This window comes from Pseudomonas sp. W2-17 (assembly GCF_041060445.1).
Lineage (GTDB): Bacteria > Pseudomonadota > Gammaproteobacteria > Pseudomonadales > Pseudomonadaceae > Aquipseudomonas.
The window spans coordinates 1-83,756 of the sequence record NZ_JAUFNS010000021.1; the positions used below are offsets into that span (position 1 = coordinate 1).

General features: G+C 62.4%; 60 protein-coding genes and 1 pseudogene. 28 read left to right on the forward strand and 33 right to left on the reverse strand.

The window, feature by feature from the left end; translation table 11 throughout:
- Positions 1 to 370 precede the first annotated feature (370 nt).
- Positions 371 to 1,513 carry a MalY/PatB family protein gene (locus QWI20_RS21980; protein WP_369307206.1) on the forward strand — a complete coding sequence of 381 codons (1,143 nt, stop codon included), beginning with the start codon at positions 371 to 373 and terminating at the stop codon, positions 1,511 to 1,513.
- Positions 1,514 to 1,636: 123 nt separating this feature from the next.
- On the opposite strand, the gene QWI20_RS21985 is transcribed toward QWI20_RS21980, so the two are convergent.
- The 3 genes from QWI20_RS21985 to QWI20_RS21995 all read right to left on the reverse strand — a co-directional run bounded on the left by QWI20_RS21985 (position 1,637) and on the right by QWI20_RS21995 (position 5,587).
- Positions 1,637 to 2,821, reverse strand: coding sequence for a DUF1624 domain-containing protein (locus QWI20_RS21985; protein ID WP_369307207.1), 1,185 nt, complete (start codon positions 2,819 to 2,821; stop codon positions 1,637 to 1,639).
- 192 nt (positions 2,822 to 3,013) lie between these two features.
- Entirely contained in the window at positions 3,014 to 4,741 is a 1,728-nt protein-coding gene (gene ggt, locus QWI20_RS21990) for a gamma-glutamyltransferase (protein WP_369307208.1), read from the reverse strand.
- 162 nt (positions 4,742 to 4,903) lie between these two features.
- Positions 4,904 to 5,587, reverse strand: a complete 684-nt coding sequence (locus tag QWI20_RS21995) for a TIGR04211 family SH3 domain-containing protein (RefSeq protein ID WP_369307209.1) — start codon at positions 5,585 to 5,587, stop codon at positions 4,904 to 4,906.
- On the opposite strand from QWI20_RS21995, the gene QWI20_RS22000 reads away from it, so the two are divergent.
- Positions 5,586 to 5,807 (forward strand): hypothetical protein, encoded by a 222-nt coding sequence (locus QWI20_RS22000; RefSeq protein ID WP_369307210.1) that lies wholly within the window; start codon positions 5,586 to 5,588, stop codon positions 5,805 to 5,807. The genes QWI20_RS21995 and QWI20_RS22000 overlap by 2 nt on opposite strands.
- A gap of 162 nt (positions 5,808 to 5,969) precedes the next feature.
- On the opposite strand, the gene glgB is transcribed toward QWI20_RS22000, so the two are convergent.
- The 3 genes from glgB to QWI20_RS22015 are packed head-to-tail and all read right to left on the reverse strand — an operon-like array spanning position 5,970 to position 13,595.
- Positions 5,970 to 8,219 carry a 1,4-alpha-glucan branching protein GlgB gene (gene glgB / locus QWI20_RS22005; protein WP_369307211.1) on the reverse strand — a complete coding sequence of 750 codons (2,250 nt, stop codon included), beginning with the start codon at positions 8,217 to 8,219 and terminating at the stop codon, positions 5,970 to 5,972.
- Between the two features lie 2 nt (positions 8,220 to 8,221).
- Positions 8,222 to 11,542, reverse strand: a complete 3,321-nt coding sequence (gene treS / locus QWI20_RS22010; protein WP_369307212.1) for a maltose alpha-D-glucosyltransferase — start codon at positions 11,540 to 11,542, stop codon at positions 8,222 to 8,224.
- Positions 11,543 to 11,558: 16 nt separating this feature from the next.
- Positions 11,559 to 13,595 carry an alpha-1,4-glucan--maltose-1-phosphate maltosyltransferase gene (locus QWI20_RS22015; protein ID WP_369307213.1) on the reverse strand — a complete coding sequence of 679 codons (2,037 nt, stop codon included), beginning with the start codon at positions 13,593 to 13,595 and terminating at the stop codon, positions 11,559 to 11,561.
- A gap of 338 nt (positions 13,596 to 13,933) precedes the next feature.
- On the opposite strand from QWI20_RS22015, the gene QWI20_RS22020 reads away from it, so the two are divergent.
- A complete protein-coding gene (locus QWI20_RS22020; protein WP_369307214.1) occupies positions 13,934 to 14,110 on the forward strand; it encodes a hypothetical protein in 177 nt (58 codons plus the stop codon).
- Positions 14,111 to 14,443: 333 nt separating this feature from the next.
- On the opposite strand, the gene QWI20_RS22025 is transcribed toward QWI20_RS22020, so the two are convergent.
- The gene (locus QWI20_RS22025; protein ID WP_369307215.1) at positions 14,444 to 14,989 is read right to left on the reverse strand and encodes an MgtC/SapB family protein; all 546 of its coding nucleotides are present in this window, start codon (positions 14,987 to 14,989) and stop codon (positions 14,444 to 14,446) included.
- Between the two features lie 232 nt (positions 14,990 to 15,221).
- Between QWI20_RS22025 and mapR the strand changes: the two genes are divergently transcribed.
- Positions 15,222 to 16,658, forward strand: coding sequence for a GntR family transcriptional regulator MpaR (gene mapR / locus QWI20_RS22030; protein ID WP_369307216.1), 1,437 nt, complete (start codon positions 15,222 to 15,224; stop codon positions 16,656 to 16,658).
- Positions 16,659 to 16,706: 48 nt separating this feature from the next.
- Here mapR and QWI20_RS22035 read toward each other — a convergent pair whose 3' ends face one another.
- The 8 genes from QWI20_RS22035 to QWI20_RS22070 form a co-directional block, all read right to left on the reverse strand.
- Positions 16,707 to 17,453 (reverse strand): SDR family oxidoreductase, encoded by a 747-nt coding sequence (locus tag QWI20_RS22035; protein ID WP_369307217.1) that lies wholly within the window; start codon positions 17,451 to 17,453, stop codon positions 16,707 to 16,709.
- A 48-nt stretch (positions 17,454 to 17,501) separates the two neighbouring features.
- Positions 17,502 to 19,592 (reverse strand): putative bifunctional diguanylate cyclase/phosphodiesterase, encoded by a 2,091-nt coding sequence (locus QWI20_RS22040; protein ID WP_369307218.1) that lies wholly within the window; start codon positions 19,590 to 19,592, stop codon positions 17,502 to 17,504.
- 127 nt (positions 19,593 to 19,719) lie between these two features.
- Positions 19,720 to 21,198: an efflux transporter outer membrane subunit gene (locus QWI20_RS22045; protein WP_369307257.1), complete on the reverse strand. Its 1,479-nt coding sequence runs from the start codon at positions 21,196 to 21,198 to the stop codon at positions 19,720 to 19,722.
- An 8-nt stretch (positions 21,199 to 21,206) separates the two neighbouring features.
- On the reverse strand, positions 21,207 to 24,314 hold the full coding sequence (locus QWI20_RS22050; RefSeq protein ID WP_369307219.1) for an efflux RND transporter permease subunit: 3,108 nt from the start codon (positions 24,312 to 24,314) through the stop codon (positions 21,207 to 21,209).
- Complete coding sequence (locus QWI20_RS22055) at positions 24,311 to 27,412, reverse strand: MdtB/MuxB family multidrug efflux RND transporter permease subunit (RefSeq protein ID WP_369307220.1); 3,102 nt, start codon at positions 27,410 to 27,412, stop codon at positions 24,311 to 24,313. The genes QWI20_RS22050 and QWI20_RS22055 overlap by 4 nt, the downstream gene beginning before the upstream one ends.
- The gene (locus tag QWI20_RS22060; RefSeq protein WP_369307258.1) at positions 27,409 to 28,740 is read right to left on the reverse strand and encodes an MdtA/MuxA family multidrug efflux RND transporter periplasmic adaptor subunit; all 1,332 of its coding nucleotides are present in this window, start codon (positions 28,738 to 28,740) and stop codon (positions 27,409 to 27,411) included. Before QWI20_RS22060 ends, QWI20_RS22055 begins: the two co-directional genes overlap by 4 nt.
- A gap of 198 nt (positions 28,741 to 28,938) precedes the next feature.
- Positions 28,939 to 29,439 (reverse strand): thiol peroxidase, encoded by a 501-nt coding sequence (gene tpx, locus QWI20_RS22065; RefSeq protein WP_369307221.1) that lies wholly within the window; start codon positions 29,437 to 29,439, stop codon positions 28,939 to 28,941.
- Positions 29,440 to 29,526: 87 nt separating this feature from the next.
- Positions 29,527 to 30,456 carry a LysR family transcriptional regulator gene (locus QWI20_RS22070; RefSeq protein WP_369307222.1) on the reverse strand — a complete coding sequence of 310 codons (930 nt, stop codon included), beginning with the start codon at positions 30,454 to 30,456 and terminating at the stop codon, positions 29,527 to 29,529.
- A 126-nt stretch (positions 30,457 to 30,582) separates the two neighbouring features.
- Here QWI20_RS22070 and QWI20_RS22075 point away from each other — a divergent pair, with 126 nt between their 5' ends.
- Positions 30,583 to 31,578 carry an aldo/keto reductase gene (locus QWI20_RS22075; RefSeq protein WP_369307223.1) on the forward strand — a complete coding sequence of 332 codons (996 nt, stop codon included), beginning with the start codon at positions 30,583 to 30,585 and terminating at the stop codon, positions 31,576 to 31,578.
- 122 nt (positions 31,579 to 31,700) lie between these two features.
- On the opposite strand, the gene QWI20_RS22080 is transcribed toward QWI20_RS22075, so the two are convergent.
- From QWI20_RS22080 to QWI20_RS22090, 3 genes are all read right to left on the reverse strand, one after another.
- On the reverse strand, positions 31,701 to 35,318 hold the full coding sequence (locus tag QWI20_RS22080) for a translocation/assembly module TamB domain-containing protein (RefSeq protein WP_369307259.1): 3,618 nt from the start codon (positions 35,316 to 35,318) through the stop codon (positions 31,701 to 31,703).
- A gap of 71 nt (positions 35,319 to 35,389) precedes the next feature.
- Positions 35,390 to 37,120 carry an autotransporter assembly complex family protein gene (locus QWI20_RS22085; RefSeq protein WP_369307224.1) on the reverse strand — a complete coding sequence of 577 codons (1,731 nt, stop codon included), beginning with the start codon at positions 37,118 to 37,120 and terminating at the stop codon, positions 35,390 to 35,392.
- Between the two features lie 66 nt (positions 37,121 to 37,186).
- Positions 37,187 to 37,837, reverse strand: coding sequence for a GNAT family N-acetyltransferase (locus QWI20_RS22090; protein ID WP_369307225.1), 651 nt, complete (start codon positions 37,835 to 37,837; stop codon positions 37,187 to 37,189).
- A gap of 221 nt (positions 37,838 to 38,058) precedes the next feature.
- On the opposite strand from QWI20_RS22090, the gene xthA reads away from it, so the two are divergent.
- Together xthA and QWI20_RS22100 are read left to right on the forward strand one after the other, a co-directional pair.
- Complete coding sequence (gene xthA, locus QWI20_RS22095) at positions 38,059 to 38,871, forward strand: exodeoxyribonuclease III (protein WP_369307226.1); 813 nt, start codon at positions 38,059 to 38,061, stop codon at positions 38,869 to 38,871.
- 140 nt (positions 38,872 to 39,011) lie between these two features.
- Positions 39,012 to 40,364, forward strand: coding sequence for a substrate-binding domain-containing protein (locus QWI20_RS22100; protein WP_369307227.1), 1,353 nt, complete (start codon positions 39,012 to 39,014; stop codon positions 40,362 to 40,364).
- A gap of 254 nt (positions 40,365 to 40,618) precedes the next feature.
- Here QWI20_RS22100 and QWI20_RS22105 read toward each other — a convergent pair whose 3' ends face one another.
- Entirely contained in the window at positions 40,619 to 41,851 is a 1,233-nt protein-coding gene (locus tag QWI20_RS22105; protein WP_369307228.1) for an acyl-CoA dehydrogenase, read from the reverse strand.
- A gap of 157 nt (positions 41,852 to 42,008) precedes the next feature.
- On the opposite strand from QWI20_RS22105, the gene QWI20_RS22110 reads away from it, so the two are divergent.
- The 7 genes from QWI20_RS22110 (at position 42,009) to QWI20_RS22140 (ending at position 51,027) form a co-directional block, all read left to right on the forward strand.
- Entirely contained in the window at positions 42,009 to 42,956 is a 948-nt protein-coding gene (locus QWI20_RS22110; protein ID WP_369307229.1) for a LysR family transcriptional regulator, read from the forward strand.
- Positions 42,957 to 43,401: 445 nt separating this feature from the next.
- Entirely contained in the window at positions 43,402 to 43,782 is a 381-nt protein-coding gene (locus tag QWI20_RS22115) for a MerR family DNA-binding transcriptional regulator (protein ID WP_369307230.1), read from the forward strand.
- A 53-nt stretch (positions 43,783 to 43,835) separates the two neighbouring features.
- Complete coding sequence (locus QWI20_RS22120) at positions 43,836 to 44,735, forward strand: hydroxymethylglutaryl-CoA lyase (RefSeq protein WP_369307231.1); 900 nt, start codon at positions 43,836 to 43,838, stop codon at positions 44,733 to 44,735.
- A gap of 689 nt (positions 44,736 to 45,424) precedes the next feature.
- Positions 45,425 to 46,588, forward strand: a complete 1,164-nt coding sequence (locus QWI20_RS22125) for an isovaleryl-CoA dehydrogenase (protein WP_369307232.1) — start codon at positions 45,425 to 45,427, stop codon at positions 46,586 to 46,588.
- 16 nt (positions 46,589 to 46,604) lie between these two features.
- Complete coding sequence (locus tag QWI20_RS22130; protein WP_369307233.1) at positions 46,605 to 48,212, forward strand: carboxyl transferase domain-containing protein; 1,608 nt, start codon at positions 46,605 to 46,607, stop codon at positions 48,210 to 48,212.
- Positions 48,213 to 48,229: 17 nt separating this feature from the next.
- Complete coding sequence (locus tag QWI20_RS22135) at positions 48,230 to 49,051, forward strand: gamma-carboxygeranoyl-CoA hydratase (protein WP_369307234.1); 822 nt, start codon at positions 48,230 to 48,232, stop codon at positions 49,049 to 49,051.
- The gene (locus QWI20_RS22140) at positions 49,051 to 51,027 is read left to right on the forward strand and encodes an acetyl-CoA carboxylase biotin carboxylase subunit (RefSeq protein WP_369307235.1); all 1,977 of its coding nucleotides are present in this window, start codon (positions 49,051 to 49,053) and stop codon (positions 51,025 to 51,027) included. The genes QWI20_RS22135 and QWI20_RS22140 overlap by 1 nt, the downstream gene beginning before the upstream one ends.
- Before the next feature lie 266 nt (positions 51,028 to 51,293).
- Here the strand turns inward: QWI20_RS22140 and QWI20_RS22145 are convergent, their stop codons facing one another.
- Positions 51,294 to 54,779, reverse strand: a complete 3,486-nt coding sequence (locus tag QWI20_RS22145) for an indolepyruvate ferredoxin oxidoreductase family protein (RefSeq protein ID WP_369307236.1) — start codon at positions 54,777 to 54,779, stop codon at positions 51,294 to 51,296.
- Positions 54,780 to 54,990: 211 nt separating this feature from the next.
- Between QWI20_RS22145 and QWI20_RS22150 the strand changes: the two genes are divergently transcribed.
- From QWI20_RS22150 to QWI20_RS22160, 3 genes are all read left to right on the forward strand, one after another.
- Positions 54,991 to 55,458, forward strand: a complete 468-nt coding sequence (locus tag QWI20_RS22150; protein WP_065990584.1) for an Lrp/AsnC family transcriptional regulator — start codon at positions 54,991 to 54,993, stop codon at positions 55,456 to 55,458.
- 435 nt (positions 55,459 to 55,893) lie between these two features.
- Positions 55,894 to 56,430 carry a DUF4880 domain-containing protein gene (locus tag QWI20_RS22155; protein WP_369307260.1) on the forward strand — a complete coding sequence of 179 codons (537 nt, stop codon included), beginning with the start codon at positions 55,894 to 55,896 and terminating at the stop codon, positions 56,428 to 56,430.
- 155 nt (positions 56,431 to 56,585) lie between these two features.
- Complete coding sequence (locus QWI20_RS22160; protein ID WP_369307237.1) at positions 56,586 to 57,728, forward strand: M14-type cytosolic carboxypeptidase; 1,143 nt, start codon at positions 56,586 to 56,588, stop codon at positions 57,726 to 57,728.
- A gap of 109 nt (positions 57,729 to 57,837) precedes the next feature.
- Here QWI20_RS22160 and QWI20_RS22165 read toward each other — a convergent pair whose 3' ends face one another.
- From QWI20_RS22165 to QWI20_RS22175, 3 genes are all read right to left on the reverse strand, one after another.
- A complete protein-coding gene (locus tag QWI20_RS22165) occupies positions 57,838 to 58,383 on the reverse strand; it encodes a cytochrome b (RefSeq protein ID WP_369307238.1) in 546 nt (181 codons plus the stop codon).
- Positions 58,380 to 59,465 (reverse strand): catalase family peroxidase, encoded by a 1,086-nt coding sequence (locus QWI20_RS22170; RefSeq protein ID WP_369307239.1) that lies wholly within the window; start codon positions 59,463 to 59,465, stop codon positions 58,380 to 58,382. The genes QWI20_RS22165 and QWI20_RS22170 overlap by 4 nt, the downstream gene beginning before the upstream one ends.
- A gap of 282 nt (positions 59,466 to 59,747) precedes the next feature.
- A complete protein-coding gene (locus QWI20_RS22175; RefSeq protein ID WP_369307240.1) occupies positions 59,748 to 61,343 on the reverse strand; it encodes a lactate dehydrogenase in 1,596 nt (531 codons plus the stop codon).
- Between the two features lie 579 nt (positions 61,344 to 61,922).
- Here QWI20_RS22175 and QWI20_RS22180 point away from each other — a divergent pair.
- From QWI20_RS22180 to QWI20_RS22195, 4 genes are all read left to right on the forward strand, one after another.
- Positions 61,923 to 62,357 (forward strand): hypothetical protein, encoded by a 435-nt coding sequence (locus tag QWI20_RS22180; RefSeq protein WP_369307241.1) that lies wholly within the window; start codon positions 61,923 to 61,925, stop codon positions 62,355 to 62,357.
- Positions 62,354 to 63,838, forward strand: coding sequence for an ATPase domain-containing protein (locus QWI20_RS22185; protein ID WP_369307242.1), 1,485 nt, complete (start codon positions 62,354 to 62,356; stop codon positions 63,836 to 63,838). The genes QWI20_RS22180 and QWI20_RS22185 overlap by 4 nt, the downstream gene beginning before the upstream one ends.
- Positions 63,839 to 63,848: 10 nt before the next feature.
- On the forward strand, positions 63,849 to 64,871 hold the full coding sequence (locus QWI20_RS22190) for a sensor histidine kinase (RefSeq protein ID WP_369307243.1): 1,023 nt from the start codon (positions 63,849 to 63,851) through the stop codon (positions 64,869 to 64,871).
- Positions 64,872 to 64,956: 85 nt separating this feature from the next.
- Complete coding sequence (locus QWI20_RS22195; RefSeq protein ID WP_369307244.1) at positions 64,957 to 65,205, forward strand: hypothetical protein; 249 nt, start codon at positions 64,957 to 64,959, stop codon at positions 65,203 to 65,205.
- Positions 65,206 to 65,237: 32 nt separating this feature from the next.
- On the opposite strand, the gene QWI20_RS22200 is transcribed toward QWI20_RS22195, so the two are convergent.
- The gene (locus QWI20_RS22200; RefSeq protein ID WP_369307245.1) at positions 65,238 to 65,687 is read right to left on the reverse strand and encodes a winged helix-turn-helix transcriptional regulator; all 450 of its coding nucleotides are present in this window, start codon (positions 65,685 to 65,687) and stop codon (positions 65,238 to 65,240) included.
- A gap of 47 nt (positions 65,688 to 65,734) precedes the next feature.
- Here QWI20_RS22200 and QWI20_RS22205 point away from each other — a divergent pair, with 47 nt between their 5' ends.
- Both QWI20_RS22205 and QWI20_RS22210 read left to right on the forward strand, forming a co-directional pair.
- Positions 65,735 to 66,670, forward strand: coding sequence for an aromatic alcohol reductase (locus tag QWI20_RS22205; RefSeq protein WP_369307246.1), 936 nt, complete (start codon positions 65,735 to 65,737; stop codon positions 66,668 to 66,670).
- A 98-nt stretch (positions 66,671 to 66,768) separates the two neighbouring features.
- Positions 66,769 to 67,209: a TspO/MBR family protein gene (locus QWI20_RS22210; protein ID WP_346625976.1), complete on the forward strand. Its 441-nt coding sequence runs from the start codon at positions 66,769 to 66,771 to the stop codon at positions 67,207 to 67,209.
- A 6-nt stretch (positions 67,210 to 67,215) separates the two neighbouring features.
- On the opposite strand, the gene QWI20_RS22215 is transcribed toward QWI20_RS22210, so the two are convergent.
- Entirely contained in the window at positions 67,216 to 68,421 is a 1,206-nt protein-coding gene (locus tag QWI20_RS22215; RefSeq protein ID WP_369307247.1) for an MFS transporter, read from the reverse strand.
- A gap of 105 nt (positions 68,422 to 68,526) precedes the next feature.
- Between QWI20_RS22215 and QWI20_RS22220 the strand changes: the two genes are divergently transcribed.
- Together QWI20_RS22220 and QWI20_RS22225 are read left to right on the forward strand one after the other, a co-directional pair.
- Positions 68,527 to 69,075 carry a TetR/AcrR family transcriptional regulator gene (locus tag QWI20_RS22220; protein ID WP_282373669.1) on the forward strand — a complete coding sequence of 183 codons (549 nt, stop codon included), beginning with the start codon at positions 68,527 to 68,529 and terminating at the stop codon, positions 69,073 to 69,075.
- Positions 69,076 to 69,165: 90 nt separating this feature from the next.
- A complete protein-coding gene (locus QWI20_RS22225; protein WP_369307248.1) occupies positions 69,166 to 70,455 on the forward strand; it encodes a leucine-rich repeat-containing protein kinase family protein in 1,290 nt (429 codons plus the stop codon).
- 465 nt (positions 70,456 to 70,920) lie between these two features.
- Here QWI20_RS22225 and QWI20_RS22230 read toward each other — a convergent pair whose 3' ends face one another.
- The 7 genes from QWI20_RS22230 to QWI20_RS22260 form a co-directional block, all read right to left on the reverse strand.
- A complete protein-coding gene (locus QWI20_RS22230) occupies positions 70,921 to 71,625 on the reverse strand; it encodes a YebC/PmpR family DNA-binding transcriptional regulator (protein ID WP_369307249.1) in 705 nt (234 codons plus the stop codon).
- 192 nt (positions 71,626 to 71,817) lie between these two features.
- Positions 71,818 to 72,591 carry an enoyl-CoA hydratase gene (locus QWI20_RS22235; RefSeq protein ID WP_369307250.1) on the reverse strand — a complete coding sequence of 258 codons (774 nt, stop codon included), beginning with the start codon at positions 72,589 to 72,591 and terminating at the stop codon, positions 71,818 to 71,820.
- Between the two features lie 85 nt (positions 72,592 to 72,676).
- The gene (locus QWI20_RS22240; RefSeq protein ID WP_369307261.1) at positions 72,677 to 73,867 is read right to left on the reverse strand and encodes an acetyl-CoA C-acyltransferase; all 1,191 of its coding nucleotides are present in this window, start codon (positions 73,865 to 73,867) and stop codon (positions 72,677 to 72,679) included.
- Between the two features lie 37 nt (positions 73,868 to 73,904).
- Positions 73,905 to 74,672: a 3-hydroxyacyl-CoA dehydrogenase gene (locus tag QWI20_RS22245; protein ID WP_369307251.1), complete on the reverse strand. Its 768-nt coding sequence runs from the start codon at positions 74,670 to 74,672 to the stop codon at positions 73,905 to 73,907.
- 131 nt (positions 74,673 to 74,803) lie between these two features.
- Entirely contained in the window at positions 74,804 to 76,198 is a 1,395-nt protein-coding gene (locus QWI20_RS22250; protein WP_369307252.1) for a DHA2 family efflux MFS transporter permease subunit, read from the reverse strand.
- A 40-nt stretch (positions 76,199 to 76,238) separates the two neighbouring features.
- The gene (locus QWI20_RS22255; protein WP_369307253.1) at positions 76,239 to 76,910 is read right to left on the reverse strand and encodes a TetR/AcrR family transcriptional regulator; all 672 of its coding nucleotides are present in this window, start codon (positions 76,908 to 76,910) and stop codon (positions 76,239 to 76,241) included.
- An 88-nt stretch (positions 76,911 to 76,998) separates the two neighbouring features.
- On the reverse strand, positions 76,999 to 78,912 hold the full coding sequence (locus QWI20_RS22260; protein WP_369307254.1) for a bifunctional sugar phosphate isomerase/epimerase/4-hydroxyphenylpyruvate dioxygenase family protein: 1,914 nt from the start codon (positions 78,910 to 78,912) through the stop codon (positions 76,999 to 77,001).
- Between the two features lie 265 nt (positions 78,913 to 79,177).
- Between QWI20_RS22260 and QWI20_RS22265 the strand changes: the two genes are divergently transcribed.
- Positions 79,178 to 80,455 (forward strand): MFS transporter, encoded by a 1,278-nt coding sequence (locus QWI20_RS22265; protein ID WP_369307255.1) that lies wholly within the window; start codon positions 79,178 to 79,180, stop codon positions 80,453 to 80,455.
- A gap of 11 nt (positions 80,456 to 80,466) precedes the next feature.
- Here the strand turns inward: QWI20_RS22265 and QWI20_RS22270 are convergent, their stop codons facing one another.
- Positions 80,467 to 81,354, reverse strand: coding sequence for a DMT family transporter (locus QWI20_RS22270; protein WP_192173934.1), 888 nt, complete (start codon positions 81,352 to 81,354; stop codon positions 80,467 to 80,469).
- Between the two features lie 223 nt (positions 81,355 to 81,577).
- Here QWI20_RS22270 and QWI20_RS22275 point away from each other — a divergent pair.
- Positions 81,578 to 82,489 (forward strand): annotated as a pseudogene (locus tag QWI20_RS22275) (LysR family transcriptional regulator).
- A gap of 293 nt (positions 82,490 to 82,782) precedes the next feature.
- On the forward strand, positions 82,783 to 83,547 hold the full coding sequence (locus QWI20_RS22280) for a 2-keto-4-pentenoate hydratase (RefSeq protein WP_369307256.1): 765 nt from the start codon (positions 82,783 to 82,785) through the stop codon (positions 83,545 to 83,547).
- The last annotated feature ends 209 nt before the right edge of the window (positions 83,548 to 83,756 follow it).

Genomic DNA, 83,756 nt, shown 5'->3' on the forward strand with positions numbered 1-83,756 from the left:
GAAACGGCTGACTCAACTGTTCTTCACCTTCAAAGGCTAAAACGTCGAGCGCGACAGGCAGGCGATGAATGACAAGCTTATGGCGACTGTGATCGAAGAAAGGCGGCAATAAGGTGAGCATGAATGAGCGTCCGTGTCGGAAGAAACGCCCCTGACCGGTCGGCAGAAAACCGGGTCAACTCGTCCATGAGAGAGGGCTGAAGCGGGCGAAGATGCGACATTTCAAAGTGTGACTCCAGAGGGGGAGACACGAAGGAGACGGTTCCAGCGGCATTTACGGACTAATCCTACAAACCGCAAATCGACAGCAAACCCAGGCCGCCATTCTCTGGCACAATCCCCTCTTTTTTCGAGCAGGACAGGCCAGAACATGGATCTGAATAACGTTTTTCAGCGCTTGAACACCGGCAGCAAAAAGTGGAGCCAGTACCCCGAAGACGTGCTGCCGATGTGGGTGGCGGACATGGATTTCCCGGTAGCCGCGCCCATTGTGCAGGCGCTGAGGAACCGTCTGGAGCATCCGCTGCTGGGCTACTCCGTGCCCCAACAGGCGCTGCGTGAAACACTGGTCAAGCATCTCGCCGCCCGTTACGGCTGGCAGATCGAGGCGCAGGATCTGGTGTTTCTGCCCGGGGTCGAGCCTGGCGTGAACATGGCACTCCACGCGCTGGTTTCGCCGTCCAGCGCGGTGCTGGTGCAGACGCCCAACTACTCACCGCTGCTGCACGCGCCGGCCAACTGGAAACTGCCGCGCATCGATCTGCCCTTCCATGCTGACGCCCAGGGTGAATACCCCACCGACCTGGCGGCGCTGGAACGCGCGCTGCCCGACCACGGCGCGCTGCTGCTGAGCAATCCCCACAACCCGCTGGGCAAGGTTTTCGAACGCGACGAATTGCTGGCCATCGGCGAAGCCTGCGTGCGACGGGATGCACTGATCATTTCCGATGAGATCCACGCCGACCTGTTGTTCGACGGCCGTCAGCACACGCCGATCGCTTCCCTGAGCCCGGAGATCGCGGCGCGCAGCGTGACGCTGATGTCGGCGAGCAAGGCCTGGAACATTGCCGGTCTGAAAACAGCGTTCGCCGTGGTGCAGAACCCCGAGCTGCGCCAGCGTTTCAATGCCGGGCGGCTGGGGTTGGTGGACAGCGTCAACGCCCTGGGCCTGGAGGCGACCGAAGTGGCCTATCGCGAAGGCGGCCCGTGGCTGGAACAGGTCATGGCGTACCTGCAGGACAACCGCGATTATCTGGCCGCGGCCATCAAAACCCGCTTCCCCGGTATGACGATGAACCTGCCCCAGAGCACCTATCTGGCGTGGCTGGATTGCTCGGGCCTGGGGCTGGAAAGCCCGCAGCAGTTCTTCCTCGAACACGCCAAAGTCGCGCTCAGCGACGGGTTGGAATTCGGCGACGACTGTGGCCAGTTCGTGCGTCTGAACTTCGGCTGCCCACGGCCAATGCTGGAAGAAGGCCTGGCGCGCATGGAACGCAGCCTGCGCGACATCTGACACCTTCCCGGCTAAAGCCGGTCCCACTAAATGCACGCGGTTCCAGTAGGACTGGCTTCAGCCGGGAAGAGGCCCGCGTCTGCACCGTGATTTATGCAGCAAGCCACCCAGAAATGGCCGTGCTCAGAAGTACTTGAGCCAGGCGATGTCCCGGCGTCGCGCCTTGAGCGCCGCGAACCCGCTCACCGCCGGCAACAGCACGACAGTGAGCACCGCGGCGCAACCCCACAGGCCCAGCACCGACGTAAACCCGAAGTATTGGCCTTGGGAGGTGCCCCAGATCGCCACCGCCCCGACATACAGCAGCTTCAGCACATACAAGTGCAGCAGATAGAAAAACATCGGCGCCGCGCCAAACGCCAGCAGCGGTCGCAGCCATGCCCGCCCCTGTTGTCGCTCAAGCCAGGCCAGCACCAGCACGCCGACGCCCAGGGTCAGGCTGATGAACAGCAACGACGGCGGGTATTTGGTGACGTTGAGGACGCTCATCAGCGTGTGGGCCGTGGTGTCACCCTCCACCCACGGCTTTTCGCCATAACCATTGATGCCGCGCAGGGCGAGAAATAGCGCCAATGCGCCAAACCCCCAGGCGATCAGGTTGATCTCGCGCTTCTGTGCATTCGCGTCGCGGCCAAACCACGGCCCCGCGGCGTAACCCACGGCGATCACGCCGATCCACGGCAGCAGTGGGTACGAGGTGCGCAAGCGCAAACTGTCGCCGACGTCGATCCAGCCGCGGTCATGCAGAATCGCCCACGGAATATGCATCGCCGAACCCACGGCAAAATGCACGTCGTCCAGCAGGTTATGCCCGGCGATGATCGCCAGCCCCAGCGCCGCCAGCACACCGCGCGGCAATACCACCATCGCCGACAGCGCAATCATGCTCAGCCCAATGGCCCAGATGACCTGCAGGTAAATCACCGTCGGTGGAAACTGGAACGTCCAGGCGAAATTCACCAACGTCAGTTCCAGCGCGATCAACACCAGCCCGCGCTTGAACAGAAAGCCCGCCACCGCGCCCTTGCCCGCATGCCGTTCACCGTACAGCCAGGCGGAAAGCCCGGTCAGGAACACGAACAGCGGTGCGCAGAAATGAGCGAGGGTGCGGCTGATGAACAGATCGACGCTGGTGTGAGCGACATCCATCGGGTCGCTGACCTGGTGGTGCAGAAAGAACGTCTCGCGCACGTGGTCGAGCAACATGAAGATGATGATCAGCCCACGCAGCGCGTCGATCGATTGCAGGCGGCCGGGGTGGCCGATGGACGTGGCGGGGGATTGCAGAGGGACAGACAGGGTTTGCATACGCAGTGGACTCTCGAAGCGCGATAACCGACAGGCCCATGCAAGGCCTGAAAAAGCGAGTTATAACATAACACTTCAAGGCATCCTGCGCGCAATCAAAATCACGCGCAGGGTGTGGCCCGAAACCACCACAGCGCCTCGTCACCGGCCATGAGCACCCTGCCCCGTCCGGTGACTCGGCTGTCGCGCAGATCAATAACCGAGCGACAACCCCGTGCTGCGACGCGGATCGTTGGCGCCGTAGAAACGGTTGTTACCCACTGGCTTCCCACCGAGCGAAGGCGCGCCCACGAGAATGGCGGCCAAGTGGTTGGCGTCCTGAGGACCTGCAAACTTATGGCCCCAGCTTTCCAGGATCTTCTGGGTGTCAGGGCTCACGGCGAAGGCTTCCAGGTTGGTGGTTTCCGGCATCCACTGCTGGTGGAAACGTGGCGCATCGACCGCCTCCTGGATGTTCATGCCGTAGTCAATGACGTTGAGCATGGTCAGCAAGGTGGCGGTGATGATACGGCTGCCGCCCGGCGTGCCAACCACCATCACGGTCTTGCCGTCCTTGGTGACGATGGTCGGGCTCATGGACGACAACGGCGATTTGCCCGGTGCGATGGCGTTGGCTTCGCCCTGAATCAGGCCGTACATGTTCGGCACGCCGACCTTGGAGGTGAAGTCGTCCATCTCGTCGTTGAGGATCACGCCGGTGCTGCTCGCCATCACCCCAGCGCCGAACCAGTCGTTGAGGGTGTAGGTGACGGACACCGCGTTGCCCCATTTGTCGACGATGGAATAGTGCGTGGTGTTGTTGCCTTCGTGGGGCGCGACGCCGGGTTTAATGTTCTGGGAGATGCCGGCTTTCTGCGGTTCGATGGCGGCGCGCAGCTTGGCGGCGTAGTCGCGGTCGAGCAGATGGCTGATCGGGTTTTTGACGAAATCCGGATCGCCCAGGTAGCTGTTGCGGTCGACGTAGGCGTGACGCATGGCTTCGATCTGGTAATGCAGGCCCTGGGCGGAGTGATAACCCAATTCCTGCATCGGGTAGCCTTCGAGGATGTTCATGATCTCGCAGATGACCACGCCGCCGGAGCTCGGTGGTGGCGCCGAGACCACGTGGTAGCCGCGGTAATCACACTCGATCGGCGCCAGTTCCCGGGTCGCGTATTTGTCCAGATCCGCCTGGGTGATGATGCCCTTCCCCGCCTGGCTGGAATCGACGATGGCCTTGGCCACCCAGCCCTTGTAGAAACCGTCGCTGCCTTTGGCGGAGATTTCCTTGAGGGTCTTGGCGAGGTCTTTCTGCACCAGGGTGTCGCCGACTTGCAGCGGCTGTCCCTTGTTCAGAAAGATCGTGCCGAGGTCTTTGGCGTCGGCCTTGAACTCGTCGGTGGCAGTGCCGAGCAGGTCAACGTCTCCCTGCTCCAGGGCGAAGCCGTTTTCAGCGAGCTTGATCGCCGGCGCAATGACTTCGGCGCGTTTTTTGGTGCCATATTTGCTGAGCGCCATTTCCATCCCGGACACCGTGCCGGGCACGCCGACGGCCAGGTGCCCCTTGGAACTCAGGTCCGGCACGACGTTGCCGTCCTTGTCCAGGTACATGTTGGCGGTGGCCGCCAGCGGCGCTTTTTCGCGGAAGTCGAGGAAGGTCTTGCGCCCGTCCGCCAGCTGGATGGTCATGAAACCGCCCCCGCCCAGGTTGCCGGCGGCGGGATAGACCACCGCCAGCGCGTAGCCCACGGCGACGGCCGCATCGACTGCGTTGCCGCCCGACTTGAGCACGTCAACGCCCACGTGGGTGGCCAGGTGCTGCGCGGTGACGACCATGCCGTTTTCAGCAGCTGCCGGGGCCACGGAAGCGGCGTTGGCGCAGGACAGACCAAGGATGAGCGCCGTCGCAATGAGGGATTGGGCGAAGGGTTCGAACTTCATGGGCGGGATTCTCTTTTTCTTGTGATGGGAAATAGCCGGGAGCAGAGGACGCCCCGCACTAAAATAGCGCATGCGGGGAAAGTTGCCAGTAAGTGTTAAAAATCCGGCATGGAGAATGCCGGGTTCAGTGCGCATGTGTGCGGACGGCAGTGCCGAGCAGGCTCAAAACCACCGATCGTTGCGCTTGCGGCCCTTGGTCAGGGACGGGAGGATCAGGCCCAGCAACAGCCCGGCGCCGGCGATGCTGCCGCCGTAAACCATGTAACGCATCAGCACCTGATTGTTCTCGTCACCGAGTTTCGCCTGGGTCGTGCGCAAATCCGACTGGGCGCTGGCCAGCTGCGCGTTCAGGTCCTTGGTGCGGGCCTCGAGCTCGTCGACCAGTTTCTTGCGCGACTCTAGAGTTTCCTGCATGCCCTGAACCTTGGTCTTCCAGTCGTCGTCGATGGTCTTCAGTTGCGCGCTGAGGTCAGCGGCTTTCTGCGTCAGTTGCGGCAAGCGCTCGGCCTGCCCCGGCACTTCCTGCAGGTCAGCGGTGGGAATCCAGACGTTATCGCCGGCGCTGCCGCGCACCTGGCTGTAATCGCCCTGGGTGTTGATCAGCTCGACCTTCTGACCGGATTTCAGCGTGCCGACGATGCGATAGCCGTCGGTGGGGCCACTGCGCACGTAAGTGCTGAGGGTGTCGCTGACCCAGCGGTCTTTGCTCTGCGTTTCGGCGTGGACCAACGGGCTGGCAACGGCAATGGACAACAGCGAGGTCAGCAGGCCGGCGTTGAGCAAACGGCGTCGAACGCCCGGCACAGGGGTAAAGCGAAGGGAGACATCGGAGCGAGAAATAGGCATGGATAATCTTCGACAAATTGAAAAGAAGGCCGGTGGGCGGGCCGCATGCAAGGGAATCACGCCTGGTCGGGCAGCGACGAACAACGCGCTGCAACGGCTGGAAAAGGCATCTGGCGCGGGCGAAATTCAGCCAGACGTCGAAGGCCGTGGCCCCAGCGTACTGCGCGCGCAGTGGTCAACAGACCATTCAAAAGATGTCAGGTTCAGTGGCGAGGGATGACATTCGTCCGGGAAAGGTCCCACAACGTTTGTTGGAAGGGCTGAAACGACTGTGGGAGCGAGCCCGCTGGCGAATGCTTCATCAGACGATCAGGTCGACTGATGGAAAGCTATTCGCGAGCAAGCTCGCCCCCACAGGTTCACAACAGTGTGGCGGAGGAAATCAACCCTCCTGCTGCAGCTGCTCCACGGTCGGCTTGAGGATCACCACACCCAGCGGCGGCAGATTCAAGGGCAGCGAGAACGCCTGGCCATGGCTCTTGATGTCGTCGGTGCGCACGCCGCCGCCGTTGCCGAAGTTGGAACCGGCATAGACCCCCGCGTCGCTGTTGAACAGCTCGGTCCACTTGCCGCTGAACGGCACGCCGACACGATAGCCCTCGCGCGGCACCGGTGTCAGGTTGGCTACCACCAGCAGCGGCTCGCCCTCCTTGCTCCAGCGCAGATAGGCATAAACGCTGTTGCCGGCGTCGTCACCGATCACCCACTGGAAACCCTGTGGCTGACAGTCCTGCTCGTACAGCGCCTTCTCCGTGCGATACAGCCGATTGAGGTCACTGACCAGCGTGTGGACACCTTTGTGCTCGGCGTACTGCAGGAAATGCCAGTCCAACTCGGTGTCGTGGTTCCACTCGCGCCACTGGGCAAACTCGCAGCCCATGAACAGCAGCTTCTTACCCGGGTGGGTCCACATGAACGACAGGTACGCGCGCAGGTTGGCAAATTTCTGCCAGCGGTCGCCGGGCATTTTGTCGATCAAGGAATGCTTGCCGTGCACCACTTCATCGTGGGAAATCGGCAGCACAAACCGCTCGGACCAGGCATAGACCAGGCCAAAACTCAGTTGAGAATGGTGATGCTGGCGATGGATCGGGTCCTGCTCGATGTACTTCAGCGTGTCGTGCATCCAGCCCATGTTCCACTTGTACGAGAAACCCAGACCGCCCTGTTGGGTGGGCTGCGAAACGCCCGGCCAGGACGTCGATTCCTCGGCAATGACCAACGCGCCCGGCGCCTCGATGGCGACCACGTCGTTCAAGTGGCGCAGGAAGTCGATGGCTTCCAGGTTTTCGCGGCCGCCGTAACGGTTCGGGACCCATTCGCCGGCATTGCGGGAATAGTCGCGATACAGCATTGACGCCACCGCATCCACGCGCAACGCATCGACGTGGAAGTTCTTCAGCCAATGGATACCGGAGGCAATCATGAAACCGTGGACTTCGGTGCGACCCAGGTTGTAGATCAGGGTATTCCAGTCCTGATGGAAACCTTCATGGGGGTTGGCGTATTCGTACAGCGCTGTCCCGTCGAATTGGGCCAGACCGTGTGCATCGGTCGGAAAGTGCGCCGGCACCCAATCAAGAATTACGCCGATGTCGTTAAGGTGGCAGGCATCAACGAAGGCAGCGAAGTCTTCCGGTTTGCCGTAGCGCGCACTCGGTGCAAACTGCGACAACACCTGATAACCCCATGAGCCGCCGAACGGGTGTTCCATGATCGGCATCAATTCGATGTGGGTGAAACCCAGGTCCTTGATGTAAGGAATCAGGTTTTCAGCCAGCTCGCGCCAGTCGTACGGGCGATCCGGCTCGTCATCACCGCCGTGGTGCCACTGCCACGAACCGGCGTGCAGCTCGTAGATCGACAGCGGCTGATGAATGTCGTGCTTTTCACCCCGGGACTGCATCCAGTCGTGGTCCTGCCACTCGAACGTCAGCGGCGCAGCGACTTTTGACGCTGTTGCCGGCGGCAGCTGGGTGGCCAGGGCCATCGGGTCAGCTTTCAGCGGCAGAACACCGTGCTGGCCGAGGATCTCGTACTTGTACGCTTCACCCGGGCCGATGCGCGGAATGAAAATTTCCCACACGCCGGTCGGATGACGTAGGCGCATCGGATGACGACGACCGTCCCAGCTATTGAAGTCGCCGACCACCGAGACACGGCGGGCATTCGGTGCCCATACCGAGAAACGTACGCCGTCGACGCCATCGACATTCTTGACCTGTGCGCCCAGAGCGCTGCTCAAGTCGCGGTGGTTGCCCTCGGCGAACAGGTACAAGTCCATCTCGCCCAACTGCTCGCCGAAGCTATAAGGGTCTTCGGTGATTTGCTCGCCGGTGGCCCACGAGATTTTCAGCAGATAGGGTTCGCGAACCGCAAAGTGGCCGGCAAAGAAGCCCGGCTTGTCGGTCATGCTCAGCTCGCCGAGGTCACGTTCGCCGTCGCGCGAGAGCACGCGAACGGCCAGGGCATTGGGCAGATAGGCACGGATCACCTGGCCTTCAGCACCATCGCTGTGGGGGCCAAGCATCGAGAACGGGTCGCGATGCTCCGCACGGATCAACGCGTCCAGGTCGACGGCGCTGGGCAATATTGCGTGGTTGCCGTTACCGAATTGGTCAGACGCACTCATTTTCATTCTCCATCAGACAGGTCGAGAAGCCCGCGTAAACCTTGAAGCGGAACCGACAACCATGTCGGCCGATTCTCGGCCTCGTAGGCCACTTCATAAGCGGCTTTTTCCAGCGTGAACAGCGCCAGCGCGGCCGCTTCACCCTTGGCATCTTTCCAGTCGTGACCCACTTCGACGGTGGCCTTGCGATAGGCGTCGAGGAACGCCTCGCGCGCCTGCCTCAAATACGTCTCGGCCACTTGCTGGCGGGCGGTTTCGGCCTGCACCGACGTGTCGGCACTTTGCGCGTTGCGCACCGCCATCGCCGCAGCGTAGTCGAACGAGCGGAGTACGCCGCTGACATCTTTGAACGGGCTGTATTTGGCCCGACGTTCCTGCAGCGGACGCGCCGGCTCGCCTTCGAAGTCGATCAGGTAGGCATCGCCCTTCACCACCAGCATTTGGCCGAGGTGCAGGTCGCCATGCACGCGCATTCTCAGGCCGCCAACGGACTGCTTGGCCAGGGTCTTCACTTGGGCCAGCAGCGCTTTGCGTTTGCCCAGCAGCTCAGTGATGAGCTGCTGATCCTGGGCCTCCAGGGAGTCGCGGTGCTGTTCAAGCAGCTGCAAGGCGCGCTCGATCTGCGCCGACACGCTCTTCGCCGAGGCCTCGCTGTCCTTGACGCTGGTGACTTCGGTCTTGAAGTCCGGGTTATCCGTTGGCGCGCCGAGAATCACGTGCATCTCGCCCAGACGCTGCCCCAGCAGGCCGGCGAAGTCTTTCAGCTCGATCAGCGCGTTGGCTTGCTGCTCCAGCGCCGACTGACCGTGGGCCATGTGATCGCGCACGGCGCGTTCGAGGTTGTTCTGCGTCCATTCCCATGCATCGCCCTGATTGCTCAGGTAACCCTGGGCGATCATCAGCAGGTTCTTCTCGCCCTGCCCGTCGACGCGCACGACTGCGCCCAACAGCGGCGAGATGTGCGGGTAGCCGGCTTCGGTGAGGTATGCGCCCATTTCCAGCTCAGGGTGAGTACCGGCCGCGACACGACGAATCATTTTCAGGACCAGCTTCCTGCCGACCACCACCGAGCTGTTGGACTGTTCGGCCGAGAGGTAACGCACCTCGGCGTCTTCGTTCAGCCCCAGCGGCGCCAGTTGCGACGTGCTCTGGAACTGCAGCTCACCGTCCGGCGTCGCCAGCACGGTGTTGTCCTGCATGCCTTTGATGACGTTGCGAATGAACGGCTCAAGGGTGAACGCATCGGTGATCAAGCCGACCTGACGGCCACGACGCACACGGGACAAGGCCAACTGCTGCGGCAACGCGCTGCTGATGTCGTCTTCCGGCAACAGGCCGAACGGCAATTGGTAGCGGACCTTTTCGCCGCCAGAGGTGACTTCGATTTCGCTCAGCAACGCCGGGCGCACTGTGGAGCCGAAGCGCACGGCGTAGGCGATGTGAATGCTGTCAATGGCCGTGCCCTTGCCGGCGAACCAGCGGCGTTTCGGCAGATAGACCGACAGCGACTGCTGCTCCATGGTCTGGCGCAGGGGTTCTTCGAGCAATTCTTCCAGGCGCTGCTTGAGCACCAGGGTCGGGAAGTCCGGCATGCTCTGGGCCGGTTCAACGTGCCAGCTGGGCATTTGATTCTCCGCGGCCAGCAAGAACCAGTAGAAGCCGTACGGCGGCAACGTCAGCAGGTAATTGAGCTGGCCAATAGGTGGAAAGGCGCTGCCACCGAGCATCTCGACCGGAACGGTCCCGGCGTAGGGCGCCAGTTCAAGCTCGGCGGCCTGGGAAGCGGCCGAGACGTTGGCGACGCAGAGGATGATTTCGGTCTTGCCGTCCGGCCCGGTGTATTCACGGGTGTAGGCCAAAATGCGACGGTTGCTCGGCGAGAGCATTTTCAGGGTGCCGCGGCCAAAAGCCTTCTGCTGCCTGCGCACAGCGAGCATGCGCCGGGTCCAGTTGAGCAGCGAATGCGGGTCGTGATCCTGGGCTTCGACGTTGACCGACTGGTAACCGTACAGCGGGTCCATGATCGGCGGCAGCACCAAGCTCGCCGGGTTGGCGCGGGAAAAGCCGCCGTTGCGGTCGATCGACCATTGCATCGGCGTGCGCACACCGTCGCGGTCGCCGAGGTAAATGTTGTCGCCCATGCCGATTTCGTCGCCGTAGTACAGGGTCGGCGTGCCGGGCATGGACAGCAACATGCTGTTGAGCAGTTCAACGCGGCGGCGGTCACGTTCCAGCAGTGGCGCCAGGCGACGACGGATGCCCAGGTTGATCCGCGCGCGACGGTCCGAGGCGTAGTAATTCCACAGGTAATCACGCTCGCGGTCGGTGACCATTTCCAGCGTCAGTTCATCGTGGTTGCGCAAGAAGATCGCCCACTGACAGTTCTCCGGGATTTCCGGCGTCTGGCGCAGGATGTCGGTGATCGGGAAACGGTCCTCCTGGGCCACCGCCATGTACATGCGCGGCATTAGCGGAAAGTGGAACGCCATGTGGCATTCGTCGCCGTCCTTGCCCTTGCGGTCACCGAAATACAGCTGGGTGTCTTCCGGCCACTGGTTGGCTTCGGCCAGCAGCATGCGGTCGGGGTAGTTGGCGTCGATTTCGGCACGGATCTGCTTGAGGACCTGGTGGGTCTCCGGCAGGTTTTCGTTGTTGGTGCCGTCACGCTCGATCAGGTACGGAATCGCGTCCAGACGCAGGCCGTCGATGCCCATGTCCAGCCAGTAGCGCATGACCTCGATCACCGCTTTCATGACCTGCGGATTGTCGAAGTTCAGGTCCGGCTGGTGAGAATAGAAACGGTGCCAGAAGTACTGCTCGGCCACCGGGTCCCAGGTCCAGTTGGACTTCTCGGTGTCGAGAAAGATAATCCGGGTGCCGTCGTACTTCTGCGGATCGTCGGACCAGACGTAGAAATCCCGCGCCTTGGAGCCCTTCTTCGCATGCCGGGCACGCTGAAACCACGCGTGTTGATCCGAGGTGTGGTTGATGACCAGCTCGGTGATCACCCGCAGGCCGCGGTCGTGCGCCTCGGCGATAAACTTCTTCGCGTCGGCCATGGTGCCGTAGTCGCTGTGTACGCCACGGTACTCGGAGATGTCATAGCCATCGTCGCGGCGTGGCGACGGGTAGAACGGCAGCAGCCAGATGGTGTTGACGCCCAGTTGGGCAATGTAGTCGAGCTTGGCGATCAGGCCGGGGAAGTCACCGATGCCGTCGTCATTGGAATCGAAAAACGACTTCACGTGGACCTGGTAAATCACCGCATCCTTATACCAGAGCGGGTCTTCAATAAAGGCAGCGTTGCGGGGTTTCTTTGCCATGACCACATCCTTTTAATTATTGGTTTGTGGCTTTGATGCGCCATATACCGAACGGCTGGTACGAAGGGTCCAGACGCATGAACTGGTACTTGCCATACCAGGTCCAGGAATGCCCGGTCATCAAGTCTTCGCCCAGGGTGGCGGCATCGTCCGGCAGGCCCATTTCCCACAGCGGCAGCTCGAACGTCGCTTCCTGCGCGTTGCGCGGGTCAAGGTTGACCGCGACCAGAATGAAGTTGCTGCCATCCGCCGTGCGCTTGCCGAAGTACAGGATGTTGTCGTTGTACGCGGTGTAGATCTTCAGGCCCAGGTGGGTCTGCAGCGCCGGGTTCTGGCGACGGATGCGGTTGAGCTGGGCGATCTCGGCAATGATATTGCCAGGCGCGGTGAAGTCGCGCGGACGGATCTCGTACTTCTCCGAGTCCAGGTATTCCTCTTTGCCCGGGACCGGCGCCGATTCGCACCGCTCGAAGCCCGAATACATGCCCCATAGACCCGACCCCATGGTCGCCAGCGCGGCGCGGATCAGGAAGCCCGGACGACCTGAATCATGCAGGAACGGCGGGTTGATGTCCGGCGTGTTGACGAAGAAATTCGGGCGGTAGCACTCGCGCCATGGCGACTCGTTGAGCTGAGTGAAGTACTCGCTGAGTTCGGCCTTGGTGTTGCGCCAGGTGAAGTAGGTGTAGCTCTGGGAATAACCGACCTTGCCCAGACGCGCCATCATCGCCGGCTTGGTGAACGCCTCGGCGAGGAACATGACTTCAGGGTGCTGGCTGCGCACGTCGGCAATCATCCACTGCCAGAACGGCAGCGGCTTGGTGTGCGGGTTGTCGACGCGAAAGATCTTCACGCCCTCCTTCACCCAGCCGAGGATCACGTCACGCAGCTCGGTCCACAGGCCCGGAATCGCGTCCGGCGCATAGAAATCAACGTTGACGATGTCCTGGTATTTCTTCGGCGGGTTTTCCGCGTAACGGATCGTGCCGTCGGGACGCCACGAGAACCAGCCCGGGTGTTCTTTGAGCCACAGGTGGTCCTGGGAGCACTGGATAGCGAAATCCAGGGCGATTTCCAGACCGTGCTCGGCTGCAGCGGCGACCAGCTCGCGGAAGTCTTCGCGGGTACCCAGTTGCGGGTGAATAGCGTCGTGGCCTCCATCCTCGCTGCCGATGGCGTACGGGCTGCCCACATCATCCGGCCCTGCGGTGAGGGAGTTGTTCGGGCCTTTGCGGTGAGCGCGACCGATCGGGTGGATCGGCGGGAAATACAGCACGTCGAAGCCCATGTCGCGAATCATCGGCAGGCGCGTATGAACGTCCTTGAAGGTGCCGTGACGCTTTTTGTCGTCGGTGATCGAACGTGGAAACAGCTCGTACCAGCTGGCGAACTGGGCCAGCTCACGTTCGACGTCCAGGGGGAATTCCAGACTGCGGCTGAGGAACGCGTGATTGTCGGCCTTGGCCATGACGCTGGCCGCGTCGCTGCTCAGTAGCAGCGCCACCTTGGCCTCGTTTTCGGTGGTCTCACCGAAGCGCGTGATCAGGGTGTCGAGTTGCCCACGCACTTCCAGCTTGCTGCGCTCGGCGGCGTGCACCAGGTGCAGGCGCCCTTCTTCCAGCTCCAGATCAATGGTCACGCCGGCGGCGTATTTCTTTTCCAGCTCGTAGCGGTAGCTGCCGAACTGATCGATCCAGGCTTCAAGGCGATAGACATAGCGGGTAAAGGTCGGCGGGGTGAATTCGCCGATCCAGCTGTCATTGCCCAGCTCGCGCATAGGCACCGATTGCCATTCTTCATCGTCGATGGCCCGGTAGACGATACGGACGGCCATCTTGTCGTGGCCGTCGGCGTAGATTTTGCTGGTGACCGTGACCGGCTGACCAACAACGGCCTTGGCCGCCAACTGACCGTTATCGATCACCGGCTGGGTGTCCTCGATCACGATCCGCGGCAGCTGCAAGGCTTGGGTCAGGGGGATAGGGTGGATAGAGTGGAGAACATCGTTGGCCAGGGAATCCGGGCCGTACGGCTGATCAGCAGTATCATTCATCGAGCATCACTCCTCACGCCCAGGGACGCCCACCGTGGGGCGCCCATTGCATCAGCGTCTTTGTCCATAACATAAGAGAGAGCCACGGGATCAACGCATCCGGACGTGGCAGCATAGGTTCCGAACGCCAGCCTCGGGCAAAAGTTCAAACAGCTTGCGTGACGTTTGATCAAGTTACTGCATGGATAATGGCAGGCCGGGGCTCCGGCGTAACGGGGTATCCAGGCGGATTGAGTGAATCATTGTCAGGGCGCTGCGGTCGATATAGGTGCGTGATGGCGGGTGTGCTGCAACGTCACCTGACACGCCCTCTCGACGAACCCAAGGAAGCGAAGACCATGAGCATTCCCGTTCCCGCAGAAACGCCCGATCCGAATATAGACGATCCCGAATTGCCGGTGCCCAAGCCCGAGGAGCCCCCTTCCCCGCTCATGCCTCCGGTGATCGAACCGCCGGTGGGTGACCCGCCAAACGGTGAGCCTCCGGCCATTCTGGATGACACGTTTCCTGAGTGATTCAATGCCCTTCCCGGCTGACGCAAGGCGTTGTAGGACCGGCTTTAGCCGGGAAGCTGTTAGAGGGCTAGCCGCGATGTTGAGGGCGCACCCACTGGCCTCTTCCCGGCTAAAGCCGGTCCCACTCAGGCTGTGTGAAAACCCCGAACGCCGATGCACTGCTCAAAAAATGTACTAAAAAATGCGTTTCTACGCGAAATCTGAGTCTGCAAACCACGCGAGCATTTGCAAAATTCACGTGAGAGCGCGCAGTTCATTTTTGGTGGAGGGTTTTCACACAGCCTGCACTATTAACCAGCCGTCAGCCCTGAATACCCCTGAATAATCGCCGGCTCACGGCTCCTGCGCATCGCCACCTGTTTTGCGGGCGGGGTCGTGTGCACGTTCTTCCGCCGACTCAACCCGCCTGACGATCATCGGCATCAGGCTAAAGATGCCCAGTGCCAGCACCGTACTCAAGACTGCCGTCATCTCCCTGCCCATCCCCGCCGCGATACCAATGGCCGCGGTCATCCACAAACCGGCCGCCGTGGTCAGGCCTTTCACCTGAGTGGCATTGAGCGCATCACCCTTGAGGATGGTCCCGGCGCCGAGAAAGCCGATCCCCGCCACAATGCCCTGCACCACCCGGCTCAATGCAGCGTCGTCGGCACCGGCCATGCGCGGCACCAGCACAAACAGCGCGGCCCCCATGCACACCAGCATGTGCGTTCGGACACCGGCGGCCTTGCCCTTGTGTTCCCGCTCGAAACCCAGAATCCCGCCCAGCAGCGCCGCGATGACCAGGCGTATGGTCACGCGGGTGATCTGCCCGGCATCGGTGATATCAGAGAACTCGGCCTGCAGTGTGTCCACCACTTCTTCCCACCAGGCATTCATCAGTGCATTCCCTTCGGTTAACGTCAGTGCGGTATGGACCGCAGCGCAGGGCGAGAGTGCGGGAGGTGGATACCGAAGAGATGCGCCTGATCCGGTGGTTGTCAGCCGATCTGCATCTGTACTAATGCGCAGGCCGAGGGCATATTCCGGTCCTGCAGCCGGGTCCTCCGTCCTGCGTCAGTCGCTTCTGTATGGCGGCTGCACCCCAGAAGCCACTCAGCACGAGCCCGCCATGAAGCGCTATGAAAAGTTTGCCGACGACATTGCCGAGCTGATCCGATCGGGGGTGCTGGCGGCAGGGCAACGCGTGCCTTCAGTGCGCTACGCCAGCCAGACCCATGGCATCAGCCCGTCTACGGTGTTCCAGGCGTACTACTTGCTGGAACGTCGAGGCCTGATCCGGGCACGCCCGCGCTCCGGCTACTTCGTCAACGACAGTGTCCGCCTGCAAGGGCTTGGCGATCGTGCGTCGGAGCAGGATGCGCGTCCCGCGCCACAGGTGAGCGAGTCCACCGAAGTCGACGTCAGCGATCTGGTGTTTTCGGTCCTCGAATCCATCAAGGACCCGAACACCGTGCCCTTCGGCTCCGCCTTCCCCAGCGCCGGGCTGTTCCCGTTGCAGCGCCTGGCCCGCTCCCTCGCCAGTGCCACCCGCGACATGGACCCGCGCATGGTGGTCAGCGACCTGTCGCCCGGCAATCCGGCGCTGCGCCGACAAATCGCGCTGCGGTACATGGTCGCCGGGCAAATGCTGCCCATGGACGAGTTGCTGATCACCAACGGCGCCCTCGAAGCGCTGAATCTGTGCCTGCAAGCGGTGACCGAGCCCGGCGATCTGGTGGCCATCGAGGCGCCGGCGTTCTACGCCTGTCTGCAGGTGCTCGAACGGCTGAAGCTCAAGGCGGTGGAAATACCGGTGCACCCGCAACAGGGCATTGACCTGGCGGTGCTTGAGCAGGCGCTCGAGCGCTACCCGATCAGGGCCTGCTGGAGCATGACCAGTTTTCAGAACCCCACCGGCGCGACGCTGCCTGAAGCGCGCAAACGCGAGCTGGTGGAGCTGCTGCGCAAGCATGAGGTGCCGCTGATCGAGGATGACGTCTACGCCGAGCTGTATTACGGCCAGCACGCGCCAAAGCCGGCCAAGGCGTTCGACACCGAAGGCCTGGTGCTGCATTGCGGCTCGTTCGCCAAAAGCCTCGCGCCCGGTTATCGGGTGGGCTGGGTCGCTGCCGGGCGCTATGCGCAAAAGGTCGAGCGGCTGAAGATCATGACCTCACTGTGCGCCTCGATGCCCGCCCAGGCCGCCATCGCCGATTACCTGCAACACGGCGGTTACGACCGCCACCTGCGCAAGCTCCGCCACAGCCTGGAAGATCAGCAGCGCGCCATGCTCGGCGCCATTGCCCGTTACTTCCCGGCGCAGACCCGCGTCAGCCAGCCCACCGGCGGGTACTTCCTGTGGGTTGAGCTACCGGAACAGATCGATTCACTGAAAGTGTTCCAGGCCGCCCTCGCACAGGGCATCAGCATCGCCCCCGGCCCGATGTTCTCGCCAACGCGGCGGTTCAAGCATTTCATCCGCCTGAACTACGGCAGCCCGTGGGGCGAAACCGCTGAACGGGCGATGGAGACGCTGGGGAAGATCATTCGCTCGATGATGGGTTAGCCGTTGGCCCGCCAGGCGCAGACGGCCTCAGCGCTGGCTGCAGAGCCGTCAGCGCCCGCCCCCCAGATCAATGAACGAACCCGTCGAATACGAGGCCTTGTCGGACAGCAGCCACAGAATTGCCTGCGCTACTTCATCGGCCAGTCCGCCACGGCCCATGGGGATGGTCGGTTCCAGCTTGCTGACGCGATGGGGGTCACCGCTCAGGGCGTGGAACTCGGTGAAGATGTAACCGGGGCGCACGGCATTGACCCGCACGCCCTCGCCTGCCACTTCCTTGGCCAGCCCGACGGTGAAGGTGTCCAGCGCGCCCTTCGACGCCGCGTAGTCGACGTATTCGCCGGGTGACCCGAGCCGTGCGGCGACGGACGACACATTGACGATGCTGCCGCCGCGCCCGCCGTGGCGGGGCAACATGCGCAGCAGTGCGTGCTTGCTGCACAGCATCGGCCCGACCACGTTGCTCATCATGATTTTCAGCAGACGAAACTCGGACATGGTGTCCAGCCGCGACGCCTCGCCCACCGTGCCGGCGTTGTTGACCAGCGCAGTGATCCGCCCCATCTCCGAATCGATCCGCGCAAACAGGCGAATGATCTCGTCCTCGTTGCTGACGTCGGCCTGCACCGCGATGGCATGACCGCCCGCCTCGCGAATCTGCCCGCACAGCCGCTCGGCGGAGGCGTGATCGGACAGATAGTTGACGCACACGCGATAGCCCTGCGCTGCTGCCAGAACCGCCGTGGCGGCTCCAATACCCCGGGAGCCGCCGGTGATGAGGAGATTTTTATCCATAAATGTTCCCGTTCGATCAATGCGTGGAGGTGGGGTGGGCATTAACACTCAATCCGTGATTTCGCTGACACGATGCCGCGCGGCTTCGATGTCTGCCATGAACCGCTCGGCCGGCAGCGGATAACCCAGCAGGTAACCCTGCAGCGAGTCGCAGCCCAGGCGCGTAAGGAAATTCTGCTGGCTGGCGGTCTCGACACCTTCGGCGACGATGCGCAGGTTCAGCGCCTGGCCCAGCGCAACGATGGCCGAGACAATGGCCGCGTCGTCGCTGTCGTGCTCCAGATCGCGGACGAAACCGCGGTCGATCTTCAATTCGTTGGCCGGCAGACGCTTGAGGTACATCAGGCTGGAATAGCCGGTGCCGAAGTCGTCGATGGACAGGTCGACGTGCATGTCCGAGAGCTTCTGCAGCACGGTCATGCTCGCATCGGCGTCGCTCATGGCAGTGGTTTCGGTGATTTCCAGGGTCAGGCAGTTGGCCGGCAGACCGTGGGTCGCCAGCGCGTCCGCGACGGTTTCGACCAGCCCGACATGGCTGAACTGCAACGCCGACAGGTTCACCGCAATGCGCCAGTGGGTAAAGCCGCTGTCGTACCAGCGCTTCATCTGCCGGCAGGCCTCGTGCAGCACCCACTCGCCGATGGGGATGATCAGGCCGGTTTTTTCGGCGAGACCAATGAATTTGTCCGGCATCAGCAACCCGAGCTGCGGATGATTCCAGCGCACCAGCGCTTCAGCACCCACCGGCTGGTGGGTGCCAGCGGAGAATTTCGGCTGGTAATGCAGGCAGAACTGCCCTTCACGCAGCGCAAGGCGCAAGTCCTGTAACAGCTGCAGCTGATTGCGCGCGTTGGTGTTCATCGAGGCATCGAAAAAGCTGTAGCCGTTCTTGCCAGCGTTCTTGGCGTGGTACATGGCGGCGTCGGCGTTCATCAGCAATTCCTGCTGAGTGCGGCCGTTGCCGGGGTACAGGCTGATGCCGATGCTCACCGTCACCTGCAGATCATGTTCCTGCACGCTGAACGGCTGGCTCACCAGGGAAACCTGGCGCGAGGCCACGCTGACCGCCTCTTCGCCATCGTCGAGCTCGACCAGCAGCACGAACTCGTCGCCGCCGATGCGCGCCAGGGTGTCGTGGCGATGGAAATTTTCCCGCATGCGCACAGCCACCGCGCGCAACAGCTGATCGCCGACATGGTGACCGAACGCATCGTTCACCGGTTTGAAGCCGTCCAGATCCAGAAACATCAGGGCGAACATGCCGCCCTGGGCGTCGACCTTGCGCATGGCCTGATCGATGCGATCCGCCAGCAGGATGCGGTTGGGCAGCCCGGTGAGGTTGTCGTGCAGGGCCAGCTGCGTGAGCTCGCGGTTGGCTTCTTTCAGCGACAGCGACAACTGAGCGGTACGCGCTTCCAGGCGGGCATCGAGCACGGAGGTCAGCAGCGTGATGCCCAGCACCGCCAGACTGGTGACCAGCACCAGTTTGTCCAGGCCATTGGTGTGCAGACCGTTGAGTGTCGCGCCGCAGAAACTGCCCTCGGGAAAGTTCGCCGCGCTCATGCCGGTGAAATGCATGCCGAGGATGGCGAAGCCCATGATCACCGCCGCACCGGCGCGGGCCAGCCGAACGTAAGGCGTCTGCCGGCGCAGACGCACGGCAATCGCCAGCGCTACGGCCGAAGCGCTGACGGCGATCAACAGCGAAAGGCCGAACAGGCCGGGGTCGTAATCGATGCCCGGCTGCATGCGCATCGCCGCCATGCCGGTGTAGTGCATGGCGCTGGTGCCGAGCCCCATGACCACTGCGCCAAACAGGAGATGCGGCAGCGGCACACGGTCGTGACTGACCAGCCACAGGGCGAAGCCCGAGGAAAAAATGGCGATGATCAGCGAGAGCACCGTCAGCGGGATGTCGTACGCCAGCTGGATCGGCAGGTTGAACGCGAGCATGCCGATGAAGTGCATCGACCAGATGCCGACGCCCATGGACAGCGCACCACCGGCCATCCACAGCCCGCGGGCCCGGCCACTGGCCGAGGCGATGCGCCCGGCCAGATCAAGGGTGGTATAGGACGCAAGTATCGCGACCAGAAACGAAATCAAAACCAGCGAATAGGTGTAATGGCCGATCAACATGGGCTGGCTCTTGGCTCAACGGAGTGCGGCCTTTCAGCCCTGATCAATTTGGCGGCGATTGTACCGAAATTCCCGTGAAAGTCCCGTCACTCCGTCGCAAAGATGGCACATAGCTATTTAGCTGGAATTAACGGTTGGATACTTCCGCACCCGGTCTCAGTCCGGTCGCGGCGTCCCAGCCGCCACCCAATGCCGCAATCAACTGGGCGCTGGCGACCAACCGGCTTTCCAGCACGTTCAGCACGCTGCGTTCGTTGCTCAGCGCGGTGGTCTGCACGTTGACCACGTCCAGGTAGCCAATCAGCCCGGCCTTGTACTGGTTGTTGGTCAGACGCAGAGAATCACGCGCCGATTGCAGCGCCTCGTCGCGCACCCCGGCTTCCTCCTCATACACGCGCAACTGGCCCATGTAGTCCTCGACTTCCTTGAAGCCGTCGAGCACGGTCTGGCGGTACTGGGCGACGGTCTGGTCGTAGACCGCTTCGGTACGGTCCACTTCGGCAGCGCGCTGGCCACCGTCGAACAGGGTCATCGCCAGTTGCGGGCCCACCGACCAGAAGCGATTGGGCAGGGAAATCCAGTCGCTGACGGTGCTGCTGCTGTAACCGCCGCTCATGCTCAGGGTAAGGTCCGGGTAATACGCGGCCTTGGCCACGCCGATATTGGCGTTGGCGGTCATGACCGAACGCTCGGCGGCGGCAATATCAGGGCGGCGTTCAAGCAACTGTGACGGCAGCTGCGCCGGGATCTGCGGTACCGCCGGAATCGAGGTGGTCGCCGCGAGGCTGAAATCCGCTGGCGCCTGGCCCATCAGCACGGCGATCGCGTTTTCGAACTGGGCACGCTGCCATTGCAGGTCGATCAGGTCAGCCTGGGTGCTCTTGAGCTGCGTCTGCGCCTGGGCGGTGGCGTCGCGGCCGGAAATCCCGGCGCGGTACTGGTTCTGGGTCATGGTCAGCGAGCGCTGATAGGCGTCAACGGTCGCTTCGAGCAAGCGCTTCTGCTCGTCGATCACCCGCAGTTGCAGATAGCTCTGCACCAGTTGCGATTGCAGGCTCAGGCGCATCGACGCCAGATCGGCGAGGCTCGCCTGGGCGCTGGCCTTGTCGGCTTCCAGCCCGCGACGCAACTTGCCCCACACGTCGGCTTCCCAACTGACGCCCAATTGCGCGTTGTAGGTGTCACGAATGCCGCTGCTGGAACTGCTCAGGCTCGAACTGCTGCTGCCGGTGCCCTGGCTCGAACGGTTCTTACTGGTGGTCAGGTCCAGCGTCGGGAAGAACGCACCCCGCGCACTGCGCACCAGGGCAGCCGCCTGCCGGTATTGGGCCTCGTATTGCGCCACGGTCTGGTTGGAGGTGTTGAGTTTCTGCACCAGCGCGTTGAGCTGGGCGTCGCCATAAATCTCCCACCACGCGCCGCGCGCCATCGCATCACTCGGGTTGGCCTGGGTCCAGCCTTCGGCCTGCTTGAAGTGCGCGGGCGTCGGCATGTCCGGCGTCTTGTAATCCGGGCCGACGGCACAGGCACTGAGCAGCAGCGCGCACAAGGCAACGCCGAACGTCCTGTGAAACGGCAACGTCCGCTGTGGGCCAGGGGCTTTCATCGAGTCGTTCATAGCGGAGTGTCCAGGGCAGCATCCGTCTGCACACCGCGCCACGTGTTGAAACGATGGCGCAGACGGTCGAGATAAAGGTAAACCACAGGCGTGGTGTACAGCGTGAGGATCTGGCTGAGGATCAGGCCGCCGATGATGGTCAGGCCCAGCGGCCGGCGCATTTCCGCGCCTTCGGCACTGCTCAGCAATAACGGCACGGCGCCGAGGATCGCCGCCAGCGTGGTCATCAGAATCGGCCGCAGACGCTGCAGGCAGGCATTGCGAATCGATTCCACCGGGGTCATGCCGCCCTGACGCTCAAGCTGCAAGGCGAGGTCGATCATCAGAATCGCGTTCTTCTTCACCACGCCGATCAGCAAAAACAGCCCCAGCAGTGAGATCAGACTGAATTGCCCGCCGGTGAGGTAGATGCTCAGCAGCGCGCCGACCCCTGCCGAGGGCAGCGTCGAGAGGATGGTCAGCGGGTGAATGTAGCTTTCGTAGAGAATGCCCAGTACCAGGTACACCGCCACCAACGCGCCGAGAATCATCCACGGCTGGCTCTTCTGGGTGGCGGCAAAGGCGTCGGAGGTCCCGGCCATCTTGGCGATCACGTCTTCGGGCAGGCCCACCGCCGCGACGGCGCGCTCGATGGCCGCATTCGCCTGATCGAGGGTGACGCCGTCGGCCAGGTCGAAGGAGATGTTTTCCGAGGCGAACTGGCCGTCGTGGCTGACCCGGTCGTCTTCCAGGCTGCGCTCGTAACGGGCGATGGTCGACAGCGGCACCCGTGCGCCATCGGCCGTGATCACCTGGACCTGCTCCAGAGTGGTCGGGTCGAGTGCGTATTTCGGGTTGACCTCCATGACCACCTGATACTGGTTCAGCGGGTCATAGATGGTCGACACCTGGCGCTGGCTGTAGGCGTTGTTCAGCACGGTGGTGACCATGTTCATGTCGATGCCCAGACGCTTGGCCGCATCGCGATCGACGATCAACGTCACCTGCTGGGTGCCGCCGCCGTCGTTGGCGTCGATGGCGGTCAGCTCCTTGAGCGACTTCAGTGCCGCGACAATCTTCGGGTACCACAGGCGCAGGGTTTCCAGGTCGCCGCTTTGCAGGATGTACTGGTATTGCGAGGTGGTCTGCTCGCGGCCGCCGCCCAGTTGCAGGTCCTGATCGGGTTGCAGGAACAGACGCCCGCCCGGCACCAGCGGCATTTCCTTGCGCAGTCGCTCCACCACTTCCATGGCGCCGATGTTGCGCTCCTTGATCGGTTTCAGGCGCACGATGATGAACGCGTTGCCGGTGCCGCCGTTGCCGCCGATGAAGCCCGCGACGCTCTCCACCGCCGGATCCTTGAGGATCGCCGAGCGGAACGTGTCCATCTTCGGCTGCATCACCGAGAACGACAGGCCGTCGTCGCCGCGCACGAAACCCATCAGCTGACCGGTGTCCTGCTGCGGCAGAAAGGTCTTTGGCACCACGACGTACAAAGCGATGTTGCCGACGATGGTCAACAGCAGCGTCAGCAGGGTCAGGCGCCGATGACGCAGCACCCAACGCAGGCTGCGGTCGTAGCCGGCAACCATGCGATCGTTGACCCGCTGGCTCCAGCGCTGTAGGCGGTTTTCCGTGCCCGGCACGTGGGGCTTGAGCCAGCGCGCGCAGAGCATCGGCGTCAGGGTCAGCGACACCACCAGCGAAACGATGATGGACACCGACAAGGTGATGGAAAACTCGCGGAACAGGCTCTCCACCAGCCCGCCCATGAACAGGATCGAGACAAACACCGCCACCAGCGAGACGTTCATCGACAGCAGGGTAAAGCCTACCTCCTTGGCGCCCAAGTAGGCCGCTTCCATGGGCGGCACGCCTTGGTCGATGTGCCGGGAGATGTTTTCCAGCACCACGATGGCGTCGTCGACCACCAGCCCGGTGGCGAGAATCAACGCCATCAGCGACAGGTTGTTCAACGAGAAACCGTACAGGTACATGATCGCGAAGGTGCCGACCAGCGACACCGGCACCGCCAGGGTCGGGATCAGCGACGCGCGGAAATTCCCCAGGAACAGGAACACCACCAGAATCACCAGCACCACGGCAATCAGCAGCGTCATTTCCGCTTCGTGCAGCGTGGCCTTGATCACCGGCGAGCGGTCCATGGCAAGGTCAAGCTTGACACTGGCCGGGAGCACGGCCTGCAACGCCGGCAACTGGGCCTTGATCGCGGCCACGGTTTCGATGATGTTGGCGCCGGCCTGACGGTTGATCACCAGCAGCACCGCGGCCTTGTCATTGAAGAAGCCGCTGTTGTAGCGGTCTTCCACCGAATCCTTGACCTTGGCCACGTCCTTGAGCCGCAACGCAGCGCCGTTGGCGTAATGGATGATCAGCGATTCGTAATCCTTGGCCTTCTCCAGCTGGTCGTTGGCCTGCACCTGCCAGTTGTGCTCGCTGTTCTCCACCGAGCCTTTTGGCCGGCGCACGTTGGAATTGGAGATGGTCGTGCGCACTTCATCCAGCGACACGCCGTACTGGGACAGCAGCTTTGGCTCCAGCTCAACGCGCACGGCAGGCAGCGAACTGCCGCCGATCTGCACCTCGCCGACGCCGTTCACCTGGGACAGGCTCTGGGACAGGATCGTCGACGCCATGTCGTACAGCTCGCCTTTTTCCAGCACGTCGGAGGTCAGCGACAGCACCATGATCGGCGCCTGGGACGGGTTGACCTTCTTGTAGGTCGGCATGCTGCGCATCCCGCTGGGCAGCAGGTTGCGTGCGGCGTTGATGGCCGCCTGCACTTCCCGCGCAGCACCGTTGATGTCGCGGTCCATGTCGAACTGCAGAATGATCCGCGTCGAGCCCTGGCTCGAGCGGCTGCTCATGGTATTAATCCCGGCGATCACCCCGAGGGAGCGCTCCAGCGGCGTCGCCACGCTGGACGCCATGATTTCCGGACTGGCGCCAGGCAACGAGGCGCTGACCACGATGACCGGAAAATCCATGTTCGGCAGCGGCGACACCGGCAACAGACCGAAGCTCATCCCGCCCAGCAGCATGATCGCCAGGCTCAGGAGCATGGTCGCTACGGGGCGTTTGATGAAGGGCCCGGAGAGGTTCATGGGTGGGAGCTCCAGGCGGTTTTCTCGTGGCGCTGGAACCGGCGCCCCAACCGATCAAAGTACAAATAGATGACCGGCGTGGTAAACAGCGTCAGGACCTGGCTGACCAGCAGCCCGCCGACCATCACCAGACCCAGGGGCTGACGCAGCTCGGCGCCGGAGCCCGAGGCAAACATCAGCGGGATGGCGCCGAACAGTGCCGCCAGGGTGGTCATGAGAATGGGGCGGAAGCGCAGGAGTGCCGCTTCGTAGATGGCGGTCTGCGGGTCAATGCCACGGTTGCGTTCGGCGTCGAGGGCGAAGTCGATCATCATGATCGCGTTCTTCTTGACAATGCCGATCAGCAGGATGATGCCGATGATGGCGATCATGCCCAGATCGTTGCCGCTGATGAGCAGCGCCAGTAGCGCACCGATGGCCGCCGACGGCAGGGTCGACAGAATGGTGATCGGGTGGATGTAGCTCTCATAGAGCACGCCCAGCACGATGTACATGGTGATCACCGCCGCCAGCACCAGCAGCAGTGTGCTGGACAGCGAGGCCTGGAAGGCTTCGGCCGCGCCCTGGAATTGCGTCTGCACGCCGATCGGCATACCGATGTCTTTCTGCACCTGCTCGATGACTTCCACGGCCTTGCCCAGCGCGACACCGGGCGCCAGGTTGAAGGACATCATCACCGCCGGAAACTGGCCGATGTGGGCGATCGCCAGCTGCGCCTGACGCTGTTCGACCCGGGCGAGACTGGACAGCTTGACCTGCCCGCCGTCGGTGGTCTTGACGTGAATCTGCTCCAGCGCTTCGGGTCCCAGTTCACTGCGCGAATCCGCCTGCAGCACCACACGGTACTGGCTGGCCTGGGTGTAGATGGTGGAAATCTGCCGCTGGCCGAACGCGTCATACAGCGCGTCGGTGATGTTGGCGACGGTGACGCCCAGCCGACTGGCGGCATCGCGATCGATGTTGAGGAAGACCTGCAGACCCTTGTCCTGCAAGTCGCTGGCGACATCGGTCAGTTCCGGGCGCTCCACCAGCGCCTCCACCAGTTTGCCGCTCCACAGATTGAGCAGGTCGGCGTCTGGCGAGGACATGCTGAACTGGTACTGGGTGCGACTGACCCGGTCTTCGATGGTCAGGTCCTGCACCGGCTGCATGAACAGGCGAATGTCCGACAGCTGATCGACTTCGGGCTGCAAGCGCTGGATCACCTCGGACGCGGTGACATCCCGCTCACCGTGGGACTTGAGGTTGATCAGCATGCGGCCGCTGTTGAGGGTCGAATTGTCGCCGTCGACGCCGATGTAGGACGACAGACTGGCGACTGCAGGGTCCTTGAGGATGATTTTCGCCAGGGCCTGTTGGCGCTGACTCATGGAAGCAAACGACACCGACTGCGGCGCTTCGGAAATCCCCTGAATGACGCCGGTGTCCTGAACAGGAAAGAAGCCCTTGGGCACGGCCAGATACAGCAACACCGTAATCCCGAGGGTGGCGACCGCGACCAGCAGGGTCAGCGGCTGATGCTTGAGCACCCACTGCAACTTGCGCCCGTAGGCAGCCACCAGCCAGTCGATCCACGCGCCGCTGGCCCGGTAAAAACGGCCCTGCTCTTCTTCCTTCGGCTCACGCTTGAGCAAGCGCGCGCACATCATCGGCGTCAGGGTGAGGGACACCACCAGGGAAATCAGGATCGCCACCGCCAGAGTGATGGCGAATTCGCGGAACAGCCGCCCGACCACATCGGCCATGAACAACAGCGGAATGAGCACGGCAATCAGAGAAATGGTCAGCGAGATCAGCGTGAAACCGATCTGCCGGGCGCCCTTGAGCGCCGCCTGCAACGGCGTCTCGCCCTCCTCCAGGTGCCGGGAAATGTTCTCCAGCATGACGATGGCATCGTCGACCACGAAACCGGTGGCAATGGTCATCGCCATCAACGTGAGGTTGTTGACCGAGAAGCCGGCCAGGTACATCACGCCAAACGTACCGATCAGCGACAGCGGCACGGCTACCGATGGAATGATCGTCGCGCTGAACCGCCGCAGGAATAGAAAAGTGACCAGCACCACCAGCACGATGGAAATCAGCAGCTCGTGCTGCACGTCGCTGACCGAGGCACGGATGGTCTGCGTGCGGTCGGTCAGCACGGTGACTTCCAGTCCGGCGGGCAGGTTCTCGGTGATGCTGGGCAGCAGCGCCTTGATCCGATCCACCACGTCGATGACGTTGGCGCCTGGCTGACGCTGGATGTTCAGCAGCACAGCCTGGTTCTCATTGGCCCAGGCGGCAAGGCGATCGTTTTCGGCGCCGTCGACGATCTCGGCGACGTCCTTGAGTCGCAACGGGCCGCCGTTGTTGTACGCCAGAATCAGGTTGGCGTACTCCTCGGGGGACTTGAGCTGGTCATTGGCGTCGAGCATCGACACCCGCGTCGGGCCGTCGAAGTTACCCTTGGGCGTGTTGACGTTGGAGGCGCTGACCAGCGTGCGCACGTCCGCCAGATTCAGGCCGTTGGCCGCCAGCGCGTCGGCGTTGACCTTGATCCGCACGGCCTGACGCTGACCGCCGGCAATGGTGACCATGCCCACCCCGCTGATCTGCGCGATCTTCTGCGCCATGCGCGTGTCGACCAGATCGTTGAGTTTGGGCAGCAGCATGGTCTTCGAGGTGATCGCCAGGGTCAGCACCGGCGTGTCGGCCGGGTTGACCTTGTTATACGTCGGCGGCGCCGGCAAGTCGCTCGGCAGCAAGTTGGTCGCGCCGTTGATCGCTGCCTGCACTTCCTGCTCGGCCACGTCCATGTTGATCTCGAGGCTGAAACGCAGGGTGATGACCGAGGCGCCGCCAGAACTGGTCGAGGCCATCTGGGTCAGGCCCGGCATCTGCCCAAACTGCCGTTCGAGAGGCGCGGTCACGGCACTGGTCATCACTTGCGGACTGGCGCCCGGGTACAGCGTCATCACCCGGATGGTCGGGTAATCCACTTGCGGCAGCGCCGACACCGGCAGCAGCGTGTACGCGATCAGGCCCGCCAGCACGATGGCCAGCATGCTCAGCGTGGTGGCGACCGGCCGGAGGATGAACAGCCGTGACAGGTTCATACGTTGCCTTTCTTCGCCGGCTCGGTACCCGCAGACTCACCGGGCTCCTTGGACGGCTTGCCCTGCAACTGCTGCCCCGGCGTGGCCGGCACGTCCTTGCTGTCGTTGACCACGTCCACGGCGCTGCCGTCTTTCAGGCGGTCGGTGCCCTCAAGCACCACGCGGTCACCGGCCACCAGACCTTCGGTGATGACTGTGGAGGTCTCGTCGCTGGCACCGGTTTTAAGCGAGCGGATGCGCACCGTTTTGGCGCCGTCCATCACGTAAACAAAGGTGCCGTTGACACCAAACTGCACCGCCGCCGAGGGCACCAGCACCACGTTTTTCAGGGTGTTGGCGAGCAGGCGCGCGTTCACGAACTGATTGGGAAACAGCGCTTCATTGTCGTTATCGAAGCGCGCCTTGAATTTCAGTGTGCCGGTGGTGATGTCGATCTGGTTGTCGATGCTGGCGAGCACGCCGGTGGCCTGTAATTTCAAATCCCCGCGATCCCACGCCTCGACGGCGAGCTTGCCCCCGCTGCGATAACGGCTGAGCACCTCGGCGAGGTCTTTTTCCGGCAGCGTGAAGTTGACCGTGATCGGTTTGGTCTGGGTGATCACCACCAACGGGTTGGTGTCATTGGCCGCCACCAGATTGCCAACGTCCAGCTGGCGCAGGCCGATGCGGCCCGAAATAGGCGCACGAATCTGCGAAAATTCCAGGTTGAGCTTGGCATCGCCCACCGCCGCCTGATTGGTCTTGATCGTGCCCTGATACTGGCCCACCAGGGATTCGGCAGTGTCCAGGGTTTGCTTGGCGATGCTGTCTTCTTTGTACAGGCCCCGATAACGCTGTACGTCGAGTTGAGCATTCTTGAGCAACGCCTGATTCTGCATCAGCGTGCCTTCGGCCTGCTGCAGGGCGATCTGATAGCTGCGCGGGTCGATTACCGCCAGCAGATCGCCGGCCTTGACCTGTTGGCCTTCCTGAAAATTGATCTTCATCAATTCACCCGCCACACGGCTGCGCACGTTGATCGTGTTCAGCGCCGTCACAGTGCCGAGGGCTTTGTAATAGATGGGGAAATCACCGGTGGTCGCTGCTGCCACCCGCACCGGTACCGGAACGGTCGAACCGCCGAACCCGGGCCGCTTGGCCACTGCCTTGCCGCCGCGGCTTGCGCTGGCCTGGGCCTGGTCGCCTTTCTGCGCCGTGCCGTTCGGTTGCGACGCGGATCCCGGCCAGAAGCGCCAGCACAGGCCAGCGACGATCAACAGAACCAGCAGGCTTATCAGCCAGCGACGGGAATTACGGGGGGCAGACGATTGCATGAATAAATCAACCAGTGTGCGCGTGAGCGTCTTCGGGAGGCTGAACAATAAGCGCAGACAGCGGACAGGCAAAGGGCCTTTACCGGCAATTTACCTGGTGCTTACTTTGGATAAGGTGCTGATGTACCAATAAAAACGGCCTGATGGAGTCAGGCCGCTTGTATGTTGCGGGATGTTACCGCGCCCGCTGGTGGCAATAAGCCGCCTGCGAGCTTACTTCAATGCCGCCAGTGCTGCGTCGTAGTTCGGCTCCTGACCGATCTCCGGTACCAGCTCGCTGTGCAACACAACGTCGTTTTCGTCCAGCACGACCACGGCACGGGTCGTCAGCCCCACCATCGGCCCGTCGGCGATGGCAACGCCGTAGTCCTGCATGAACTGCGCGCCGCGCATGGTCGACAGGTTCTTCACGTTTTCCAGACCTTCGGCGCCGCAGAAACGTGCCTGGGCGAACGGCAGGTCGGCGGAGATGCACAGCACGACGGCGTTGTTCAGCTCGTTGGCCTGGGCATTGAATTTGCGGATGGAGGTGGCGCAGGTTGGCGTGTCGACGCTTGGAAAAATGTTCAGCACCTTGCGCTTGCCGGCGAAGGTTTCCAGGGTGGCGTCGGACAGATCGCCCGCCACCAGTTTAAACGCTGGCGCCTTGCTGCCGACGGTTGGCAGTTCGCCGCTGATCTGTACCGGGGAACCTCTACGAGTCACTTGTGGCATGAGCTGAGTCCTTGTTTGAGTGGCATGTAAAGGCGGAAGTTAACCATGAAAAACCGCGGCAACCTACCGCCAGAAACGATTTTGTTATCAGGAAACGCGGTGCATTACCGGTTTGTCCATCAACCCCGGACGCGAGCACACGTCCACCACCCAGTCGACGAAAACCCTCACCCGCCGTGACGTCTGCCGGTGTGCCGGGTACAGCGCGGTCAAAGGCAATAGCGGCTGTTCGACATTGCCCAGCACTTCGATCAGCTCGCCACGACGCAACCATTCGGCAACGTGGTAATACGGCGTCTGCACCAGTCCATAACCCGCGCTGCATGCGGCGAGGTAGCCATCGGCGCTGTTGGTCGCCAAGGCTTTGGGCAGGTCCGGCGCCTGGGTCCCGCCGTCGATGACGAACTCAAGCCCGTAGCGCTTGTTGGTGGTCGAAGAAAAGTATTCGATGATCTGGTGATGCTGCAGATCCGCCAGTGATTGCGGCGTGCCCCTTCGCTGCAGATAGCCCGGACTGGCGCACACCACCTGGCGCATTTGAGCGAGCGGCCGGGCCACCAGTGAATGATCGAGGGGCTGCCCGCCACGGATCACGCAGTCGTAGCCCTCCCGGATCAAATCCACCTGGCGATCGTTCATGCCTACTTCCATTTCCAGCCGGGGGTAACGCTCGGTGAACTCCGGCAACAGCGGCATGATGATCAGTCGTCCGATACCAGACGGCATGTCGACGCGCAGCACCCCTTCCGGGTCTTTGGCCACCGAGGAGAACACCGATTCGGCGGCTTCCAGCTCGTTCAGTACATTCACGCAGCGTTGGTAATAGGCCTGACCGTCCGGCGTTGGCGTCACCTGCCGCGTGGTGCGCATCAACAATTGCACGCCCAGTTGCGCCTCCAGTTGCTTGATCAGAATGGTCACCGAGGCGCGCGGCATGTGCAGGCTGTCGGCGGCTTTGGCGAAACCGCCCAGTTCGACAATGCGCGTGAAGGCTCGCATCGCATTGAATTTATCCATGGCTCATCACATGTCCGCTGAGGGATTGTTTAGAAATAACCAATAGTGAAAGCACTTTTAGCCGGTTTATCCCGACGCTGTCGAGGCGCAAGAATGGTGGTCCTCTTGATCGACAAGGCATCCATCATGCAAACGCGTCAACTTGGCAAAAATGGACCGCAGGTCTCGGCCCTGGGCCTGGGCTGCATGGGCATGACTGACTTCTACACCACCGGCGGCAATGCCGAAGAAGCCATCGCCACCCTTCACCGGGCGCTGGAACTGGGCGTTACCCTGCTCGACACCGCCGACATGTACGGCCCCCACACCAACGAAGAACTGTTGGGCAAGGCGCTGGCCGGCAAGCGGGATCAGGCGTTTATCGCCAGCAAGTTCGGCATCGTGCGTACACCCGGCGACGCCGGTGCGCGCGGGGTCAATGGCAGTCCCGAATACATCCGCGGCGCGATCGATGGCACGTTGCAGCGGCTGAAAATCGACACCCTGGATCTGTATTACCAGCATCGCATCGATCCGGCCGTGGCGATCGAGGAGTCGGTTGGCGCCATGGCCGAGCTGGTCAAGGCCGGCAAGGTGCGCTTTCTCGGCTTGAGCGAAGCGTCGGCAACGACCCTCGAACGCGCGCACAGGGTTCACCCCATTGCCGCCTTGCAGACCGAATATTCGCTGTGGAGCCGCGACCCGGAAGAAAACGGCGTGCTCGACACCTGCCTCCGTCTGGGTATCGCGTTTGTCCCGTACAGCCCGTTGGGCCGAGGCTTTCTGACGGGCGCCCTGAAAAGCCCGGACGACTTCGCCGCCGATGACTATCGCCGCAGCAGCCCGAGGTTTCAGGGCGAAAACTTCGCCAAAAACCTGCTGCTGGTGCAGAAGGTCGAGCAACTGGCGGCAGCAAAAGGCATCACTGCCGGCCAGCTGGCGTTGGCCTGGGTGCTCGCCCAAGGCAATGACGTGATTCCGATTCCCGGCACCAAGCAGCGCAAATACCTGGAGGAGAACATCGCGGCTCTGGATGTGACCCTCGACGCGACGGAGTTGCAGGCGCTGAAGGACCTGTTCCCGGTCAATTCGGTTGCAGGCGGCCGCTATCCCGATGCGGCGATGAAGCTGGTCAACGGCTGAGGCGGGTTGTTCGGCAGCCGTTCAAATGGGGGGCTGTCGCGTGACTTCCAAAGCCGGCTTGCTAGCGGTAACGCTCTGCCGCGGCAAGCCGGCTTCCCATGAAGCCTGTCCGCCTCGTCCGATCAAAAATCCCGCTTGTAGAAAATGTCCAGCGAACTCGCCACACCGCCTGCGACCTCCAGGTACACCTTCTTGCTCAGCAGATAGCGCAAGGTCAAGGTGTTGGCCGGCTCGAACACCCCCACGCCATAACGCAGGCTGAGCTTGTCCGTGATCTTGCCGCTGGCGACCACTGCGGTCTTGTCGCCGCTGCCTGAAGTGTCCAGATCGAAATCCTGAATCCCCAGCCCGGACGCCAGCTTCCCCGCCGTCGAGGAACCGCCAGCCAGGCCCAATGCCAGCGCCGCCTGGGCGACCATGTTGCTGTCTTCACCGTTGGTGCTCAGCGGACGGCCCAGCACCAGATAGGACAATGCCTGCTCCTGACTCATGGCCGGTTCGGAGAACACCGTGGTGGTCGGCTGTTCGGCACTGCCGCTCAGTCGAATGCCGGCAATCACGTCGTCGGTCTGGCGGATGGCTTCGATATCCAGATACGGCTGATCAACCGGCCCTGCGAATAACAGGCGCGCCTTGCGAATGGTCAGGCGCTGGCCGTAAGCCCGGTAGCGGCCATCGTTGAGGTTCAACTCGCCGCGCGTGTCCATGTTGTCGCCGATGTGCACGTGCCCGACGAGATTGGCGGTCAGGCCAAAGCCGGTGAAACTCAGGGTTTCCTGACCTACGTCGACGTTCACGTCCATGGCGATGGCCAACGGGGTTTTGCCCTGTTTGGTCTGCTGGCCGACGATCACCGTGTCATCGGACACTTTAACGGTCGAGGGCGGCAGCTGACGCACCGTGATCTCGCCTTTCGGAATCAGCACCTTGCCCGACACCGCCAGCCGGTCGCCCTGCAGGGTGATCTTCAGGTCCGGCGCCGCTTCCAGTTTGGCGTACGGCTCAACGGTGATCGGCAGGTGCGTGCCCTTCAGCGCAACGTCGACATCCAGCGCATCGGCCCAGGCTACATGCCCGCCGATACTGCCCTGACCTGCCGCGCCGCTGCTCCATTTGCCGGTCAAATCCACGCGTTCGCCGGCAATCAGGGCTTGTACGTTGAGTTTTTCAAAGCTCACAGGCACTTCCGGACCCGACACCTCACCGTCGGCGAGCACCACATTGCCGTTGATCTGTGGCGCCATCAGGCTGCCCGAAATCCGGCCGCTGCCGTTGAGCTTGCCGTTGAGTTTTTCGATCATCGGGACGAAAGGCCGGCCCACTGAAATATCCAGGCCGCTAAGAGTGAAGTCGCCGGTGACGGGTTTGTTTTTGGCGATTGGATCGATGCTCAGTCGGGCCAGCAGTTCGCCGAGCTTGCCGCCACGAAAATCGAGGCGGGTGTCGACTTTCTTCGGGGTCAGGCTGCTGGTCAGCTTCAGCGTGTCGTAGGGGAAGTCCAGCCACTGGTTCTTGTCCTTGACCCGCAGCGTCCCGCCGCTGGCGTCGATGACCACCTGACCATTGGGGCTGGCAGCGGGAACGTCCAGCTGGATGTCGGCATTGAGCGCGCCCTTCCAGGCGAAATCCTTGGGCAGCCACTGCGCCAGGCTTTCCAGCGGGAAGCGCTTGAGGTGGTAGCGCAGGCGCGGTTCCGGCATCAGACGCTGATCTTCGCCGCACAGGCTCGCAGGCCCCGAGACCCAGCAATGGGCACCGAAGTTGACCTTGCCGTCGGCCAGACGCTCCAGTTTGGCCGGCTGTTGCAGCTTCCAGTCCTGCCCGCCGCTCTGGATGTCACCGCTGGCCAGACGCCCGCGCCAGTTGCCTTTGTCCAGGTTGCCGTCCAGCGCGAGGGCCAGCTTGAGCAGCGGCCCCTGGAGGTCGAGTTTCAATTGCTGACGCTTGATGTCGCCCTGACCGTTCAGATTCAAGGCGCCCAGCGCGGTGTCGCCGGCCTGGATGCCGGTGGTCTTCAGATCAAGGGTCGCGCGCTGGGCGTTGTCGAGCTTGGCCGCCAACGTAAGGGCTTGCAGCTTGTTCGCCTCAAAGGCCAGTTGAGTGCCCTGCAAGGCCAATTGCCCCTGGGGCGCCTGCACCGTGCCGGCAACGTCGACGCGCCCTTTCATCTGCCCTTGCAGGCCGGGCCATAGTTGTCCCAGCCGCGGGAGATTGATGTCCAGCTGTGCGGCGATTTTCTGCTGGAGGCTGCCCGTGCCCTGGATCCGGTTGTCGCCCAGGCGGATGTCCAGGGCATTGAGGCTCCATTTGTCGCCGGCCCCATCGGCCTTGGCTTGCAGCACCGCAGGCTGGCCGCGCAGACGTCCTTTCAGATCCAGGTCGGCATTCAGGTTCAATTGCTCGTTACGCAGCGACCCTTTGCTGCGCAGCGGACCTGCCAGGGAGCCCGGCAGCTCCGCGACCCAGTAAGCGGGATCGATGGCGCTCAGATCCAGCGCCGTGTCCCAGGCAATGCCGTCGGCAAATTGCAGGTTCAGGTGACCGCTGGCCTTGCCCTGCCCGGCCGCCAGTTCAAGCTGTGGCAGAAAAATCTGCTGCAGATCGCCGCTGAACGGGCTTTCTAGAGTGAACGGACCGGCCGGCCCTTTGAAGTCCCCAGCGAAATGGCCGAGGTATTTGCCGTCGGTGTAGGACACTTCGCCGGTGAACGCATGTACGCTGACCTGCGGCTCTTCGATCAGCGGGTACAGGCGATGCCAGGGAAAATCGAGCCAGTCGATTTTGGCGTCGGCGCGCAGGCCCTGCTGCCAATCCAGCTTGCCGCTGGCCTTGAGGCGCTGATTGTCACTGGCCGTCAGGTCCAGCGCCGCGATGTCCACGCCCCTGGCGTCGACACGCCCTTGTAGCGCCAGTGCCACCGGGCCTTTTTCAGCGGGAAGGCTGGCGCTGCCGGTGATGGCGTAACCCTGGGCAAGGTCGCCCTTGGCATTGAGAGCCAGCTGATTGAGCTGCAACGTGTCCGGCAAATCGGCAGCGGGTTTGAACGCGTCGCTGGTGATGGCAATGTTGGCCGGCAGGTTCTCCACCAACGGCTGCAGTTCACCGACCAGATGAGCGTCGATGTAGCCCTTGCTCCGGGCATTGAGCGTTAATGTCTTGAGCAGATCGCCTTGAATGTTCAGCGCCAGTGACAACGGCTGACCGCTGACATCCGGCAGCTTCAATTGCCCTTCGGCGGTCAGCGGCCAGTCGCCCTCCGGTTTGAGCAGCCCCGACAGATCGAGGGCGATGTCATCACGACCGGCGTGCAGCGAGTCGATCTTCAACCCTTCAGCGGTCCAGTGCGCTGCCAGCTGCACGTCGCGAACCTGTTCGGTGCCGTCCAGGTGCAGACTGCCAATCTGCACGCGCCCCAGTTGCAAGGCCAGCGGCAGCTTGAGATCCGGCAGTTTGATGGGGCCGCTGCTGGCTTCGTCGCTCGAAGGCGGAAATTGCAGCCTGATGTCGCCGGTCTGCAGGTTGTCGATGCACAGCGTCATGCGCGCCAGGCACGCCGGTGACCAGTCGAACACCGGCGCGTCAATTTCGACGTTGCTCTGGCCTTGCTGCCAGATCAAGTGATCCGCCTGCCATGCCCCGCCCAGAAGACCGGAAAACCCTTCGACCGACAGGCCCGGCACCAGACCGAGCGCCCAGCGGCTGCCGCTTTGGGTACCGAGGACGAGAGTCATCGTCAGCATCACCACGATGACTAACGACAGCAGCGTAATCGCCGTGATGGCGACGGTGCGGTTCAGCAATTCCCTATTCGTCACAGTTCAGGTCCCATCGAGAAGTGCAGACGAATACCGCCGTCTTCATCCAGTGCGTGGGCGAGGTCCAGGCGCAGCGGCCCGACCGGAGACACCCAGCGCACACCAATGCCGACGCCGGTCTTGAGGCTCGGCAGGTCCAGGGAGTTGAACGAGTTGCCCTGATCGACGAACGCGGCCACGCGCCACTTTTCGGCAATCGAGTACTGGTACTCGGCGCTGCCTGCAATCATGTAGCGGCCGCCGATCTTGTCGCCGTCGGAGTTTTCCGGGGACAGCGATTGGTAGTCGTAACCGCGCACGCTCTGGTCGCCACCGGCAAAGAAACGCAGCGAAGGCGGGATCGATGTGTAGCCATTGGTGGCACTGCCGCCAACCTGCACCCGCCCGAGAAAGCGATGGTTCTGCGCCACGGTGGTCAGCCCTTTGAGCATGACCGTGCCGTGCAAGAGGTTGGCGTCCGAGCCCAGTCCTTCCTTGGCGACCTGAGTATCGAACTGCAGCCGGTAGCCATTGTGCGGGTCGATGCGGTTGTCGCTGCGCAGGTACGAATAGCTGACGCCGGGCATGAGCAAGGTGCTGAGGCCTTCATCGTTGCCCAGTCGGTATTCTTCGCGCTGCCATTTCAGCGAGATCACCCGTTCCCAGCCGCTGGGCAATTTGCTGTGCCACTCGGGGCCGACGGTCAGGAGCTTGCTGAGGCTGTCGGTGTCGGCGATTTCTTCGTATTGGTAGCCGCCGGCGAAACGCAGCTTGTCGGTCAGGGGCGGGTCCAGCGGGATGTCGTAGAACAGGCCGACGTTCTGCCGTGGCGCAGAGATTTCGGCTTCGGCGCCGTAACTGTGACCCTGGGGATTGACCCAGTGGCGCGTCCAGTTGGCTTTTACCCGAGGGCCAACGTCGGTCGAATAGCCGACGCCCAGTCCCATGGTCCGCGGCTTGCGGGTTTGGAGCTGCACGTCGACCGGAATGACCTGGGCCTGGGCGTCTGTGGGCGATGCATTGACCCGCACGCCTTCGAAATAGCCGCTCGATTGCATGGCCTGGTTGAGCTCGGCAATCAGTTCGGAGTCGTAGGGCGTGTCTTGTTTAAACGGCACCATGCGCCGCAGCAGGTCTTCATCGAACGGCGCGTCGCCGCTAAAGGTGACTTTGCCGAGGGAGAAACGCGGCCCGCTGTCGTAGACCAGCTCAATGTCGGCGACACCGGCGCGGGGGTCAACGGACAGGCGCTGGGTCACGAACCGGCCCTTGAAGAAGCCATAGCGTGCGGCCTGGGTTTCGATCAGGTGTTTGGCGTCCTCGTAGACACCATGGTTGAGTACTGCGCCGGGTTTCAGGGCGTCGCCTTTAGGCACCCGGAAGCTTTTCAGCTGGGTCGCCTGCCCGGTCACGCGGATGGACACATTGCGCAGGTGGACGGGCTCACCCGCCTCGACCTTCAGCAGCAGTTGCAGGTTGTTGTCGACATGGCGGACTTCGCTGTCAACCTGCGCCTGGTAATAACCAAGGGCCTGAGCGGCCTTCTGTGCCTGCTCGACGGCCCCCACGCTGAAACGTTCGAGGGCTGGCTCGTCGCGCTCGCCGAGGCTGCCCACATACCCTTCGATGTTGGATTTGAGCGCGGCATTGGACGGCTTGATCCGGACTTCCAGCTGCGCATCGGCAAACGCCGCGCAACTGGACAACATCAGGAGAAAGCCACTGGTGTATCGATGGGGAAACTTCATAGGCGCGAATGCTACACGAGCGACGCGGGCTGCTGAAACCCGCTGAAATAGAGAAGTGTGTGAAGCTCAAGCCATAGAACCCAGTGAAACCTGAGGGTTTGGGCGGAAAAATATGCGCTCTCGGATAGGTCCTACAGCGACCTCACCGATTTCCTCGTAACCCTGTCGTTGATAGAACTCCAGATAGTGGCCATTGCCGGTGTCGAGGACGATCCCTTCCGAGTTCTGGTCCTCGACACACCAGTCATGCAATGCCAGCAGCAATTGCTCGCCGTAGTGTCGCCCTTGAAAGTCAGGATGCACGCCGAACAACGGCAGCACATGAACCGCCTCCGACGGCGCGCAGGCGAGCACGTCGTGGTAGTACTCAAGGTAGCGCTGGGTCCCGCGCAGGCCGGTGCTTATCAACATGCGAATCCGCCAGGCCCAGCTTTCAGTGATGCCCAGCCGGCGCTGGGGAGGTGCAATCAGCGCGACGCCCACCAGACGGTCCGCGACGAACAACCCCAACGCCGGCAAGTCCTGAAGAAAGTGCTGCTTGACCAGCGCACAGATGGTCGCCTTGACCCTGTGCTCGTAGCCGGAGCGGCCGGATTCGAACAGGTACGCGAAACTCGGCTCCTGACGGTAGGCGAGGTACAGCAGCGTGCGGGTTTCGCGGGAGTAGCCGCTGTCGAGCTGACGGATCTGCGCCGTTTCGCTAGGCAGTTCTGGCATGGTGTTCGTCCTTTTGGTGAGCCCCGGGGCGGCCGCTCGGGTGGATGTCTTCAAGGCTTCGAGTCGTTGCCCGCAAGCGCAGTTCCCCCGACATGGCCGCCGTCCAGAAATGCACGCGCGGCGCTTGCAATCCTGGCAAGCGAACCGGGCGCTGGCCGTCGCCGGGCAGGTCGGCTAGCATCGGCGTTTGTATTTGCAAGGAGCTGCCAGGAGCGCCGCCCATGAAACTTGTGTCTTTTAATATCAACGGCCTTCGCGCCCGACCGCATCAACTGGCGGCGTTGATCGAGAAACATCAGCCCGACGTCATTGGCTTGCAGGAAACCAAGGTCTCCGACGAGCAATTCCCCCAGGCCGATATCGAAGCGCTGGGCTACCACGTGCATTTCCACGGGCAGAAAGGCCATTACGGCGTCGCCCTGCTCTCCCGTCAGCCGCCGCTGTCGATTCATAAGGGCTTCGACAACGACGACGAAGACGCCCAGCGCCGCTTCATCTGGGGCACATTCGCCGATCGCAACGGTAATCCGGTGACGGTCATGAACGGCTATTTCCCACAGGGCGAAAGCCGTGATCACCCGACCAAATTCCCGGCGAAGCTGCGCTTCTACGCAGATCTGCAGAACCTGCTGGAAACGAAATTCAGCAATGACCAGCCGCTGGTGGTGATGGGCGACGTCAACATCTCTCCGGAAGACAGCGACATCGGCATCGGCGCCGACAACGCCAAGCGCTGGCTGAAAACCGGCAAGTGCAGCTTCCTCCCGGAAGAGCGCGAGTGGCTCGGCAAGCTCAAGAGCTGGGGCTTGGTGGACAGCTTCCGCCACCTGTACCCGGAAGTCGTCGATCAGTTCAGCTGGTTCGACTACCGCAGTCGCGGTTTTGAAGACGAGCCCAAGCGCGGCCTGCGCATCGATCTGATCCTCGCGTCACACGGCCTGCAACCGCGCATCAAGGCGGCGGGCGTTGATTATCACTTGCGTTCCATGGACAAACCGTCCGACCACGCGCCGATCTGGCTTGAGCTGGAATAGCCGAATTATTAAATGATGAGCCGCATGGCGCCCTGCCTGCGGCTTGCTCCTCCAACGCGCAGGAACCCGCGATCTGTCATCTGGCCGTCATCCGCCTGTCTTATTCTCCGGCCACCTCCGCTCATATAAAGATGCCGCACATGCTGCGCACTCGCGTTTTCCTTGTCCTCTCTTCACTCCTTGCCGCCGCCCTCTCGGTCAGTGCAGGCGCGGCTGCGCTTCCGGCGCCGACTGACGGCTCGCCCGCCTTGCGCATTCAGGGCTCGAATACGATAGGCGCGCAGCTGGGGCCGGCGCTGGTCAAAGGCTTGCTGGCGCAGCAAGGCGCACTGGCGATTCAGGAACAACCGAGCGCGCGCCCTAACGAACTGCGCATTACCGCCCAATTGCCCTCGGGCCAGAACGTCAGCATCGACATCGCTGCCCACGGGTCGAGCACCGGGTTTGTGGCGCTGAAGGACGGGTTGGCCGATGTGGCGGCATCATCAAGACCGATCAAGAACAACGAGGCTATCGAGCTGGCGGCCCTGGGCGATCTGCGCAGTCATGAGGCCGAGCAGGTGATCGCCATCGACGGCGTGGCAGTGATTCTTCACCCCGGCAACCCGCTGCGGGAGCTGAGTACGGCGGAACTGGCGAAAATCTTTTCCGGCGAGATCCGCGACTGGGAGCAACTGGGCGGCCCCGCCGGGGCTATCCATTTATACGCACGGGATCAACAGTCCGGCACGTTCGACACCTTCAACGAGCTGGTGCTGGCCAAGTCCGCCAAGACGCTGTCGAAGGAGGCCAGGCGCTTCGAGTCCAGTGAGGAACTGTCCGACCAGGTCAGTCAGGACCGTCAGGGCATCGGCTTCATCGGCCTGCCCTATATCCGCCAGGCAAAGGCTGTGGCGATTATCGACGGTGAGTCAAAACCGATGCTGCCCACGGTCAGCCTGATTGCTACCGAAGACTATCCGCTGTCGCGCCGCCTGTATTTCTACCTGCCGCCCGACTCGCGGCAGCGCTGGGCCAAGGCGCTGGTGCGGTTCGCCCAAAGTCCACAGGGCCAGTCCATCGTCGCGCAGAACGGGTTTGTGGCGCAGACGGTTCAGGCGGTGAAAGTGCGGGCGACGGCGCAGATGCCGCTGGAGTACCAGAACCTGGCGCGCGAGGCCGAGCGGCTGTCGGTGAATTTCCGTTTCGCCCAGGGCAGCGCGACGCTGGACACCAAGGCGATGCTCGATCTCAAGCGCGTGGTCGAGTACCTGAAGGCCCATGACAAGCTGGATCAGAAGGTGACGCTGGCGGGGTTTGGCGATGCCAAGAGCGATCCGGCGCGGGCGCAATTGCTGTCAAAACTGCGCGCCATGGCAGTGCGCCGAGAGCTGCTGAAACATCAGGTGGTGCTGCGTGACGTGCGCGGGTTTGGCGACGAAATGCCGGTGGCGGCCAATGATGGCGATGAAGGCCGGATCAAGAACCGCCGGGTGGAGGTTTGGGTGGAGTGAGGCGGTTGAGGCACGCAGCTACTGTGCAAACCATTCACTATCCTGTCGTGGGATAGCTCCGCAATCGCGCTGCGAACGGGGTCTATGTGGGAGTGAGCTTGCTCACGAAGAAGGCATTTCAGGCGCTGAAAATTTGAAAGATTTACCGACTTCTTCGCGAGCAAGCTCGCTCCCACAAATTGCTTATCATCAGAAAAATTTGCGGTGCCGTCGCGCTCGATGAAACCCCGCTCGCTGGCGCCCCCGCCCATCGATCACCGATGCTCGCTGCGCATCATCTCTTTGGGCACATACTTGCCGACCTCGAATTTGCCAATCGCCGCGCGGTGCACTTCGTCCGGCCCATCGGCCAGGCGCAGGGTGCGCTGCATGGCGTACATGTAGGCCAGCGGGAAATCGCCGGACACCCCCGCACCGCCGTGCATCTGGATCGCCCGGTCGATTACCCGCAGAGCAACGTTCGGTGCGACCACTTTGATCTGCGCGATCTCGCTCCTCGCCACCTTGTTGCCCACGGTGTCCATCATGTAGGCGGCCTTCAGGGTCAGCAGGCGCGCCATGTCGATCTCCATACGCGAGTCGGCGATCTTGTCGATGTTGCCACCCAGTCGCGCCAACGGCCGGCCGAACGCGGTGCGCTGAACCGAGCGTTTGCACATCAATTCCAGCGCTCGCTCCGCCATGCCGACCGAACGCATGCAGTGGTGAATCCTGCCCGGGCCCAGACGACCCTGGGCGATTTCGAAGCCGCGTCCTTCGCCCAGCAGGACGTTTTCGTACGGCACGCGCACGTTCTCAAACAGCACTTCGGCGTGACCGTGGGGTGCATCGTCGTAGCCGAACACCGGCAGCGGACGGACGATCTTCACCCCCGCCGCGTCAGTCGGTACCAGAATCATTGAATGCTGTTGGTGACGCGGGCCGTCCGGGTTGCTCAGGCCCATAAAGACCATGATCTTGCAGCGCGGGTCACAGGCGCCGGAGGTCCACCACTTGCGTCCGTTGATGATCCACTCATCGCCATCGCGTACGGCGGTCGCGGCCATGTTGGTGGCATCCGAAGACGCCACGTCGGGTTCGGTCATCGCAAACGCCGAGCGGATCTCGCCGCGCAGCAAGGGTTCCAGCCACCGCTCCTTTTGCGCGTCATTGGCATACCGCACCAGCACTTCCATGTTGCCGGTGTCCGGTGCGGAACAGTTGAACGGCTCCGGGCCCAGCAGCGAGCGGCCCATGATCTCCGCCAGCGGCGCGTACTCAAGGTTCGACAGCCCTGCCCCAAGCTCGGATTCCGGCAGGAACAGGTTCCACAGCCCCTCGGCTTTTGCCTTCGCCTTGAGTTCCTCCATGATCGCCGTCGGCTGCCAGCGATCGCCTTCGGCCACCTGACGCTCGAACACCGGCTCGGCCGGGTACACGTAAGTGTCCATGAAAGCGGTCACGCGCTCGCGCAGTGCCTGAACCTTGGGGGAGTAAGCGAAATCCATGGGGCTGCTGCCTTCTGTGAGGTGTTGTCAGGTCGTGATCCGATGCTAGAACAGCGCCCCCCATTTATCTAACATATTCTCGGCGTGTATAAACATTCATAACCGATATATGATTCGGCGCATTCCAAACAACAAGAACTGCACGAGGCGCACAGCAATGAACCTGAGCAAGGTCGATCTCAACCTCTTTATTGTGTTTGACGCCATCTACACCGAGGCCAACCTGACCCGCGCCGGGCAGATCGTGGGCATCACCCAGCCTGCCGTGTCCAACGCCCTGTCGCGCCTTCGCGAAACCTTCAACGATCCGCTGTTCGTGCGTACCGCCCAGGGCATGGTGCCGACGCCGATGGCGCAGAACATCATCGGCCCGGTGCGCAATGCCCTGTCGCTGCTGCGGGTGTCGGTGCAGGAGAGCCGGATCTTCAATCCGCTGCAGGCCAACAAGAACTACCGCATCAGCATGACCGACCTCACCGAGGCGGTGATCCTGCCGGCGCTGTTCCAGTGGCTGCGGCGTCTGGCGCCCACCGTGACCATCGAAAGTTTTCTGTCCAAGCGTCGTGAAACGACCAAGGAACTTGCGGCGGGCCGACTGGATTTCGCCGTGGACGCGCCGTTGAACACCGACCCGCAGGTGCGCCACGTCAAGCTGATGGAAGACCGCTATGTGTGCGCCATGCGCCGCGGCCATCCGCTGGCGAACAAGGACGCCATCAGCCTGGATGACTACCTTGGCGTTGCGCACATTCACATTTCCAGCCGACGCAGTGGCTTGGGCTACGTGGATCTGGCCTTGGGGAAAATGGGCATTCAGCGCAAGGTCGCGTTGCGCTCGCAGCATTACCTGATGGCCTCGCAAGTGCTGCAGCAGACCGACATGGTCATGACCGTTCCAGAGCGCTTCGCCCGGCGCAATGACCTGCATTTTGTCTATCTGCCGGTCAACGACGTGCCGACGGTGGAAACCCACCTGTACTGGCACGAAAGTACCGACCAGGACCCGGCGAACCGCTGGATGCGCGAGCAGATTATTGAGCTCTGCCAACTCGTTACCGCGCAGGAACGCAAGTTGGGCAAGACCCTTGAAGCAGCGGTGAAGTAGACCTTTGGGTTCCGGCCAGTAGCAACGGATGCACGCGGTCTTTTAGTGCAGGCTGTGTGAAAACCCTCCACCAAAAATGAACTGCGCGCTCTCACGTGAATTTTGCAAATGCTCGCGTGGTTTGCAGACTCAGATTTCGCGTAGAAACGCATTTTTTAGTACATTTTTTGAGCAGTGCATCGGCGTTCGGGGTTTTCACACAGCCTGAGTGGGACCGGCTTTAGCCGGGAAGAGGCCCGTATGAACACCATCAATTTCAGGTGTGACTGCCGACGCCTTCCCGGCTAAAGCCGGACCCACTATCAGAACGCGATCCCAGCGAGAACGCGGTGATCCAGTGGGACTGCTTCAGCCGGGAAAAAGGTAGAGGTATTGATAACGCCGCTTGACGTTAACGTAAAGCCCAACTTACGTTACGCCCATGCCTTCCGTATCGAGCACTGCCATGACCGCTACCACCTACAGCATCTCCGACCTCGCCCGCGAGCTGGACATTACCACCCGCACCATCCGTTTCTACGAAGAACAAGGCATGCTCAGCCCCGAACGCCGCGGCCAGGAGCGTATTTACTCCCCCCGTGACAAGGTCACCCTCAAACTCATCCTTCGTGGCAAGCGCATCGGCTTTTCCCTGGCAGAATGCCGCGACCTCATCGGTCTGTACGACCCCGCCGGTGGCAATCACAAACAATTGAGCACCATGCTGGAGAAAATCGCCGAGCGTCGTGCTCAACTGGATCAGCAACTCCTGGATATCCAGCAAATGCAGCTGGAGCTGGACACCGCAGAAGAACGCTGCAAGGCCGCACTGGAAATCTCCATTTGATTCAACCAGATAGTCCACAACTTAAAGCCAAACCTTTCAGGAACGATGCCGATATGTCTCTCCCTCAACGTGTGCGTCTGGTTGAAGTCGGCCCTCGGGATGGCCTGCAGAACGAATCCCGCCCCGTCAGCGTCAGCGACAAACTGCAGCTGGTGCATGACTTGGCCGACGCCGGCGTCAGCTATATCGAAGCGGGCAGTTTCGTTTCACCAAAATGGGTGCCGCAGATGGCCGGCTCCGCTGAACTGTTCGCCGGCATTCAACGCAAGGATGGCGTGACCTACGCCGCACTGACGCCTAACTTGCGGGGGTTCGAAGACGCCCTCGCTGCTGGCGTGAAGGAAATCGCCGTGTTCGCTGCCGCCTCGGAGTCGTTTTCCCAGCGCAACATCAACTGCTCGATCAGCGAAAGCCTGGACCGGTTTCTGCCGATCATGGAAGCCGCTCGCCTGCACGGCATCAGCGTTCGCGGCTATGTGTCCTGCGTGCTGGGTTGCCCCTATGAAGGTGACATTGCGCCGAAGCAAGTGGCGGCAGTTGCCAACGAGCTGTATGCCATGGGCTGCTACGAGGTGTCCCTCGGCGACACCATTGGCACCGGCACGCCGGGCGCCACCCGCACGCTGTTCGACATGGTCGCCGGCCAGATCCCGCGCGGCAAACTGGCCGGGCATTTCCACGACACCTATGGCCAGGCACTGGCGAACATCTACGCCAGCCTGCTGGAAGGCATTCAGGTGTTCGACAGTTCCGTGGCCGGCCTCGGCGGCTGCCCCTACGCCAAAGGCGCAACCGGCAACGTGGCCAGCGAGGACGTGGTTTACCTGCTGAATGGCCTCGGCATCGAAACCGGTATCGATCTGGACACGCTCATTGCAGCCGGTCAACGCATCAGCGACACCCTCGGTCGGGCGAACGGCTCGCGGGTGGCGAAGGCACGTCTGTCGGCCTGATGTGCGACAAGTTGTCACACAGTGTTACCCTGCCCGCCATCGCGTTCAGGGAAACGGGTAACACGGAAACACCTGGCGACAGATTCAACAGTGAATCCAGGCCGGTGGAGTCCGCAAAACCCCGAAAACCGGGACTTCTCTAAAGTTGGCATGGCTTCTGCTATGTCTTACGTACAACAAAAATAACAAATGCAATAACCCAATAAAAACAAGACGTATCGGCTCTGACATAACAAGAACAACACGGACAGAGACGCAGCTAACTGATTTTTTTGGAGTGGATCGCTCTACTTGAGGCCCTGGCCTCATGACCGGACTGAGAACAATAAAACTGCGTTTAAGCAGCTACCAGACCAGTCGGATCGAAAGATCGAAGCGGATCAGCGCTCAAAAAAATACGTTTGCTCTTGGCCCCGTTTGGGGGTCGCTCAGAAAAGCAAAAGAGGCTGGCTGACAAAAATAACAACAGGCCACCTAACAATAAAAACGAGCATGCAATCGAACTTGAAGGGGAGCCCAGGCTCCCCTTCGTGCTGTCCGGCATTTGTAAACCTCTCTCCCTTCCGTTATTCCCCGGGCCAACGCCTCGTTCCCGTTGACATCAACATGACCGCAGGCTTACGTTAACGTAAAGGTGCACATCATCTTCCCCCCTGACAGCCCTCCAATAACAACACGGGATGCAGTCCATGAATTACCCCACGCTCAACTTCGGCCTCGGCGAAACCCTCGACATGCTGCGCGATCAGGTGCGTGCCTTCGTCGCTGCCGAGCTTGCCCCGCGCGCTGCACAGATCGACAAAGACAACCTCTTTCCCGCCGACATGTGGCGCAAGTTCGGCGACATGGGCCTGCTGGGGATTACCGTCGATGAGGAGTACGGCGGCGCAGGTCTTGGCTACCTGGCACACGTTATCGCCATGGAAGAAATCAGCCGGGGCTCTGCCTCTGCGGCGCTGTCCTACGGCGCCCACTCCAATCTCTGCGTCAACCAGATCAACCGCAATGGCACCCCCGAACAGAAAGCCCGCTACCTGCCCAAGCTGATCAGCGGCGAGCACGTCGGCGCCCTAGCGATGAGCGAGCCCAATGCCGGTTCCGATGTGGTCTCGATGAAGCTGCGCGCCGACCGACGCGGCGACCGTTTCGTGCTCAACGGCAGCAAGACGTGGATCACTAACGGTCCTGACGCCAATACCTACGTGATCTACGCCAAGACCGACCTGGAAAAAGGCGCCCACGGCATCAGCGCGTTCATCGTCGAGCGCGACTGGACCGGCTTCTCGCGGGGCAACAAGTTCGACAAGCTCGGTATGCGCGGCTCCAACACCTGCGAGCTGTTCTTCGATGACGTCGAAGTGCCGGAAGAAAACCTGCTCGGTGCGCTGAACGGTGGCGTGAAGGTGCTGATGAGCGGCCTGGATTACGAGCGCGTCGTGCTCTCCGGCGGACCGGTCGGGATCATGCAGGCGTGCATGGACGTGGTGCTGCCCTACATTCACGACCGCAAACAGTTCGGCCAGAGCATCGGCGAGTTCCAGCTGATCCAGGGCAAGGTCGCCGACATGTACACCCAGCTCAACGCCAGCCGCGCCTACCTGTACGCCGTGGCCCAGGCCTGCGAGCGCGGCGAGACCACGCGCAAGGACGCCGCCGGGGTGATCCTCTACGCCGCCGAACGAGCGACGCAATTTGCCCTGGAGACCATCCAGATTCTCGGCGGCAACGGCTACATCAACGAATTCCCGGCCGGACGACTGCTGCGCGACGCCAAGCTCTACGAGATCGGCGCCGGCACCAGCGAGATCCGCCGCATGCTGATCGGGCGTGAGCTGTTCAACGAAACCCGCTGACCGCGCCGGAGGCCCCATGACCACTCTGCACACCCAGATCAACCCGCGCTCGCCGGAGTTCGCTGCCAACAGTGACGCCATGCGCAAGCAGCTCGATGCGTTGCACAGCCTGCTCGATCACGTTCAGCGCGGCGGCGGTGCCAAGGCGCAGGAACGCCACACCTCCCGGGGCAAAGTGCTGCCCCGCGAGCGAATCAATCGGCTGTTGGACATCGGTTCGCCCTTCCTCGAACTCAGCCAGCTCGCCGCCCATGACGTGTACGGCGAAGACGTCCCGGCTGCAGGGCTGATCGCCGGCATTGGCCGGGTCGAAGGCGTCGAATGCATGATCATCGCCAACGACGCGACGGTGAAAGGCGGCACGTATTACCCGCTGACGGTGAAAAAACACCTGCGCGCCCAGACCATCGCCCAGCAAAACCGCCTGCCGTGCATCTACCTGGTGGACTCCGGCGGCGCTAACCTGCCGCGCCAGGACGAGGTGTTTCCGGACCGCGAGCACTTCGGCAGGATCTTCTTCAATCAGGCCAACATGAGCGCCGAGGGCATCGCCCAGATCGCGGTGGTCATGGGTTCCTGCACCGCCGGCGGCGCCTATGTGCCGGCCATGGCTGACGAAACCATCATGGTCCGCGAGCAGGCGACGATTTTTCTCGCCGGGCCGCCGTTGGTGAAAGCCGCCACGGGCGAAGTGGTCAGCGCCGAAGACCTTGGCGGGGCCGACGTGCACTGCAAGGTCTCCGGGGTGGCCGATCACTACGCCGACAGCGATGATCACGCACTGGCGCTGGCCCGGCGCTGCGTGGCCAACCTGAACTGGCGCAAGCTCGGCCAGTTGCAGACCCGCACGCCCCAGGCGCCGCTGTATGCCGATGACGAGCTGTATGGCGTGATCCCGGCAGACGCCAAGCAGCCGTTCGACGTGCGCGAAGTCATCGCGCGGCTGGTGGACGGTTCTGTGTTTGATGAATTCAAGGCGTTGTTCGGGACCACGCTGGTCTGCGGCTTCGCCCACCTGCACGGCTACCCGATCGCCATCCTCGCCAACAACGGCATCCTCTTCGCCGAAGCCGCTCAGAAAGGCGCGCACTTCATCGAACTGGCCTGCCAGCGCGGCATTCCGCTGTTGTTTCTGCAGAACATCACCGGCTTCATGGTTGGCCAGAAGTACGAGGCCGGCGGCATCGCCAAGCACGGCGCCAAGCTCGTTACTGCGGTCGCTTGTGCCAGGGTGCCGAAGTTCACGGTGATCATCGGCGGCAGCTTTGGCGCGGGGAACTACGGCATGTGCGGCCGCGCCTATGACCCGCGCTTTCTGTGGATGTGGCCCAACGCGCGCATCGGTGTCATGGGCGGCGAACAGGCCGCCGGCGTGCTGGTGCAGGTCAAGCGCGAACAGGCCGAACGCAGCGGCCAGACCTTCAGCGCCGAGGAAGAAGCCGCGTTGCGCCAGCCGATTCTCGATCAGTACGAGCATCAGGGCCATCCCTGGTATTCCAGCGCCCGGCTGTGGGACGACGGCGTCATCGACCCCGCCCAGACCCGCGACATTCTCGGCCTGGCCATCAGCGCCTCGCTCAACGCCGCCCTCGAACCGACCCGCTTCGGCGTGTTCCGGATGTGACCCGAGAGAATCGCCCCATGAATGATTTTGCCACCCTCGACATCGCCCTCGACTCACGAGGGTTCGCCACGCTCTGGCTCAACCGGCCGGAAAAAAACAACGCCTTCAACGCGCAGATGATTCGCGAGCTGATCATCGCCCTGGATCAGCTGCAGCGGGACGACAGCCTGCGTTTTCTGCTGTTGCGCGGACGCGGGCGACATTTCAGCGCTGGCGCCGACTTGGCCTGGATGCAGGAGTCGGCCAACCTCGATTACAACACCAACCTGGGTGACGCCCGGGAGCTGGGCGAGTTGATGTACAACCTCGCCAAGTTCAAAGCGCCGACCTTGGCGCTGGTGCAAGGCGCGGCCTATGGTGGCGCGCTGGGTCTGATCAGTTGCTGCGACATGGCCATCGGCGCCGACGACGCACAGTTCTGTCTGTCGGAAGTAAAGATCGGCCTTGCCCCGGCGGTGATCAGCCCGTTCGTGGTGCAAGCGATTGGCGAACGTCACGCGCGACGCTATGCGCTGACCGCCGAACGGTTCGACGGCACCCGTGCGCGGGAAATCGGCATGCTGGCCGAGTGTTACCCCGCCGCCGAGCTGGAACAGCAGCTGGAACACTGGATCGCCAACCTGCTGCTCAACAGCCCCCAGGCCATGCGCGTCAGCAAAGACCTGCTGCGCGAAGTCGCCGACGGTGAGCTGACCCCTGCCCTGCGCCGCTATTGCGAGAACGCCATTGCACGCATTCGGGTCAGCGCCGAAGGCCAGGAAGGTCTGCGCGCGTTTCTGCAAAAGCGCGAACCGGCCTGGCGCGGCGAACCCTGCATCCCACAAGGAGAGTCGCACTGATGAGCGTCCCGCACACACACCCGCTGCATTCGGTGCTGATCGCCAACCGGGGCGAAATCGCCTGCCGGGTCATGCGCACGGCCAAGGCCATGGGCCTGACCACCGTCGCCGTGCACAGCGCCACGGACAGCAACGCGCGGCACGTCCGCGAGGCTGACATCGCGGTGAACCTCGGCGGCAGCAAGGCCAGCGAGAGCTACCTGCAAATCGACAAGCTGATTGAGGCCGCCAAAACCAGCGGCGCCCAGGCCATCCACCCCGGTTATGGATTTCTCTCGGAAAACGCAGGCTTTGCCCGCGCGGTCGAGCAGGCAGGCCTGATTTTCCTCGGCCCGCCCGCCTCGGCCATTGACGCCATGGGCAGCAAATCGGCGGCCAAGTCGCTGATGGAAACCGCCGGCGTGCCTCTGGTGCCCGGCTATCACGGCGACGCCCAGGACGCCGCGACCTTCCGCGAAGCCTCCGCCCGCATCGGCTACCCGGTGCTGCTCAAGGCCACGGCCGGCGGTGGCGGGAAGGGCATGAAGGTGGTCGAGCGCGACGAGGACCTGGCCGAAGCGCTAGCCTCGGCCCAACGTGAGGCGCAGTCGTCGTTCGGCGACTCGCGCATGCTCGTCGAAAAGTACGTGCTCAAGCCGCGCCACGTGGAGATTCAGGTGTTTGCCGACCAGCACGGCCACTGCCTGTACCTCAACGAGCGCGACTGCTCGATTCAGCGCCGTCATCAGAAGGTCGTTGAAGAAGCTCCGGCGCCGGGCCTGACACCGCAAATGCGTCAGGCCATGGGCGAAGCGGCTGTGCGTGCGGCGCAGGCGATCGGCTACGTCGGCGCGGGGACGGTGGAGTTTCTGCTGGACGCCCGTGGCGATTTCTTCTTCATGGAAATGAACACGCGCCTGCAGGTCGAGCACCCGGTGACCGAGGCGATCACCGGGCTGGACCTGGTGGCCTGGCAGATTCGCGTGGCCCAGGGCGAGCCGCTGCCGATCACCCAGGCCGAGGTCCCCCTCAACGGTCACGCGATTGAAGTGCGACTGTATGCCGAAGACCCGGCCAACGACTTTCTCCCTGCGACCGGAACGCTGTCGCTGTATCGCGAATCCTCGCCGGGGCCGGGACGTCGCGTGGACAGCGGCGTGGCGGAAGGTGACGAGGTTTCGCCCTTCTACGACCCGATGCTCGGGAAACTGATTGCCTGGGGGGAGACCCGCGAAGAGGCGCGCTTGCGGCTGCTGGCGATGCTGGATGAATTCGCCATCGGCGGCCTGCGCACCAATCTGGCGTTTTTACGCCGCATCATCGCGCACCCGGCCTTCGCCGAAGCGGAACTGGACACCGGGTTTATCCCTCGCTATCAGGACGATCTGTTGCCGCCGGCCGAGGGCTTGACGGAGGCGTTCTGGCAGCTGGCAGCGCGGGCATACCTGAGCACCGCGCCAGTGGCGGTCAGAACCGACGACGCCCATTCACCCTGGTCAACCACCCACGGCCTGCGCCTCGGCGGTCCTGGCGAAGTGACGTTGCACTTGGCGTGTGGCGCCGAAACCCGAAGCATCGTGCTGCGTGGTGACTCGCAGCAAGGCATTCGGCTGATCGGCGAGCGCTTGTTGATCGAGCGGGACGGCGTGCGTCACCAGACGATTGCAATTCGTCGGGCCGACACCTTGTACCTGCGCTGGCAGGGCGACGTGCATGCCATTCGCCCGGTTGATCCGATTGCCGAAGTGGAGTCGAGCCTAGGCCATCAAGGCGGCCTCACCGCCCCCATGAACGGCAGTATCGTTCGGGTGTTGGTCAGCGTGGGCGAACAGGTGCAAGTCGGTACACCGCTGGTGGTCCTGGAAGCGATGAAAATGGAACATAGCATCCGCGCGAACACGGCGGGCACCGTCGCAGCGCTCTATTGCGCCGAAGGGGAGATGGTCAAGGAAGGGACGGTGCTGGTGGAGCTGGCCGCTGTGGCAGAGAGCCAATGATCCGCTGGCGGCTGGCTGACCGCAGCTATGTAGGACCGGCTTTAGCCGGGAAAGCGCCAGTGGTCACACCGCGAAATTAAGGATGTTAACACTGGCCTCTTCCCGGCTAAAGCCGGTCCCACTAAAAGCATTGCGTGCAGCCATTGAGATCGGGTGTGAAATCGAATTGTGGGACCGCGTGCATCCAGTTGAATTTGAACAGTCCAACAATTTATCGCGTTCAGCCAGTGAGATCAGAGGAGGCCTGAACGGCCTCCTCCATGTCCTCACGCCGCTACTTCATACAACTTCAGCACTTCAACCTCGCCACTGACCAGGCTCTGGCGCATCCGTGCCGCCTGCAGTGCCGCTGCTTTCATGGCGCTTTCCTTGACGTGACCATAACCGCGAATGCGCTCCGGCAGGCGCGCCAGGTTCAGCGCGGTGTGCCGGTTGCCTGCGCTCAGGTGGCCCAGGATCAGTTCGATATCTCCCACGTAAGCATCAATCAACTCGCGTTCCTGACGACGCTCGACGCTGCGGCCGAACGGATCGAGCACCGTGCCGCGCAGGAATTTGAATCGCGCCAGCACGTCGAATGCCTTCAACATCCATGGCCCGAAACTGCGCTTGCGCGGGGTGCCGTTGTTCGGGTCGCGCTTGGCGAGCCAGGACGGTGCCAGGTGAAACTCGATGCGGTAATCGCCCTCAAACTGCGCTTCAAGCTGACGGGTGAAGTCGCCATTGCTGTACAGCCGCGCCACTTCGTACTCGTCCTTGTAGGCCAGCAGCTTGAAGTAGTTGAACGCCACCGCCTCGGTCAGCGCAGGCGGCTGGCCCGGGAACAACCGCGCTTCGGCATCCCTCACACGATTCACCAGAGTCAGGTAACGCTCGCTCAGCGCCCCGTTCTGATAGGCGATCAAGCCGTGGACATTGCGTGTGACGCGCTCTTCCAGGGTCAGGTGTTCAGGGTCCGGCGTTGGCTGGGTCTGCGGATTGGCAGCCGCTTGCACCGCTCGCAAGTCAAACGCTGCACGACGCCCCCACAGGAACGCCTGCTGATTCAGATTGACCGCCACGCCGTTGAGCTCGATGGCCTTCTCGATGGCCGCAGAGGTCAACGGAATCAGTCCCAGCTGGAAGGCATAACCGAGCATGAAGAGGTTGCTGGCGATGCTGTCGCCCATCAGTTTGGTCGCCAGGTCCGTCGCCTGCACAAAGTGCGTTTTTTCAGCGCCGACGGCTTCGCGGATGGTCTGCATCATCGCTTCGGCCGGGAACTCGGCGTCAGGATTGCGGGTGAATTCGGCGGTCGGCGTCTGCTGACTGTTGATCACCGCATGGGTTTTCGCGCTGTTGAGTTTGGCGATCGCATCGGGGCCGGACGCCACCAGCAGGTCGCAACCGAGCAGCAGATGTGCCTCACCGGCGGCGATGCGCACGGCGAACAGATCTTCTTGCCGCGCGGCGATACGAATGTGGCTGACCACCGGGCCAAACTTTTGCGCCAGACCGGCCTGGTCTAGCACGCTGCAGCCTTTGCCTTCCAGATTGGCTGCGTAACCGAGCATCGCACCGACGGTGGTCACGCCCGTTCCGCCGACGCCTGGCAGCAAAATGTTGTATGGCTGAGTGAGGCTCGGAAGTGTCGGCTGCGGCAGTTCAGCGAACGCCTGGGCCTGCTTGGGCAACTGCGGCTTGCGCAGCTTGCCGCCATGCACGGTCACGAAGCTTGGGCAAAAACCCTCGACGCAGCTGAAGTCCTTGTTGCACGCGCTCTGGTCAATTTCGCGCTTGCGCCCTTCCGGGGTTTCCTTCGGCAGCACCGACAGGCAACCCGACTTGACGCCGCAATCGCCGCAGCCTTCGCACACGGCCGGGTTAATGATGGCGCGCTTGTCCAGATCCACCATTGTCCCGCGTTTCCGACGACGGCGTTTTTCCGTGGCGCAAGTCTGGTCGTAGATGATCACCGACACGCCCTTGAACTCACGCAACTCGCGCTGCACGGCGTCGAGGTCGCTGCGGTGGTGGAACGTAGTGATCGGCGCAAACTGCTCTCGGCTCGGGTATTTCTCCGGTTCGTCCGAGACCAGCGCAATGCGCTGCACGCCTTCGTTGAACACCTGCCGGCTGAGCTGATCCACCCGCAGCACGCCGTCGATGGGCTGGCCGCCGGTCATGGCAACCGCGTCGTTGTAGAGAATCTTGTAGGTGATGTTGACCTTTGACGCGACCGCCGCCCGCAGCGCCAGGTGCCCGGAGTGAAAGTAGGTGCCGTCGCCGAGGTTCTGAAACACGTGGGGGGTTTCGGTGAACGGCGCCTGACCGATCCAGGTCACGCCCTCGCCGCCCATCTGGGTAAACGTCTCGGTTTCCCGGTCCATCCAGATAGTCATGTAATGGCAGCCGATCCCGGCCAGGGCGCGACTGCCCTCCGGCACACGGGTCGAGGTGTTGTGCGGGCAGCCTGAGCAGAAATGCGGGGTGCGCTGGGTGTTGAACAGCGGCGCGGCAAGGGCTTTTTCCTTGTCGGCCAGAAATTGCAGGCGCGCGTCGATTTTCGGGCTGCTGTAGATCGGCGCAAGGCGTTTGGCGATGACCCGGGCGATCATTGCCGGGGTCAGTTCAGCCAGGTTGGGCAACAGCGAACGGCCCTCTTCATCGAATTCACCGACCACGCGCGGGCGTTGATCCACCGGCCAGTTGTACAACTGACCGGTGAGCTGATCCTCGATCACGCTGCGTTTTTCCTCGACCACAAGGATTTCATCCAGCCCTTCTGCGAAGCCGTGCACCGACACCGGCTCAAGTGGCCAACTCATGCCGACCTTGAGCACGCGAATGCCCACCGACGCGCACAGGTCTTCGTCGATACCCAGCTCTTCCAGGGCCTGACGCACGTCGAGGTACGACTTGCCGGTGGTGATGATGCCCAGACGCGGCTGCGGCGAATCAATCACCACTTTGTTGAGGTGGTTGGCCCGGGCGAACGCACGGGCGGCGTAGATTTTGTAGGTATTAAGCCGGGCTTCCTGAGCGAGGGGCGGATCGGGCCAGCGAATGTGCAGGCCGCCTTCGGGGATCTGGAAGTCTTCGGGGATCTGCGTCTGGATGCGCAGCGGATCGACTTCGACCACGGCCGAGGAATCGACGTTTTCGGCGATGGTCTTCATGGCCACCCAGCAACCGCTGTAGCGTGAAAGCTCCCAGCCGATGATGCCGTAATCGAGGATTTCCTGGACGTTACTGGGGTTGAGCACCGGGATCATGGAGGCGATGAACGCGTGTTCGCTCTGGTGCGCAATGGTCGAAGATTTGCAGCCATGGTCGTCGCCGGCGAGGATCAGTACGCCGCCCTTTTCAGCGACGCCGGCCGAGTTGCCGTGCTTGAACACGTCGCCGCAGCGATCAACGCCCGGGCCTTTGCCGTACCAGAGGGCGAAGACGCCGTCGTATTTGCCGTGGGGGAACAGATTGACTTGCTGACTGCCCCAGACCGCCGTCGCGGCAAGCTCTTCGTTGACGCCGGGCTGGAAATGAATGGCGTTCTGCTGGAGATATTCCTTGGCGTCCCACAGGCTCTTGTCGAGGTTGCCCAACGGCGAGCCGCGATAGCCGGAGATAAACCCGGCGGTGTTAAGCCCGCGGGCTTCGTCGCGCTGCTTCTGCAGCATCGGCAGGCGGGTCAGCGCCTGGGTTCCGGTCAGGTACAGATTGCCGGTTGCGAGTCGGTACTTATCGTCCAGACGAATATCAGCCAGGGACATTCAGGCACTCCTTTATTTTTATTAGTGCGTTTTGAATGCGGCGCCAGCGGCGTTTGCAGCCTTACGAGCGCCTCGCCGTCAGGACGGTTCAGCCCAACGGTCACAGACAAAATACTGCCTGCCCGGCGCAGGCTTTTTCTTCCTAAATCAGCGCGAATCTGCTCATATCGTGCATGCCCGTTCCCGTTCAAGAATAAAAAAGGGTCAATTCATGCAGGTCAAGCTCAGCCCCATCGATCGCAAGATCCTCCGTCTGTTGCAGCACGACGCCAATCTCTCCGCCGCCGAGATCGCCGAGCGCGTCGAACTCTCGCAATCGCCCTGCTGGCGACGCATCAATCGCCTGGAAGAAGAAGGCATCATCGAGCGCAAGGTGGCCCTGCTCAACCCGGCCAAACTCGGGCTGACCATGACCGTGTTCGTCGACGTCAAGCTGTCCGGGCACGGCCGGAAGTACCTGACCGAGTTCGAGGAAGCCATCACCGGATTTCGCGAAGTGCTGGAGTGCTACACGATGGCCGGCGACATGGATTTCCTGCTCAAGGTCGTCGTGCAGGACATCGCCAGCTACGAGCGTTTTCTGCGCGACCACCTGCTGCAAAGCCCCCATGTGCAGGAGGCGCATTCGAACATCGCGATGAGTGTGGTGAAGCGCACGACGGAATTGCCGATCGACTAGCCTGCCGATTGACTGAGGCGCAGGCAAAGACCGTCCACGCAAAAAACTCTTTTCACCGGGGGGCGAAAAAAGCATTGACTCTCAAATGGGAATGATTATTATTGAGCGCAACCGGTCGCGAGACTGGTTGGTAACCCAGAAGCCTTAGGTCGGCTTCCGGATTATCTCCTCATCAGGCTAATCACGGTTTTTGACCCGGCTTATGGCCGGGTCTTTTTTTATGCCCTTTTCGGGTCTGGGTTCGGTCGGGTGTTGCGTCTTCAGGCTAATGAAGAGGGTTCGACAGTGATCTGTCTTTCGATGGCGCGCATCATAGCAAATGGATCGAGCGATGGGCCGTTGCAGCTGTCAAAAACTGACACATTCAGTAAAAACTTCCACATTCACGACGTTGTTTTCCGCGACCGCCGCTATTCAAACAGTGAGCAAGACGCCATGACACAGCTCCTCGACTCGTTGACCGCCTCCCCCGTGTCGCCCGCCTTGGGCACGAGCGCCGAAACTGATCTTTACCGACGCCGCCTTCAGCGGTTGTCGCGCAGGGTTCTGCAGGTTTTTCTGCTGAGCCGTCTCGACGACCTTTCCTACACTGATATCGCCCGACTGCTTGACGTGGACGCTCGCACCGTCGAACGCTGCATGACGGTTGCGCTCGAGCATTGCGTCAGCGAGCCCGCCGAACATGACCCCTCCCGTGCGATTTTGCTTCAGGCCCTGGGCTGGTACGTGCACCTGCAAAGCCCCCAGGCCACGGCGAGTCAGCGCATCGAGTTTCGTCACTGGCTCGACGCCGATCCCCGGCACCTGGCGGCGTTTCAGCACAGCGAGCAGTTCTGGCGTACCCTGCATGCACCCGCCGCGATCCTCGGCGCCAGCGGCTGGCATCGGCGCAAACCGCGCGTCTATTTCGGCTGGTTGCTGGTGACGATGTTGCTGTGCGGCCTGCTGGTCACCGCCGAAGCCTATAGCTGAAGCTGGCCCTGACTCTTTGGCGAACTATTCTGTCGCTGTCCCCCTATCGGTTGCGTGTAAAGTAATTGTCATAACAGCCCAGCGAGGCAATCAGGTCCGGCCTGCCTGCCTCCCGATGGCTTCGTAATGGCAGATCAAGCAATCAGGACGCTCCCGTGACTCAAAACGCCCTTTCCATCTCCGCCGATTTTGACAGCGGCAACATCGCCGTGATCGACGCCAGTAACCTCAAAGCCGTGCAACTGGCGATCCGTCCCGATACCCGCAGCGCACATTTCCAATGGTTCCATTTCAAGGTCGACGGCCTGCAGATCGGCGAGCCCCACGGCTTCAGCCTGACCAACGCCGGCGAGTCGAGCTACAACCGCGCCTGGACCGGCTACAACGCCGTGGCCTCCTACGATCAGAAAACCTGGTTCCGCGTGCCCAGCCAGTTCGACGGCAAGGCGTTGAACTTCGAGCTGACGCCCAGCGACTCCCAGGTGTGGTTCGCCTACTTCGAACCCTACAGCCGAGAGCGCCACGACTGGCTGGTGGATCAGGCGCTGAACAAGGCCGGCACCCAGTTGCTCGCCACCGGCAAGAGCGTCGAAGGCCGTGATATTCCGCTGCTGCGCAAGGGCGACGGTGCGGCGGGCAAGCGCAACATCTGGATCATCGCGCAACAGCACCCCGGCGAGCACATGGCCGAGTGGTTCATGGAAGGCATCGTCGAGCGGCTCCAGGAAAACGACCCTGAGTTGCAGGCCTTGCTGGCCTCGGCGGACCTGTATCTGGTGCCGCACATGAACCCGGATGGCTCGTTCCACGGGCATCTGCGCACCAACGCTCAGGGCAAGGACCTCAACCGCGCCTGGCAGGACACGACCCCCGAGCTCAGCCCGGAAGTGTTCTTCGTCAAAGAGCAGATGGAAAAATACGGCGTGGACATGTTCCTCGACGTCCACGGCGATGAGGAAATTCCCTACGTCTTCACCGCCGCCTGCGAAGGCAATCCGGGGTACACCGACCAGCAAGCGCAACTGGAAGCTGACTTCCGCGCGCGGTTGAGCGGCTTGACCCGGGACTTCCAGAGTAAATACGGCTATCCGAAATCGGCGCCGGGCAAGGCCAACATGAACTTGGCGTGCAACAGCGTCGGCGAGCGCTACAAGTGCCTGTCGCTGACGCTGGAAATGCCGTTCAAGGACAACGACGACGCCCCCGATGTCGTCACCGGCTGGTCGGGCCAGCGCTCGAAACAGCTGGCCCGCGATGTGCTGACGACCCTGGGGCAGATGGTGTCCGTCTTGCGCTGAACCGCCGCCTGATGTCGACAGGTTAACCGGCGTCCATAAACGACATCGCCAGCGGGGTAAAGCCCACTGGCGACGTCTGCCTTACCTACAGCAGGCTACCACTGCAAGATCAACCCCGCGATTTACCCCGCAGCATGCTGTCGAGCACCTCATCCCGCCTCACCCAGCCGTGAAACAACGCCGCAGCCAGATGCGCCAGAATCGTCAGGAAGAACAGGTACGCCAGATAGGCGTGGGCCTTGCGCAGCAGCGCGAAGGTGTCCGGGTTGGCCGCGACGATGGACGGCAGGCGCACCGAACTGCCGAGCATGACCGGATCTCCGGCGGCTGAAATCATCGCCCAGCCAATCAGCGGCATCGCCAGCATCAGCGCATACAGCAGGTAATGGGACAGCTTGGCGGCCAGCGCCTGCACGGCCGGCAAGTCAGCCGGCAACGGCGGCGTTTGAGTAGTGACCCGGACGACGATCCTGACAATGACCAGCAACAGAATCGCGATGCCCAGGGGCTTGTGCAGGTTCAGTAGCCATTCGTGGCGCTCGGACACCGAAGCCACCATGCCTGCGCCGATGAACAGCATGGCGATGACCATCAAGGCCATCAGCCAGTGCAGCAGGCGCGCCAGTGGGGCGAAATGCTTGACGGGCGTACTCATGGCTGTTTCTCCTGGGCGGGCTCGGCTTTCAACTGATCGACTTCACCGGTACGGCGCATGTAGGAAGCGGCGTAGGCCGCCGAGCGCGCGGCGAGCAGCGGATCATCCGAGCCTTCGATGCCGCTGGGCAAGATCAGCGGGTCGTAATTGATGTCGCGGCAATCGCCATTCAGTTGCGGGCTGTCGGAATTGACCACCAGGGTCCCGGCGTCCACGGTCTTGTGCTCGCCGGTCCAGGCTTTGGACGCGTCGTTGGTCGGGTCCTGAGGGTTGGCCAGCGTCAGCACCAGCTTCCAGCGCTGGGGGCCGCTGGCCAGTCTGTCGCTGAGGTCCTTGTCCAGATACTCCTTGGCGTCAGGCGCCGGCGCTGCATCGGTGGCTTCCGGCACCAGACTCCAGCGCACAGGCTGACGCTTGCCGCTGGCATCCACCAGCACGAAGGCGTTGACGCTGTTGTAGGTCTCAGTGACGAAACTGGCCGAAGGCTTGGCCATCTTGACCCAGGCCAGAAACGGCTGGGCTTCCGGGTGCGCGGCGAAGAACACCGGGGGTTTGGCCGGGTCGGGTTTGCCGGTCTTGGGGTCAGGGCCGGTGGCGATTTGCAGATCGATGAAGGCCTCGGGCGTGCCGACCGGAAACACCGGCATGCTGTTCATGCCCGTGCGCCATTGCTGGCCGTTGGGCTGGGTGAACTGCACGGCGAAACTGCGCAGGGGCGCAGCGCTGTCAGGGGAATACGGGTTGCCGGTGGGCACGGCCAGACGCCCGATCACCGGCGTGCGCCCGCTGGCGAAGACTTCGGCTTTGGACAGGCTGGCCGCGGCGCCGTTGCTCTCGAAGTAGCCAGCGACGCAGATGCCTTTCGGGTGGTTGCGACGGTAACCGGGATGCACACCGTTGTTGCGTTCGAACACATCAACGACCCGCGCGGGGGTCAGTCGCTGGGGTTCGAGGCTGCCATTGACGTAGGCGAAGGCGCCAGCGACGACCAGAACGATCAGGCCGATGCCGGCCAGGCGTGCGAGTTTTTGGGAATTACTGAGCGGCGGTTTGCGGGGATACGGTGGCTCACGGTCAATCATCGATCACACTCCGGGCTTCTCGCCTCTGGGGACATCAAGGTGTTTGGCACGCTTTGTTTATAGCCGGATGCTTGGGGTTTGTCAGGTTGAGGACTTTGAGCGCCTGCCGGCTGGAGCATGGCCGGAATCTGCGGCTGATCACACTGGCGCCTTCCCGGCTGAAGCCGGTCCTACGAAGGCATAGCATGCGGTCAGTGAGATGGGGTGTGAACTCAACTGTAGGACTGGCTTTAGCCGGGAAAGCGTCGGGTGTCACGCCGCAAAACTGAGCGTGTTCCGCTATCAGCCATCCAGCTTCGACGGATCGCTCTGCAGCAGCACCTTGGCGTGGATCCCGGCCAGGGTGCCGTTCAGTGTCGACGCGCTACGGCCCTGCTTCGCCTCTTTGTCCTGTTGCAAGGCCTGCTGCAGCACGCTGAGGAAATTCCGGGTTTTGGAGGTGGAGATCGGCGTGTGGGTGTCTTTCTCCAGGCGGCCCATCACGTACTTGGAAATTCGCGTCGACTGGCTGGCCGACTGGCTCAGCGTCGCATCGACCAACTCACCTTTTTTATAGCCGATGCTGGTCTTGCTGCTGGCCTGGTCGCTAACCTGGTAATACAGGTAATTCTGCGTGGCGGGATCGGTGCTCAACGCCAGCTTTTGCCCGCCTGGGAGCGGCTTGTGGTAACTGGCGGTCAGCTGGGATTGCTGGTCCTGAACGATGGTCCGGTTCATCTGGTCGCGTCCTTTGGACTGGGTGGTCTGCGACAAGGTGTAAGCAAAGGAATCGAGCTCGCCGGGGCGGCCCGGGTTGCCCTCGACGCTCTTCTCGCTGACCGACGCGCTGAAGTCGCCGAGCCCGGTCAGCAGCCCGTGGTCAGTGTCGGTCAGCTCGATCGAGTTGACGGTCTGCGGTGCCGAGGAGACCCGGGTGTCCGGGTACTGGCTGTGCAGGGTTTTGAAGGCGTCCTCAAACATCGACAGCAACTGTGCATCGCCGTCGCCACGCTTGCGCGCCGCCTCGATCTGGCTGACATAGCCGTCCAGCGCTTTGGCTTGCTGAGCGCTGTCACCGCGAATGGCCGCGTTTTTCAGGTCAACCGAAAGGTCGAGATTCCCCAGCGCGCCACTCATGCGCACCGAACGCTGGTCGGCGTCGGCGTGCAATTCAAGGGTCTGGGCGCTGCCGTCTTCCAGCTTGAGGCTGGTTTTCAACTCTACGGAGGCGAAGGCCTTGGCGTCGAAATGGGTCAGGGCGTCGAGTTTCAGGGTCGGCGGCTTGGCCGTCAGGCCGTCGATGGCTGACTGAAAGCCGTCCGCCATGGCGTTCAGTGCGTTCAGCTCGTCGTCGCTGAGGTCGCCGCCGCTCACCTGGGCCTGCACCGCGAGGCCATCGTCCTGACTGGCAAGGCTCAGCTCGATGGTTTTGCCGCTGGCGGTTTTCAGGGTCAGGCTGATGCTGTTGGCCGGATTACTGTGCAGGCGGTCCTGGGCGGCGGCGAGTTCCGCCGGCTCCAGCGCTTTGCCGGTCGTCGAGCGCAGCACCGATTGGGAAATATTCTGGCCGGTCTGGGCCAACTGACTGAGCAACGTTGCGCCCAAGCCCTGGAAACGCCCCGCCGTGGCGGAGGTGCTGAAGTTGCCCGCCATCGCCAGCGAGACTTTGTCCTGGCGGGTGTACTCCCAGGCCGGCGGGACGTTGCCATCCCCCATCAGCCCGCGGACGTTGTAGGTCAGCGGCTCGCTGACCTTGGCGTCCTGGCCCAGCATTACGACGGACGACGGCGAGGCGTTGGTGGTGCCAGCAACGGCGCTGTCATTCACCGCGACGGTGGCCGCCGGTTTGACCACCGGCATCAATGCCACGGATGAGGTAACCGAAGAAATCGCTGACATGGCACTTCCCTGTTCAAGTGAGTAATAGACTTCCTGAACAGGGTGTCGGCGGACGCCTTTGTAACTTGAGCGGTACAAACCCGAGGCATTCCCGCTACACAGTGAACGCGCCACGCTCGGCCAATGAGGGGTACGCCGAGAAGATGATGCGTGGGGATTTTCCATTCACGTGACCTCTGCAAACAATTCAGTCGAACACTTTTACGTTATCGATCATAAATAAACAGCGGGCGCTTATTCGCCGTCCTGCAACTTACGCAGCCACTCGTTTGATTGAATAGTTATGGCGTGCTTAAACTTCACACCCTCCAAATGAATAACTATCCGCATTATCCAATTGCACCGAGAGCCACCGACGCATTTATATACATCCCGATGGATAGAATTAAAACAACACCGAGCGTTGACCAAACCGCTAGCCGTAGAACTCGCCTCCCATTGAGTCTTCCCACCTTTGATCGGCGGAACGGGCCCGGTGAAGCCTGAGGGCCTGCGCGGCAGAGCGCCGCACGCTTCATGCGTCTGTCCGTTCGGGGAAGAACGTGTACTATCCACCGACACCTACCAGAACTTAATCCCATGTTTGCCGATAGCGAAGCAGGCCAACGAATTGCCACATGCCTGACCCATCGGGTCAATGGCAGCGCGGAACTTTCCCAGGTCGCTGAAGCAATTACTTCGATGTTCGAGGACATTAATACCTCCCTGATCCCCATCATCGGGCCGAAAGGTGTTGCCGCCCTGTATCGCCGCAGCCTTCATCTCTACATATCAAAGCACCCGCTGCCTGGAGACAACTACAAGATGCTGGTCGTGGGCATGGATCTTCAACAATTGAAGGCGTTACTGGCCGAAGAATCGATAGCCGACGCGCTCTTGTTCGGTCAGGAAGTTTTGAACACTTTTCACGCATTACTTGCCACGCTGATCGGACCATCACTCGCTGCCCGGCTGCTCCTTGACGTGTGGGAACACTCTTTCAGCGGCCCGCCTGCCCAGGACATTTCACGATGAGTAGTAAAGTCACGATCAACCGTCTGGCAACGGGCGTACCGGGATTCGACGAGATTCTGGGTGGCGGCCTGCCGGAGTTTTCCTTCAACCTGATCGCCGGTCCGCCCGGCTGTGGCAAGACCACGCTGGCCCATCAGATGATGTTCGCCCTGGCCACACCCGAACGCCCGGCGATCTTCTTCACGGTCCTCGGAGAGCCGCCGCTGAAAATGCTGCGCTACCAGCAGCAGTTCAGCTTTTTCGACGAAGAAGCGGTGAACCGCTCGATCCGCTACGTCAATCTGGCGGATGACACTCTGGCTGGCGATCTGGACGAAGTCCTGCGGCGCATCGTCGCCGAAGTCGAGGCCCACAGCCCTGCCCTGGTGTTTGTGGACTCGTTCCGCTCGGTGGTGCTGGCCAGCGAAACCGCAAGCAGTCCCAATAACAACCTGCCGCAGTTCGTGCAGCAGTTGGGCATGCTGATGACCACCTGGCAAGCGACGACCTTCCTGCTGGGGGAGTATTTCAACGAACTCGACAGCAACCCGATCTTCACCGTCGCCGATGGGCTGATCTGGCTGCGCCAGAGCGTTCAGCGCAACTCCATGGTGCGCAAGATGGAGATCATGAAGATGCGCGGCCAGCCGACGCTGCCCGGGCTGCATACCTTCCGCATCGCCGATTCGGGCGTTACGGTGTTTCCCCCGGCCGCGGTGACGCTTCAGGACCGCGCCGCGCTCATCCACGGCAGCCCTGCGCAGCGGCTGAAGATGGGCGTGCCGCATCTGGACGATATGCTTGGTGGCGGCCTGCCCCGGGGCTATTCGTTGCTGGTTGCCGGCCCTTCCGGCTCTGGCAAAAGCCTGCTGGCGGCGGCCTTTCTCGAAGAGGGTGCACGCAACGGCGAAACAGGCGTGATCGCCGTTTTCGAACAGCGACCCAATCACCTGCATAACGCCGAACTCACGCGTCTGGTGCACATGGACAAAGTAGGCGTCGTCGACCGACGGGTGCCGGACCTGTCCATCGACGAGATTGTGCAGCAGCTGCTCAGCGAAATCCGCCGGCTGGACGCGACGCGTGTGGTCATCGACTCGCTGTCCGGGTTCGAGCTGGCCGTGGCGCCCGCCTTCCGCGAAGACTTCCGCGAATCCCTGTCGCGCATGGTCAATGCGTTGACCAGCACCGGGGTCAGTGTATTGATGACCTCGGAACTGGAAGACCGCTACACGGATCTGCGCTTCAGTCCTTACGGCACGGCCTTTCTTACCGATGCCATCATCGTCCAGCGCTACATTGAGATCGACAGCCGCTTGCAGCGCATCATGGCGGTGGTCAAGGTCCGGGCCAGCGCTCACTCGGATGAACTCCGGCTGTACCGCATCGACGACAACGGCTTGCAGATCGGCACCCGCCTGCATAATCAGGAAGGGCTGCTGGGCGGACGCCCGACGAGGCTGTCGCCAGGGGTTGCTGAAGTGGGAGACAACATTCGATGAGCGCATTGCCATGAGCGAATTCGACAGCAAGGACGCAACCGGAGGCGCAGACGCCGACCGAGAATTCGAGCAACTCGCTGAGAAAAAGGAACGGGCCATGGCGCACCTGGCGTTCCTGCGCCGAGAGCTGTACGAGGCCGAAGCCTCTGCCGGCGCCGGGCTGCATATCGAATTGCTGGTGGAAGCCAATCAGAAACTGGTGCTGGCGGCGTTGGCGGCGCAGGCGCAAGCACCCGCTGCCAGTGCACACGCTGATGTCTATCAGGATCTGCGCGAGGCCAACGAGCATCTGGTGATTTCTGCGCTCCACGCGCAGACGTTGCAAGCCCAGGCTGAACAGGCGCTGGCCCAGCAACGCACGGCCATGGCCTCGGTAGCCCATGAAATGCGCAACCCGCTGACGCCCATCAGCATGATTGCCGAACGCATGGTGCGCACGTCCAGCGACAGACTGCCGGAAATGCGCAACCTGATCGAAGGTCAGGTGCAGCATCTGTCGCGCATGGTGGAAGACTTGCTCGACGTCTCCCGAGCAAGCACCGGAAAGCTGCGCCTGAGCTACGCCCACCTCGACATCGTGCAGATCATTCAGGAAGCGGTGGAAGCCTGCGCGCCGCTGATGCACAAGAAAAACCTGCACATGGACGTCAGCCTTCCCGACGCGCCGATACGGGTCAACGGTGATCACATCAGGATCGTGCAGATCTTCACCAATGTGCTGACCAATTCGGCCAAGTACACCCCGTGCGGCGGCAACATCGAACTGCGTGCCGAGACCGTTCCCGAGGGCTTGAAGATCGTCGTCTCCGACAACGGCATCGGCATTTCCGCCCAGGCATTGCCGGTGATCTTCGATCCTTATGTGCAGGACACCCAGGCCATCGGCTTCAATGGCTCGGGCCTGGGCATCGGTCTGACGGTGGTCCGGCAGCTGGTGGAAGCCCATGGTGGCAGCGTCACCGCCCACAGCGAGGGCGAAGGCAAGGGCTGTCATTTCACTATTTTGTTTCCACTGGTGGGATCTGCGCCGTAACTCGGCCACAATACGCCCCCGATCCCAGGCTCCAGGGCTTCACGCCTTTCGGTTCGCCGCCAAACCTACCCCCCAGGACTGAGCAATGCCTCAAGAGCGAATCGCTGCACTTCGGCTTCCCAAACCCATTCAGGGTGCGATCGACGATCTGGTGCGCGCGTTGAACGCCGCCACCACCAAGGAAGACCTTGAACGCGAGGCCGCCATGGAAATCAGTTTCATCCTCAGCCTGGAGACCAGCAGACGTCTTCGCCCGGCAGACGTAGAAACGCTGTACATGATCTTCGACGACGCCGTACAGGAACGGCTCATCCAACTGGCGGATCAGTCCTGATCGGACGGCTTGCCGCCTCCCTCGCTGGCACGTCACACCGCTGCTGTGTCATACCGTCGCCGCGCCGCCGTAAACCCTTCCGCCTGTTCGATGACCCAGGTCCAGAGCGGAATCATCTGCACCAGCAAGCCCATGCCCAGTTCAGTGAGCGCGTACTCGACGCGCAACGGCTTCTCGCCAAAGTCATGACGACTGATCAGCCCGTCGCGCTCCAGCTGGCGCAGGGTATGGGTCAGCATGCGTTGGGTGACGCCGTGCAGCTGGCGTCGCAACTCGGCGTGGCGCAACGGGCTGGTCACGCCCAGCGCATGCACCACGCCCAGTGACCATCGATTGCCGGAGTGGCCGAGGATATCGCGCTTGAGGCCGTCCTCATCGTCGCTGAGCGCACGGCATGCATCCTGCGAACGGCGCACGATTTCCTGAGCTTCCAGGCCCCTCGGTATCACCGCTGTGCCTACTTTTTGCCCGCCGATGTCCATGACAAGATCCCCAGCCTTAGATTAAGTGTGTCAAACAGGGGCTCACCATGCAGGCTGATATTTCACACGTCAAACAACACATTCTGGTCTTGGGCGCCGGCGAACTGGGGCTCGCCGTATTGCGCGGACTGGCCGCGCGCGCGGGCGAATCGGCGAGCATCAGCGTGCTGTTGCGCCGGTCCAGTGTCGAGAGCGCCTCCCCAGGAAAGCAAAAGGAAATCGCCGCGATCAGGTCCCTCGGCGTGGCCATCGAGGTGGCTGATGTCGCCGAAGACTCGGTCGAAGCACTCGCTGCGGTGCTGAGCCGCTTCGACACGGTGATCAGTTGCGTGGGCTTTGGCGCCGGCCGGGGCACTCAGCGCAGGCTGACCCAGGCCGCACTCGCCTCGGGGGTGAAGCGCTACGTGCCCTGGCAGTTCGGTGTCGACTACGACCTGATTGGCCGTGGCAGCCCGCAAGACCTGTTCGACGAGCAACTGGATGTGCGCGACCTGTTGCGCGCTCAGTCCAGGACTGAATGGGTGATCATCTCCACGGGCATGTTCACCAGCTTCCTGTTCGATCCGGCATTCGGGGTGGTGGATCTGCCTGCCGGGCGGGTCAATGCACTGGGTAGCCTGGACACGGCGGTAACGGTGACGACGCCGGAAGACATCGGCACCCTCACCGCCGCCATCGTCCTGCACAGCCCGCGCATCATCAATCAGGTGGTGTACACCGCTGGCGACACCCTGACCTACGGCGATCTGGCCGATCTGCTTGAGCGGCTCACCGGACGGACATTCGAGCGCCGGGCCGCCAGCGTGCAGCAGTTGCTGGCGGCCCTTGAGGAGGTGCCCGACGACAATCTGCGCAAGTACCGAGCGGTGTTCGCCATGGGGCACGGCGTGGCATGGGACGTGACGCAGACGTTCAATGGTCAGCACGGCATTGCGGTCACGGCTGCCGAGGTTTGGGCACGGGCGCACCTGGCTCGCGATTAATCTCTCTGAGCGGATACGGATTTTTCCGGCGCAGACGCATCCAATGCCCAGACGGCCCCACGGCCTGCACTTCGAATGGTTTCAGCAAAGGACCCCACATGACTTTTTACATTTACCTCATTGCCTGCTGCGCGGCGGCCAGCACCGGCATCATTTTCAAACCCGGCAGCTGGTATGAATCGCTGCAAAAACCACGTTTCACCCCGCCCAACTGGCTGTTTCCGGTGGCCTGGACAACCATTTACCTGCTGCTGGCCTGGGCCGGTTATCGCCTGACCCTGATCCCCGGCAGTGAGACCGTGCTGGCGTTGTGGGCCGCGCAAATTGCCTTGAACACGCTGTGGACGCCGGTGTTCTTCGGCGCCCACCGGATCATGGCGGGCATGATCATTATCTTGCTGCTGTGGCTGGTGGTTGCCGCGATGGTGGTGCTGGGGATCCAGCTCGACCTCATCACCGGACTGATCCTGTTCCCCTATCTGGTGTGGCTGACCGTGGCGTCGGCGCTGAATTTCTCGATTCTGCGTCATAACCGATAACGCGGATCAGGCAGCTCTGGCGCGGCCGCCTTGCTGGATCAGCAGACCGGCCAGCGCCGAGACCGCCAGCAAGACCACCACCCCACCGTAGAAATTGGTGGTGGTCACCAGCCCCGCCGTCTTGATCGACACGCCGGCCAGCAGCGCCGGAATGCAGAACGCCAGATAACTCAAGGCCAGAAAGGCCGCCATCAACGCACCCCGCTCGTGGGCGTGGGCCAATGGCAGCAACAGCCGCAGGGCGCCGAGGAAACTCGCTCCGAAGCCAATCCCCGCCACCACGGCGCCGGTGAAGAACAGCCACAGCCAGCCCAGATTCACCGCCGCCAGAATCACTGAAACCCCGACCGCCAGAAAACTGCAGCCCACCCGCAATGCCAGCCGGGGCGCGCGCAGACGCAGGTTATGGATCGAAATCGCGCCACTGATGGTCAGCGCTGCCACGGCAAAGCCGCCGTTGAGTACCGAGGTCGAACCGGTCGCGGCAGTCAGCAGCGACGGCGCGAGCGACAGGAAAAACCCGCCCAGCGCCCAGGCCGCGATGTCCGCAGGGAGCACCAGCAACAACGTCCCCCGCGCCTGGGTCGGTACGGCGAGCCGCGGCCGCAGGGTTTTCAGCACACCCGGCTGCGGCGTCACTGTTTCAGCGACCCACAACAGATACACCGCCTCCCCGATGAACGCCGCAAGAAGCAAGCCGTAGGCGAGGCCCATGGGCAGCGGCGCGTATTCCACCAGCGCACTGGTGCCGAGGGCGCCCAGTGCCATGCCGAACATCGGCGTAATGCTGTTGAGCAGCGGACCCTGCTGCGCATCGCTGTCGAGCATCGCGGCACCCAATGCGCTGGTGGCGATGCCTGTCGCCACGCCTTGCAGCACCCGCGCGACGATCAGCCAGCTGACGTCGGTGGCTGCGATGAACAGCAGCATCGAGACGATCTCCAGCAGCAGCCCGATGAAGATCACCGGGCGGCGACCGAGGTAATCCGACAGCGAACCGAACACCAGCAGCGTCGCCAGCAGGCTCAGGGCGTAGACGGCGAAGATCACCGTCAACAGCGCCGAGGAGAAGCCCCACGCCTGTTGATAGAGGTGGTAAAGCGGCGTAGGCGCACTGGACGCGGCGAAGAAACACAGCAGCACGAAGGCCAGAAAACCCAAGTGGCTCCGCCCCCGACCATCGACTTGCGGGTTCTGCAAAGAATCAGACACGAGTACACTCTCCCGAAAAAGCACACCACAAAAGCTACTAATTAGCTTTAGCAGTGTGGGAGCAGCGTCTGCTTAAAGCAAATACTTTGTGTTAGGGTCCGCACCATGGCTATCAAAGAAGGCATTCGCACCGGCGGCCGCAGTGCCCGGGTGCAGACATCGATTCACGCGGCGGTCCGCGATCTGCTCCAGGAGCAGGAGCGTTCGGCCCTCAGCGTGCCCATGATTGCGGCCCGCGCCGGTGTCACGCCGTCGACCATTTACCGGCGCTGGGGCGACTTAACCTCGTTGCTGGCCGACGCCGCTGTCGAGCGTCTGCGCCCGGACGAGCCGGTGGATTGCGGCAATCTGCGCGATGACCTGCGCACGTGGGTCGAGGTCTATCTCGAAGAAACCAACTCGGCGCCGGGCCGCGAAATGATGCGCGACGTGGTCGCCAGCAGCGCGACGCTGTGCTCGGGCAAGTGCCTGAACATGGTTCGCGATCAACTGCAGATCATCATCGACCGCGCCCGGGAACGCGGTGAACAGAGTCCTTCGGCGGACGAACTGGTCGATGCCGTCGTCGCGCCCATGGTCTACCGCATTTTGTACGCCGAATCGGCACCGTCCCTTGAGCGCATGCATCAATTGCTGGACCGCTGCCTGAACTGATCCCTCACCCGTCGCGCTCGTAGCAAACGAGCAACGGCCGGGTTGACTGGTTATCATGGTCGCCCATTGACCACAGGCGCCCTTCCCCCCATGCACACCCTTGCAGACCTGCGTGCCGGCAAACTGGCAGGCATCACGCGGCTCACTCTCAGCGCCGACCTCAGTGAATTCCCCGAGGAGATTTTCAGCCTCGCCGATTCGCTGGAGGTGCTGGACCTCAGCGGCAATCGGCTGACTGACCTGCCCGCCGACCTGCACCGGCTCAAGCGCCTGAAAATCCTGTTCTGTTCCAATAATCCCTTTACCCGCCTGCCGGAATGCCTGGGCCTGTGCGAGCAACTGTTCTTCGTCGGCTTCAAGGCCTGCGAGATCGCCGATGTCCCCGCCAACGCGCTGCCGCCTTCGCTGCGCTCTCTGGTGCTGACCGACAACCGTATCGAAACCCTGCCTGAAGCCATCGGCGATTGTGCGCACCTGCAAAAGCTGATGCTCGCGGGCAACCGGCTGCGGCAATTGCCGGAATCACTGGCCCGCTGTCAGCGCCTGGAATTGGTGCGGATCGCGGTCAACGATTTCCATGAACTGCCGCGCTGGCTGCTGGAGATGCCCGCGCTGGCCTGGCTGGCGTTTGCCGGCAATCCGCTGAACGACATCCACACTGAAGCGCCGATCCGGCAGATCCCGTGGACGCAACTGACGCTGCAACGGGTGCTGGGCGAAGGCGCGTCCGGGGTGATTCAACAGGCGCAGTGGCACGCGGACAAGAACGCGACGGCGCTGGACGTCGCGGTGAAGCTTTACAAGGGCGACGTTACCAGCGACGGCTCGCCGTTGAACGAGATGCAGGCGTGCATAGCGGCGGGTCGTCATGCCCATCTGATTCCGGTGCTCGGGCAGATTCTGAACCACCCGCAGGGCGCTCGCGGACTGGTGATGGAGCTGATTTCGCCTTCTTTCGTGACCCTTGCGCGTCCACCTACCCTTGAGTCCTGCACACGGGACACTTACGTCGACACCCGGCTGACTCTGTCGACGGTGAAGCGAATGGCGGCCGGGATCGCAGCAGCGTGCGCACATTTGCACAAGCATGGGGTCAACCACGGTGACCTGTACGGCCACAACATCCTCTGGAACGAAAGTGGGGACAGCCTGCTGGGGGATTTCGGCGCAGCGGCGTTTTACCCGGATGAAGAAACGGGACGCAGGCTGGAGCGCGTTGAAGTGCGCGCGTTCGGGCTATTGCTGGGGGAATTGCTGGACTGCTGTGGGGATAGCGATTCGCAGGTTGCCGGGTTGCGGGCACTGGAGCGGCGTTGCGTGCAGGCGGATGTGATGCAGCGGCCCGGGTTTGCGGAAATCGAGCAGCAGTTTAGTCAGTAGGACCCAATCCAGAGCACGCCGCATCACCTGTGGGACCGGCTTCAGCCGGGAAAAGGCCAGCGTGGCCACCCTCAATTTAGCAGTGTACCCCCCGACGCCTTCCCGGCTAAAGCCGGTCCCACTAAGCCTGCGGCGTGTCAGTGGGAACCCATCCAGAGCACGCCGCGCAACCTGTGGGACCGGCTTCAGCCGGGAAGAGGCCAGCGTGGACACCCTCGATTTAGCAGTGTGCCCACCGACGCCTTCCCGGCTAAAGCCGGTCCCACTAAGCCTGCGGCGTGTCAGTGGGAACCCATCCAGAGTACGCCGCATAACCTGCGGGACCGGCTTCAGCCGGGAAGAGGCCAGCGTGGCCACCCTCGATTTAGCAGTGTGCCCCCCGACGCCTTCCCGGCTAAAGCCGGTCCCACCCTGTGTTCGCGATCATTCAGTGGGACCGAGTTCAGTCAGTTGGCCCAGCCAGCGTTAGCCCGTCAAACCGACGTACACGTTTTGCACGTCATCGTGGCTGTCGATCGCTTCGAGGAAGGCTTCCACTTCGGCCATCTGCTCTTCGCTCAGGCCTTCAACCGGGTTTTTCGGGCGGTAGCCGATCTTGGCGGATTCAACGGTGAAGCCGAACTCGGGCAGCGCCTTGCACACGACGTCGAGGTCGGTGGTGTCGGTGTAAAACGTCGCAACGCCCTCTTCGCCTTGATCAATGTCCTGAGCGCCGGCTTCGATGGCGGCTTCCTCGGCATCGGCTTCGGGTGATGCGGCAACCGCATCGATCATCCCCAAATGATCGAAATCCCAGGTAATCGAACCTTCGGCGCCCAGTTGGCCCTTGCGGAACAGCACGCGGATTTCCGACACGGTGCGGTTGATGTTGTCAGTCAGGCATTCAACGATGACCGGCACTTTGTGCGGCGCGAAGCCTTCGTAGGTGAGTTTCTCGAAGTGCACGTGCTCGCCGAGCAACCCGGCGCCTTTCTTGATGGCACGCTCCAGCGTTTCGCGCGGCATCGAGGCTTTCTTCGCCTGCTCGACCACCAGACGCAGGCGCGCGTTCATGTCGGGGTCAGCGCCGGAGCGTGCGGCAATCATGATCTCTTTGGACAGCTTGCCGAAAATACGCCCCTTGGCGTTGGCTGCCGCTTCTTTGTGTTTAGCCTTCCACTGTGCGCCCATGATTGCTCTCTTGTTCCGGTGGCGATAAATCGCTCGGATCCGACGCGTCTTGCGCGTCGGGCCGATGGCGATAAATGCTGAAAATAAGGTGATCGATAATGACAGGCCGGGGGTGAACCGCGGCGACCGGCGCATTTTATACACGCTGGCGCCAGAAGACACCCCTGAGACGCGCCACCGCCCTGACCTGACTCAGCGATGCTTGAACGCCGGCTCGCGCTTCTCGATGAACGCCGCCATGCCTTCCTTCTGGTCCTCGCTGGCAAACGCCGCATGAAACACCCGGCGTTCGAAACGAATCCCTTCGGCCAGGCTGACTTCAAAGGCGCGGTTCACGCTCTCCTTGACCATCATGGCCACCGGCAACGACTTCGCCGCAATGCCGGCCGCGACGTTGAGCGCTTCCTCCAGCAACTGGTCCTGGGGCACGATGCGCGCGACCAGCCCGGCACGCTCCGCTTCGACGGCGTCGATCAGGCGCCCGGTCAAGCACATTTCCATGGCCTTGGCCTTGCCGACCGCGTGGGTCAGACGCTGGGTCCCGCCCATGCCCGGCAGCACGCCCAGCTTGATTTCCGGCTGGCCGAAGCGCGCGTTGTCGGCCGCCAGAATGAAGTCGCACATCAGCGCCAACTCGCAGCCCCCGCCCAAGGCAAAGCCCGAGACGGCAGCAATGATCGGCTTGCGGCGGTTGGCCACCCGATCGCTGTCACTGAACAGGTCGTCCAGATAGATCTGCGGGTATTTCAGCTCGGCCATTTCTTTGATGTCGGCCCCGGCAGCGAAGGCTTTCGCCGAGCCGGTCAGCACGATGCAGCCGATGCCGTGATCGCGCTCCAGCTCGTCGAGGGCATGATTGAGTTCGCTAATAAGCTGCGCATTCAGGGCGTTGAGCGCCTCTGGACGATTGAGGGTCAGGAGTGCGACGCGACCTCTGATCTCTTTGAGGATTGTCGTGTAATTCATTGTTTTATAGACCTTTTACTATTTAGGACGCCCGTCAGCTGTTATCACAGATACAACCTGCGAAACATGGCGCAAGCCATTGATATCAAACGACAAGCTCGACTGCCATTGCCGTCGCTTCGCCGCCACCGATGCAAATCGCGGCGACACCTCGCTTCAGTCCACGCTGCTTCAACGCCGACAGCAACGTCACCAGAATCCTCGCCCCCGACGCGCCAATGGGATGGCCCAACGCACAGGCGCCGCCGTGCACGTTGACCTTGTGATGGGGCAGTTCCAGGCGGGCCATGGTGACCAGCGCGACGACGGCGAAGGCTTCGTTGATCTCGAACAGATCGACCTCGGCCAGCGACCAGCCGGTCCTGCTCATCAGCCTGTCGATGGCGCCCACCGGCGCGGTTGGAAAAAGGCCCGGTTCATTGGCATAGGCCGCGTGACCGTGGATGACCGCCAGGAGCGTGAGCCCGCGTCGCCGGGCTTCGGACTGACGCATCAGGGTCAAGGCCGCAGCGCCGTCGGAGATCGAGCTTGAGTTGGCTGCCGTCACGGTGCCGCCCTCGCGGAACGCCGGTTTCAGCAACGGGATTTTGTCCAGCTTCGCTTTGGGCGGCTGTTCGTCCTGGCGAATGGTCTTGCGCTCCTTGCCGACCGTGACTTCCACCGGGACGATTTCAGCGTCGAACCAGCCGCGCGTCATGGCCTCCTGCGCCCGGGTCAGCGAGGCGACTGCAAAACCGTCCTGGGCTTCCCGACTGAAATTTTCAAGCCCGGCGCACTCCTCGGCAAACGTGCCCATCAAGCGGCCTCGGTCGTAGGCATCTTCGAGGCCGTCGAGGAACATGTGATCGATGATCCGGCCGTGGCCCATGCGGTAACCGCTGCGGGCCTTCTCCAGCAGGTACGGCGCGTTGGACATGCTTTCCATGCCACCGGCGATCACCACGTCGGCGCTGCCGGCGAGCAGCATGTCGTGGCCGAGGATGGCCGCCTGCATGCCCGACCCGCACATCTTGTTCAACGTGGTGCAGGTGGTGGAGTCGCTGAGCCCGGCGCCCAATGCCGCCTGCCGCGCCGGCGCCTGACCCAGCCCGGCTGGCAATACACAACCGAACAGCACTTCGTCGACCTGCGCTCCATCGATGCCCGCGCGCTCGACGGCGGCGCGGATGGCAGCGGCGCCCAGTTGCGGCGCGGTCAGGCTCTGGAGGTCGCCCTGAAAGGCGCCCATGGGCGTGCGCACGGCGCTCACGATCACCACGGGGTCGTCGTTCAACATCTGGCGTTTGTTCAAAGACATGATGGGGTTTCCTCGATTAGCGAGCGGCCATGCGCAAGGCGCCGTCCAGGCGGATCACTTCGCCGTTGAGCATGCTGTTTTCGATGATGTGGCGGGCCAGTGCCGCGTATTCCTCGGGCTTGCCCAGGCGTGGCGGGAATGGCACGCCGGCGGACAGGCTTTCGCGCACTTGCGGGGTCATGCCGGCCATCATGGGGGTTTCGAAAATGCCCGGAGCGATGGTCATGACGCGGATGCCGTAGCGCGCCAGTTCGCGGGCGGCGGGCAGGGTCAGGCTGACGATGGCGCCCTTGGAGGCCGCGTACGCCGCTTGGCCGATCTGGCCGTCGTAGGCGGCAACCGACGCCGTGTTGATGATGACGCCACGCTCACCGCCGGCATCGGCCGTGCCTTCGGCGATGGCAACAGCGGCCAGGCGCAGCAGGTTGAAGCTGCCGATGAGGTTGACGTTGATCACCCGGCTGAAACTGTCGAGGCCGTGGGGACCTTCTTTGCCGAGGATTTTCTCGGCGCCGACGATGCCGGCGCAGTTAATGACGCCGTTGATCTGGCCGAACGCACTGAGCGCCGCATCCACCGCGGCCTGAACAGCGCTCTCCTGGGTGATGTCGCTGACGCTGGCGCGGGCTTTGTCGCCCAGTTTTTCCACCTGGGCCGCGAGCGCTTCGGCATTGACGTCCACCAGCATCACGCTGGCCCCTGCGTCGATGAGCATCTGCGCGGTGGCTGTACCGAGCCCCGACGCGCCGCCACTGACCAGAAATACCTTGCCTTGGATCTGCATGATTGTGTCGTCCTTACACGTTTATTGTTGGAGTGGCGAAATACTCCGCTCTGCCGCGCCGATGGGCAATGGTCAAAGCGCGCAGAACGTCTGGTGGTTTTGGCCAGTGGCGCTTCGTGTTTGCCAGCAAGTCAGGCCTTGGGTTGCAGCAGCGCTGCACCGGCCTGGGCCGGTACCCGGCGGTTATCCAGCAGCGCCAAGGCCGCGATCACCGCGACGCCAATAAACGTCAGCTGGAAATCAGCGGTCATCGCCTGCCCGTCGTTGCCATAGAGGGCCATCGCGCCACGCAACAACAGCGCAGCAATCGCGACGCCCAGTCCCATGCTCAACTGGAAGCACATGCTGAACATCGTCGACGCATCGCTCATCTGCGGTTTGGGCACGTCGGCGAAACCCAGCGTGTTGAACGCGGTGAACTGCATCGAGCGCGACAGCCCGCCGATGAACAGGATCAGCAGGATCATCGGCCAGCCAATGGCCGAATCGAGCAGCGCGCAGGCGGCAATCGCCGCCACACCGATGCAGCCATTGACCAACAGCACCTGGCGGAAGCCCCAGCGCTGCATGATCACGCTGGTAAAGGGCTTCATCGCCAGGTTGCCCGCAAACACTCCCAGCACCAGCAGCCCGGCGTCGAATGCCGACAGGCCGAAACCCAGCTGAAACATCAGCGGCAGCAGGAACGGCAGCGTGCTGATGGCGATCCGAAACACCGAACCGCCCAGCAGACTGACGCTGAAGGTGCGAATGTGCACCACCGCGACATTCATCAGCGGCTGCGGATGCCGACGCATGTGGCGCCAGGCCAGCGCGCCGCAGACCACGCCGAGCGCCGTTACCGCAAGGCCCGGCCACTGACTGCCATGGCCCTGCCCCAGCCGTTCCATCCCGAACAACAGCGCCGTGCAGGCCACGCCCAGCAGCAGGAAACCTTTCAGGTCGAACGGCCGAGTGCTGACTTCATTGCGTTTGGGGATGAGGATGAGGGTGGCAATCAGCGCCATGACGCCGAGGGGCAGATTAAGGTAGAAAATCCACGGCCACGACGCGTGGGTAACGATGAATCCACCCAAGGGCGGCCCGAGTATCGGTGCCACCAGCCCGGGCCAGGTGATCAGCGAAATGGCCCGCACCAGGTCTTTCTTTTCAGTGGCGCGCATCACCGCAAGGCGCCCGACCGGGACCATCATTGCGCCGCTCATGCCTTGCAGGACCCGGGCGGCGACGAACGTCTCAAGACTGTCGCTGATGCCGCACAGCATCGAGGCCACCGTGAACAGCACGATGGCGCCGCCGAACACCCGCCGTGAACCGAGTCGGTCGGCCAACCAGCCGCTGAGGGGAATGAACGCGGCGATCGCCAGCATGTAGGCGCTCATGCCGATATTCAGATCCACCGCCGCGACGCCGAAGGTCCGGGCCATTTCCGGCATGGCCGTGGCGATCACCGTGGCGTCGAGGTTTTCCATGAAAAAAGTGACGGCCACCAACAAGGCGATCAGCGTGGATTGGCGTTGCGACATCGTTGGGTCCTCAGGCGAGCGTGGCGTTGAACGTGCCGGGTCACGGCAGCAGGTAGCGCATCACCGCATCACAGATCATCGCTTTTTGCCGCGCCTTGACCGCTTCGTCTTCCAGGTCGATCTGGAAAATCTCGGAAAAGGTATGGCGGTTCGACACGCGATAGAAACAGAACGAACTCATCAGCATGTGCAGGTCAACGGCCTGTACGCCTGGGCGGAACACGCCGTCCTGCTCGCCGCGCCGCAAGGTGTCGTCCAGCGCCTGCAAGACGTTCCGGCTCAGCTCGCGGATGGTCGGGGACTGTTTGACGTTGGCGCCGTTGTGGATGTTCTCGATGCACACGATGCGCACGAAATCGACGTTGCGGTCGTGGTGATCGAAGGTGAATTCCACCAGCCGCCTGACCGCTTCTTCCGGCGCGAGCACGTCGAGGTCAAGGCTGCTTTCCGTGGTGCGAATGTCGCCGTACAGCTTCTCCAGCACTTCGGTGTACAGCTGCTCCTTGCTGTTGAAGTAGTAATAGATCATCCGCTTGGAGGTTTGCGTGCGTTCGGCGATCGCATCAACGCGGGCGCCGGAGAGCCCCTGGGCGACGAACTCGGCGACGGCCGCCTGGAGGATGCCGTCGCGGGTTTTTTCCGGATTGTTCTTGCGGGACTTGCGCGGCGTCTCGGCTGGCGCTTCGGCGAGGCTGTCGTCAACGGTTTTCATGCGGGGCTCACGACCACGGTGGAATCGCGGGATTATGGGCTGCGCCTGTGCGTTACGGAAGTGGTGCGTGCCGATGCTTTATGGGTTATCAGCGCCGTGCCGAACCGCTGCGGGCCCTGGCCATTGCCGCCAGGCGCACCGCCGCATTCGCCTCGCCATACCCGGCATAACCCTTCTTGCGCTGGAGGATTTCAAACAATAAACGCCCCTCGAACGCCTCGGTGCAAGCGTGAAACAGCTCGCCACCGTCGGCGTCGCGGTCATACAGCACGTGGTGGTCGGCCAGTTTGCTGAGCAATGCGTCGTCGAAACCGAAGCGCGCCCCCAGGTCATCGTAGTAGTTCTGCGGAATGACCAGCCACGGCACGCCTGCCGCTTTGGCGCGGGCGACTTGGGCGAAGATGTCGTCACAGGCGAAGGCGATGTGATGAACGCCGGAGCCGCCGTAGCTCGACAGTGCGTGGGAGATTGCCGTGTTGCCGCGATCCGGCGTATTTAGCGACAGGCGTACGTTGCCGCAACGACTGCGTAACGCCCGGCTCCTCACCAGACCGTGAGGGTCAGGCAGCAGCTCGTCGGCATCGGCCACGAAATCCAGCACGCTTTTGTAGAACAGCACCCGGCTGTACAGGCTGTCGACCGGGAACGCCATGGCCACATGATCGATGCACTGCAAACGGCTTTGCGTCGGAGACTGCGGGCTCAGGATGAAGTCCCTGTCCCAGTTCGATTGACCAGGCAAGGCAGGCTCGACCAGGTAAATAAGGCTGCCGTCCGGCGCACGCAGCGCCGGGAGCTCCCGATCGTCAGGGCCCACCGGACCACTATAGATTTCGGCATTGAACTGACGCGCCCGCTCCAGCGCGTCAGCGCTGTTATTCACCCGCAACCCCATGGCGCGCAGCGACGGGCCGTGGGCTTCAAGAGAAGGGGCCGCGAAAGGCATTTGCGGTAGGGAAAAGCGCTCGGCGTTCAACACGATCTTGATATCGCCCTGCCCCAGTAAAGTCACGGCTTTGCTGGGGTGCTGACCCAGGGTGTCGAACCCCAAGCCATGCAGCCAGTTGCCCAGCCGCGCACCTTGGGCATCCTCCACGGCAAACTCGAGAAACTCGACGCCGTTGCAGGCGCTGGGCGCTGGCGGATGGAACAACAATGACGGCGGGACGGGTTGAGACTGCTGCTCCAGCAGTGCGCGGGTTTGCGCTTCCAGGTACAGCAACGAGCGCAGGCCGTCGGCGGCGTTGGCCCGAGTGGGCGCGGCGCGAAACACGTCGTTGAAAATCTCCAGCGACAGCGGGCCGGTGTAGCCGCTGCGCAAAATGGCCGAGAGAAAGCCGGGGCAATCGTACTCGCCCTGCCCCGGAAAACACCGGAAATGCCGGCTCCACTCCAGCACGCCCATGTTCAGCAGCGGCGCATCGGCCATCTGCACGAAGAAAATCTTGTCGCCGGGAATCTGCGCAATTCCGCTCGGATCGCCCTTGAGCGACAGCGTGTGGAAACTGTCGAGCAGCACGCCGAGGGCCGGATGGTCGACCTGGCGGACCAGATCCCAGACCTGCTGCCAGGTGTTGACGTGACGCCCCCATGCCAGCCCTTCATAACCCACGCGCAGCTGACGCGCCCCAGCCCGCTCGGCGATCGACCCAAGGTCATCGAGCAGCACGTCTCGCTCGCCCAGGGAATCGCTGGCGGTATTGCTGCACACCAGCATCAGGTCGGTGCCAAGTTCGTGCATCAGGTCAAATTTGCGTTCGGCACGGTCGAGGTTGCGCTGCAGGTGCTCGCGGCGACAGCCTTCGAAGTCGCTGAAAGGCTGAAACAGGGTGATGGCAATGCCCAGGTCCGCGCAGAGCTGGCGCACCTGGCGCGGACTGCCGTCGTAACAGAGCAGGTCGTTTTCGAAGATTTCAACACCGTCAAACCCTGCGGCGGCAATGGCTTCCAGCTTTTCCGGCAGGGTGCCGCTCAAGGAAACGGTGGCGATCGATCGCTGCATGCGGGGGTGGCTCCTGAATAATCACATGGCGCCCGGCACGACGATGGGGCTCGAACCGGGCGGTCGTTCATGGGATTATTCGCGCCGCTGCATGGGACATCAAATGAAATGAACCATACGGTTAGTTTTATGACGCTATGCAGGGCCAAGGCCCTGGCCGCGCGGACACCACCCTAACAATATCAAAACAGGCTTGATGCTCATGCGGTCCCCCTCTGCTTCTCCTGCCCCGGTCGCTTCCCGCCCTGCGCCTCAAAAAACCGGCATGAACGAGAAGATTCGCGGCGCCCTGGCCGTCGGCAAAACCCGGTGGGGCATGCTGGCACTGGTGTTCTTCGCCACCACTCTGAACTACATCGACCGCGCCGCACTCGGTGTGATGCAGCCCATCCTGGCGCAGCAAATGAGCTGGACGGCGATGGATTACGCCAATATCAACTTCTGGTTCCAGGTCGGTTACGCCATCGGTTTTCTGCTGCAGGGGCGTTTCATCGATCGGGTCGGCGTCAAGCGCGCGTTCTTTCTGGCGGTGCTGCTGTGGAGCGTTGCGACGGGCGCCCATGGCCTGGCCACTTCGGCAGCGGGCTTCATGGTCTGCCGGTTCATTCTCGGCCTGACCGAAGCAGCGAATTACCCGGCCTGCGTCAAGGTCACCCGGGTGTGGTTCCCGGCCGGTGAACGTGCCGTGGCCACCGGCATTTTCAACGCCGGCACCAACGTCGGTGCGATGGTCACGCCCGCCCTTTTGCCGCTGATCCTCACGGTGTGGGGCTGGCAGGCGGCGTTCATCTGCATGGGCGCGCTGGGGCTGGTCTGGGTCATCACCTGGCGGCTGGCGTATTTCAATCCACAGGAACATCCCACCGTGCGCGCCAGTGAGCGGGCCTACATCAACAGCGAGGCCGAGCCTGAGACCGAGACTGAGGCGGATAAAGTACCGCTCTCGCGGATCCTGAAGATGCGCGGCACCTGGGCCTTCGCCCTCGCCTACGCCCTCACCGCGCCGGTGTTCTGGTTCTATCTGTACTGGCTGCCGCCGTTTCTGAATCAGCAATACAACCTGGGCATCAGCGTGACGCAGATGGGCATTCCGCTGATGCTGATCTGGCTGACCGCCGATTTCGGCAGCATCGGCGGCGGCATTCTCTCCTCGTGGCTGATCGGCCGGGGCATGCGCCCGATGACCGCACGCTTGCTGTCGATGCTGATTTTTGCGATGACGATCATTGGCGTGGTGTTCGCCGCCAACGCCAGCGGTCTCTGGGTGGCCGTGCTGGCCATCGCCCTGGCGGTGGGTGCGCATCAGGCCTGGACGGCGAACATCTGGAGCCTGGTCATGGATTACACGCCCCGGCACATGATCAGCACGGTGTTCGGCTTCGGCGGCATGTGCGCGGCCATCGGCGGGATGTTCATGACGCAGATCGTCGGCGCCGTTCTGACCGCGACCCACAACAACTACAGCGTGCTGTTCACCCTGATCCCGGTGATGTACTTCATCGCGCTGATCTGGATGTACTTCATGGCGCCGCGCACATCATGAACCCGCTGTCGTCAGCCACCCTTTTTGCGCTGTTGCCACGCCGCCGCCAGGCCGCTGAGGCAGATGATCGCAATGCCGGCCTGGGCGACAAGGGACGGTGAGTGGTTGAAGACGATATAGCCCCACAGCCCGGCGAAGACGATCTGGCAGTAACCGAACGGCGCCAGCATGGCCGGCGCGGCGAAGCGGAAGGCCTGGGTCAGCATCAGGTGCGCGACCATGCCGCAGGTGCCCAGCGCCAGCATGAACGGAATGTGCTTCCACTCCGGCGACTGCCAGAAGAACGGCACGATGGCGCTCATCAACAGGCTGTTGAACAGCCCGGCGAAGAAGTTGCTGGTGGTCGGGCTGTCGTGGGCCGCGACCAGACGGGTCAGCAGCTGATAGCAGGCGAAACAGAACGCCGAGCCCAGCGGCAGTAACACCGCCGGCCGAAACAGCTCGCCGCCGGGATGCACAATGACCAGTACCCCGCTGAAGCCCACCAGCACAGCGATCCATTGCCCGCGGCTGACCGTCTCCTTGAGCAGCGGCACCGACAGCGCCGTGACCAGCAGCGGCGCGAGGAAGTTGACCGCCGTCGCCTCGGCGATCGGGATGAACATCAGGCCACTGGTGAACAACAGACTGGTGCCCAGCAGGCACACCGCGCGCAACGCCTGCAAGCCCGGGCGCTTGGTGCGCAATACGCGCAGGCCCGACGACGGCATGAAAATGCACGCCATCAGCCCGGTGTGCACCACATAGCGCACCCAGACCACCATCATGATCGGGTAGATGCCGGAGAGGTATTTGGACAGCGTGTCGTGACTGGAAAACAGAAAGGTCGCAAACAGGATCAGTGCGATGCCTTTCAATGGCTGGTTGACGCCGGAGAGTGGCGTGCTGGTGGTGCTCATCTGCGTTCCTTTGGCCTTGCGTGAATGCGGGTCTGTCCCTTGCCGTGTCGAGCGCCGGCCTTTCGTCGAGGAATCCAGTGTCAGCAAGAATATAGAAGGCGTCGCCGGAGCACCAAGCAAACATGACCGCCCGGGCGTTTTTCTGACTGTCTGGATCAGACCTTTCCGCTCGCCCGGATTTGCCGCAGACTGCCGCTCTCGTTGGCTCGAAAACGGACGCTCAGTGGACCGCATTCAGGAAATGACCCTTTTTGCCGCCGTCGCCGAAGGCCCCAGCTTCGCGGCGGTGTCGCGCAATCTGAACGTGTCCACGGCCACTGTCACCCGCGCCGTCGCGCAACTGGAAGCGCGGCTCGGCACGTTGCTGATCGTGCGCACCACCCGGCAGTTGCGCCTGACCGAAGCCGGCGTGCGCTTCGCCGACGACTGCCGGCGCCTGCTGGCCGATCTGCACGAAGCCGAAAGCGCCGCCGCCGGCATTCATGCCACGCCCCGCGGGTTGCTGACCATTACCGCGCCCCAAGTGTTCGGCGATTTGCACGTCACGCCGGTCATGACCGACTACCTGACCCGGCACCCGGAGGTGCAGATCCGCGGCCTGTTGATGGACCGGATTGCCGGCCAACTGGAAGAAGGCATCGACGTGTCGGTGCGCATCGGCGAGTTGCCCGACTCATCGATGACGGCGATACAGGTCGGTACCGTGCGGCGCATGGTCTGCGCCTCCCCCGCTTATCTCGCCGACCACGGCACGCCGCAGCATCCCCGCGAACTCATCGAGCGCGAAACCGTTTCCGTGATGATCACCGGCCGCAGCCCCGCATGGACCTTTCGCGTTGAAGGCCAGCACCAGGAAGTGAAAGTGCAGTCGCGGCTGTCGATGACGTCGTTCACTGCGTCCATTCATGCCGCCATTGATGGCTGGGGGCTGACCCAGGTGCCGTCCTATCAGATTCGCCGACACATGCAGGCGGGCACCTTGTGCGCCGTGCTCGAAGACTTCGAAGTCACGCCCATGCCGGTTTACGTGGTCTACGTCTAGGGGCGACGGGGGTCATCCAAGGTGCGCTCGTTCGTTGATTTCTGCGTGCAGCGTTTGCGCGCAGATCTCGATTACAGCGCCGGGCCGGGCTGATGCCGGGACACTCCCACACGTCCTGCACCCACCGAAAATCCTGAGCCGAGCCACCAACCTGTGGGAGTCGAGCTTGCTCGCGAAGACTTACGTTCAGTCCCAAAAAAGTGGCTGAATGCATCGACTTCTTGGTGAGCAAGGTGGAGCGCCACCCCGGTCACTCCCACCGGACACCCCTGTCTCTCCCTACCTACTGAAATAGGGTTAGAGTGGTCGCGCTGGCTCCGTCATCCTTCGCCACAGCAACAAAAGGAACGGGGCGATTTCCATCAATCACCTGAAGGAAGACCCGCGTGAATCCATCGTCTCACCCAGCGAACATTGCCGAATTGATCGTCGCCGCCATGGGCGCCGGTCAGAAAATCACTGACATCCGTCCTGAATACGTGCCCGCCGATGCGGCCAGTGCCTACGCCCTGCAGCGCGAGATTCTGCGTCTGCGCGACACAACCGTGGGCGGCTGGAAGGTCGGCGCCAAGTCGCCGACCGGGCCAATCAATGGCGCGCTGCTGCCGGACGACGGGATCTTCGCCAGCGGCAGCCAGGTTGAGTGCGTCGACTACCCTTCGCCGATTCTGGAGCTGGGGATCGCTTTTCGTCTTGGCCGCGAATTCACCCCTCGCGACGAGGCGTATTCGGATGAAGAAGTGCTGAGCAGCATCAAGACGATGGGCGCAACCATTGAAGTGGTGTCGAGCCGGTTCGCGGCCTGGCCGAAGATCGAACCGCTGCTGGCCTTGGGCGACCTGCTCAACCATGGGGCGTTGATCATCGGTGAATTTGTCGACTACGACGCCAGCTTTCCGTTTGTCGAGCCTGCGCTGAGCTTTACCTACGGTGACGAGGATATCGTGCCGGGGGATGGGGCGAATCCGGCGGGTGACCCTCGGCGTTTACTGCCGTGGCTGGTCAATCACCACACGCAGAACGGGTTGAGCGTGACGCCGGAGATGGTGATTACCACCGGTTCCTATACGGGCATGTACAAGACCCGCGGGCCGGGTCTGGCGGTTGGCGAGATTCGCGGGCTGCCACCGGTGTCGGTGGAGTTGATTTAGGTGCCTCGGTCGCCATTGGTGGGACCGGCTTCAGCCGGGAAGACGTCGGTGCATCCAACCTATCTTCAGCGCCAGTTACGGCCCCTTCCCGGGGGGTGGGGGGGGGGCGTTAATCCGGGGGGGGGGGGTGTTGGGGGGGGTCGGGGGGGGGGGGCGGACGCTGGGGGGGGGTGTGGGGTGGTGGGGCGCGGCGTGGGGGGGGCGCGCCG

Excerpts from the sequence above, each read along its gene's own strand:
- QWI20_RS21980 (WP_369307206.1), top strand. The coding sequence starts at position 371 with ATGGATCTGAATAACGTTTTTCAGCGCTTGAACACCGGCAGCAAAAAG.
- QWI20_RS21985 (WP_369307207.1), bottom strand. The coding sequence starts at position 2,821 with ATGCAAACCCTGTCTGTCCCTCTGCAATCCCCCGCCACGTCCATCGGC.
- ggt (WP_369307208.1), bottom strand. The coding sequence starts at position 4,741 with ATGAAGTTCGAACCCTTCGCCCAATCCCTCATTGCGACGGCGCTCATC.
- QWI20_RS22000 (WP_369307210.1), top strand. The coding sequence starts at position 5,586 with ATGGATAATCTTCGACAAATTGAAAAGAAGGCCGGTGGGCGGGCCGCA.
- QWI20_RS21995 (WP_369307209.1), bottom strand. The coding sequence starts at position 5,587 with ATGCCTATTTCTCGCTCCGATGTCTCCCTTCGCTTTACCCCTGTGCCG.
- glgB (WP_369307211.1), bottom strand. The coding sequence starts at position 8,219 with ATGAGTGCGTCTGACCAATTCGGTAACGGCAACCACGCAATATTGCCC.
- treS (WP_369307212.1), bottom strand. The coding sequence starts at position 11,542 with ATGGCAAAGAAACCCCGCAACGCTGCCTTTATTGAAGACCCGCTCTGG.
- QWI20_RS22015 (WP_369307213.1), bottom strand. The coding sequence starts at position 13,595 with ATGAATGATACTGCTGATCAGCCGTACGGCCCGGATTCCCTGGCCAAC.
- QWI20_RS22020 (WP_369307214.1), top strand. The coding sequence starts at position 13,934 with ATGAGCATTCCCGTTCCCGCAGAAACGCCCGATCCGAATATAGACGAT.
- QWI20_RS22025 (WP_369307215.1), bottom strand. The coding sequence starts at position 14,989 with ATGAATGCCTGGTGGGAAGAAGTGGTGGACACACTGCAGGCCGAGTTC.
- mapR (WP_369307216.1), top strand. The coding sequence starts at position 15,222 with ATGAAGCGCTATGAAAAGTTTGCCGACGACATTGCCGAGCTGATCCGA.
- QWI20_RS22035 (WP_369307217.1), bottom strand. The coding sequence starts at position 17,453 with ATGGATAAAAATCTCCTCATCACCGGCGGCTCCCGGGGTATTGGAGCC.
- QWI20_RS22040 (WP_369307218.1), bottom strand. The coding sequence starts at position 19,592 with ATGTTGATCGGCCATTACACCTATTCGCTGGTTTTGATTTCGTTTCTG.
- QWI20_RS22045 (WP_369307257.1), bottom strand. The coding sequence starts at position 21,198 with ATGAAAGCCCCTGGCCCACAGCGGACGTTGCCGTTTCACAGGACGTTC.
- QWI20_RS22050 (WP_369307219.1), bottom strand. The coding sequence starts at position 24,314 with ATGAACCTCTCCGGGCCCTTCATCAAACGCCCCGTAGCGACCATGCTC.
- QWI20_RS22055 (WP_369307220.1), bottom strand. The coding sequence starts at position 27,412 with ATGAACCTGTCACGGCTGTTCATCCTCCGGCCGGTCGCCACCACGCTG.
- tpx (WP_369307221.1), bottom strand. The coding sequence starts at position 29,439 with ATGCCACAAGTGACTCGTAGAGGTTCCCCGGTACAGATCAGCGGCGAA.
- QWI20_RS22070 (WP_369307222.1), bottom strand. The coding sequence starts at position 30,456 with ATGGATAAATTCAATGCGATGCGAGCCTTCACGCGCATTGTCGAACTG.
- QWI20_RS22075 (WP_369307223.1), top strand. The coding sequence starts at position 30,583 with ATGCAAACGCGTCAACTTGGCAAAAATGGACCGCAGGTCTCGGCCCTG.
- QWI20_RS22080 (WP_369307259.1), bottom strand. The coding sequence starts at position 35,318 with ATGCTGACGATGACTCTCGTCCTCGGTACCCAAAGCGGCAGCCGCTGG.
- QWI20_RS22085 (WP_369307224.1), bottom strand. The coding sequence starts at position 37,120 with ATGAAGTTTCCCCATCGATACACCAGTGGCTTTCTCCTGATGTTGTCC.
- QWI20_RS22090 (WP_369307225.1), bottom strand. The coding sequence starts at position 37,837 with ATGCCAGAACTGCCTAGCGAAACGGCGCAGATCCGTCAGCTCGACAGC.
- xthA (WP_369307226.1), top strand. The coding sequence starts at position 38,059 with ATGAAACTTGTGTCTTTTAATATCAACGGCCTTCGCGCCCGACCGCAT.
- QWI20_RS22100 (WP_369307227.1), top strand. The coding sequence starts at position 39,012 with ATGCTGCGCACTCGCGTTTTCCTTGTCCTCTCTTCACTCCTTGCCGCC.
- QWI20_RS22105 (WP_369307228.1), bottom strand. The coding sequence starts at position 41,851 with ATGGATTTCGCTTACTCCCCCAAGGTTCAGGCACTGCGCGAGCGCGTG.
- QWI20_RS22110 (WP_369307229.1), top strand. The coding sequence starts at position 42,009 with ATGAACCTGAGCAAGGTCGATCTCAACCTCTTTATTGTGTTTGACGCC.
- QWI20_RS22115 (WP_369307230.1), top strand. The coding sequence starts at position 43,402 with ATGACCGCTACCACCTACAGCATCTCCGACCTCGCCCGCGAGCTGGAC.
- QWI20_RS22120 (WP_369307231.1), top strand. The coding sequence starts at position 43,836 with ATGTCTCTCCCTCAACGTGTGCGTCTGGTTGAAGTCGGCCCTCGGGAT.
- QWI20_RS22125 (WP_369307232.1), top strand. The coding sequence starts at position 45,425 with ATGAATTACCCCACGCTCAACTTCGGCCTCGGCGAAACCCTCGACATG.
- QWI20_RS22130 (WP_369307233.1), top strand. The coding sequence starts at position 46,605 with ATGACCACTCTGCACACCCAGATCAACCCGCGCTCGCCGGAGTTCGCT.
- QWI20_RS22135 (WP_369307234.1), top strand. The coding sequence starts at position 48,230 with ATGAATGATTTTGCCACCCTCGACATCGCCCTCGACTCACGAGGGTTC.
- QWI20_RS22140 (WP_369307235.1), top strand. The coding sequence starts at position 49,051 with ATGAGCGTCCCGCACACACACCCGCTGCATTCGGTGCTGATCGCCAAC.
- QWI20_RS22145 (WP_369307236.1), bottom strand. The coding sequence starts at position 54,779 with ATGTCCCTGGCTGATATTCGTCTGGACGATAAGTACCGACTCGCAACC.
- QWI20_RS22150 (WP_065990584.1), top strand. The coding sequence starts at position 54,991 with ATGCAGGTCAAGCTCAGCCCCATCGATCGCAAGATCCTCCGTCTGTTG.
- QWI20_RS22155 (WP_369307260.1), top strand. The coding sequence starts at position 55,894 with ATGACACAGCTCCTCGACTCGTTGACCGCCTCCCCCGTGTCGCCCGCC.
- QWI20_RS22165 (WP_369307238.1), bottom strand. The coding sequence starts at position 58,383 with ATGAGTACGCCCGTCAAGCATTTCGCCCCACTGGCGCGCCTGCTGCAC.
- QWI20_RS22170 (WP_369307239.1), bottom strand. The coding sequence starts at position 59,465 with ATGATTGACCGTGAGCCACCGTATCCCCGCAAACCGCCGCTCAGTAAT.
- QWI20_RS22175 (WP_369307240.1), bottom strand. The coding sequence starts at position 61,343 with ATGTCAGCGATTTCTTCGGTTACCTCATCCGTGGCATTGATGCCGGTG.
- QWI20_RS22180 (WP_369307241.1), top strand. The coding sequence starts at position 61,923 with ATGTTTGCCGATAGCGAAGCAGGCCAACGAATTGCCACATGCCTGACC.
- QWI20_RS22185 (WP_369307242.1), top strand. The coding sequence starts at position 62,354 with ATGAGTAGTAAAGTCACGATCAACCGTCTGGCAACGGGCGTACCGGGA.
- QWI20_RS22190 (WP_369307243.1), top strand. The coding sequence starts at position 63,849 with ATGAGCGAATTCGACAGCAAGGACGCAACCGGAGGCGCAGACGCCGAC.
- QWI20_RS22195 (WP_369307244.1), top strand. The coding sequence starts at position 64,957 with ATGCCTCAAGAGCGAATCGCTGCACTTCGGCTTCCCAAACCCATTCAG.
- QWI20_RS22200 (WP_369307245.1), bottom strand. The coding sequence starts at position 65,687 with ATGGACATCGGCGGGCAAAAAGTAGGCACAGCGGTGATACCGAGGGGC.
- QWI20_RS22205 (WP_369307246.1), top strand. The coding sequence starts at position 65,735 with ATGCAGGCTGATATTTCACACGTCAAACAACACATTCTGGTCTTGGGC.
- QWI20_RS22210 (WP_346625976.1), top strand. The coding sequence starts at position 66,769 with ATGACTTTTTACATTTACCTCATTGCCTGCTGCGCGGCGGCCAGCACC.
- QWI20_RS22220 (WP_282373669.1), top strand. The coding sequence starts at position 68,527 with ATGGCTATCAAAGAAGGCATTCGCACCGGCGGCCGCAGTGCCCGGGTG.
- QWI20_RS22225 (WP_369307248.1), top strand. The coding sequence starts at position 69,166 with ATGCACACCCTTGCAGACCTGCGTGCCGGCAAACTGGCAGGCATCACG.
- QWI20_RS22230 (WP_369307249.1), bottom strand. The coding sequence starts at position 71,625 with ATGGGCGCACAGTGGAAGGCTAAACACAAAGAAGCGGCAGCCAACGCC.
- QWI20_RS22235 (WP_369307250.1), bottom strand. The coding sequence starts at position 72,591 with ATGAATTACACGACAATCCTCAAAGAGATCAGAGGTCGCGTCGCACTC.
- QWI20_RS22240 (WP_369307261.1), bottom strand. The coding sequence starts at position 73,867 with ATGTTGAACGACGACCCCGTGGTGATCGTGAGCGCCGTGCGCACGCCC.
- QWI20_RS22245 (WP_369307251.1), bottom strand. The coding sequence starts at position 74,672 with ATGCAGATCCAAGGCAAGGTATTTCTGGTCAGTGGCGGCGCGTCGGGG.
- QWI20_RS22250 (WP_369307252.1), bottom strand. The coding sequence starts at position 76,198 with ATGTCGCAACGCCAATCCACGCTGATCGCCTTGTTGGTGGCCGTCACT.
- QWI20_RS22255 (WP_369307253.1), bottom strand. The coding sequence starts at position 76,910 with ATGAAAACCGTTGACGACAGCCTCGCCGAAGCGCCAGCCGAGACGCCG.
- QWI20_RS22260 (WP_369307254.1), bottom strand. The coding sequence starts at position 78,912 with ATGCAGCGATCGATCGCCACCGTTTCCTTGAGCGGCACCCTGCCGGAA.
- QWI20_RS22265 (WP_369307255.1), top strand. The coding sequence starts at position 79,178 with ATGAACGAGAAGATTCGCGGCGCCCTGGCCGTCGGCAAAACCCGGTGG.
- QWI20_RS22270 (WP_192173934.1), bottom strand. The coding sequence starts at position 81,354 with ATGAGCACCACCAGCACGCCACTCTCCGGCGTCAACCAGCCATTGAAA.